Genomic DNA, 115,343 nt, shown 5'->3' on the forward strand with positions numbered 1-115,343 from the left:
TGATAGGTCAGAGGTGGAAGCGTGGCGACATGTGGAGCTGACTGATACTAATAGATCGAGGACTTAACCAACGCTTTTTAAAAAATGAAATACCTTCTTATTATCTAGTTTTGAAGGAACAACGTTCCTTATATGTTTGGTGGCGATAGCGAAGAGGTCACACCCGTTCCCATTCCGAACACGGCAGTTAAGCTCTTCAGCGCCGATGGTAGTTGGGGGTTTCCCCCTGTGAGAGTAGGACGCCGCCAAGCCATTCAAAAGATCAGCCATTAGGCTGGTCTTTTTTTGTATTGCAATATTTTCGGCTTTCAGGGAGGAGTGACGTAAATTACATCTAATCGACCTGCGTTAAATCCTCTCAAATTACAAAAGCTGACTTTTAAATTAGGTCTTACTTGAATTGAAATAATTCGCGAGAGCAAGATACGAATATGGAGCAGGGGTTAATTTCATGAATAAGGCTATGGTAATTGAGAGGGGAAGAAGGGTAGGATATTGAAGGAGATGTATAATTTATGGGTGCAGGTGCTTTTACGGAAGACAGGGATATCATAATCTTAGGCATTATGGAATTTTCATTATAATGTAATCCTCTTTTTTGAAATGTAACTTGTCTTTACTTGTTCTTTTCATTATACTGGGAAGAATTTAATAATTTTAATAATGCAAGTTGGATGCTAAAGAAGAAGACAGAAAAAATAGAATTATGGAAGGAATCGGTACTGTGGGTAAAAAGAGTAAGGAAAAGTTTGAAGTTATCGAGGGCGAGACAATTGATGCATGTTTAGATCGAATTAAAGTGGCGGGGTACTTTCCTGTAAGGAGAACGGAAGAGCCTATCTTTGCCGAGAGAATCGAGAATGGCAAGGTCCATTATGTGCCAGTTGATCGAAAAATTGTATTCGAAGCAAAATTAATTGAGTAAAACACGAACGATTAATTAATATCATGTAAAAATATTCGATTTTAACTTGACATTAAAATGGCCGGAAGGTAAGATGAAGTTACATTAATACATCTCATATAATCATGGGGATATGGCCCAAAAGTTTCTACCTGATGACCGTAAATCATCGGACTATGAGAAAAGCATCTGACTATTTCGGAAACTAGCCAAGTCTTTTTGTTTTTTCAAAAGGGCTTTCTTTTCCGGACAGGTTGCTTTCTCGATGAGGAAGCAACCTGTCCGGTTTTTTAATTTACATGTTATAGATAAAAATGATAAGCGTCCGTCTGCATACCCGGGACGCCATAATATGAGTGTTGGAGGGAAAGATGATATGAAACCGCAAGTAGGGGTTATTATGGGAAGTGTCTCGGATTGGGAAACGATGAAATACGCTTGTGAATCATTGGAACAACTTGAGATTCCCTATGAAAAAAGAGTCGTTTCCGCCCACCGGACGCCGGATTTACTATTTGAATATGCAGAGAGTGCAAAAGATAGAGATATAAAAGTGATTATTGCCGGAGCAGGCGGGGCTGCACATCTTCCAGGTATGACAGCCGCTAAAACGATTGTCCCCGTGATAGGCGTTCCAATACAGTCGAAGGCATTAAATGGGATGGATTCGTTATTATCGATTGTTCAAATGCCTGGTGGCGTACCGGTTGCAACGGTTGCGATCGGAAAAGCGGGCGCAGTCAATGCCGGTTTGTTTGCGGCTCAAATATTAGCAGCTTTTGATTCTGACATTGCCGATAGGTTAGAGGCTTTACGAAACGAAACCAGAGAAAAGGTGTTACAGAGCAGTGAACAACTTAAATAATACAATCATTTTACCGGGACAGACCATTGGAATAATCGGCGGTGGACAATTGGGCAGGATGATGGCCTTATCGGCTAAGGCATCTGGCTTTAAGATAGCGGTCCTTGAGCCGACAGCAGAAGGTCCATGTGCTCAAGTGGCGGATATTGAAATCACTGGTGCTTATGATGATATCGAAGCATTGAAAAGGTTGGCTGAGGTCAGTGACGTCATAACATACGAGTTTGAAAATATCAGTTCAGAAGCACTGGATTGGTTAAAGCAACATGCATTTCTTCCACAGGGCTCAGAATTATTAAAGCTGACACAGGATAGACTGACTGAAAAAAAAGCCATATCTGATGCAGGAGCTTCCGTTGCTCCATATCAGGAAATACAGGATATTTCAGAAATTCACCTTCATATAGAGAAATTAGGGTACCCTAGTGTGTTAAAAACGACGCGGGGCGGTTATGATGGAAAAGGGCAGTTGGTCATTAAGGAAGAAGCCGACATCAAAAAGGCTGAATCCCTGCTCAAAACAGGTATATGTGTGCTGGAAGCCTGGATTCCTTTCGTAAAAGAAATATCCATTATCGTGACGCGTAAGACAGATGGCGAGACAAGTCATTTTCCGATTGCGGAAAACATTCATGTTGAAAACATTCTTCATAAAAGCATTGTTCCCGCCCGTATTAGTCAACAAGCTGAGCGGAAAGCTATTAATGAAGCTTTGCAGCTTGCAGAGAAACTTGATTTGGTGGGGACATTGGCGGTCGAGATGTTTTTAACCGCTCAGGATGATATCATCATTAATGAATTAGCGCCAAGACCTCATAACTCAGGCCATTATACAATGGAAGCATGTGAGACTTCACAGTTCGAACAGCATATAAGGGCTGTCTGCAATTGGCCGCTCGGCAATACGGAGTTATTGAAGCCTGTGGTAATGATAAACATCCTTGGTGAGCATATCGAGCCCTTAATGGATGAAATTCCGACGCTTTCAGATTGGAAGGTTCACCTTTACGGTAAGAAAGAAGCCAAGCTTAAGCGGAAAATGGGTCATGTGAATATTTTACGTCCAACGATTGAGGAAGCTCTTTTGGAAAGTGATCGAAGCAAAATATGGAATCAACAGGTTGAAACGGAGGAAGTAAAATGATTGAACGTTATACCCGCCCAGAGATGGGAAACATTTGGACAGAAAAGAACCGCTTTAATGCGTGGTTGGAAGTTGAAATCTTAGCTTGTGAAGCATGGTCTGAGCTAGGTGTCATTCCTAAAGAAGATGTGAAGCTTCTTCGTGAAAATGCTACATTCGATGTAGACCGTATCAATGAAATCGAAAAAGATACACGCCACGATGTTGTTGCTTTTACACGTGCGGTTTCTGAAACATTGGGAGAAGAACGGAAATGGGTCCATTACGGACTGACTTCCACTGATGTGGTGGATACAGCTCTTTCATATGTGATAAAGCAAGCGAATGAGATACTTGCCAAGGATTTAAATAACTTCGTGGAGATCCTGAAAAATAAAGCGAAAGAACATAAATACACGGTTCAAATGGGACGTACACATGGAGTTCATGCTGAACCGACCACTTTTGGGTTGAAACTGGCTCTTTGGTATCAAGAAATGAAGCGAAATGTAGAACGTTTTGAAGAAGCTAGAAAGAACATTGAGGTTGGGAAAATCTCTGGAGCTGTCGGAACTTACGCAAACATCGACCCGTTCGTTGAAAAATTCGTTTGTGAAAAGCTTGGCCTTGAAGCAGCACCAATTTCAACACAAACATTGCAACGCGATCGTCACGCACATTATATGAGCACATTGGCTTTAATTGCGACATCAATTGAAAAATTCGCAGTTGAAATTCGCGGCTTGCAAAAAAGTGAAACACGTGAAGTGGAAGAATTCTTTGCAAAAGGACAAAAAGGATCTTCGGCAATGCCTCATAAACGGAATCCAATCGGTTCTGAAAATATGACGGGTATGGCTCGTGTAATCCGCGGTTACATGATGACAGCATATGAGAATGTGCCATTATGGCATGAACGTGACATTTCGCATTCTTCTGCTGAGCGCATCATCTTGCCGGATGCAACGATCGCATTAAACTACATGCTGAACCGTTTCAGCAACATAGTGAAGAACTTGACCGTTTATCCAGAAAATATGAAACGCAATATGGACCGTACGCTTGGATTGATTTTCTCACAACGTGTACTGCTTTCCCTTATCGATAAAGGACTTGTCCGTGAAGAAGCTTATGATACGGTTCAGCCGAAAGCGATGGAAGCATGGGAGCTTCAGGTTCCATTCAGAAGCCTGATCGAAAAGGATGATAAAATCACAAGCTTGCTTACGAAAGAAGAACTTGATGATTGTTTCGATCCTACACATCACCTGAAAAATGTTGATGTAATCTTTGATCGTTTAGGTTTATAAAAGTGAAGGCGGCAAACATGGCACCTTTAAACGGTGATATGTTTGCCAAGCCTGATCAATGGCAGGAAGATTCATAATATTCACAATGTGGGGGTCTGGACAGATGGAAAAACGAGAATTGTTGTATGAAGGAAAAGCGAAACAGATTTTTGCAACGGACAACAGTGAAATAGTTTGGGTGGAATACAAGGATTCGGCAACAGCGTTTAATGGTGAGAAGAAGTCAGAGATTGCCGGAAAAGGTAAGTTGAATAATCAAATTACTAGCTTACTATTTTCAAAGCTTGCCCAAGAGAATATCCCATCCCATTTTATTGAAATGCTTTCCGACCGGGAGCAGCTAGTCAAGAGGGTATCCATCATTCCACTTGAAGTCGTTGTCAGAAATACGGCTGCCGGCAGTTTTTCTAAAAGAACTGGCATTGAAGAAGGCCAGCCGCTCAAGAAAACGCTGATTGAGTTTTACTATAAAGATGACGAACTCGGCGATCCTCTGTTAACGGAAGACCATATTGAAGAATTGGAACTTGCAAGCAAGGAAGATGTAGCGATTTTAAAAGAAAAGGCAGAAGAAATCAGTATCGTCTTAACTTCCTTCTTTAAAGAGTTAGACATTAAATTGATTGATTTTAAATTAGAGTTTGGTAAAACCTCGAATGGAGACATTCTGCTGGCAGATGAAATTTCACCTGATACCTGCCGATTATGGGATATTAAAACAAACGAAAAGTTAGACAAAGATGTATTCCGCCGTGATTTAGGAAGTTTAACAGATGCTTACGAAAAAATACTAGCAAAGTTGGAGGGCACTCAACATGTATAAGGTTAAAGTATATATCACACTACGCGAAAGTGTACTAGATCCACAGGGAGCAGCAGTGCAACAATCACTTCATAGCTTGACTTATAACGAAGTCAGTGATGTTCGAGTGGGGAAATACATTGAACTTACAATTAAGGATACGGATCGTGATTTAGATCAACTTGTAAAGGAAATGTGTGAAAAACTATTGGCCAATACGGTAATTGAAGCTTACCGCTATGATGTTGAGGAGGTTATCACCCAATGAAATTTGCTGTCATAGTTTTCCCTGGTTCCAATTGTGATGTCGATATGTACCATGCGATAAAGGATGCACTGGGGGAAGAAGTGGAGTATGTTTGGCACTCTACAGACAATCTAGATCAGTATGATGGGATTCTTCTTCCTGGAGGTTTCTCTTATGGAGACTATTTACGCTCTGGAGCAATTGCAAGATTTTCGAATGTAATGGCAGAAGTCGTAAAAGCGGCACAAGCAGGAAAGCCTGTATTGGGTGTCTGCAATGGTTTTCAGATTTTACTTGAAGCAGGACTTTTACCTGGTGCGATGCGCCGTAATGAAGGCTTGAAATTCATTTGCCGCAATGTAGGACTGAAGGTTGAAAATAACCAATCGATGTTCACGACAGGATATGAATTAAATGAAACGATTACGATCCCAGTTGCCCATGGTGAAGGGAATTACTACTGCGATGATGAGACATTGGCTGAATTAAAACAAAATAACCGCATCTTGTTCACGTATGATGGTGAAAATCCAAACGGAAGCTTGGAGCAAATAGCGGGAATTACAAATGAACAAGGAAATGTCCTCGGAATGATGCCTCATCCCGAACGTGCTGTTGATTCGCTGCTTGGCAGTAAAGACGGCTTAAAGATTTTTCAATCCATCGTAAAAAACTGGAGGGAATCACATGTTATTACAGCTTGAACCAAGTCCGGAAAAAATTAAATCGGATCGATTGTACGCAACAATGGGACTATCCGATGATGAATTTGCAATGGTGGAGAAAATCTTAGGCAGACTGCCGAATTATACGGAAACTGGATTGTTTTCGGTTATGTGGTCAGAGCATTGTTCCTACAAAAATTCAAAACCCATCTTAAGGAAATTCCCGATTACAGGGGAGAAAGTGCTACAAGGTCCTGGTGAAGGAGCAGGTATCGTTGATATCGGTGACGATCAGGCTGTCGTTTTTAAAATTGAAAGTCATAACCACCCTTCGGCAATAGAGCCTTATCAAGGTGCTGCTACCGGTGTCGGCGGAATTATCCGTGATGTTTTCTCCATGGGAGCCCGTCCGATTGCGATGTTGAACTCGCTTCGCTTCGGTGAGCTAGACAATGATCGTGTGAAATATTTATTTAAAGAAGTGGTTGCAGGGATTGCAGGATACGGGAATTGTATCGGAATTCCAACTGTCGGCGGAGAAATTCAATTTGATCCATCGTATGAAGGAAATCCTCTTGTCAATGCAATGTGTGTCGGTTTGATCGATCATAAGGACATTAAAAAAGGCCAAGCGCATGGAGTGGGCAACACAGTGATGTATGTGGGTGCCAAAACTGGACGTGATGGTATTCATGGAGCAACATTTGCATCTGAAGAGCTATCAGAGTCTTCGGAAGAGAAACGGCCTGCCGTACAAGTAGGCGATCCATTCATGGAGAAGCTGCTTTTGGAAGCATGCCTTGAATTGATTCAAAATGATGCCCTTGTTGGCATTCAGGATATGGGAGCAGCAGGTCTTACAAGCTCATCTGCCGAGATGGCGAGTAAAGCTGGCTCAGGAATAAAAATGAACCTGGATTTGGTACCGCAGCGTGAAACGGGAATGACAGCATATGAAATGATGCTATCTGAATCACAAGAGCGGATGCTGATCGTTGTCACTAAAGGACGCGAACAGGAAATCGTCGACTTGTTTACGAAATATGACCTAGAAGCGGTTGCTGTTGGTGTAGTGACGGATGATAAAAACCTAACCCTTTCCCATCAAGGTGAAATCGTTGCTGAGGTTCCGGTTGATGCATTGGCTGAAGAAGCTCCTATTTATCACAAGCCATCTGCAGAGCCGCAATATTTCCGTGACTTCCAAAGCATGACAGCAGAAGTGCCAGTCATTGAAGATTATAAAGAAACATTGGTATCACTATTGAAGCAACCGACAATTTCGAGTAAGGAATGGGTCTACGACCAGTATGATTACATGGTCCGCACGAATACAGTCGTCTCACCTGGATCGGATGCAGCGGTAGTGCGTGTACGTGGTACGAATAAAGCCCTTGCCATGACGACGGATTGTAACTCCCGCTTTATTTATTTAGATCCTGAAACAGGCGGCAAAATCGCTGTGGCTGAAGCAGCCCGTAACATTATTTGCTCGGGTGCGGAACCATTAGCGATTACGGATTGCTTGAACTTTGGGAATCCAGAAAAACCAGAAATATTCTGGCAACTGGAAAAAGCGGCAGACGGTATGAGTGAAGCATGCAGAAGCTTAAGTACTCCTGTAATCGGCGGAAATGTTTCCCTTTATAATGAAACGAATGGTGAAGCGATTTATCCGACGCCTGTAGTTGGAATGGTTGGTCTAGTCAATGACCTTAAGCACATCACAACACAAACATTTAAAAATGAATCCGATTTGATTTACGTGGTCGGTGAAGCGAAAGTTGAATTCGGAGGCAGTGAATTACAGAAAATGCTCGAGGGTAAAATCTTTGGACGCGCTCCAGAACTTGATTTGGACCTTGAACAAAAACGTCAGCAGCAAATTCTGACGGCAATTCAAAAAGGACTTGTTGCATCAGCCCATGACCTTTCGGAAGGCGGTTTGGCTGTGGCTTTAGCTGAATCTTTATTCGGGGCTAGCAAACTAGGGGCAAAAGTGAATATATCCGGGGAACCTGTATCTGAATTATTCAGTGAAACGCAATCACGATTCTTACTGTCCATCAATCCTGATAATCAAGCGTCATTTGAAGCTCTTGTTGAAGATGCGATTTGCATAGGCTCAGTAACGGCTGATAATAAATTAGTCGTAGCAACAAGTGATAGCAAAGTGTTGGAAGCGGACGTTGAAGATTTACAAACAGCTTGGAAGGGAGCCATACCATGCTTGCTGAAATAAGAAGCCTAAACGAAGAGTGTGGTGTTGTTGGAGTCTGGGGACATCCCGATGCAGCGCAGCTTGCTTACTACGGTTTGCATAGCTTGCAACATCGTGGTCAAGAGGGAGCGGGCATCGTCGTGACGGATGGTGAGCAGATGTCCATCTCTAAGGGCGAAGGACTTGTCACAGAGATATTCACTGCGGAAAAAATGCAGGCACTTTCCGGTAGCGGTAAAGCGGCAATAGGCCATGTCCGTTATACAACGGCAGGCGGCGGCGGGTATCAAAATGTTCAGCCTTTCCTGTTCAATTCTCATACAGGGGGGCTGGCCCTTGCTCATAATGGGAATATCGTCAATGCCCATCAATTAAAAGCACAGCTTGAAGGACAAGGAAGCATTTTTCAAACGACCTCTGATACGGAAGTTCTGGCACATCTGATTAAACGCTCCGGCTACTCGGATGTAAGAGATTCCGTGAAGAACAGTTTAAGCATGCTGAAGGGAGCCTATGCCTTTGTCATCATGACCGAAACCCAAATGATCATGGCAAGAGATCCGCATGGCTTCCGTCCACTTTCCTTGGGGAAAATAGGCGATGCATATTTCGCTGCATCTGAAACATGTGCACTTGATATTGTAGGTGCAGAATTCATCCGCGATATTGAGCCGGGAGAACTGGTTGTCATTAATGATGAGGGAATCACATCCGAATACTTTTCGCTTTCCAGCCAACAGGCAATGTGCACGATGGAGTACGTGTATTTTTCCCGTCCGGATAGCAACATTGATGGTATCAATGTTCATACGGCACGTAAAAACCTTGGTAAGCAAATGGCACTCGAAACCAAAATTGAAGCAGACGTAGTTACAGGTGTACCTGATTCCAGCATCTCGGCAGCGATTGGCTATGCTGAAGCTGCAGGCATTCCTTATGAAATGGGTTTAATAAAGAACCGTTATGTTGGACGGACTTTCATTCAGCCATCACAAAGTCTGCGTGAACAAGGCGTAAAGATGAAACTATCACCTGTAAGAGGGGTAGTGGAAGGCAAGCGGGTCATAATGGTTGATGATTCAATCGTCCGTGGGACAACGAGCAGAAGGATTGTCCGCATGTTAAAAGATGCCGGAGCGAAAGAAGTGCATGTAGTAATCAGCTCACCACCGATCAAGAATCCATGTTTTTATGGCATAGACACGTCTAAAAAGGAAGAACTGATTGCAAGCTCAAAATCGGTGGAGGAAATAAGGGAAATCATTGAAGCTGATTCCTTAACTTTTTTAAGTGTCGAAGGTATGGTCGAAGCGATTGGACGACCGTTTCCTGGAGAAACGCGCGGTTCATGCCTAGCTTGTTTCACCGGAAATTATCCGACTGAAATTTTTGAATACGAACGAGAAAAAACAAAATGTTAATCAAGTCGGCAATGATGATTGATTTTCGGAGGAGGATTTCAAATGGCTAATGCATATAAACAGGCTGGTGTGGATATTGAGGCTGGTTATGAAGCGGTAAATCGAATGAAGAAACATGTAAAGCGCACATTTCGTCCAGAAGTAATGAATGGTCTGGGCGGTTTCGGCGGCATGTTTGATTTATCTTCCTTGAACCTTAAAGAACCTGTGCTCATTTCTGGTACGGATGGAGTGGGTACAAAACTTTTGTTGGCGTTCATGATGGATAAACACGATACAATTGGAGTGGATTGTGTAGCTATGTGCGTCAATGATGTTGTCGTTCAAGGTGCTGCACCTTTATACTTTTTAGATTATATTGCCTGCGGTAAAGCAGATCCTGAACGAATTGAAATGATCGTCAAAGGAATTGCAGATGGCTGTGAGCAGGCGGGCTGTGCTTTAATCGGCGGAGAAACGGCTGAAATGCCGGGCATGTATGAGACGGAAGAATACGATGTGGCAGGGTTTACTGTAGGTGCCGTTGAAAAATCACGTCTGATTACTGGTGAAGCGATCTCGGCTGGTGATGTCGTTATTGGACTCGCTTCAAGCGGCATACACAGTAATGGGTATTCCCTTGTTCGTAAGATCCTTCTTGAAGACTCAGGTATGGGGCTTCATGACTTCGTACCGGAACTGGATTGCAAGTTGGGAGAGGAATTATTAAAACCGACGAAAATCTATGTGAAGTCCGTTTTATCGACGTTGGAAAAATTTGAGGTTAATGGTCTTGCCCATATCACCGGTGGAGGATTCATCGAGAATATTCCGCGTATCCTTCCTGAAGGATGCGGTGTTGAAATCGAGCTTGGAAGCTGGGAAATTCCAACTATATTTTCATTCCTTGAAGAAAAAGGAAACCTTGTAAAAGAGGAAATGTTCAATATCTTCAATATGGGTATTGGGATGACGGCTGTCGTCAAAAAAGAAGTGGCATCGGATGTGCTAGCCCACCTAAAGTCTTGCGGTGAAGAAGCCTCAATTATTGGAACGATCGTGGATGGAAATGGAGTGTCGTTCAAATAATGAAACGCCTTGCTGTCTTTGCATCAGGTAACGGTAGTAATTTTCAATCAATTGCTGAAGCAATAAAAAGTGGAAAGTTGGAGGCGGAAATCTGTCTTGTCGTTTGCGATCGTGAAGACGCATATGTGCTTGAGAGAGCAAAGCTTGAGAATATTGACTCTTTCTCCTTTTCAGCAAAGAATTACTCCAACAAGACTGAATATGAATCGGAAATCCTGGAAAAACTTCGCCAGTATGAGATAGAGTTCATCATTCTTGCTGGTTATATGCGTTTGATCGGTCCGACATTATTACAAAAGTATTCACAGAGGATTGTGAACATCCACCCTTCACTTCTGCCAAGTTTTCCAGGCAAGGATGCAATTGGCCAGGCTTTTGATGCCGGAGTGAAGGAAACGGGGGTAACCGTTCATTATGTTGATGATGGAATGGACACAGGACCGGTCATTGCCCAAAAAACAGTGCCAATTCTTGAAGGGGATACGAAAGACATCCTTCAGAAAAGGATTCAGGAAATGGAGCATGACTTGTATCCATCAGTTTTGCAGGAGCTATGCCACAAGAAACTTACTTAATGGAGGGACCAACATAACATGAAGAAACGCGCATTAATTAGTGTATCGGATAAAACAGGTATCGTAGAATTTGCTCAAGGTTTAATTGAAGCAGGTTTTGAAATCATTTCTACAGGCGGTACCAAAAAAACGCTTCAGGAAAATGGTATTGAGGTTATTGGAATCAGTGACGTCACCGGTTTCCCGGAAATTTTGGATGGACGTGTTAAAACGCTTCACCCGAATGTCCATGGAGCAGTGTTGGCAAAACATGATGACAAAGGTCACGCAGCACAGCTTGCTGAGCATAACATTGAACCCATTCAACTTGTCTGTGTAAACCTATATCCATTCCAAGCGACTATTTCCAAACCGGAAGTCACTGTGGAAGATGCTATTGAAAACATCGATATCGGTGGACCGACAATGCTTCGTTCTTCTGCTAAAAACCACGAATATGTGACTGTTATCGTTGATTCCAATGATTATCCTACCGTATTGGCTGAGCTGAAACAAAACGGCGGGGTAGCAAAAACCACGAATCGCCGCCTGGCTGCAAAAGTTTTCCGTCATACGGCAGCATATGATGCAGTTATTTCAGAGTATATGACAGAGCTTGCCGATGAAGAAAATCCTGAATCATTGACTGTTACCTATGAATTGAAACAGTCGCTTCGTTATGGGGAAAATCCACATCAAAAAGCCGCATTCTATAAAAAACCGCTTGGTTCCGTTTTCTCAATTGCAGAAGCGAAGCAATTACATGGAAAAGAACTATCATACAACAACATCAATGATGCTGATGCAGCACTTCAAATCGTTAAAGAATTCAATGAGCCTGCTGCAGTTGCAGTCAAACATATGAATCCTTGCGGCGTCGGTGTCGGTGCGACCATTTTGGAAGCATATGAAAAAGCTTATGAGGCAGATGCCACCTCCATTTTCGGTGGGATCATCGCTTTGAACCGTGAAGTCGATAAAGCAACTGCGGAAAAGCTTCATGAAATTTTCCTTGAAATCATCATTGCCCCTGGGTTTACACAAGAGGCAGTGGAAGTATTGACAAGCAAGAAAAACCTACGTTTATTAACGATCGATTTTGACGCGGTTAAAAAGCCTGAACGTAAATTGACATCCATTGAAGGCGGATTACTTATTCAAGATCGGGACGCACATAGCTTAAAGGATGCAGAGGTAAAAGTGGCAACGAAACGTGAGCCTACACCTGAAGAGTGGAAAGCCATGGAACTTGGCTGGAAAATCGTGAAACATGTCAAGTCGAATGCAATAGTGGTTTGTAACGATCAAATGACATTAGGTGTTGGCGCAGGTCAAATGAACCGTGTGGGAGCTGCAAAAATTGCTCTGGAACAAGCTGGGGAAAGAGCGACAGGAAGTGCATTGGCATCAGATGCATTCTTCCCAATGGATGATACTGTAGAAGCGGCAGCAAAAGCGGGCGTCACGGCAATCATTCAGCCTGGTGGATCTGTTAAAGATGAGGATTCGATCAAGAAAGCTGATGAATATGGGATTACAATGGTGTTTACAGGAATTCGTCACTTTAAACATTAATCAAAAACGAGGTGCGATAATGAATGTACTAGTAATTGGCCGGGGCGGCAGGGAGCATGCCATAGCCCGCAAACTATTTGAAAGTAAACGGGTTGGGACTGTTTTTGCAGCACCGGGAAATCCAGGGATGACCGATGTAGCGACTCTTGTTCCAATTGATGAAAACAATCACGGGGAATTGGTTGCCTTTGCCAAAAATAATGCAGTTGCATTAACGGTGATCGGGCCCGAAACACCATTGTTGAATGGACTTGCCGATGATTTTGCGGAGGCTGGATTACAGGTATTTGGCCCTAATGGCCGTGCTGCTGTCATCGAGGGAAGTAAATCCTTTGCTAAAGATTTAATGAAGAACTATAGCATTCCGACAGCGGAATATGAAACATTCTCTGATTATGATTCAGCAAAGGCGTATATCGAAAAAATGGGTGCACCCATCGTCATAAAAGCGGATGGTTTGGCTGCTGGAAAAGGTGTCGTAGTTGCTATGACGCTGGAAGAGGCGTTAGATGCCATCCATGATATGCTTGTCGGGGCAAAGTTCGGGGAAGCATCTGCCAAAGTCGTTATTGAGGAATTCCTTGATGGCGAAGAATTTTCATTGATGGCATTCGTTAATGGGGAAAAAGTGTATCCGATGGTCATTGCTCAGGATCATAAGCGGGTTTTCGATGGAGATCAGGGTCCGAACACAGGTGGAATGGGTGCATACTCACCGGTGCCGCAAATTTCCGATGAAATGATCCAGACTGCAGTCGAAACGATTCTTAAGCCCACTGTAAATGCGATGATTTCTGAGAATCGGAGTTTTACAGGAATATTATATGCCGGGTTGATCGCTACTGAAAAAGGCACAAAAGTCATTGAGTTCAATGCCCGTTTTGGCGATCCGGAAACGCAAGTCGTTTTACCGCGCCTAAAAACAGACTTCGTGGATACGCTTGAAGCGGTTCTTTCTGGAGAGGATTTACAACTTGAATGGCATGAAGAAGCCGTGCTTGGAGTGGTCGTCGCAGCTGATGGATATCCAGGGGAATATAAAAAGGGATCTATCATTAAAGGCTTGGAAAAGATTGATCCGAAAGCCCATGTTTATCATGCTGGAACGGCTCTCAATAATGAAGGGAACTTCATCTCGAATGGCGGACGTGTACTTCTGGTTGCTGCAAAAGGGAAAGATTTGGCCTCTGCGCAAGCTGAAGTATATAAAGAGTTAGGGCATATTGAGAAAGACGGTTTATTTTGGCGAACGGATATTGGCTACCGAGCAATAAAATACAATTTTTCATCATAATATAAAGAAGCTGACTCTAAGCGGAGTCAGCTTCTTCTTTAGAAAAAACTTAATATGAATCAGATTGATTGGATTCACTTTCATGTTTTGGCTCACTTTTCATCAAGTTCTGTCCGTTTTCCATCGCATCGACGACAGGACAATAGCGGAGTATGCCTTCGCCTATTTTCATGGCAGAAAGCATCACCACGATTATGTAAGATTGGTTTTTCCATGGTTTTTTCACCATTTTAGCCATGGCCCATGTTAAAAATGTAAAACCACAGGTAATTCGCATTAATGCATTTATTATACTGATATTTTGTTTAAACTTCATTTAAAGTCCATCCCTTCACAAAAATTTAACAATATTCTGGATAACATTACTGTTCTAATGGGGTAAGTATGTTACTATGAAATAAAATTGGATTGAAAATGGTTTTTTTAATACATCTGTTTCTAATAACTTATGGGGGAATGTTTTATGCTTGAACAGCGCTATAGATGGAAAAATAAACATCTAAGAGAACATATAGATGTGCTGGATGGCAATAGGGCACCACACATTCTGCTTAAAAATACGACTTATTTAAATCAGGCATTACGAAAATGGGTGAAGGCGAATATATGGATATATGATGATCGCATCATATATGTCGGCGATAAGCTTCCTGATAATATAGACCGCTGTGAAATGGTAGACTGTACAAACCAGTACTTGGTCCCGGGTTATATTGAGCCGCATTCACACCCTTCTCAATTATATAATCCCCTTTCTTTTTCACGTTATGCATCTCATTTTGGCACAACGACATTGATCAATGATAACTTGCCGTTTCTATTGCAGTTAGATAAAAAGAAAGCGTTTTCTCTTTTGAAAGAATTACGTAACATTCCTGTAACAATGTATTGGTGGAGCCGTTTTGACGGACAAACGGAATTGATCGATGAAGATATGGTCTTTTCCCATGGGGCCGTTAAATCATGGCTGGAGCATGATGCCGTATTACAGGGCGGGGAACTGACTGGATGGCCGAAGCTTCTCGATGGGGATGACATGATGCTGCACTGGATTCAGGAAGCCAAGCGAATGAGGAAGAAAATAGAAGGACACTTTCCAGGTGCTTCAGAGAAGACTTTAGCAAAAATGACCTTGTTCGGAGCCGATTGTGATCATGAGGCAATGACAGGTGATGAGGTAATGTCGCGCTTGCTGCAGGGCTATTATGTATCGTTAAGACATTCTTCGATCCGTCCGGATTTACCAAAGCTGATACGGGAAATCCATGAACTGGGCATCGATCATTATGACAAATTCTTTTATACGACAGATGGATCGCCGCCGTCCTTTTATGAAGGTGGTTTCATAGACTGCTTGATCAAAATAGCGATAGAGCATGGCGTTCCGGTCATCGATGCATACAATATGGCAACTATCAACATCGCACGTTATTATAATATCGAATACCTTCATGGCAATATTGCCACTGGAAGGGTAGCGAACATCAACTTCCTGACCGATGTAAAGGAACCTGCACCGGTTTCGGTAATGGCAAAAGGGAAATGGGTTAAAAGGGATGGTGAAATCATTCCGGATAAACAGGAAATCGAATGGAGTGATTTCGATTTTAAACCGCTCGATCTTGATTGGGATCTTAGTTTAAAGGAAGATTTTGAATTTTCCATGCCGTTTGGAATTGAATTGGTCAATAATGTAATTACAAAACCGTACTCGCTTGCCAATGATGTTGGCCATGAAGAACTGAACTTTGAGGATGATGAATGCTTTTTCATGCTTATCGATCGGGAAGGGAAATGGCGCATCAATACGATATTAAAAGGGTTTGCGGACAAATTATGCGGCTTCGCCGGCTCTTACACAAATACAGGTGACATCATACTAATCGGTAAAAGGAAAAAGGATATGCATTTGGCATTTAACCGGCTTAAGGAAATCGGCGGTGGAATCATTTTAACGGAACAAGGCAAGGTGATTCATGAACTTCCTCTGAAATTAAAGGGGGTCATGTCCACCAAGGAGGTTCCAGAACTGATAGAAGAAGAAAATGAATTGAAACATTTACTGCGTGAGAGAGGTTATCGCTTCGCCGATCCTGTTTACACCCTTTCGTTCTTTTCGACAACCCATCTCCCATATATAAGGCTAACCCAGCGAGGAGTATATGATGTAATGAATAAAACTATACTCTTTCCTACTATAATGCGTTAAAATATAAGAGAAGAAATGGCTAATAAATCAGAGGAGTGGAAAGATGAACCTAAAGAGAGTTCTTTTCATCGTTATTGCTATTTTACTGCTGGCAGGATGTTCTACAAAAGAAGATTCTGCATCGGATGACAATAAGCCGAAAGACCAAGCTGTCATCAAAAATACAGATGTGAAAAATGAACCTTCCAATGAGTTTCCACTAACAGGTATAGCCACCGATGAAGACAGTGAGCGCAGGGCTGCAGCAGTGATGATTAATAACCATCCGGAAGCACGCCCACAATCGGGCCTCTCAGAAGCGGATATCGTCTTTGAAATGCTCGCAGAAGGTGATATAACCAGATTTTTAGCCATCTTCCAAAGTGAAATGCCAAGCCAAATCGGTCCGATCCGGAGTGCAAGGGACTATTATATCGAATTGGCAAAAGGCCTTGATTGCATCTATGTCTGTCATGGAAACAGCCCCGAGGCAAAAACCATGCTGGACAAAGGGTATATTGATAACTTGAACGGATTATATTATGATGGTACTTTGTTTCAACGTTCGGCAGATCGAAAAGCACCGCATAATTCCTACACTTCCTTTGAGGATATCCAAAAAGGCGCGAAGGAAAAGGGATATGAGTTGAATGGTGCACCGGAGCATTATGCTTTCCTTACAAAGGAAGAGGCAGCTGGACTTCAAGGGGAACCGGCATTGAAAACCGAGGTTTCCTACGGATCAGACGAGTATGATGTACAGTATGAATACGAAGCCACGGAAGAGAAATATAAACGTTATTCGAACGGAGAGCAAACAGTCGAGCATAAATCGAATAAACCTATTTTACTGGATAATATATTGATCATTGAGGCTGCTCATCAAGTGATCGACGATAAAGGGCGTCGTAAAATCGACTTGAAAAGTGGCGGAAATGGTTATTTACTTCAAAAAGGAAAAGCGAATGAAGTAGAATGGGTTAATAAGGATGGTCGGATTATACCAGTGAAAAACGATAAAGAAGTAGGGTTGATTCCAGGGAAAACCTGGATCAATATTATTCCGGATGAACCTGGTTTAGTTGGAGACGTCTCATTTTGATACCCATGAAATTGAGGGGGAGTAACATGCAAATTGATAAGTTAAGAGGAAAAGAAACGGATCAGCTGTTTAAGTCGATCCTTTCCTTGCGTGATTTGGACGAATGCTATCGATTTTTTGATGATTTATGCACAGTTAATGAAATTTCATCACTGGCACAGCGTCTTGAAGTAGCCCGAATGCTTGAAGAAGGTAAAACCTATCATAAAATCGAAACGGAAACGGGTGCAAGCACGGCTACGATTTCCAGGGTCAAACGCTGCTTGAATTACGGAAATGATGCTTATTCCATGGCACTTAACCGTATTAAGGATAACGTTGAGGAAACAACTGAATCCTAATTCTTTCGATCAAAATAAAAAGCCGGGGAATTCATTTCCCGGCTTTTTATTTTGAGTTCAGGGCTCTCTTTGCCGGCTGTCTTTCAACCGTATCCGTGTTATATTGGATTTTAGATTCAGAGGTTCCATTTGGTAATAACATTTTATCGATACTTCTCTTTTTTAATGAAAAATCTTAATGCTATAATGGTGTAATGGGAAGTGTGAATGGAGGATTATAATGTACGATTTTCGCGAGTGGAAACATGTTTTCAAACTCGATCCAAATAAAGAAATAAGTGATGAGGCCCTAGAGAAAGTCTGTGAATCCGGTACTGATGCAATCATGGTCGGGGGAACGGATGGAATCACGCTAGAGAATGTGCTTCATTTAATGGCACGTGTCAGACGATATACCGTCCCATGTGTGATGGAAATTTCTTCTGTTGAAACCGTGACGCCAGGGTTTGATTTATATTTCATTCCGAGTGTCCTGAATAGCACCAACCCGGATTGGATGATGAAACTGCATCAGCAAGCAGTCAAGGAATATGGATACCTTTTGAATTGGGATGAAATTTTCGTTGAAGGGTACTGTATCCTGAATCCTGAGTGCAAGGCGGCCCAGTTGACGAAAGCCAATACCGATTTGGATATGGATGATGTGGGTGCATACGCGATGATGGCAGAAAAGATGTTCAACCTGCCGATTTTTTATTTGGAATACAGCGGTGATTATGGCGATGTCCAGATGGTGGAAGCTGCCAAAGAGAGTTTGGAGGATACCGTACTATTCTATGGCGGTGGGATAAAATCAGTTGAACAGGCCAAAGAGATGTCCAAGATTGCGGATGTCATCGTTGTCGGCAATGTGATTTATGAAGATTTGAAAGTGGCACTTGCAACAGTTTCGGCAGTTAAATGAAAACATGTAATAAATATAGTATACTAAAACAGAAACGAATGTTCGTATAGGTGGTGTGATAATGCAATATTTAGCGGAAAAATTACTAATAGGTTTGAATGAACAGCAACAAAAAGCAGTGAAAGCAACTGATGGCCCACTTTTAATCATGGCTGGGGCAGGAAGTGGAAAGACGCGTGTGCTGACTCACCGAATAGCTTACTTGATGGTCGAGAAGGAAATAGCGCCTTGGAACATCCTTGCAATCACGTTCACCAACAAAGCGGCACGTGAGATGAAGGAGCGGATCCGGGCCATACTTGGCGGTGCGTCCGAAGATATCTGGATTTCGACTTTCCACTCGATGTGTGTCCGTATTTTACGAAGAGATATCGACCGTATCGGATTTAATAGAAACTTCTCGATATTGGATACGACGGATCAGCAATCGGTCATAAAACAAATCATGAAAGACCGTAATATGGATACAAAAAAATATGATTATCGTGCCATTTTGGGTAGCATCAGTTCAGCGAAAAATGAATTGGTCGGGCCGGAAGAGTACCTGAAGACGGCGTCTGATTACTTCACTAAAGTAACTGCCGATGTATATACGGAATACCAAAAACGGCTGCGTAAAAATTCAGCGCTCGATTTCGATGATTTGATCATGATGACGATTCAATTGTTCCAGCTCGTACCTGAGGTGCTTGAATATTATCAGCGTAAATTTCAATACATTCATGTTGATGAGTATCAAGATACGAACAGGGCTCAATACATGCTTGTTAAACTGCTGGCTTCACGCTTCCGTAATCTCTGTGTTGTCGGGGATTCCGATCAATCGATCTATCGCTGGCGCGGTGCGGATATCGCGAATATCCTTTCATTTGAAAAGGATTATCCGAATGCCAACATGATTTTCCTTGAACAGAATTACCGCTCGACGAAAAAGATTCTTGCAGCGGCGAATAAGGTCATCGATAACAATCAAAACCGGAAGCCGAAAAATCTTTGGACAGAGAATGCAGATGGCAATAAGATATTCTATTACCGTGCAGACAATGAACAAGGGGAAGCGCAATTCGTAGCCGGAAAGATAAATGAGTTAGTCCAGGATGGCAGCCGGAAATATTCAGATATAGCAATACTTTACAGAACAAATGCACAATCACGTGTCATGGAGGAAGTTCTGCTTAAATCCAATATAAATTATGCAATAGTCGGGGGCACCAAGTTCTATGACCGTAAAGAGATTAAGGATTTACTTGCCTATCTTCGCCTTATTGCGAATCCTGATGATGACATCAGTCTTCGCCGTGTAATCAATGTACCAAAACGGGGAATTGGTGCAACTTCAATGGACAAAGTGGCAGATTATGCAGATCAATATGATGTTTCCATTTATAAAGCACTGGAATCTGTGGAAATGGTAGGGATAAGCGGGAAGGCTACCAAAGCGGCAAGGGAATTCCATACGCTGATCACTAACTATACAAATCAGCAGGAATACTTATCCGTAACGGAACTTGTGGAGGAAGTCATTAAGAAAACCGGTTACCGTGAGATGCTGCAGGCAGAAAAAACGATTGAATCACAAAGCCGCCTTGAAAATATAGATGAGTTTTTATCTGTTACGAAAGCATTCGAAGATAACAGCGAAGACAAATCATTGGTGGGCTTTTTGACTGACCTTGCGTTGGTTGCAGATATAGACCAACTTGACGAGAATACTGAAGAAGCTACAAATACGGTAACGTTGATGACGCTGCATTCAGCGAAGGGACTTGAATATCCGGTGGTCTTTCTATTGGGCCTTGAAGAAGGGGTATTCCCTCACAGCCGATCGCTTATGGATGAAGAGGAGATGGAAGAAGAACGCCGTCTGGCTTATGTGGGAATTACAAGGGCTGAAAATGAACTATTCATAAGCAATGCCCAAATGCGGACATTGTATGGACGGACGAGCATGAATCCCGTTTCCCGTTTCATTAGTGAAATACCAGAGGAACTTCTTGAAGATCTAAAACCGAAACCGGCTCCTAGAGCTAGGCAAACACCTTTCAGTTCTTCGAGAACCGGATCTCCTTCAACTGCTTCAACAAGAAAAGTGCCTGCCTTCGGAAGAGCTGTTTCTGCGCCATCCGCAACGGGCGGCGAAGAGATCGGCTGGGCTGTCGGTGACCGTGCCTCCCATAAAAAATGGGGAATAGGAACCGTGGTGAGCGTAAAAGGGGAAGGTGAAGGGAAGGAATTGGATATAGCCTTTCCAAGTCCAATCGGAATCAAGCGGCTATTGGCGAAATTTGCACCAGTTGAAAAGGCTTAAGATTAATATGCTTCCACTGGTAAAGAATAGGGATATCTGACTTTAGACACCGCTCTTCTATAAGAAGTGCGGTGGAGTCTTCTTTAGAAAGGATTGAACGTATGGACTTACAAGCTGCAGAGAAGAAAATTCTAGAGCTGCAAACGTTGTTGAACCAATACAGCTATGAATATTATGTCATGGACCAGCCATCAGTACCTGATGCTGAATATGATCGTCTGCTCCGTGAACTTATTGAGTATGAGGAGAAATTTCCGGAACTGCAAACGGCGGACTCACCGACACAACGGGTCGGTGGCGCCATTTTGGATATGTTTGAAAAAGTGGAGCATACCACACCAATGCTTAGTTTAGGCAATGCCTTCAATGAAAGTGACTTACGGGATTTTGACAGAAAGGTCAGACAATCTGTAGGTGACGATTTTTCCTATGTATGTGAATTGAAAATTGATGGACTTGCCGTCACTCTTCAATATGAAAATGGATATTTCGTAAGAGGGGCAACCCGTGGAGATGGAACGATCGGTGAAGATATTACCGCTAATTTAAAAACGATCAAATCGATTCCATTGAAGCTGCGGGAGCCGGTTGCCATTGAAGTGCGCGGTGAGGCCTTCATGCCAAAAAAATCATTCGAATCATTAAACAAGGCTAAGGAAGAACGCGGTGAGGAACCATTTGCAAACCCAAGAAATGCAGCTGCGGGCTCGTTAAGGCAGCTTGACCCAAAACTTGCTGCGAAACGTAACTTGGATATTTTCCTTTATGCGATTGCCGATTTGGGCGAAACAGGGGTCCGTTCCCACAGTGAGGGTCTGGATTTATTGGATCGACTCGGATTTAAGACGAATCGGGAAAGAAAAAGATGCTCGAATATAGAAGAAGTGCTGGCCTATATAGTAGAATGGACGGAACAACGTCCAAACTTAGCCTATGATATTGATGGAATTGTCGTAAAGGTGGATTCCCTTGAACAGCAGGATGAATTAGGATTTACTGCAAAAAGTCCGCGATGGGCGATTGCTTATAAATTCCCAGCTGAAGAAGTCATTACAACCCTAAGGGATATCGAGCTGAATGTTGGCCGTACGGGTGTATTGACCCCTACCGCAGTTTTGGATCCCGTTCGGGTAGCAGGTACCACTGTACAGCGAGCTTCACTTCACAACGAAGACCTAATCCGTGAAAAGGACATCAGAATCGGAGATCAAGTGGTCGTGAAAAAAGCGGGCGATATCATTCCAGAGGTAGTCAATGTGCTGGCAGACCGCCGTACAGGGGAAGAAGTCGAGTTCCAGATGCCGACTGAGTGCCCGGAATGCAGCAGTGAACTTGTCCGGCTGGACGGGGAGGTTGCTTTACGCTGCATCAATCCGAAGTGTCCTGCACAAATACGGGAAGGTTTGATTCACTTTGTTTCCCGTACAGCAATGAATATAGACAGTCTTGGTGAAAAAGTGATTAGCTTGTTATTTAAAGAAGAACTCATACAAGATGTGGCTGATATTTATAAGCTTACATACGATCAACTGATTGCTTTGGAAAGGATGGGGGATAAATCCGTCAATAAACTTCTTCAAGCAATCGAAGCTTCGAAGACCAACTCGTTGGAAAAATTACTATTCGGGCTGGGCATTCGCCATGTTGGTTCCAAAGCTGCCAAGACGCTTGCGAGGGAATTCGGGACGATGGAAGCCTTAAGCAAGGCGAGCCGTGAAGAACTAACGGCCATTAATGAAATAGGCGATAAGATGGCTGATTCCATCGTAGCTTATTTTGAATTGGAAGAAGTCCATGCATTATTGAATGAGCTGGATGCAGCCGGTGTGAATCTTACTTTCAAAGGGCAAAGAGCTGTTGCTATAGAAGATATCGACTCCATTTTTTCCGGTAAAACAGTCGTTTTAACGGGGAAATTGCATCAGTTAACACGTAACGAAGCAAAAGAGAAATTAGAGGCGCTAGGAGCTAATGTTGCTGGAAGTGTCAGCAAGAAAACCGATTTGGTCGTAGCTGGCGAAGATGCCGGTTCCAAACTGGAAAAAGCTGAAAGCCTAGGCGTCATGGTATGGGATGAAGAGAGACTGATTGAGGAACTAAATAAATAAGAGGTGTAGCTATGAGGAAACACTCTATTTTGGGGATGATTCTTATACTGCTTCTTGCTGGATGTGCGCCTAGTTTTGAGGATAAGCAAGAGGTAGTTCAAGACTCCAAAGACAAAAAAGAATCGGCAATTATTCCGAAGTATAAAATTTCGGAAGAATATTATCAAACAATCCTACCGTTTGAACCATCAAAAGCACGCGGTTTGGTCGTATCCAATCTAAATACCCGATATGACATTGAAGAATTCGAAAATGGTTTGATGCGGTTGGCGCAAACCCAATTCGACCCGGAAGATTACCTGTTTCAAGAGGGGCAAATGCTAGATAGTTCCACGATATCTTCCTGGCTGAACAGAAAATATACCGATAGTCAGTTGAAAGAAAAGAAGAAGAAAGCCTCAGAGAACCTTGGCTTGAATCCGGTTGATCCGGGTAAAGGTGACATTGATAAGCGGAATGAAGAAAATCCGATCTATCTTGCCCATATTTTAGAACATAATTACTTGGTAAAAACAAAAGATAATTCAGTGAGCCTTGGCGGAGTTGTAATAGGTCTTGCGTTGAATTCAGTGCATTACTATCAAAAGGAAGATTTCGGTGCCACCTATGAAAATAAAATCGATAGTAAAAAGCTAAAGCAAGAAGGGGAGAAAATTGCTGCAGAAGTCCTGAAAAGGCTGCGTAAAATGGACAAGCTGAAAAATGTTCCGATTACGATTGCCTTATTCGAGCAAAATGAAAAATCTTCAGTAGTCCCTGGGAATTTCATTTCCTATACGAATATCGATAAAAACTCTGACAATATTGGAAAATGGACGAACTTGGACGAAGAGTATTTCCTATTTCCTTCTGCAGGGGCTGAAAAAAAATACCGTGATGACGTCAATACATTCACGAACTTTAAAGAAGATGTCGAAGAATACTTCCCTAACTTTAACGGAGTCATCGGCAGGGCGTTCTATATGGATGATCAATTGCAAAGTCTGAACATCGATATCCCCATTCAATTTTATGGGAACTCCGAAGCGATCGGCTTTACCCAATATGTTGCTGGCCTTGTAATGGAACGTTTCCCGAACTATATTGCCGTACAGGTATCCATCACCTCTGTAAACGGACCTGAAGCACTCATAGTCCGTGAAGCGAATCAGGACGAACCAACTGTTCATATATATGAATGAAAAAAGATGAAGCTTAGCGGCTTCATCTTTTTTGTGTCCCGCTTTTAAATGGGAATGTATCCAAAATAACCTTTAAACAGGAAGTAAACCCTTCCATCTTAGGGAGCAACTGCTTTAAAAAGGGAACATTTGTCGAATTTTAAAGGACTTATTGTCATTTCCCCGGAAATTCCGGCAACTTTCCCATATTTCCCGGAAAATATCTCTTTTTCCTTATGAAATAATTGAATTTCGACATTGTATCTCTTGTTGCTTTACTGTGTAATAGTTTGATATGATTTAAACGATGATTATATGGAGAAAAGCGACGAAATTCAGTCGATTTGGATATTTTTTCGGAGGTGAAGAGAATGTCACGTATTTCTATGGAACAAGTTAAACACGTTGCCCATTTGGCTCGTTTGGCCATTACGGAAGAAGAAGCACAACAGTTTCAGCATCAGCTTGACCAAATGATTTCATTCGCGGAGCAGTTGAATGAGCTTGATACGGATCAAGTAAACCCGACTTCTCACGTTTTGGATATGAAGAATGTTATGCGCGAAGATGTCGCAAAACCGGGATTGCCAGTTGAAGAAGTAGTTAAAAATGCACCGGATAGCAAAGAAGGATATATCCGTGTACCATCAATAATTGAATAAGGAGGGACAATGATGTCGTTGTTCGAACAAAAGGTTTCTGAGCTTCATGAACGCTTACATAAGAAAGAGATAAGTGTCACTGATCTTGTTAACGAATCGTATAAGCGAATCGGACAAGTAGAGGACAAGGTGAAGGCATTTTTGACACTTGATGAAGAAAACGCCCGCAATCAAGCAAAACGATTGGATGATCAATTGGTAAAAGGCGAGAACGAAGGCGCTTTATTTGGTATGCCAATCGGAGTGAAGGATAATATTGTCACTAAAAATTTGCGTACGACTTGTGCGAGCAAAATTTTGGAGAACTTTGATCCAATCTATGATGCAACCGTTGTTCAAAAGCTACAGAAAGCAGAAACGGTTACGATCGGGAAATTGAATATGGATGAGTTTGCGATGGGTTCTTCCAATGAGAACTCCGCATTTCAGGCAACACGCAACCCTTGGAACACGGAATATGTGCCAGGCGGTTCTTCGGGCGGTTCAGCTGCATCTGTCGCTTCCGGTGAAGTCCTATTCTCTTTAGGTTCCGATACGGGTGGATCGATCCGCCAACCAGCTGCCTATTGTGGAGTTGTCGGCTTAAAACCTACATATGGACGGGTTTCCCGATTCGGACTAGTAGCATTTGCGTCTTCACTGGATCAAATTGGGCCAGTTACAAGAACGGTTGAAGATAACGCCTATTTGCTTGAAGCGATTTCAGGTGTAGATCCAATGGATTCGACCTCTGCCAATGTTGACGTGCCGAGTTTTGTGAATTCATTAACAGGCGATGTTAGAGGATTGAAAATAGCTGTGCCTAAGGAATATCTTGGTGAAGGCGTTGGTGAAGAAGCACGTAATTCCGTACTTGAAGCATTAAAAGTATTAGAGGGGCTTGGAGCTGAATGGGAAGAGGTATCCTTGCCGCATTCCAAATATGCTTTAGCTGCCTATTATCTGCTATCTTCATCGGAAGCTTCGGCTAACCTTTCACGTTTTGACGGTGTGCGTTACGGACACCGTACAGATAATGCAGAAACACTTATAGAAATGTATAAGCAAACCCGTGCAGAAGGATTCGGTGACGAAGTGAAACGCCGTATCATGCTTGGAACTTTCTCCTTAAGTTCAGGTTATTATGATGCTTATTATAAAAAGGCTCAAAAAGTACGTACGTTAATCAAAAAAGACTTTGAAGATGTTTTTGAAAAATACGATGTCATCGTTGGGCCGACTACACCTACGCCTGCATTTAAAATTGGTGAAAAAGTCGACGATCCATTAACGATGTATGCGAATGATATCTTGACGATTCCAGTCAATCTTGCTGGTGTACCGGGTATATCCGTGCCATGTGGATTCGCAGCGAATGGTCTTCCGCTTGGACTGCAAATGATTGGTAAGCATTTTGATGAAAGCACGATTTACCGCGCGGCTCACGCATTTGAGCAAGCAACAGATTTTCATAAACAATTTCCTAAGCTGTAAGGGGTGAAAAAAAATGGACTTTGAAACGGTGATTGGTCTAGAAGTACACGTAGAATTAAAAACGGATTCTAAAATTTTCTCAGCGAGCCCAAATCATTTTGGTGCCGCTCCAAATAGTAACACGACTGTAATCGACCTAGGCTACCCAGGTGTATTGCCTGTCGTCAATAAAAAGGCTGTTGATTTTGCAATGAAGGCTGCAATTGCCCTGAATTGCGAAGTGGCGGAGATTACGAAATTCGACCGGAAAAACTACTTTTACCCGGACAATCCTAAAGCATACCAAATTTCACAATTCGATCAGCCGATCGGTGAGCATGGTTGGATTGAGATTGAGGTGGGCGGCAAGAAAAAGAAAATTGGCATTACCCGCATTCATATGGAAGAGGATGCTGGAAAGCTGACACATAAAGGGAACTATTCACTTTGTGATTATAACCGCCAAGGTACGCCTCTAGTTGAAATCGTATCCGAACCGGATATCACTTCCCCAGAAGAAGCTTATGCATATCTGGAAAAATTGAAATCCATCATTCAATACACCGGCGTTTCCGATTGTAAAATGGAAGAAGGCTCACTTCGCTGTGATGCCAACATTTCCTTGAAACCTGTCGGCCAAAAAGAATTCGGTACGAAAACCGAATTGAAAAACTTGAACTCATTCAACTTCGTCCGCAAAGGGTTGGAGCATGAAGAAATCCGCCAAGCGGAAATCTTGAATGAAGGCGGCATAATCGAACAGGAAACACGCCGGTTCGACGAAGCTACAGGCAGAACGGTACTAATGCGAATTAAGGAAGGCTCCGATGATTACCGTTACTTCCCGGAACCGGACTTATTGACAATCCATATCGATGAAGAATGGAAAGCGCGTATCGCTGCCGAGATTCCGGAACTTCCGGATGCCCGGAAAAAACGCTATGTCGAAGAATTTGGCTTACCTGAATATGATGCAGCCGTTTTAACGGTAACGAAAGAAAGTGCTGATTTCTTTGAAGCGACAGTCGCTTCAGGAGCTGATGCAAAACTGGCATCTAACTGGATCATGGGTGAGGTTTCCGCCTTCTTGAATGCAGAAGGTAAAGAGCTGCATGAAGTCAAATTGACTGCTGAATCGTTGGCTGGAATGATCAAGCTGATTGAAGATGGCACGATTTCTTCTAAAATCGCTAAAAAAGTTTTCAAAGAATTGATTGAAAACGGCGGGGATGCTGAAACGATCGTCAAGGAGAAGGGACTAGTCCAAATTTCCGATGAAGGCGCATTGCGTACAGCCGTTGAAGAAGCATTGAATAATAACCCGCAATCAATTGAAGATTTTAAGGCCGGTAAACAAAAAGCAATCGGCTTCCTTGTCGGACAGATCATGAAAGCGACAAAAGGACAAGCCAATCCACAGCTTGTTAATAAAATTTTGGTGGAAGAAATCAATAAACGTTAATATTGACCGTATCACTTTTAAAGTGGTACGGTTTTCTCTTGATTAAGAAAAGATTTTACTGTAAAAAAACGAAAAAATTTTTGAGTTATCTGTAGGGGTAACTCCTTTTTGTGCGTCTATTACATGAATGATTAAAAGGAAAGGAGGAAGAGAAGTGACGGATGAGTTAGTTGAGAAGGTAAGGGCTGGGAATGATCATGCATTCCGAATGTTGATTGAAACATATAAACAGACGATTTATAGGACCGTCTATTCCGTCTTGCGGAATCAAAAGGATGCAGAAGATGTTACCCAGGAAGTCTTTATCAAAATCTACACCTCTCTTCCTCAATATAAGAACCAAGGTTTCAAAACCTGGATTACCCGAATTGCGGTAAATCATGCAATCGATTTAAAGAGAAAGAGGGAACGCCAAAAGGAAGAATTGCAGGAAGAACATTCATCGGAAGCTAATTTGGGCTTAACGGATGATGTCGAGGCGGTTTTCTTTCGGAATGAAAGGCGAAAGCAAGTATTACGGAAGCTGAATGACCTTCCAGAGGGATATCGGGATGTTGTATATAGCTATTACATAAAGGAAAAGACATTCAAGCAAATTGCAGAGGAACAGCATATTCAAGTGAAATCTGTCGAGGTAAAGCTATATCGGGCAAGAAATTGGATGAGAAAACATTGGAAAGAGGAGGATTTTTCGTGAATCATGTTCCTGAAGCAGAATGGGTTGCATATTTGGCAGATGAAATACCAGAGGCTCTAAAAATTGAATATGAAAATCATCTATACTCCTGTGACAAGTGTTTGTCCGCCTATATGGAAGCGATGGAAAAAGAAGAAACCAGTCTGGACATCGAAGGATTTGATATTGCAGGTCCGGTCATGGACTCGATTAGCCGATTGAAAGAAGGTTCTGGTGAAGAGGCTAAACAACACCGAAAAGAGAAATCACTTCGGACGATTACAAGACATTACCTGATCGCGGCCGGGTTTACCATTTTATTGATGGCAGGCGGAGTATTTCAATCATTGACGGAATACGTGGATTCTGTGGAATCAAGCAGCGGAAGGGAAACGCAGTCCTTAACCGATGGACTTATTGATAAAACATTTAATTGGATGGACACAATCGAAAAGAAGAATAAGGAGGGGTTTAGAAATGAATAAAAGTCCGGTATTAGCTTTTTTATTATCGTTTCTGCCAGGTTTCGGACATTTTTACCTAGGAAGGAAATATAAAGGGTTATTTTATTTTCTTGCAACGGCTGGATTGGGGCTTGGAGGTCTATTTCTTTCGTTGGTCAGTCAATCGGATGCGTTTCTGGCTTTTTCCGTTATTGGAATGGTGTTTTATTTCATCAGTATATTTGATTTGGTGGTCACCTCACTGAGGAATCCTAAAAATGAAGAGAATGTAGGGGCCGATCAGCCGGAGACGGAAAGATTTTATGTAATCATCCTGTCATTCGTTCCAGGATTAGGGCATTTTCAGCTGGGTCTCATGAATCGGGGACTCATTTTTCTCATCGGCTTTTTAGGCCTTGGCATCATGGTTGTATTCATCAGTGTGATGACACAATTGGAAGGTCTGTTGATATTCATGGCATTATTGCCTGTTATCTGGATTTACAGCTTTTTTGATTCTGTTCAACAGCTGAATAAAAAGCAAAGAGGTGAGGAGCTTATCGATCGGACCGTTTTGGAAGACTTTGAGGAGAGAAGGGAATCCGGGAAGAAGAGTAAATCGGTCGCGACTTTACTCGCCATTTTTCCTGGTGCAGGTCACTTATATTTGGGGCTGCAAAAACGTGGAATTCAATTGATGGCCGGCTTTTTATTCGCCATTTACATACTGGATTTACTCCGGTTAGGTTTCTTCTTTTTCCTTATTCCGATTATCTGGTTTTATAGTTTTTTTGATGGATTGCAAAAAGCCTCGAAAATGGAAGAGGGACCAGTAGAAGATACGCCCATCATTTCGGGTATGGTCAATCACCAAAAATGGCTAGGATTGGGGTTGGTCGGAATTGGAATCTATTTCTTGGCCAGTAATATAATCGTCCCGGCCATTGCCCCTCATTTGGATGAATGGATTGGAAACAACTTGGAGTATTGGTTTAGAGATTATTTTCAAAAAGGACTTGTATGCATCCTTCTCATAGGCGGGGGAATCAAACTGCTGTCGGGAAGTAAAAAAGGTAGAGTCGAGGAGGAGACTAAATGAGAACATGGAGAGTCGGAACGATTTCAATGGGGATCTCCCTGGTTGGTTTGGGTTTTGTTTTACTCGTTTCTCAAATTTCGGATATGAATTTGACGACGATTCTGCTATCGTGGTGGCCGTTGCTGTTCATTATCTTGGGTGCAGAGATTCTCTTTTATATTTATTTTTCCAGAAAAGAAAGTTCTTTTGTAAAGTATGATATTCTTAGCATTCTTTTCGTTGGATTGCTTGGAACGACGGGAATAGTTTTAATTCTGCTTACATCCAGCGGATTGTTGGATCAAGTTAGGGCTGCCGTTAATAGTGAAGAGAAAACGGTCAATTTGCCTGGTTTCAATCAAAAGGCAGGAAAGGGCATACAGAGAGTTGTCCTGGACACTGGTTCATACCCATTGACAATTGAAAGTGGTAAGGACGAAGAAGTTTCCGTTTTTGGAACATATGGTGAGCGGGTAATGGAAGATGATGATTCATTGTTGAACAAAGCGGAAGATTATTTACTTGTTGAAAGAAATGGTGATACTCTTTATATTAGCTTCAAGGATTTACCGAGTCAAAATGGACTTTTGGACAGTGGTACAAGGAATCTTAAGGCAACCCTTATAATCCCTGCTGAATTGGCAGTGGAAATTGACGGACAAAGTACCGATCTTGTCTTGAAGCCTAGAAAGCTCTTGAATGACTGGAGTGTGAAGGACAGCGGAAACCTAAGTGTAGTCCTTCAGGAAAATAGTGATATCAAGATAGATGCTAGAGGGGTCGAGGAACTTGAAGGCCCCGAGAGTGGCTGGAAGATGACTGAAGTGAAAAAAGGAACAAGTGATGAAGGCATTGTAAAAAAGAATGGGATATTCAATACTGGTGATGGGAAACATACTTTAATGGTTACCGATACATTTAACGTGAACGTTCAATATCCATGATTGAAATCATTTACTAGAATAAAATTGTAAAAAGCATTATAATTTTCCCTGATGCGATTTCTAGTAAAATGTAAAAGATATGGACCGAAATACGGTCCTCTTTTTTTCGAATATTGCTTTTCATGTAACGAAGGATTAAGATGTAAATTATGGAATCAATATGTATAAGGATGATGGGAAATGAAAAGAGCAAGGTTGATTTACAACCCGACTTCGGGCCGGGAAGCCATTAAGAAGAGCCTGCCAGGTGTGCTAGCAAAACTTGAAGAAGCTGGTTATGAAGCTTCTGCACATGCGACGACCGGTGCCGGGGATGCGACGAAAGCGGCTAAGATAGCGATTGAACGCGGCTATGATGTAGTTATTGCAGCAGGGGGCGACGGTACGATTTATGAGGTTGTTAATGGACTGGCCACTGCAGAGAAACGTCCGAAACTAGGAATCATTCCGACGGGAACGACCAATGATTTCGCCCGGGCGCTGCATTTACCGAAGTCGATCGAAGGAGCGGCCGAAATTATAGCCGGTGGGCATACGATGCCGGTCGATATCGGGAAAATGAACGATAAGTATTTCATCAATATTGCTGGCGGGGGCAGATTGACCGAATTGACCTACGACGTGCCAATCAAGCTGAAAACCATGCTTGGTCAGCTAGCCTACTATATTAAAGGAATTGAAATGCTTCCTTCAATTAAGCCGACGGAAGTTTCTATTGAATATGATGGAAAGCTTTTTGAAGGAGAGATCATGCTTTTCTTGGTGGCTAACACGAATTCGGTCGGCGGCTTCGAGAAACTGGCTCCTGACGCCTCTTTGAATGATGGAATGTTCACGTTGCTTATTTTGAAAAAGGCAAACCTCGCTGATATTGTCCGTGTCGCAACATTGGCAATGCGCGGTGAACATATACATGATAAAAACGTCATTTATGAAAAAGCCAATCGAATTAAAGTACATGCCAAAAAGGACATGATGCTTAACTTGGATGGGGAATTTGGCGGGATGGCCCCAGCTGAATTCGTAAATCAGTACCGCCATTTTGATGTATTCATCCCGCAAGGAATACTGCCGGATGATCCGGCAAATAAATAGGTTGAAGTGGCCACTGAATCTGGTGGCCTTTTCAGTTTAATATAGCAAGGAGAATTACAAACATGTATATCAGGAAAGCGACACCGGACGATGCAAAAAAGGCAGCCGTATTGACCCGGTTAGCGATTAAGGAAATTGCAGAGGTTTTGACTGGTGAAACGGAAGAAGAAAAGATACTTTCCGTTCTTGCCGATTTGTTCAGGAAAAGTGGGAATCGGGTCAGCTATGAAAATACGCTTGTCAGTGAACATGATGGACAAGTATCTGGATTGATCATTGCTTACCATGGCAAGGATGCCGAAAGCTTGGATGAACCGATAGTGAAACAATTAAGGATGAAGATGAAAGACCCAAGCGTTACGCTCGATAAGGAAGCGGAAATGAGAGACTTTTATTTGGATACAGTATCCGTTGACCCGGATTTTCAAGGAAAAGGTATTGGCAGTGCACTGATTCAATATGTTGAGGGATATGCTAAACATAAGGGATATCCAAGGGTTTCTTTGGTTGTTGAAAAGGAAAATGAAGCGGCGAATCGTCTCTATGGCAGATTGGGGTATGTGGAAATTAAAACCATTCCGATTAGCGGTCATGAATTTCGCTATATGGTAAAGGAAATAGAAGAACCTCCTGTTTAACAGGGGGTCCTTTTTACTCATTTAATATATGGCACTGTATGCGATTACATTTGCTGTCCATTCATGGCGGCCCAATCAGCGTAAGCGCCGGTGCCATTACAGCCGGGACAGTCGTGTATATCGGAAAAATGATATTCCGTAGGTACGAAGGAGCTGTATCCACGTCCGTAACAATCTGGACAGAGGCCTTTTTCCTCCATACTTGCACGATGTTTTTCTAACCTTGTAGCATTCCAGGCCGATATAGAGTTAAATAAACCCATTTCCTCACCTCATCTGTTTTTCCTTATTTTTCTTTTTTTAGTGAACTTTTATTCATGGAACTATGAAAAATCCGTAATTCCTTCCACTATATTTTTATGAAAACCAAGGTAAATTGGTGAGTGGTTTTGTGACAAGGCCTCTATTGTGGTAAAATACAGGCTAGCATAAAAAAGAAAAGAGAAGATGATATGAAAAAAACAGCACCAGTTGCTAAAAATGATATTATAGAGGTTTTATTTGAAGATTTAACACATGAAGGGGCTGGCGTCGCTAAAGTCGATGGCTACCCGATCTTTGTTCAGAGCGCCCTTCCAGGTGAAAAAGCAAAAATTAAAGTGATGAAAGCTAATAAGGGTTATGGCTTCGGCCGTTTGATGGAGATTATCGAAAACAGTCCATACCGTGTTGAGGTCACGACCGAAGATTACCCTAAATACGGTGGTTGTCAGCTGCAGCATATGAGCTATGAAGGACAGTTGGAATTCAAGGAAAAGCAAGTGCGTGAAGTGATGACACGAATCGGGAAACTTGAGGATGCGAAGGTTCACCCGATCATCGGGATGGAGAACCCAACCCACTATCGCAATAAAGCGCAAGTACCTGTTGGTGAAAAGGATGGCAAGCTAATAGCTGGATTCTTCAAACCGCGGACACATGAAATTGTTGAAACGAAAGAAAGCATTATCCAAAATGAAGTGATCAATGAAGCCGTTCAAGTTGTTAAGGAGATTTTCAGTAAACTTGGTATTCCTGCTTATAATGAAGAGGCACATAAAGGTGTTTTACGGCACATCATGGCCCGTTATGGCAAGCAAACAGGCGAATTAATGATTGTTCTTGTTACAAGAACGAAAAGTATTCCTTTCATCGAAACCATCGTGAAGGAAATCGTTGAACGTCTTCCGCAAGTGAAATCCATTGTTCAAAACGTGAATTCCAAGAAAACGAATGTTATCTTGGGCGATAAAATGACTGTACTATGGGGCGACGAAGTGATTCATGATATGATCGGTGATGTGAAGTTTGCGATTTCAGCAAAATCCTTCTACCAAATCAATCCAGACCAAACTAAAGTCCTTTATGATAAAGCTCTTGAATATGCAGGGCTGACGGGTGAAGAAACGGTGATAGATGCTTATTGCGGCATTGGGACCATCTCTTTATTTTTAGCTAAAAAAGCGAAAAAAGTAATCGGTGTCGAAGTGGTCGAAGATGCGATAGAAGACGCACGCCGCAACGCTGAATTGAATGAAATCTCAAATGCAGAATTCATGGTCGGCGACGCAGGTAACGTTATTGCTGAATGGTATCAAAAGGGCAACACTGCGGATGTCATCGTTGTGGATCCGCCTCGCAAAGGTTGTGAAGAATCCCTTCTGAATACGATCATCGAGATGAAACCTAACAAAGTCGTATACGTATCATGCAACCCAGGCACTTTAGCGCGTGATCTTCATATATTGGAAGAAGGCGGATATAAAGCGGTTGATATCCAGCCTGTCGATATGTTCCCAATGACGACACATGTTGAAAATGTAGTGTTATTAGAGTTGAAATGAATGAGTGTGGCCCGGTCTAATTGACTGGGCCTACAGTTTTTTTATGGCTTGTACAATTTGGACGTTGATTTTTGTTAAAGGCACTCGCTTTCCGCGGGTCTCCCTAGACGCGCTTTTCCCTACAAACTGTGGTCCCGGTCTAAATGATTGGGACCTTTTTACCGTAATTAGTTTGAAGGGAAGGGAGGGAGATTTTTTTTTTTCATGTTTATTCTTGACGCTTTGACTTGGACATATAGTAAGGAATATATGGATTGGAAGGCAAGGTGATTTTATTAATTTTCAAAAAGCGGTGGCTGTAATTGTTGGTAGCTTTTTGGTGGGCATTGGAATCAATGGTTTTTTAGTTCCCCATCATTTAATAGATGGCGGCGTTATTGGGATTGCACTTATCCTTCATTATTTCTTTGGTTTTCAAACGGGGCTATCCATGTTGATCCTTAGTATTCCTATATTTTTATATGCCTGGTACTATGAACGGCCTTTTTTCTATAGCAGCGTACACGGATTGCTTTTGACATCCCTTTTTATGGATTGGCTTAATCCATTGAAAAAGGTCTTTTCCATTTCGATACTAACAAGCTCTTTGATTGGCGGTGCCATCATAGGGATGGGCATAGGACTCATGCTTCGATATGAGACAAGCAGCGGGGGAACGGATATGTTAGCTAAAATCATCTCAAAATCTACTTCCATGGATATTGCTTTGGCGATTATCGTCATAGATACACTAATCATTTCAGCTGCAGCATTTACCTTAGGGATCGAAATTTTTCTTTTTTCATGTGTGACGATAGTCATCATTGGACTGATCACATCGCTTATGAAAGTAAGGAATGATTAGTTCCTTAAGATATAGGCGACTTCATCTATTGCCCTTTGCAGCTTTTCGCTATTTTTGCTGAACATCTCTTTAGCTTCCTTTGATTCAGTTCCAATGGCAAACAACTCTAAGTCCGCTTGGCATTTTTTTAAGGTCGCGAGCAAAAGAGGTTTTTCTTGAGGGGAAGGAACTTTAAGCTTATCATCATAAAGGTCCACAGTTAATTCTCCGTTAGAATTAGCTTGACCAAGAAACACATTTTCTAGGAGTACACCCAGCTTATCCAATTCAGTATGAAGCCAATTTCGGTTCAGACCAATCGTGGAAAGTGGTTCATCAAGTATGCTGCCGTCCATAATGATGGTTTGTGGCTCCTTTACTGCAGCTACAGACAAGTTAAGGTCCTTGGCTGTTATAGGTTGATTTTGCTTCTTTAACATTACGGAAAAATCCCCGTTGGCTTCCAATAAGGCAAACTCAACTTCAGAAATATCGAAGACATCCTTTTTCCGGAGCAATCCTAACAATTCATCGATGGTATATTTCTCTTTTTTTAAATTATCTTCCATGACTTTCCCATCTTTGATGAAAACCGATGCTTTTCCTTCCACAAGATCACGGAAAGTTTTACTTTTTAAGGATATTAAACCTGCAATGAAGGGTGCTATGGCAAAAACGAGAATGGACAGTACGCCATGTATAATATTGCCCTCCACTTTTGTAGCTAATTCTGCCCCAACATTACCAATGGTTATGCCCGTTACATATTCAAAAAAGGAGAGCTGGGACAATTGTTTTTTTCCTAACACTTTAGTGATCAAAAAAAGAACAATTAAAAAGAAAAATGAACGCAAAACAATTTCTATCCAACCCGGCATTACCAAACACCTCCTGCTTGATCATGGTCATTAAAAACCTTTATATTGCGGTTCTTCCCTTTCTAACTCGCCTACGCGCTTCTGTACATCCTTAATAACTTCATTCACCACCAGCATCGTTTCATGTAAGATGCGTTTAGATTTATCGTCTTGAGTCCGGAGTGCTAAGCTGGATAAACCTGCTTCAACTCCTTTTAGGCTAGATACACATTGCTTTACATTGGAAGCTATCGTCATGCAGCATCCTCCTAATCTTTAGGTCTATGGGTCGGAACCCTCCAGGTTGTTATCCATGCACCGGTTACTTCAAACATGCGAGCGGCAACAACCGAACAATCCAGTCTTTTCCGCATCCGCTAACGCTTCCGAAACCACCTCCGCAGAATGTTCATCCGGTATGAGCAGGCGTCTGTTTGTATACTTCAAATCTTATCTGTCCCGTTACACAAGTAAATCATGGTTGTGGTTACTCATATTCAATCGATACGGCATGGGCAATGCATGGAATCGTCTCACTTTGTTGAAAGGAAAGGGGAGATAATAGAGCACCTGTAGCCACGACGAGCAATCGTTTTATTTCTCCCTTTTTCATGCGATTCAATAAGTGACCATAAACGACGGTTGCGGAACACCCTGGGCCGCTTGCCCCGGACAGGACCGGTTGACCATCCCTGTATATCATTAAACCGCAATCTTTATATTGCTCCTCTTTAATCGGCGTACCATGTTTCTTAAATAATTCCAGAGAAACTCCATGTCCAATTTTCCCTAAATCCCCGGTCACTATCAGATCATAATAGGATGGGTCGAGGTTTCTTTCTCTTAAATGGGCTTCAATCGTATCCACGGCGGCCGGGGCCATGGCACCTCCCATATTGAAAGGGTCAGTGAGGCCCATGTCGATGACACGGCCTATCGTAGCTGAAGTGACCCTTGGTCCTTCCCCGGCGCTGCTTAATAAAGCCACGCCGGCTCCTGTAACGGTCCATTGGGCTGTTGGAGGTTTCTGCCCTCCGTATTCAGTTGGGTATCGGAATTGTTTTTCTACTGCGGCGTTATGACTTGATGCACCTGTCAATAAATACTCTGCTCCTTTGGTATTGACAAGATAAGCACCAAGCGCCAATCCCTCCATGGAGGTGGAGCAGGCGCCAAATAAACCGAGATAAGGCGTTCCCAGTGTTCGGCAGGCAAAACTGGTAGGCGTTATTTGATTGATAAGGTCGCCTCCAAGGAAAAATTGAATCTGTTCCTTCTGAAGACCAGCCTTTTCGATTGCTTTTGTGCTCGCTTCTTCCAATAAGACTTTATGTGCCTTTTCATAGGTATCTTGATTTATCCATAAATCGGAATGGAGAAGATCAAAATCATCCGCAAGCATACCGTCTGCTTCAAATGGACCGCCGACAGTTCCTGTGGAGACGATGACAGGCTTTTGATCAAACACCCATGTGCGATGCCCCGTAAGCATTATAAACCACCCCAATGTATGAGTATTGTCAGTGCTAAGGTAAAACCAAGTATTAACATAAATGATTCGCCAATTTGAATATATTGGTGCCGTTCCCTAACAGATATAGCTGCATTACCGCCAATTCAATACACCATAAGTCCGGTAAGGACGGAAAAACGCTTGATATAGAAAAGAAATGAATGGATACAAAAAAGGGCTGGTTGCCTTAACCACCCTTTTTTATATGAATGATTATTGCTTATATTGAGGTTCCTCATTTTGAATCTCTTCAATGCGAGGAGTGATGCTGTCCACAATCGTTTGTGTTTGTTGGGCAGCTTGCTGGTACAGTTGTTTGGCTTGCTCATTATCTGTTGAAAGGGCGAAGGTTTCAAAGCTCGCTTGAGCACTTTTCAGCCCGGCTAATGTTGTTTTGACATCGTTTATTACTGTCATATATAGGACCTCCCTAGTTTATATCTTCTTGTTTAGAGTAAGAAAAAAATGATTATTTATACCTTCCAATATTTATCTGGATGAGTTAACTATCTCAGTCCATTAATCAAACGTTTGATTAATGAAGGACAACAGACAAAAGTGAGGTTAATATCATTCATTACGCAAAGTGGTTTTTATTTCTTAATTATTGACTGAATTCAGAATTATTAATATAATTAGAAAACATAACGTGACTACGTGAGGTGATATGACATTTATATTCATGATGATTTATATAGTAGAGTTGTTTTTGAAATTTCATCTGAAGAAGTTGTAAAAGGACTGCTATTCCATAAAAGCAACCAAGAGTCGGAAATTGAATCGATTAAAGGTAAAATTCATAAATATGAGCAAAAACGAAGAGCTGAGGAAGCTTGGTATCAATCCCTATCACCATTTAAACGTTTTTTTACAGGGCGTGCTCCAAGTCACCACCAGGCCGTTGAGCATTTGGTGAATGTTAAAGATAGATATAAACAAATCGAGAAAATAAAACAGAAGGTCGCTTTTTTAAATGAGATGATCGGTTTACTTGAAGCTGAACCGGAAAAACGGGAAATTAATTTACCATCAGACATCATTAAAGAAATAATGGCCTGGCAGAAAGCGGAGGGAACCCCAAGATGACTCTAGAAACGTTAAACGCTGGCTTGGATACGATTTGGGTGGTTCTGACAGCAGCCATGATTCTATTGATGGAGGGCGGGTTTGCTTTATTGGAGGCAGGGTTCGTCCGTACGAAGAATAATGTGAACATCATCATGAAGGTTTTTGCCGATATTACGATTGGAACGCTTTGCTATTTCGTCGTTGGTTTTGGCTTAATGTATGGAGCGGATGTATTTGGAATTATTGGAGCAAGCGGCTTTCTGCTGAAAGGTGATTTGTCGCATATAGACCTTACGATTTCCATCGACGCATTTTGGTTATTTCAAGGGGCATTCGTCATCGCGGTCGTTTCCATCGTTTCGGGAGCCGTTGCAGAAAGGATCAATTTTCGGGCGTATCTTATTTTTGTAGTAATGATGACGGCATTCATCTATCCGATTGCCGGTCACTGGGTATGGGGTGGTGGCTGGTTAAGCGTGTTGGGCATGCAGGACTTCGCAGGGTCAGCAGTCATACATGCACTAGGCGGTTTTTCTGCACTTGCGGCCGCCATTGTAATCGGGCCGAGAGCAGGAAAATTCACTTCACGGGGGACTAGCTCCATTTCACTGCCGAGCAATCTCCCACTGGCATCTGTTGGGGCATTTCTTTTATGGTTTGGCTGGTTTGGGTTTAATGCTGGAAGCACCTTGCAAGCTACTGATGGACGCATTGGCCATATTGCAATTGTCACGATGCTCTCAGCTGCATCAGGGGGAGCGGCGACCTTGCTTTATACACTTTTTAGATATGGACGCTCGGATGCACCTTCCGTCATCAATGGATCACTTGCAGGTCTTGTCGGGATTACGGCTGGCTGTGCATTCGTTAGTGATCTTTCGGCATTGTTGATTGGAGCAGTTTCTGGAATGTTGATGTTAGCTGCGACCAATTGGCTGGAAACCCGGAAAATCGATGATCCGGTTGGCGCCTTTCCTGTTCATGCGGCATCAGGGATTTGGGGTACGATAGCGGTAGGGCTTTTCTCCACTGAAAACGGATTGTTCGCCGGTGGGGGATGGCATTTGCTCGGAGTTCAAACATTAGGATTAGTGGTGTTATGCATCTGGGGCTTTACATTGACATGGTTCGTTTTTAAAATTATAAATGTTTGGCTGCCTATCAGATCCACTGAAGAAGAAGAAGAACTCGGATTGGATATCAGTTATCATGGCATCATGGCCACACATACCTCGCCGGAGTTCATCAAGGTCGAGGACTACTATAAGCAGGATGAAGAATTGACAAGTTAATGACTATAATACAAGATAGAATCAAGATAAGTAAGAGGTGAATTTAAATGGGTGCATGCAATCTTAATCATTCGCAGCAAGATGTCAGGCTGAAATTTGAAAGTCAAAAGACATTTTTACCAAGCGAAATAAGTCAAACATTAGATCGATATCTGGAAAAAGGGAATTCGCAGGAAACATTGAATGAACTTTTTCATCTATTGAAGAAGTATGACTTGTCTACCCAGGAGGAACAGGAATCAAGAAACGAAAAGTTGAAACGGATAATGTTGTAAACGGAAAAAAACGGAGGATGACTTCCGTTTTTTTTGTTTTTTCTTATTAAACGATTTAAGGGATTGGGCGCGGGAATCTGACTCCTATTTTCTCTTGCAAAAGTAATTGTAACTGCTTTTTTAAAGAAGATAGCAGGAATAACATTTAAGGCAGCGAAAACATGACTGTAAACGAAAAGGTATTCTTTTAAGAGTTTAAGTAACGCGGACAAAGGTTTAGCGGATCTTTAAAGATTTAATCAATCGTTTGATTAAATTTTATTAACTGACTACCAGGCCTTCGATAAAAGCATGGAAAAATAAAAAAGCGGGAGCCCATAATGAGCTCCTGCTATCTTTAAAAACCATCATCTGTCGCGGTGAAGGGGATGTTTAGGTTTCTTTCCACTGCCCGAAGTCTTTGATTCAGCCTGTTTAACCTATTCGTATGTCGCTGGTCTGCTTGACTTAGCCGGGAGATTTCCTGGTTAATGCGGTTCACTTCCCGGTTTATCCGCGTGATTTCTTGGTTTTGCCGATTGAGTTCCCTCGTTTGACGCTCGTTTTGACGTTCAAGTTCCCGGACTCTTCTTTCAAGTTGTTGAGGCTGCCTTTCAACATCGAATTGGTCAGGCACCTGGCTATATGGATTTTCTTGTACCTGCTGAAGGTTCCAATCTTGCTGCGGCATATAATCATAATCAAATCGTTCAGGCTGTTGAAAATATGGGTTAAAATTAGACTGAAAGTACTGGTGATTTCCATTTTGTTGTGGAACAGGATAAAATCCGTATGAATTCATGGTCAACACTCCTTTTTAAATCAGGATGGATACGTTATAACTTATGTTAGTTCCGGTGAAGTGACTAGGCGTTAGCCCATATTAGCGGGAAGAAGGGGTAATTTACAGAAAAAATTTCAATAAATTTGCAGAAACCATCCGGTTCCTATATCGTTTAGGGGAGGAGAAATTCTTTTATCCAACTTGAAACCAATTCCAAGGATAATCCGTATATAAAGAAAAGAGTGTAAGTCAGGAGTGTAATGATTATGAATCGATTTCTTGCTGATTTTGTTCCGATATTGATTGCATTTCCAATGGTTTTGCCGGTTTGGATAATTAGCTATTTTGTATTGAATCAACCGTTTGCCCTGTCCGTTGTCATATCTTTAGCAGGAGGGGTGCTTGCATACTGGCTAAGTTCCGTATATTTTTCATCCAGATACCTCAAAAAACATGAATTGACGAGAAAAGAATATCAATATATAAAGAAAAATTTAACTGAAGCAAAACCAAAGATTTGGCGGGTGCAAAAAGCACTAATCTCGGTCAGGCATATCTCCTCTTTCAAACAGAGGAAAGATATGATTAAAATGATCAGGAAAATATACAGTCTGACGAAAAAAGAACCGAAGCGATTTTACCAGGCGGAACAATTTTATTACTCGCATCTGGATTCCGCCATGGAGCTTGCGGAGAAGTATGTTTTTTTAGCACAGCAGCCAAAAAAGAATAGGGAACTCGAACTCTCCTTAACTGAGACTCGTAAAACATTAAAGGAACTCACTAATACGATAGAAAAGGATTTATATAAAGTGATTGCGGATGATATCGATAACCTTAACTTCGAATTGGATGTTGCTAAGCAATCCATTAAAACGAGAAAAGAGTCACAAGTAATTGATGAAAGCAGGAGGTTAAAATGAATAACAATGATCCAAACCTGTTGAATAAAACGAACGATGCCAGTTTGATCGATGATCTTTTAGCCAATCCATTTGATGGGGTGCAGGAGGTGGAGAAAGCATCTTCACAGGAAGCGAAACCGGTTAAGCTGATTGATGTCATCCCTGAAGAGAACAGGGCAAAGGCTTATCAGCTTGCCGAACAAATCGACCCAACGAATCATCAGGCAATGATTTCCTATGGTACACCCGCCCAATCAAAGCTCCTGACCTTTTCTAATTCGATGCTTGAGCATGTCCAGAAAAAAGATGTGGGTGAAGTGGGCAACATTATCAGTGATTTAATGAAAAAGTTAAACGAGCTGAGCCCGGATGAGCTAAAACCGGATAAGCCATCATTCTTTGCGCGTATGTTCGGGAAGCTCTCGGGATCTGTACAGGAGGTTCTATCCAAGTATCAAAAAACAGGGGCCCAAATTGATCGTATCAGTGTGAAACTCGATCGGAGCAAGAATATCCTGTTATCGGATATCGTAATTCTTGAAAAGCTATATGAAACGAATAAGGATTACTTTCAGGCATTGAATGTCTATATTGCAGCTGGGGAAATCAAACTAGAAGAAATTCATGGGAAAACGATTCCGGAGCTAAGGAAGTCCGCTGAATCAAGCAATGATCAAATGAAGTTTCAAGAGGTCAATGATATGCTGCAATTTGCTGAACGGTTGGATAAAAGGCTTCATGATTTGAAATTGAGTCGTGAAATCACGATTCAAAGCGCACCGCAAATCAGGCTGATCCAAAACACGAATCAGGCACTAGTCGAGAAAATCCAATCTTCGATCATGACCGCGATTCCCCTTTGGAAGAATCAGGTTGCGATTGCATTGACCCTAATCAGGCAAAGGCATGCTGTAGAAGCACAAAAACAGGTTTCCAAGACTACGAATGACTTGTTATTGAAGAACTCCGAGATGCTGAAAACGAATACCATTGAAACGGCTAAAGAAAATGAGCGCGGACTTGTCGATATCGAAACATTAAAGAAAACTCAAGCTAACTTGATTTCCACGCTTGAGGAAACAATGAGGATTCAAGAAGAAGGCAGGCATAAACGCCGGCAAGCCGAACAGGAATTGGCATCAATGGAAAATGAGCTGAAACAGAAACTATTAGAGATAAAGGGATAAGGGGAGATAAAATGGAAACTATCGAAGCTATAAAAACGAGACGAAGCATTGGAATCGTAAAGCAAGATCCGGTACCTAAGGAAATGATCGAGCAAATCATCGAAGCCGGAACGTATGCACCCAATCATCATCGAACGGAACCTTGGCGTTTTTTTGTATTGACTGGAGAAGGAAGAAATAAACTTGGCCAGGTATTCGAAGAAATCACAAGAATTGAAAATGCTGATGATACCCCTGAAAATTTAATCAGCAAGCTCGAACGGCAAAAAAAGAATCCATTAAGGGCTCCAGTCATCATCGCAGTGGGCATAGAGCCTAGTGATAAGAATAATGTCCTTGTGACAGAAGAATATGCGGCAGTGAACAGTGCCATCCAAAATATGCTTCTTGCAGCACATTCTCTAGGTCTGGGAGCAGTATGGAGAACGGGGAAAATAACGTATCATGAAAAGGTCCGTGAATTTTTCAATTTATCCTCTAAGGGAGAGGTATTGGCTTTCATATACTTGGGTTATCCTGACATGGAGCCGAAACCTGCCAAGAGAACATCGATTGATGAATTGACCACATGGATCGGATGAAAGATTGAGGGAGCTGCATCAGTTTATAGATACTGATGCAGCTTTTTTATTGCCTTCAATAAGGCTTCCTTAAATCTGCATTTAATGAAGGGGATTTGGCTTTGCCAAGCTTCGTTTCAAGTGACGATTGATGAATTAGGTTGTACAATACATAGGAAGAATAAATTTTGATGAATTAGGATGTGTCTATAGATGAGAACGATTGATCCATTTGAGATACTCGATGGAAAAGCGATAAAATATTTGGATGTATTTGGCGTTGAGGATGGCATTGCCTTAAAGAGTAAGTACGAAGATAAATCGTATTGGATATATGATTATTATTGCATGCATCAAACTTGTGATTGCCAGGAAGTATACCTTGAATTCGTTGAGGAGCTTAAAGGCAATAAACAGGCGGGACAGCATTTTGGAGTGAGGGTTTCTTTCGGGGATAATCAATTTGTCCTGGAGGATTATAATATTTCCAAGCAAAAGGCGATGGATATCGCGGAAGATACGCTGAAGTACAGTAAAGATGTAATGGAATTATTTAAACAGCGGTATCAGCAAATGAAGGAAAAAGGCACGCAAATTATCACGGAAAGTGCAAAGGCAGCTAAAATGCCGCATGTTCATGCAGAACCAGTCATTGGCAGAAATGAGCCTTGTCCATGCGGAAGCGGGAAAAAATACAAAAAATGCTGCGGTGCAGCTTAACATTTTGGAAGCTGACTCGATTCGGAGTCGCTTCTTTTTTAATTGGAAAAGCGCATGCTTGCAAAAAAGCTGAATAATGAATAAAAAAATGTAGCATTTATCGAACGTTTGTTCTATAATGAGAGTACCAGATAATAACACAAAAAGAAATAAAAACTAGTTATTTAGACGGAATTTTCCGAAAACTTCTTTTTTATTTTCATAAATCTGGTATATATAAGAGAGAAGAGTTTTTTGATCTCATCTCTTTCAACGGTAGACGGCAACCAGACGGGATGAAAATCCCCACACTGATGGCAGTTTAACTTATTGAACGAAGGAAGGGGTAATCAAATGACAAGAGAAAAAAGATTAATACCTTACAAAGTTCTAGAAGTAATGGAAACGGTGAAAGAGAAGATTCCCGAGGGTGTCGAGCTTGTGAAAGCACCGGCGATTTGGGAAAAAAGCAATTATGGTGAGGGCGTGGTAGTTGCCGTCATCGATACAGGCATTGACAAGGGACATCCAGACCTCAAGGAAAGAATCATTGGCGGGAAGGATTTTACCAATACCGGGGATTATCAAGATGATAACGGACATGGGACACATGTTAGCGGTACGGTTGTAGCTGCCATTAATAATGCCGGTGTAGTGGGAGTGGCTCCGAAAGCAAGCATATTAGCGTTAAAGGCCCTAAATGGTCAAGGACAAGGCGATATAGATTGGATTAATGGGGCTCTAGAGTATGCAGTCAATTGGCGGGGACCTAATGAAGAAAAGGTTTCGGTTATTTCACTTTCACTTGGCGGACCTCCGGATGAGACTGAACACAAACTCATTCAAAAGGCCCTTCAGAACGATATCCTTGTAGTTTGTGCAGCCGGAAATAGCGGTGATGGGCGTCATGAAACGGATGAATTGGATTATCCAGGAGCATATCCCGAGGTAGTGGAAGTCGGAGCTGTGGATTTAAGCAGAAATTTAGCGGATTTTTCAAATACAAATGATGAAATTGACTTGGTGGCGCCAGGGGTTGATATTCTCTCTACGTATCCAGGCAATAAATATGCGAGGTTGAGCGGAACGTCAATGGCTACGCCCCATGTAAGCGGTGCAGCAGCTCTCTTGAAAGTGATTGCTGAAAAGGAATTTGAGCGCAATTTAACTGAAGCGGAATTATATGCACAGCTGGTGAAAAGTACGGAAGATCTGGGAATAAGCAAAAAAGCACAGGGAAATGGATTGCTTAACTTAACGATAACGGACCAAAGAGCTGAAAAATCGATTAAGATTACGATAGAATCAGAAAACCTTAAGTTACCGAGCAAATCGGTTGTCATGGAATATTAGAAAAGAAAAAGGTGCCTCAAGAAATTGGGGCACCCTTCCATAATGATTATTTTTTATTTTTCCTTAGAGCTGCTAAAAGCGCTACAATGGAAAGAATTAGTGATATGACAGCCAGGGTGATGATCAGCGTTTGGTTGCTATCATCTTCTGTTGTTGCTGACTCCTTTGAATTGTCAGTTGTCGTGGAATCATTAGTGTCAGCTTCATCTTTGTGACCATGGTCCGCTGGTTCTGCACTATCATTAGGCACAACCATAATTTCCGTTACAGAATGCGGTAGGTCTGAGCCTTCTTCACCGCTCCATTCAACAATTTCACCATCTTCGTAATATTGAAATGCATCCCAGGCAACTTTCGTTTCTTCTTTAGGATTTTGTGCTACGAAAGAGAATTGCTGGAATTGTCCTGCTCCGATACCTTCATCAGTTGCTGCCCAAGTTACCGTTTTTACATGCCCATCTTTGTCACCTTCTGTAGTTACTTTCCATCCCGGTACAGGTTGATAGCTCTCAAAAGTAACCCCTTCAGGAACTTTTAAAGTCACCTTTGTAGTGGCAGCTTCTTTTTCGACGGGTACTTTAAGTGTATAAGTTTCCCACGCCTCAGGGGCAGATGAACTAGGCTTGACTGTAACGTGAGCATACGCTGAACCGGAAAAAATGAATAGTGCAGCAAATGTAAAAATAAGAAGCTTTGAAATGCTTTTCATTAGTATTAATTCCTCCTGTTATGAATTTCCTATGAAAATTATAAAATCAGCATTGATTGAATCCAGGCTTTCAGTTAATCCGTGAACATGGATACTCCACTTTCCTGGCATGGTTAATATAGACTTTGATGTAAATGTACCTGTGTTTTTCTCCTTCATCTGCAGCTTTATTTCACCATTTGGCGTATCCAATGACTGCATTGTGATTGTAAGCTGCTCTATTTCAGCAATTGGCTTGCCTTCATTGGAAAGGTTTACTTGAATCAGGTTATCCCCTACTTCATTGGGCGTCACCATTAATGTAACCTCATTATTTTCTTCAGTCAGTAACGTCTTTTCAATGGGCCCGGGAGAAGACATGGCAGTTTGGACATTTGTCAATAGAGCTGCAACGACAAGTATGACGATCCCTAAACCAAACTCCATTCCCACACTATAACCAAGTTTTTTCGTTTGCTTTTTCCCTCGGAGAAAATGAAAGCCTCCTAAAACGATCATGACTAACATGAGACCGATTTTCGCTAGTAACAATTGGCCATATGTTGTGTTAAACAATGAATGGATAGTCGGTACATGCTGTAAACTGCTATATATCCCACTGACAATCAGTATGATTACAAACAGAAATGACCATTTGGAAAACCTGGAAATGATCGACCAGTAAAACGTTCTCTTATCTTCTTGGACTGCCTGACGATTGGCTAGCCCAGGCAAAATTACCAATAAGGCCATAATGCCGCCGAGCCATAAAGCCATGGACAATAAATGAAGGAAATCCATCAAAACGGCCAGGACCTGATTAGGAACGGCTGCTGTATGTCCAGTTAAAGCCTTACAAATCATCAAGCAGGCAATTATGATGAAAGAAAGGTAAGGTAGTGATTTATTCAGGGTGTTCTCGAGCATGAAATAAATCACTAAAAATAGAAGCAGCAATATTAGAATTTCAATGATCCAGACCGATCCAAAGTTTGTAGCATTCAATACTTCTTTTATATAACTAACTTTAAATGCATCAGTCCAACCTACGCCAGCATCAAGCGTAACTTTTAAAGGCAGACTGCAGAAGATGGAAAATGCTAAACCTGCATATGAACTCCAAAGGTATAGACGAGTTCTTCTGCTAGTTTCAAAAAGTCGAGAATCCTTCATTAACGATAATCTGAAAAAAAGGATTCCGGTTAGGGCAGCGAAGCATATGTATTGAAGACTTTGCAGGATTACATTGATGGAATTCGGAAAACTTGCATTCACTTCGGAATTTTCTTGGCCTGAAAGACCAGCTGAATCTCCGAATTGAAAGGGTATTGTTCCTTCGATGGGATGGCCATCACTCGAAACCACTCTCCATTTAATGTAGTAAATCCCTTCATCGATAGTGTCCTTCCACTTAGCTTCCAGTACTTTTTCACTTTGTTCCGAGATTGCACTGTCTTGGATTTGAATTTTGTCCCCATCTTGGCTGAATACCTCAAGCGAATGGAAAGCTGGCTGGATATTCTCACTGAATTGAATGCTGATTTTTTCAGGAAGAGCATCCATTGCTTCATTCGGGCTAGGATTAGAGCTTATTATTGTAGCATGACCAAAAGCCATTGTCGGGTTTAAAAGCAAAACGAACAGGCTGACTATCAGCCAAAAATATTTTTTCATCTTGGTGTGCCATCATCCTTTCATCAGATTATGTAAGTTTATTATAAAAGGAAAATGTGAAAAAACAGTGAAAATAAATTAGTTATCTAAAGGCAGTTTAAGAGGTTCGCTAGAAAGGTGATAACAATATGGATAGATGACCTGCCTCCCTCCATCCATTATAACCATAGTATTGGTTGGGGATTCCGCTTTGCACCAAAGAATCAATAGGTATCCTCCGAAAAAATCCATTAAGAAATAATTAAGGTTCCTTTGGTAACCTGGCCCTATCATGTTTGCAGGAATTATAGGAGGGATAGGCTTTGCTAAAGAAGGGGTTAAAAGAAAAAAGCGTGAAGGTGATCTTGGTTGGTTCTCTTGTAGGGATGGGAACATCCACTTATATACCCGAGGCATGGGCTGCGGAAGGCGCGTCTGTCATTCAGGAAGAGGCACAAACGGTAAATAGTCTTTCAAAGCTAGAAATAGAAGGGATAGAACTGGATCAAAAATTTTCGGAAGATGTACACGATTATAGTTCGGCAGTGGGGAATGATGTGGAAAAGATCACATTGCTTGCAGCAAGTCCTAACGAGAATGCAGCCATATACGTGAATGGTGTAAAAATGACTGATGGTAAAGTGAAGGATTTAACTCTTCAAACTGGCGTGAACACGTTTAAAATCACCGTCAGCGATGGGGAAAATGAAACGGTTGCGTATACTCTCAAGGTCGAAAAACTTGAAAGTGATGATAACCTTTTAACATCGATTGGATTATCAAAAGGCTCATTAACATTCGATTCTAAAGTGACAGCTTATAATGCTTCAGTTGAAAATGAAGTCCAGTCCGTTATGGTAACTCCAACATTGAGTGACAGTACCGCAATTGTAAAAGTGAATGGAAAGGATGCTACCAGTGCCGGTGTAAAGGTCACACTTCCAGTCGGTAAGACAACGGTGAAGATTATCGTTACAGCAGAAAATGGAGATGAAAAAACCTATACGCTAACGATTACACGGGCTGCAGCCAAGGTAACCGAATCGAAAGATGCTCCTAAAGAGAGTGAAGTTCAAAAGGAGCCATCCACAGAAACAAGTAATGCTCAACCTTCCTCGGATAAGGGGAATAAATCATCTTTAACATTAACAGAATCCTCGGATAAGGGGAATAAATCACCTTTAACATCAGAGGAATCCTCCAATAATCTAAAACTAAGCAGTGGTGTCAGCCAAGTGCCGAAAGCACAGCAAATTGAAAGTAATTCAACACAAAAACTGAAAACGGATTCTATAGAGAAGGCAGCGTCAGCAGATTCTTTAGGCGAGGAAGGCAATAATGCACCAGTGTTAAACAATCTGACAGTATCAACCGGAGTATGGAACAAAACTTTTGAATCTAATGAGCATACCTATCATATCGAGGTCGATAATGATATTTCTTCAGTCGAAATGGATGCAGCGACAAATGCCAGCGGAGCAACGATTGAATATGACGGTGAGAGCAGTAAACAAGTGAAGATCAATGATAAAGCGAAGACGGCCATATCCGTTACCGTTTCAAAGGATGGGGAGCGCCGTACTTACGTCCTTGTTTTCGAAAAGGATATGGATGTGGAGATGGATGAGGAAGAAACCGTGGATGATGTCAAAACAAAAGAGGCGGAGGAAGTTGAGGCTGCACAAATGAGTACGGCTGGCAAGAATGTGAGCGATACATCGAAAGATACAGAAGGCCAGGTTAATGTGATACAGCCTGTCGAGACTGTGTCATTCTTTGGGAATATAAAGGATTTCTTCACCTCCCTGTTTAAATAGAATCGTTCTGAATCCTGCAAAAAAGGACAAGGTTTAGGCTTGTCCTCGGATTCAAAATTTTATGGGCAAAATGATTTGGATCTCGGTTCCATAGTTTAGTTCGCTGTTAAAGCGGACCTTTCCCCGATGCGCTTCGATGATTCGGCAACTGACTGTCAGTCCTAATCCGGTTCCTTTTTCTTTAGAAGAATAGAAGGGTTCTCCGAGATGCTTTATCCGGTTTTTTTCAATTCCGCTTCCATTATCTTTGATGGTGATGGAAAGGTTATTATCCATGCGTTCGAAATCAATCCAAATGTGATCGGCGGATGCCTCCATTGAATTTTTGAGCATGTTTATGAAAACTTGTTTTAATTGGTTTCCCTCACATAAAAGAAGCGGTATTTCGTTTTTAACAGATATTGATATTTGGGTGGGGTACGAGTCCGCCTCTGGTTTCAACAAGGTTTTGACATCATTCATCAGGTCGATGATTTGATGTTTGCTGAATGGAAGTTCCTGTGGTTTCGCCAGAACGAGTAACTCACTTACAATAAGATTGATTCGATCCAACTCACTTAACATGATTGTGTAGTATTGTTCATAGGGATGGTCGCTCTTTTTAAGCAGCTGGACGAAACCTTTTAAAGAAGTCAACGGGTTTCGTACCTCGTGGGCCACACTTGCGGCAAGTTCGCCGACTATCGATAATTTTTCGGTTCTTCTTAAGCGGGCTTCGGTTTCCCGGATTTGAGTGACCTCTTTAGCATAAGTAATGATTCCGACTAAATCCTCGCCAACCATCATCGGGACAAACGTACAAGAAAGTAAGATGGAATTCCCGTACTTCGTCAGGAATTCTATATCTTTACCTTTTTTGATTCCCTTATGGTTTTCCATGACATATTGGCAAGATGTACGGATCAATTCCGCATCTTCTGCTGAGAAGTTCAAATTAATGAATGAGGCTCCATGTATTTCTTCCTGTTGAAAGCCTGTTACCGTTTCAAATCTAGGATTCACCGTCGTGATTATTCCGTTTAAATCAAGCATCAGCATCGGATATGGGTTGTGTTCAAACAATGATTTATAGCGTTGTTCACTTTCGAATAATTGATTCTCCGCGACAACCCTTTCAGAAATATCCCTGCCAATGACGACTAAGCCTTTTCGTGAACCATCCTCATTGAACAGGGGAACTTTGATCGTATCAAAGGTCTTGTGATTGCCATCGGGAAGAGGGATGATTTCCTCACACCGTGTGATTTCCCCTTTTACCCACGTTTCTTCATCGGAAACTTCACAGTAGATCAACGACTCTTTATAAAATTCGGAGTATTCGGCGAGCTCACTGTCTCTTTTTCCCTTATAATCTACATGCTCCAATTGAAATAATTGCAGCCCGAAGGTATTGGATTCAAGCCATCGGCCATCACCATCCTTGAAGTTAACGAAATCAACCATCGAATTGATGAGTGTACGCCGACGTTGTTCCGCCTCTTTTAATCGTTTGAATTCTTCCCTTTTAGCTAAATAAAGATATAAGACCAAGCCTATTGATAAAAGGAAAACAAAGCCTTCCACTCTTTGCAGTTGAACGAAGACTTCCTTGTTTTGGATATTTGTAGTTAAAAAATAGTCGAATACGACTAATGTAAGAATCCCGGATAGGATATATATTGCTAAGATGGAGCGTTTGGACATGGAGATTCTCCCTGATTTTAGACATTTCAAAGGTAAAATTACATACACATTTTAACAAACTATCGAAAAAAAATATATGCAGAATCCTAAATAAAAAAACAGGGGCCAATGTGGTCACCTGTTTTTTCTGAAGAAGGTAAGTTTCTTTTTCTTTTTTGTACGCTTATAGATAATGAAAAATAGTAAGAAGAGGAGTGCGAGTGCAGCTAGCGTATATTGGTTCATTTCAACAGATAGCAGTCCATAGGGAATCAGCGATAGGAAGAAAAAGTATATAAGGTTGCCAAGCGCCGTTGCTAATAAAAAATCCTTGAACGTGACAGTGCTGACTCCAGCTGCCAAGTTAATTAAGCTTGTTGGGATAAGCGGGAAAATCCTTCCTGTAAAAACGTACATGAAGCCATGCTCCACAACGGTTTCCTGCCATTTTTCACCAATCTTCTTTAAGAGAAGCTCCTGAAACCAGTTTCTTGCTGCATAAAAAATGAATCCTGAGGCAACAACACTTGTAAACCAACTCCATAGATAGCCATATATGAATCCGAATATCGTGACATTGATAGTCAGGAGCAAAATTAAGGGGATGATTGTAAAAGAATTTTGTACAAACATCAATACGAATGTCACAATAAATGTAAGCAGAAGGTTTTCCTTCAATATACCAATAACAGAATCCAGGTCACTTTTCCAAACCAAAGTGAACAGCTCAGCATTAGAGTATATAAATATTGCGATTACAAGTAGACCTATTATGGTCAGGACTTTTTTCAAAGGGCCACCACCATTCTTACTAATAGTTTATCATTTTCGAGTTCATTGGTGAAAAAAAAGAGCTGCCGCATCATGCAGACAGCTCTTTTCCATTATAGTGGCCTAACGGCGCGAAGATTCCTTTTAAAGCCACTTTTCAAACTGAATTCTTTTGTTCATTCCATAAATGATTGGCGCTCCGATCAGGAGGACGACGAACTCACCGACAGCTGTAGTCATCCAGCTTAGCCAGAATGGCAAGCCAAAGGCAAGGTTCAGTTCAATTGCAATTAAAAACATTGTGAACGTGAAAAAGATAATCGTGGCGATCATCCGTCCTTTAATGCCTTTTATGAAACGAGAAATATAAATGACAAGCAATAAGGCGAGCAGGGATTGCCCCACCCCAAAAATCAAATCATATGGCACCATCGGCGAAAAGAGCAGATTCGATATGAAGACCCCGCCAACGATACCGTAGATATACTTTTTATTGAATACAATCAGATGATTCAACATTTCCGGTACACGGAATTGGAACATCTCAAAAGCTATTGGTTTAAACACCAATGAGACCGCCACATACAAGGCAGCCAATAACCCGTTTATCACGAGTGTACGAACATTCATTTTACTCTCTCCCTAGTTTTTTATCGTGGGATGGTTACGAACCACGTGTAGGCGTTTACCCGATTATTAATAGTATCCCATGTACGCTTGTTTCGTCAATTTGTAAAGAATGGTTTTAATTTATTAGTTTACCCAGTAGAAGTAGCACAATAGGATTTTGATTTATTGCAATGAAGGATGATATTATTTCAATATGTACGTAAAAGGAGTGAATATAAAATGTCAATCGAGAGTGTCAAAAGCCATTTTAAACAATGGAATCGGGAAGGCGACGTAAAGGAGTTCGAAACATCGAGTGCTACGGTGATTGAGGCAGCGGAAACCATCGGTGTTATCCCAGCGCGGATTGCTAAGACTCTTTCCTTTAAAGGGGAAGGTGAACACGCGATTTTGGTAGTTGCCGCAGGGGACGCTAAAGTGGATAATAAGAAATTTCGTCAGACATTCGGTTTCAAGGCACGAATGCTTTCGCCTGAAGAAGTGCTTGCACAGACCGGCCATGCAATCGGAGGCGTTTGCCCGTTTGGTCTGGCAAACGATTTAGCTGTTTTTCTTGATGTATCGATGAAGCGCTTCGAGTCATTGTTCCCGGCTTGCGGCAGTGCGAACTCTGCAATAGAACTTACACCCGCTGAATTGTTTGAATATTCAGGTGCGAAGGAGTGGGTGGATGTTTGTAAGGGTTGGGAAGAAAAGGAGAATGAGGAAGCGGCGGTAGGCAATACAGTTGATGTCATTTGATTAATGTGTTAAAAAATTAGATTCACATGATTGGGATTGAGTCCACTGCAGTGGACTTTATTTGTGGGGGCCGCATGCATTTCCATGATTAAAGCGGAAAGCGGGCAGAAAGTGTTCCTGAGCGGAGGTTGAAAGATGTTAAATGGAAGCGAAAGAAAAAGCAATAGCAGCTATCTTAGTCTTAAAACTCTTTATGAAGAAAATATAACGGTTAAGAGCATTGCCCAGGAGCTTGAGTTTTGCCATAAAAATGATCTGGCGCTGGATATTCAGAAAGCATTGGAGAAAAAGAATTTTGATATATTGGCTGTCCAAGATCAAGGGGAAATCATCGGGTATATCGAAAGGGACGAACTAGGTGAAGGAAGTATTTCTGAATATATGAGAAACTTTTCACCAAGGGAAATGGTTTCGGACTCAACCCCTTTGATCCAGCTTCTCCATATTTTCAAGAATAAAACAAGGGTGTTCGTCTTGGAGAATAATTCAATTAAAATGTTGATTACCCATGCCGACCTTCAAAAGCCTCCGATCAGGATGCTGATATTCGGATATATTACCTTATTGGAAATGAGGATGAGCGATATCATCCTGGATAGATTCGGCGATGGCAGCTGGTATCCAATGATCAGCGAAGACCGTTTAGAAAAGGCAACCGAATTATATAGAAGGAGAATCGATAAAAATGAGGATATCAATATAATAGAGTGCCTGCAAATCAGTGATAAATTCGATATTATACATAAAGATAAAGAATTGAGGCACTTCTTCCAAATCCCTTCGAAAAGTAAAGGGAAGAAGGATGCGAATGCCATCCGAAAGTTACGGGATAAGATTTCCCATGCTAATGAACTGGGTCTGGACATGTCATGGATGGAAATCATCGAGGTTGTCGAGTCCTGCGGCCGACTGCTCGAAATCTCTGAATCCTATCCTTACGAAAAATAAGATCCGGCTAATCATGCTGGTTCTTTTTTAGCTCATCCAGACAGAAAAAAACTGCCCATATCAGGCAGTCTCCCCGAAATTTCAAAACTCCGGCAGTTGATCCAGGTTATTTTCCTTTATCCCATCGGGCTCACTCCGCAATATGTCACGTCCATATTTATGAAAGACGTCAACATTGGCCAGGTTGCCCGTCTTTGCTTCCGCAAGGGCTGTGGGGTAGTCGAGTTCGCGGCCGGAGTTCGTCTTGATGGCGATAATATTGTCCTCTTCATTTTTCCTTACGGCGATGATTTCTTCTTTTCCTGCTGAATCAGGTTGGTTTGCTTGCGGTGTTCCCTGCTGTTTATATGATTCATAGGCTTTTTCAAATTGGTCCATGTTTTAGACACCTCCTATTTATAGGGTGAGCCATTTTTTCTGCAATATACAAACCGGATTTCGTCCAACTTGAGCCGTTAATTCGTCCAAATGGGCCGATTTTTCGGCACTTTTTTTTGTGATTGCTGTCTTATTGGCCTTTTTGCAGTGGCATGGCACTTGCATCTATTTTAGGTAGTGCAGTAGTGCAAATTTAAGTAGTAGCAAGAAATAATATCCACTGAATTAAGGGAGGAATATGAATTATGAATGTAAAACAAGAGGCAAGCACTGTAAATGCAAAACAACAGGTCAAGACAATGAAAGCGGCGGTCGTCAATGAATTTAACCAAAAACTTGAGATTAAAGAAGTGCCCATTCCGGAATTGGAGTATGGTGAGATATTAGTGAAAATTAAAGCCTGTGGCGTGTGTCATACCGATCTACATGCGGTACATGGTGATTGGCCGATAAAACCCAAGCTTCCGCTTATCCCCGGACATGAGGGTGTGGGCATTATAGAAAAGGTGGCAGAAGGCGTAACTTCCTTGAAAGTGGGTGACCGTGTTGGGATCCCTTGGCTTTATTCAGCCTGTGGCGATTGTGAATATTGTCTGACTGGCAGGGAAACGCTTTGCTTGGATCAATTGAATGCAGGCTATTCCGTGGACGGCGGGTATGCGGAATATTGTAAAGCACCTGCCAAATATGTGGTGAAGGTTCCTGAAGGGCTTGACTTTGCGGAGGTATCACCGATTTTCTGTGCAGGTGTAACGACGTATAAAGCGCTTAAGGTATCAGAAGCAAAACCTGGTGATTGGGTAGCGGTTTATGGAATTGGCGGATTGGGACATGTTGCCCTGCAATACGCGAAAGCGATGGGCTTTAATGTCATTGCTGTCGATATTCAAGATGATAAGCTTGATCTGGCAACGGAACTGGGGGCGGATTACACGGTTAATGGGCTTAAGACAGATCCTGTACAGGCCATAAAGGATAAAGTTGGCGGTGTGCAGGCATCTATTTCTGTAGCGGTTACGAAAAAAGCATTCGAACAGGCTTACAGTTCTGTCAAGAGGGGAGGCACACTTGTCGTAGTCGGATTGCCGAATGATGAACTTCCAATCCCGATTTTTGATACAGTGTTAAATGGGGTAACTGTAAAAGGGTCCATCGTCGGGACGAGAAAAGATCTACAGGAAGCTGTTCAATTTGCGGCTGAGGGTAAAGTCAGAACGAATATTGAAACAAGAAAGCTTGATGAAATCAATGACGTGTTTTCAATGATGGAAAAGGGAGAAATCAACGGACGCATCGTATTGACGCTAGAATAGTAACAGAGGAGGAAGCCCTGGAACGGGGCACCCTCCTTTTTATTATGTCTGGCTCTTCTCATTTAATATATAGCGCAATTTCCTTATGGATATTTGCAAGCGTTTGGCAGCTTCATTCCGGTTGCCGTAGGTTTTTTGCAGTGCCTGCATGACGAGCTCCTTTCCAATTTTCGATTGAAGCTGTTTGATTTCCGTAAGGATTTCTTCAAGCATCAGTTCATCCTTCTCATTAAAATCGGCCACCAGTCTTTTTCGCCACTCTTCAAGAAGGTTTTCTGTTGACTGAATCTCATTAAGGGACACATTTTTGTCAGTGGTGATCTGGCTGTTGGATAGAGAGATATCATTGGCGGTTATTACCGACTTATTGTCTGCAAGAGTTAGCGTGCGCATGACCACATTAGAAAGTTCGCGTATGTTGCCTGGCCAGTTGTATTGCTGTAATTTTTCAATGGATTCATTTGAAAATGAAATATCTCCATGACCATTTCTCTCAATCAAGTGACGGACAAGCAAGGGAATATCCTCTTTTCGGTTCCTTAATGGCGGGATATCCAGAGTCACGACGTTCAGTCGGTAAAATAGGTCTTCCCGAAATTTATTCTTGTCCACGGCCTGCTGCAGGTTTTCATTGGAGGCTGCCACTAACCGGGCGTTCGTCCGTAATGTCCCGCTGCTGCCAACCCGCATGAATTCCCGTGTTTCCAAAACCCGAAGCAATTTGACTTGAATGGCGGGACTCGCATCCGCAATTTCATCAAGGAAAAGCGTCCCGTTGCCTGCAATTTCGAAAAAACCCTTTCGCAGCTGGGTCGCTCCTGTGAAAGCTCCCTTTTCATGACCGAATAATTCGCTTTCCAGCAGGGATTCAGAAATCGCTCCGCAATTGATGCCGATAAAAGGTTCATGGTTCCGGGGGCTGGCAATGTGGATGAAGCGGGAAAGCACTTCTTTTCCGCTTCCGGTTTCTCCTTCAATTAATACATTGACGGATTTTTGGGCCACCTTGAAAGCCGTTTCAATCAAATTCTTCATTAAAGGACTTTCTCCGACAATGAGTCCTGAATCCTCGGCTAGCTTATGAATGAAATGCTGATTCAAAGCTTCATTTTCATTTAATAGGTTGTCAATCTGCCTTTCCAGTACTTCAATATCCACGAAGGGTTTTTCCATGTAATCACTCGCGCCGAGCTTCATTGCATCAACAGCGGTCTTGACGGTGCTGTATCCGGTCATTATCAGTACCTTGCAACGTGGCTGCAGTTGTTTTAGATGCTGCAGGAGGGAAAGTCCATCACAATCCGGAAGCTTCAAATCTATCATTGCGACATCAAAACGCTGCTGATTCCAATCGATCTCATGAAACTCCTTGCCGCTATTCACAACTTGTACGAGGTAACCTTTCATCGTAAAAAGGCGGGATAGAAAAGTCCCAACCTCTTTCTCATCGTCTACCACAAGTAAATGAACCACCTTACCATCCCCTTTCCTCTCCTTGTAAGGGAAGCCTCAGGAAAAAAGTGCTTCCTTGTCCTGGCGTGCTCAATACGTCAATCTTTCCGCCATGGTCTTTGGCGATGCCGAGGCTTACAGACAGCCCCAAACCTGTACCTTTTTCACGGTCTTTGGTCGTATGAAAGGGATGGAATATGAAGGGCAGGCGTTCTTTTTCAATCCCCGTTCCGTTATCAGTCACCTGAACCACCATGAACTTGTTTTCTGTATAGGTAGTGATCGCAATTGATTTTTCCGTTTGGGCGGACTCATCCAATGCGTCCTTGGCATTCAATAGCAAGTTGATGATGATCTGTTCTATCTGCGGCTGGCTGCCCTTTATGAAAGGAAGGTCTTCCTGAAGGGTAAGATGGAGGGAGATTTGCTTCTTCCCAAGTTGGAACTTCAATAGGTTCAGAACCTGGTGAATGGCTTCGTTAATAGAGTAATAGTGAAATCTATACTCATCCTGCCTTGAAAAGGTAAGTAGGCTTTTCACTATTTGCCTGCATCGGTCTCCGCAAATCTTGATATCGTCCAATAGCATATAATCCAGATTGTCCTGTGGGGTTTTCCGTAGTAAAATTTGCGAGTTACCAAGAATGGCCGTTAATGGGCTATTCAATTCATGGGCAATCCCTGCTGCCATTTCACCAATCGCCCCAAGTTTCCCGGCATGCAATAGCTGGACTTCCATCTGTCTTCTTTCGGTGACATTTTTATAATAAGCAATGACCCCATATACTTGATGCTCCTTATTCTGAATCGGGTAAGCATGCATTTCCAAGATGGTATCATGATGAAGGAGAATTTCCTGAAACCCTGGCTTATTACACGTAAAGGTATCTTGAATCAAAGATTGGGATTTTACAATTAAAGCAAGCAGGTCGGAAAAGTCCCTGGCTGAATCATTGGATTGATAGACCGTTCCTTTGTGATCAAAGACGATGATCATATCCTCAACTGCCTTGAATGTATCCTCCCACTCCTGTTTGGAATGAAGAATTTCCTTATAAAGCTGGGCATTCTCCAAAGTTAACGCAAGCTGGTTGGATAGTTGCTCAAGAAATTCGAGTTCATCTTCATGCCATGTTTTCTTTTTCTTCCTGCCGAAAGTCCAAATTCCGATTTTTTTACTTTTTCCGTATAAAGGGACTAATAGAAGTGATTCGATTTCAAGGGATAATAGACGTTCCTTTTCTGGGAATTCCGGTAACCGTTTAACTTCCACCTGAATCGGCTGTTTGTCCTTCAAGGCGGATGAGAAATCCTGAAAAGGGTGTAACAAGTTTTTGGGATCCAGCTCAAGTTCGCAGTGACCATTAGGGCAGATGTGGAGCAGGGCAGGTTCTTCCTCATACAATATGACAAAATGACTGTCATCGAAGGTAATGAGCTGCTTAAGTTTTGCAATAACATTTCGGAGAATCTCTTGGATGTCGATGTCCATATTCATATTTTTAGTGATGTCATTCATGATTTCAAGCTGCATATTTTTCTTCTTCAGCTGATCCACGGTTTTCTTAAGTTCCGTGTAATACGTTTTCTTTGAAGATTTAACGCCTGTCATTAAATCTATCATTTCAAGTTTGTTCATACTTTTCACCTCTTATAGGGCTGTAAGAAGCAGCTGATTTATCTGTTCTAATGACATATCACGAGGATTTGTGATCATGCAGGCATCCTCAAGAGCGGTCATCCCAATGGGATCTATCATTTCTTTCGTAATGCCGACATCACTTAAACTCTTGGGAGCCCCTATATCCTGTGATAATTCCCTTACAAAGCTAATGGCTGCCATTCCTGCTTGCTGCTCGGTCAATGCCCGTGTATCGATGCCCATGATGTCGGCAATCTCGCTGAATCGCCTTGGTGAGGCAATTCGATTGAAATCCATGACATGGGGAAGGAGTATCGCATTGATTTCACCATGTGGAAGGAGGTACTTGCCGCCTAGGGCATGTGAAATGGCATGGGCAGCTCCCAAAATGGCATTGGAAAAAGCCAGTCCAGCCTGCAGGCTCGCCATCGCCATCGCTTTTTTTGCTTCCTCATTATGCCTGGATGCAACAGAGGGGCGTAAGTGGCGGGAAACGATGGAAAGCGCGTTTTTAGCTTGTACATCTGTCAAAGGTGTCGCAGCGATTGAAACATAGGATTCAATGGCGTGTGTTAAAACATCCATTCCCGTAGCTGCTGTCAAATCCGGTCCCAAGGTGGTTAAGGTACCAGGATCGACTATTGCAATATCGGGAACGAGTGATTTTGAAATGATCGTCATTTTTTTCTCGCGGAATGAATCGACGATCACCGAAAACTGGGATACTTCCGAACCCGATCCTGCAGTGGTCATGATCATCACCATGGGCGGGAGGGGAGAGTGGACTTTATCAACACCTTCATAATCACTGATGATGCCGCCATTCGTTACTAAAAGGGCAACCCCTTTGGCAACATCCAAAGCACTGCCTCCACCCAACCCGATGATGGCATCACATTCTTGTTCTTTAAATGCCAAACAGCCGGCCTCGATCTCCCTGTCCTTCGGATTGGTCGTCATTTCAATGAAGGTAGCAAAAGCAAGTCCTGCATCTTGGCAGGATTCAATGACTTTATCTAACCATCCAGCATTGGCCACCCCGGAATCGCTTACGATCAGCGCCTTTTTGGCACCCAGCCGCAAGCAGGCCTCGCCAGCTTGTTCAATCGAACCTTTTCCAAAAATCACTTCCGGCATCACGAATTTAGTTATCGACATCTTTGCGCCTTCTCCCTGTAGAAATTCTATCTCTTCTGTATTATTTTCCCGAAAAAGAGCGAAAATCCTGTTTGGATTACAGGTATTTTTATATAATATGACAAAATATCGATTGATATAGAACTTTCGGCACGAATCAAACCTCCTGATAATTTCTTGAATTTGTAAATTAGGTACTTTAGACATGCATGAATAGGGATAAACCTACCTAGTTAGTATTTTCTATATATTGTAAAATTATGGAGGAATCTATTAAACTGGGAGGCAATCTATGAAAAAACAATTTCTGTCGGTAACCTTAATCGCAGCATTGACACTCGGGACAGCCGGGACAACAACCGCATTAGCAGCGCCACATTCATCGCCGGTGCTATCCGCGCCATCCACGGACAAGCAAGTCATTAAAAGAATCGATGCCGATAAAATCTACAAGAATATTGAATACCTCTCACAAACACCTCGGGTGGCCGGTTCGGATTCTGAGTATAAAGCCGTCCAATTCATCAAAAAGCAGTTCAAATCCTATGGCTATAAAGCCGATATTGAAGAGTTCAATTTTTTATCTTATACAGATCCAAATCTGGTCGAGCTATCCGTTGATGGATTCGATGGGGAAATCCAAGCGAACCATTTAACCTATTCAGTTAATGGGGACCTATCCGGTGAAGTGGTATATGCCGGTTTAGGAACGAAAGAAGAGCTTGGGGAAACCGATGTTGCAGGGAAGATTGCCCTTATACAAAGAGGCAGCCTCACTTTTGCAGAGAAAGTATTGAATGCAGCAGAAAAAGGGGCAGCGGGAGTCATCCTATTCAATAATGCAGAAGGGGAATTAAACGGGACACTCGGAGAGGATAATGACAAGTATATTCCATCCGTCACGATAACCAAAAAGGATGGAGAAGCACTTCTGGAAAAACTGAATGCTGGAGTTAAATTGACAGCATCATTAAAAATTGAAGGAGCTTATTCCGGAGAAAAAACCTCTTATAATGTAGTGGCTACGAAAAAGGCAACAAAGAGCAATAAAGCAAAAAAGAACGATATCATTTATATTACTGGCCATCATGATTCCGTCGCAGGAGCACCCGGAGCGAATGATGATGCATCAGGAACATCCGTCACCCTTGAACTTGCACGTGTTCTGAAGAATCTTCCTACAGATACGGAAATTCGTTTCGTCACCTTTGGGGCAGAGGAAAATGGATTGCTGGGTTCACAGCATTATGTGAGCAATCTCCCTGATGATGATATCAAGCGGACCATTGCCAACTTCAATCTCGATATGGTGGGAAGCAAGGATGCCGGAGATTTGGTCATTTTGACTAATGATGGAGAAATGAACCTTGTAACCGAGCTGGCCCAGGCATCAAGTACAAGATTGAATGGTGAGCCGACTCCATATGGACAAGGCGGGAGAAGTGACCATGTATCCTTTGCTGAGGCTGGGATACCCGCTGCTTTATTCATCCACAGTCCATCAGAGCCTTGGTATCATACTCCTGATGATACCATTGATAAAATCTCAAAAGAAAAGCTTCAGGATGTTGCTGAAATTGTCGGTACCGCTGTATATGACCAAGCTAAAATCGAAGCTAAAAAACCTGATCTCAATCATAAAAAAGGGAGAAAGGTGAAAGTTCCGCATTTATTTGACGAAAAGGAATTCAAATAATGCTGTAAATATTCAGAGGGTGCAGCCTGCACTCTCTTTTTATGTTTAAAAATGGAAAATCGGGGGGGTGAAAAGTCTAATCTGGAATTGGTGCGTGTGGGATGAATTCCCTAAACACCTAGCATAAATAGCTTATTTATCCCTATTTAACTCTAAGACTATAATCCTTATAATAAAAATTATGAAAAATATGACAGTCTACATAATGAGAATAGTATGTTTGAGGTGATTTTTTAAGTGTATGCAAATTCATTGAGTGAAATACACTCAGCCCTTTCCAGTAAAATGTCCGATGTGAATGAAAAAATCAACCGTTTGGAGCATGCAAAAAGTCAAATCAAGGTAGAACAGAATGCTTGTCTTGGGGAAATCGCTAAAATTAAAAATCCGGACTTGGCAAAAAGCTGGACGGGAAACCGTGCAGAAGACTTTCAAGATGCCCGTATTGATGCATACAAGGCAATGTCAACGATCATTCATGATGATTATGACGACTATCAAGAGAAAATCGACGGTAAAATCATGATACTTAATATAGAGAAAAAGGCTCTGAGTGCAGCAGGTACGATAGCACATGAAGCGGATGTTCTTTTAGGCAAAGGAGAAGCCGTCATAGATCAATTGGAAAGCAAAATATCATATTTAAAAGGGTGGTTGTTTTAATGACGACAATTAAACTGAATCATCCTGCCGTAACGAAGCAAGTCGATCAGGTGAAGACGGCACTTGGTACAGTTACGCTTGGAAATTTGCCGGCAGGCGAGCTTGGCAATAATAAATTGGAATTCACCTCGAAATGGATCGACCGCGAAACGAACCTGGAGAAGGTCTTCGAGCAATATATCAAAATCGTCCAGAAAAATGTGGAAGATACCCGTGCCAACATTGACTTATTAAAAGAACAGGACGAAGCCATTACCCATACGTCTTCACATGGGTATCAGCGATGAAGATATATGAAGCCGAGACATTGACGGCCGCAACCAGGTCGCGCGCCAAGCAATATGAAGAACTAAAGAAGGAAGTTACAGCCCTGAAAAAGGAATTTCAGGGCATCGTCGGCCTGGATAACGAGTTTCAGGGAGCCGGTGCTACTGCCATCAAAAGCTTCTATGAAGCGCAAATCGAGGTGGCGGATGCCTGGATGGAGCTATTCACGACCCAAATCAGTTTTTTGGAAGGCATACCGGCCACCCTGGAAGAAGCGGACCTCTCCGGAAATACGGTGGTCGAGGTTCCCTTTTTAGATGGCGAAGTCTCGAACGGAATCAACCAAGCGAAATCGCTTGTCGATGAACAAGCGAACGATCTCCAAAGGATCCTGAACAGCATTGACGATATCCTGCCTCTTGATATGTTCGATCAAAAGGACTTTAATGAAAAAATCACGCTGGCCGGACATAGACTGGATGACACCGTGACAAAGGTCGAGAATGTCGACCGGCAATTGGTCGAGGAATATGATGTGTCCGTCGGGCAGGAAAACGTGGCCGTCGGCCTCTTCCGCGCCTTGCTTGATGCCACCAAACAGGACGGCAACGTTTCGCCGATGACATTCAACCAATCGGCATTCAAAAATAGTGACGTCTATCAAGTGAAGGATGAAGTCGCCGGTCAGATGAAAGACTATCAAACCTTCAAAAAGCAGCAAGCAGAAGCCCGGAAAATCGAACAGGAAATGGAAGAACTCGAAAACCGCCCATGGTACGAAAAAGCCTGGGATACGACAAAAACCTTTACAGGGGAATTCACGGGATATTATGATTCAATCAGGGCCTCAACCGGAGTCGATCCAGTAACGGGCCGCAAGCTGTCCGATGCTGAAAGAATCGCAGCCGGCGCCATGGCGGCTGCTGGATTCATCCCCGTCGTCGGCTGGGCCGGCAGGGCCATCAAGGGCGGCAGCGCCATCTACAAAACAGCCAAAGGACTCAACGCAGCGAACCATGCGCTCGATGCCTATAAAACGACAAAAGGCTTTAGCCTCCTCCAGAAAACCGAATACGGAATATATGGACTCCTCGCCGCCAACGGCCTCGGCGAAGCCGTCACCGGCAAAGACATGTTCGGCAACCAGCTGACCGAGGAACAGCGCCAGAACGGACTATTGATGGCACTCGGAATCGGCGGTGTGGCAGGTGCTGCGAAGGTCGCAGATAAAGTATCAAGTGGTACAAAGTTCGTCCCTTACAGCAAGGAATTTGCGCAAAAGCAGGTTCAAAAGGTTCAAGCTACAATAACAGACATAGCGAGATCAGGAAAAACCACGTTAAAAAATATAGGTGAAGCAATCGGTAAAAAAGAAATCCCTAAACGGATAAGTATGGAACAAGTATCCCTCGCAGGAGGACCAACCCTTCCCCAAGTTGTAATGGAAAAGCAGACAATTAAGGAAGCCTATCAGAAATTTACTGTGAAGGATAGCAAAGTAGAGGGTGTTTCAAGGGAGAGTATTCCTAAGGGTACGGATGAAGTTACACCTAAAAAGAAAACTGTACCGGATTGGCTTAAAGAGCGATGGGAAGCAGGTAATAATTTTAATAAGGAAAATCGTCCTCGTTACCCTTATAATGAGGTAGAGTTGGAAGCGAAAGAAGTAGGCGGCAAAAAGTACGTAGTTGATTCATATGCACCCAATAAGGAAATAGTATCGAGAAAATTCACTCAACTTAGTGAAGTTCAGGAAAAGACAGCTAAGAGTTACTTAAATGAAATTACAAAAAAATATCCTTCAGGCTCTAAAATATCAAATGGCTCTTTTAATCCAAACGCTCTCAAAGGAGGGCGACTTAAAGGTGAATTAATATTAGAAGTGCCAGTTCAAAATAAACTAATTCCGCAAACAATTCTTGATGAAGCAACAAAAAACAGAATTATTATTAAGGATATTAATGGGAAGGTGTATAATTGACTATGAAAGTTTATTATTGTGACGAGTGGTCAGATATCAAAAAAAAGCCTTGGAACATTCTTGATGAACGTACTGCATACACATGCCATCAAAAACATGAACCATATACGGCGGTATTAACTGAAGATGAAAAACCTCAATATATTGTAAATGTAACAAATGAATGGGTTTCGGTAAGTTTTTATGATGATTTCACTCGTAAGTATCTAAATTATGACTTTGAAGTTATGAATGATGGAAAGATTTTTTTAAGAACAGCAATGTATTGGGAATATGATGATGAAACTGATAAGGAAGTAAGTAGCTTGATTTTGGGCTTCCGAGAAGATGGCTATATAGCAATGGAAAAGAGAGACTTTACAACCGGTTCAGTCGAGGAACGCGAAATTAGCGATACCCTTGAAAGAAACTGGGACGTATTTCCTGATTTTGGTCAGTACATTCATTTGTGCAAAGAGGAAAGATAACGGGGCACTCTCCAGTGCCGAAGTTAGATATACAAAAGGTTGTCATTTATCAGTAACACATAAGGCAAGTGAACTAAAGATAAATAAAATATTGAGTTAGACAAAAAGAAAAATGATACTTATAAAATAGAGACTCCATGAAGGTAAAACCATCATGGAGTTTTTTTAAAATGCAATGATAACGAAAAAAGAACGGGAACTGGGCGAGATGACATTTTACATGGCTGGATGTGCAGTTTAATCGGCTAAGAGAGCTTACCGAATAAGGTGCAACTTGTTTTTCTTTTATATGACCTTAACCCAAAAGTTAAGGTCTTTTCATTGTTGATATGAATATGTATCATCTTACGCCATATTTGGCTCTACAGATAATAGGCCGTGAGGACTTAAAATCATATAGATTTACTTAAGGCAAGGTGGCTTAGAAAAAAGTAGCTAGTGGTACAAAGTTCGTCCCTTACAGCAAGGAATTTGCGCAAAAGTAGGTTCAAAAGGTTCAAGTTACAATAACAGACATAGCGAGATCAGGAAAAACCACGTTAAAAAATATAGGTGAAGCAATCGGTAAAAAAGAAATCCCTAAACGGATAAGTATGGAACAAGTATCCCTCGCAGGAGGACCAACCCTTCCCCAAGTTGTGATGGAAAAACAGACAATTAAGGAAGCCTATCAGAAATTCACGGTGAAGGATAGCAAAGTAGAGGGTGTTTCAGGGGAGAGTATTTCTAAGAGTACGGGTGAAGTGTATCCAACTAGACAAATAGATTCAGTAGCAGAAACACATATAATTGATAGAGTGAAAGAGCTAAGAGGGAATTTAACAAGTAGGTATAAGAAATCTGGTAATTTTGCTGTTGCAGAAGTGGATGTCAGTGGGATAAGTAAATCTGAATTTTATGCTCAAAGTAGCATAAATGAACTCAAAGGAAGTCTTGAGGATAAGGTGCCTGATATTTCTTTACAACCTGAAAATCCAATGTTTAAAGCTACAGAAGCAGTTGGTAAAGAGGGAGAGAGTTACTTAAGGAATACAGATACGGAGTATAAAATACTAAATGACATTGCTTCTAGGCTTGGAGAGAATACACAAACTAATGGGGAAATTAAGTTATTTACAGAATTGGATACTTGTGACAGTTGCAATAAAGTCATAGCAGAGTTTGCTGCTAAATATAAAAATATTGAATTAGAAGTCATACACAACAATGGTAATAGAATTATTCCTTAAACTTAATTTTTATTGGAGGAGAAAACTAATGAAAGATTGGGAATATAATGAATTATTTGATGCAATTCAGGAGACATATGAAGAGTTGTTAGATGAAGATAGGGGATATAGGTATGCTATAGCAAAACTAGCTGATGAATTTGATAGATTAGGCAAGATAGAAGATTTTATTGTTGATACTGCTATTGGAGAAATAGCAATCGGCCATGAAAAAGTATTTGTTGGGCGCATTGAAGGTATAACAAAGAGGTTAAGCATGTTTACCCCACAAGAAGCAGAAGCTGACTTAACATTAGAAGAAATACAAGACTTATCGAAACGAATAAAAAAAGTATTAGAAGGACTAAGAAATGCAGAGGTTGATTATAATTCCTCAGCAGAATAGCAGGTGAAATAAAAATATTTAATAATGCAGTTTAACCTTGAGTGGCTAAAGCCATTCGAGGTTTTTTAATAAAATGGACAGTTTTAAATCTTTGTATGATACCTATGATGGTTAGCAGGTAATTTGGAAATACGAACTGATTTTGCTTTTGTATTTAAATGGAAAGATATTATAGTGGTTGTAGTATAGGTGTTAGCATACATAAAAACAAAGTATGAATTTAATCAATTAGTAGGGCATTTGTTAAGCAAGGGTACTGAGAAATGGTACTTAAACAAAAAGTAGGTGTAATGAATGACAAGCAGAAGAATGGTAGACAGATGGGAAGACGATAGTAAAAGTTTTTTGAGATATAATCTAAAAAAAAGAATGTTACCAAGTCTGTATGGCGGTATTGTTGGAGACTTGCTTGGTGTCCCAGTTGAATTTAAAAAAAGAGGGACTTTCACTATTAATGATATAACGGGATATGGAACCTATAATCAGCTGCCAGGCACTTGGTCGGACGATACTTCATTAACCTTATGTTTAAATGAAAACTTAATTGAAAAAGGCGATTCAGCGGAGCTAATGCAAAAATTCGTTCAGTATATGGAATCTGGCTATTGGACACCACATCATGAAATGTTCGATATTGGCAGAACGACCAGTGAAGCCATAATCAAGTTTAAAAATGGAGACCCAGCGCCAGAATGTGGCGGAAATGCCATGTTTGATAATGGGAATGGGGCGTTGATGAGGATCGCTCCCGTGGCATTTATCCTCTTTAATAACTTTAATTTCATTGAAAAAATCCAAACCATTAAAAGATATACGGAAGTTACACATTCTCATCCGCGTTCTGTGGTAGGTTCCATTATTTATGTCGAGTTTTTACTTAGACTTTATTATAATAATTCTCCTGAAGTTTCAAAAAGGGAAATAAAAGAACTTTTTGATGAGAATTTTGATAAAAATCATATATACCAAAAAGAGCTGCAATACTATTCAAGAATTTTTGAAGAAGGTTTCTTTTCATTACCACAAGAAGAAATTCAGTCAGATGGTTATGTCGTTCATACGTTGGAAGCAGCCATTTGGTGCTTAGGAAATTCAGATTCGTTTAGCGATGCCGTTTTAAAAGCAGTGAATCTAGGGGATGATACGGATACAGTAGGTGCCATTACAGGGACAATGGCAGGTATGTACTATAAAATGGACGACATCCCTAAAGAATGGCTTGAGAAAATCATCAGAAAAGAAGATATTGATGAATTAATTGAGCAATTCCATAGTTTTTGTGCAGATAAAGCAATTAAAGAAGAGTATGGAGATTGATGTAAATCACCCATATAAACATAAAAAACCCCTATAAAATCCTTTATAGGGTTTTTTTATGTCCAGAGTCCAGTTTATGCGATGTTAAACGGAAAGCAAGCAGTTTGATTGGGGGATGGGAAATTAAATAATGGAGTGAGTGGGAAAATGCTAAGAAAAGGTGAGTATACGATCTATAATGGTAAAGAGTATAGATTCATAGAATCTGATTTAGTGGAAGCTATTGAATTAATTAGTAATGATAAAAATGAAATGGACAATGGCTTACTTATTATAAAAAAATATTTACACGAAAATAGTAGGTGTAAATGAAGTTAAAGAATTATATTCTATAAATCCCTATGCTGTATATAAGGGAGAGGTGTTTCCAGCATCACAAGAAAGAAAAACCGGAAAAGTATTGTTGGATACAACAAACACTGAACTTGCTAAAAGGATGGGTTTTGAACGGACAGATAAATATATGTACTCTAAATCTGTAAAATGGGATGAAGTTGAGATAATCGAGGAGAGGAAACCTTATTCATTAGATTAATTTCTTCATTTCAAACGCGATTATATTTATTGTACTATCCCCCTAATGAGCTTTGGCACTGTTTTGTTAAAGGTCTCCTTTGTAGGCGAGTAGATAGGAAGATGAAATTAATGGATAAGAAAAAGCAGTTAATCGATCAAATAAAAGTTGTGATAAATAATCTTGAAAATGATTATTATAATGAAATTACAAGGGGCGTGTTACAACTTATATATAAAAGATATAAGGACGCATTGGATGTAATGGAAAATAATGAAGATATAAGAGAATTAAATATTATAGGCGGCGTAAGGGCTTATATGGATAGTTATAATGACTATCTAAATCCGTTATTAGGAGAATTACATAAAGCTGAAAAATTAAATAGAGAATTACTCAATGCTTGATAAAGTTTGAAAATGGAGGAACCTATGATAAGAAAAGGAAAGTATGCAATACATAATGGTAGCGAGTATAGTTTTAGTCTACTGGAAGATAAGTCTATAAGGTTAATAAGTCATAAATATGCTGATCTATCTCAAGGTTTCAAACATTTAGATGAAAATATCTATATAAAAAATGTTTCTGTAGAAGAGGTAGATTTATTTAAGATAAATTCAAAGGCAATATATAAGGGGGAGTTGTTTCCAGCATCTGAAGAAAGAAAAACTGGAAAAGTATTGTTGGATACAACAAACACTGAACTTGCCAAAAAGATGGGGTTTGAAAGAACAGATAAATATATGTACTCCAAATATGTGGAATGGGATGAAGTGGAGATAATCGAAGAGAGGAAGCCCTATTCGTTAGATTAATTTCCCCGTTAAAAAGCCCTTGAGGTTAAGGGCCTTTTTTATGAGGGTATAAACTAAAGGCAAGAGATCGCCCCAGTTGATTTAGTAATGACAGTATTCTTCCGTTACAATGTCGGCAAAGGTGCCTGGATTATAATAGCTTAAGCAGAGCCTGTGCACCTGTTAGGATAAGTCCTATTATAAAACCACAGACCGCTCCGTTCACACGAATCCATTGTAAATCTTTTCCTACACCATTTTCCATCATATCAATCAGCGTTTCGTTGTCTAGCTTATCTAAATTTTCTTGTACAAGATTGCCGATCTGCGTATGATTATTTTCAATGAGAACAGTAATTTGTTTCTGTATCCAATGATCGATGTGCGTGCTATTTTCTTTTATGTTGTCCAGTACGTGATGAATCATTGGAGTCAGATAAGCATCCATGAAATGTTCATCTTCGACGAAATCCAATGCTTCTTGTTGAATTTGTTGTAGAGTTCCCTTTATTGTCGCCTCAGGCTCCCATTTTGTCAGAAGTTGTTTTTTCCATTTTTCAACTCCTTCTAACAGTTCCCGGTTATGGTTAATGCCTTGTATCTCTTTCCTGATATATAAGATTAAAGCCTCTCTATTTGGTTCTTTCTCGTTTTGTAAATTATTTACGACACTTAATAACAGGTTTTGTATGATATTCCCAAGTTTCTCTTCGTTAAGTAGACTTTGAATGGATTTAACGGCGAACTGAAGCATACCTTCCAGTTCAATCTTACTGAGTACATCCATGGAAACAGTGCCAAGTCGGTGACTGGTTTCTTTTTTTCCTAACCAATCTTCTGCTTTTTTCAAAACATGATCCAAAGCCTTCTTATCAAACTCTTCGTTAAGTAACTGTGAACTTACTAAATGTAGAATCTTGCTCATTTCTATGTTAGAAAGTGATGTTTTAATTTTTTTAGCAACGAAAGGTGTAATCTTTTCTATATCTATATAACCAATCATTTGCTTGATTAATTTAATCAGGACTTTTCTAAAAGTCTCACTTTGAATCTCTTTTACTAAAATAGGGATCAATTTTTCAGTAAAAGGAATATGTTTTACTTTGTCCTGAATGCTTTCCTTAGAAAGCCAGTCGTTTTTTAACATCGAAACAAGTGCATTTGTCATTCTTTTACGATTGTTGGGCAAAAGCGCTGTATGGGGGATCGGTAATCCAAGCGGATGGCGGAATAATGCAGTGACTGCAAACCAATCTGCCAATCCGCCGACTAAACCAGCCTCAAACCCTCCATGTAATAAATCTAACGGCAATGAACCTTGAAATGGAGTGGTTGCAATATAACCTGCCCCCATGATAATTAGTGAATATCTAGCTATTTTTCTTGAAGATTTTATTTTTGGTGACATTATATTCCCTCATCCTTAAAATGATAGTCAATTACTATAACCCGAATCATTAGCAAATTTTATAACTTACTTTCATCTAGTAGTATAGCAGGTAGTTCAAAAAAATAACCACAACAAGGCAGTAAGTTCATTATTTTTGGGCATTGAATATTTGTCATTTTCCCTTGAATGTTCAATATTCAGATGGTTAATTCACAAAAAAAAACCGATTTATTCAATCGGCTTTTTTTTATTGGTTCATCTCCAACATATTATGATGCGTCTGTTTTTATCGAACTATTTTTAACGGTCGCTACTTTGTTCTTATCTTTCATGCGACTGAAAATAAAGGCCAGAACGGAGCCAGATATATTATGCCAAACACTGAAGATGGCACTAGGAACAGCGGCCAAAGGCGAGAAGTGGGCTGTTGCTATGGCTACACCTAAACCAGAGTTCTGCATACCAACCTCCATTGCAACAGCTTTCTGTTTAGCTAAATCCATTCCGCATAAACGAGCAAAGAAAAAGCCGAGTAAAAAGCCAAGAACATTATGAAGAACGACTACTGCAAAAATCAGCAAACCTGTTTTAGCCAGCTGAGCTTGGCTGCCAGCCACTACGGCAGATACGATCAGAACGATGGAAATGACAGATACTAGAGGTAAAGCCTTTGCACCGGCCTCTGCCTGTTTGCCAAAAAACTTTTTGACGATGAATCCAAGCAGCAGTGGGATAATCACCACTTGAATGATCGAAATGAATAACGACCCAATACTGATATTGACCCATTTACTTGCCAAGAGCAGAATAAGCAGGGGCGTTACGATAGGCGCTAGAATAGTGGAAACAGAAGCAATGGCAACTGCAAGTGCAACATTTCCTCTCGCAAGAAACACCATGACATTTGAAGCTGTTCCACTAGGGCAACATCCTACCAAAATAACACCAACAGCCACTTCTTTGGGCAAATCGAACCCTATTGCTAATCCGAATGCCAATAAGGGCATAATGATAAAATGTCCTGCTACCCCTAGTGCCACTTCTTTCGGACGTCGGAAAACTTCTTTAAAATCCGATGCTGATAATGTAAGTCCCATGCCAAACATGACAATTCCTAATAATGGAACAATATAGGCTCCAATCCATATAAAATGATTAGGTAAGATATACGCAATAACTGCAAATAAAATGACCCATAAGGTAAACGTTTTACCAGCAAATCCGCTGATTTTCTCTACTACTCCCATAGTGACCTCCTAGATGTTTTAAAATAAAACAATTATAATTTATATTCTGAATATTTAAAACCCTTTTGGGAAATAAAAATATCAATAGGGCTGAACTAGTGTGAATATGACGATTTAAAGCGGACAGGTTTTTTAGATTCTGTTCGCTTTTTTACTTTATTTTTTTAAAAAAATAAGTGGGTGCTGTATATTAGTGGCAAACTAGTTTATGAGGAACCGGAAATTGAATTAGTAATTGTTGTTTTACAGTTTTAATTATTGCTATTGTATGTTTAGCCAGGGCTATAAAAGAAGTGGAGATGTGGTTTCTTTGATACATATATTAATTGCGGATGATGATCGGCATATTCGGGAGTTGCTTAAATTTCACTTGGAAAAGGAAGGGTACATGGTATTCGAAGCCAAGGACGGTAATGAAGCCTCCTTGCTACTGGAGAAGGAACGGGTCCATCTGGCTGTTGTCGATATTATGATGCCGTTTAAAAACGGACTGGATCTTTGTAAGGAAATCCGGGATCAATATGATCTGCCCGTCATTTTATTGACAGCTAAAGATCAACTTATCGATAAGGAAAAGGGGTACTTTGCAGGTACGGATGATTACCTCGTAAAGCCGTTTGAGCCACGGGAACTTCTATTTCGGATAAAAGCGCTATTGCGAAGGTACCGTATGGTGAATTCTGAATCCATCTCATTGAATCAAACGGTGATTGACCGTAGAAGTTACGAAGTGCGAATAAAGGGGAATACGCTGCTCCTGCCGCTTAAGGAATTTGAGCTGCTGGCTCAGCTTGGGAGTTTTCCAGATCAGGTCTTTACGCGTGAGCAGCTTATTGAACTGGTTTGGGGTGCTGATTTTGAAGGGGATGATCGAACGGTTGATGTTCATATTAAACGGTTGAGGGAACGTTTTGCCGGACGGACCGATGATTTTGTCATAACGACTGTCCGTGGCTTAGGTTATAAACTGGAGGTCAACAAGAAGTGAAAACACTTTATTTCAGGATAGTTATTCAAACCATTTTGATCATGGTGCTTGCCAGTGTCATCGCTTTTTTAATTTCCAATGTTTATTATCATCAGGTTCAAAAACCCAACAATGGTAAGAAGATAGGCAAAGTTGCAAGTGAGATCGTCTCCTTATATGAGGAGAATCCTGATCAGGATATTGATGCGTATTTAAACCATATTGCAGGTTTGCACTATCAAATGTATCTATTTAATGAGCAGGGTGAAGGAACTTTATATGGTGAGCCGTTTCGGGATACCAGTTTGGATCGCGACACGATTTCCGGAGTTTTGAATGGAAATACCTATCAAGGGATCGTCAATTATAATAATGGGTTATTTATTACCGGTTTTTTTGAAGATGTTTTAATTAATAGCATTGGGGTCCCGTTAAACGTGAATGGCGAAAAGCATGCATTGTTTGTAAGGCCGAATATAGAGCTGCAGTTTGGTGAATTTCGCTTTTTCCTTGCGGTTTTGCTCGTACTGACGCTACTTCTTAGTTTTTTATTTGTGATCATTAATACGCGTTTCATCGTTAAGCCGATTACGAAATTAACGGAAGCTACAAAAAGAATCGCCGATGGGGATTATAGTAGTGAATTGAATGTCACCCGAAGAGATGAAATAGGGGACTTGGCACAGCATTTCTCGAAAATGACTCAAAGCATACAGAAGTTGGATGATATGAGGCAGGAGTTCGTATCGAATGTATCTCATGAAATTCAATCTCCGCTTGCATCCATCCAAGGTTTTTCTCAAACCCTCCAATCGGAGGAATTAACAAAAGAACAAAGAAATCAGTACTTGTCCATCATTGAAAAAGAAAGCAGGCGCATGTCGTCGTTAAGCAAACAGCTGCTCATGCTTGCTTCTTTGGATAAAGAAGAAGATCCGCTACAACGGTCAAATTTTGATTTAGCGCAGCAAATCCGGCAGGTGTTGTTCATGCTGGAATGGAATTGGCGGGAAAAAGATATGGTGATCGACATGGATTTGCCGTCAACCGTCATTTCTGCAGATGAGAAACTTTTAAATCAAGTTTGGACGAATTTGATAACCAATAGCATTAAATACTCGGAAAGCGGCAGTTCGATCAATATTCGGATTAAAAGTATAGGCAGTGCTGTTGAAGTGATGATTGCGGATACGGGCATGGGAATTCCAGAAGAAGACCTTCCTTATATCCTTGATCGCTTTTATAAAGTCGACAAAGTGAGGAATAGGAGTGAAACAGGCAGCGGGTTAGGACTTTCGATCACGAAGAAGACGGTTGATCTTCATGGAGGAACGATCGAAGTTCAAAGCGAACTTGGTAAAGGGACCACTTTTTATATACGGCTACCCCTTATGTAATCAGTTGTTCATCTTCCATTCATATTGATTGTTTACAATCGAGTCATACCGATTGAAGCAGGACTCGATTGGTAAACAAAAGAAAAGGGAGATGAAATGATGTTTTTGGCAATACGTGAACTAAAGCATTCAAAGTTACGTTATCTGCTGATTGGACTGATCATGGTATTGGTCGCTTTGCTTGTTTTTATCATTTCAGGATTAGCTAATGGACTTTCATCAGATAATGCTTCATCCATACAAAACATGAAAGCCGACTATTTCGTTATGGAGCATGACTCTAAAAATAAATTGAATCGATCCATCATATCCATGGAAAAGCTTGATGACATCCAGGCTTTATCGGATGTTAAAGCAGCCGAAGGGCTGGGGCAAATGATGATCACATTGAATAAAACCGGATCATCGGAGAAAACGGATGTCACCATTTTTGCTACCGATGCCAGTGGGATACTAGCACCGAAGGTCATAGAAGGAACGAGCTATGACAATAAGAAACAAGGTGAAGTAGTTGCAGATCGTTCTTTAAAAGAAGTGGGTTATAAATTGGGTGATTCACTTAAAGATGACCTATCAGGTAAGGTTTTCACCATTGTTGGTTTTACTGAAAAGCAGTCTTACAGCCATTCACCGGCAGTTTACATGAATGTTAAGGGGTGGCAGGAGATTAATCCTGGATTGAAAAATCAAGGAAAAGACTCAATCAGCGCAATAGCCGTGCAAATGGATTCGAAGGCAGAAGAGAATGTACGTGAATCATTGCCTGAAGGAGTAACGCTCATTTCGAAAGAAGAATCACTTCAGAGTATACCAGGGTTCAAAGAGGAACAGGGTACATTGACGATGATGATTGCCTTCTTGTTTGTCATTGCAGCATTCGTTTTGGCTGTATTCTTTTATGTGATTACCTTGCAGAAGACTAATCAATTTGGAGTCCTTAAAGCACTCGGGGCCAATACGGGTTACCTGGCAAAAAGTATTGTTGGTCAAGTAATGCTGCTTGCAGTGACATGCATAGCCATCAGTGTTGCACTGACATATGTCGTCACTTTAATCATGCCAGAGGGAATGCCATTCGTATTGAGTACCGATTTGGTCATTAAATATTCCGTGTTACTTTTGGTTGTATCCGTATTGGGTTCGCTGCTATCACTATACCGAGTAGCGAAGATAGATGCGATCGAAGCAATAGGGAGGGTATCATGATGAGGGATAAACTATTATTTGAAAACGTCAGTAAGATTTATGGGGAAGGCGTTAATAAGGTGACTGCCCTTGATAATATTTCCCTGAATGTGAAAGCTGGGGAATTCGTCGCGATCGTGGGTCCTTCAGGCTCAGGAAAAAGTACTTTTCTTTCAATAGCGGGTGCGTTACTATCTCCGAGCGAAGGTCGCTTACTGCTGAATGATGAAGATATAACAACACTATCACCAAAGGAATTGACTAGAGTTCGCCTCGAAAAGATCGGATTTGTATTCCAATCATCGAACCTTGTGCCATATCTCACCGTACGAGATCAGCTTCTGCTACTTTCTGAACTGATTGGCAAGCGAGATAAAAAAACTGTGAAAAAAGCGGACGAATTGCTTAGCCACCTTGGACTTGGACATCGGGCAGATCACCTGCCAGAAGCACTGTCGGGCGGTGAGCGGCAGCGTGTAGCCATTGCCCGTTCGCTGATGAATGATCCAGAAATCATTTTAGCGGATGAACCAACCGCAAGTCTTGATTCCAAAAGAGGCAGGGATGTTGTTGAAATGCTTGCACATGAGGTGAAATCAAGAAATAAAGCGGCCATCATGGTAACGCATGATGAAAGAATGTTAGATTTATGTGATCGAGTGGTCAATATTACAGATGGCAAGGTATTTGGATGAAGTTATAGGTAAAAGGCCGCAGCCTCTTCAAAGGAATTAGGAGTGGCGGCGGCCTGAATTGCTTGAATGGGAACCTGGTAAGCGGTTGGTATACTAGTCGTTACTTTATCTAAACGATTTGCATTTATGTATAATATATTGCTAGTATCCCAGATGGTTATCTTCGGATTAATCATGTTTTTTCATTTTAAAGAACAAACAATGATAGGTTGCTTTTACACCTGATTCATCTCGGTATTCTGTGTCGTATATGTTGATTAACTCTCGAAAAAGGGAAGGGCGCTGGCAGTAGTTTTCTTTGTTGCTGTTAGCTGCACCAATCTTTTTAATTGAAGTGAAAAATTCACGTACTGTTTGAAAGTACTCCAGTTCAAGCTTTTCCATTTTTGTTATCTCGATTGGAGATGCTGATGAAAAGGGGAGCGCTTCTTCACAAATTTGGGATAATTCTTCTAGTGTGTAAAACATTTGGCCTGGTGAACTATCAATGGAAAGCTGAAGCTTTTCTTTCGCCTGTTCATACGACATATGAAGCTCTTGAAATGTATCTATTCCGAACGTTGAAAATATCAGGCTTCCTTCAGCCGTTAATCGTATACACAGTTTTTCAAGGGTTGCAGGAAGATCATTCAGCCATTGAAATGTTGCATTGGAAATAATCAAGTCGAAATTTTCATTTAGCGCCATTTCTTCGATGTCCGTACATAAAAATGTAACACGGTCCTCCTTTGTCATTCCTTTCGCCACTTCAACCATTCCGGGTGCAATATCAACAGCCGTAATGGCGGCATTAGGGAATGCTTTGACGAGTAACCTGGTTAAGTAACCAGTGCCGCAGCCGATTTCAAGAATATTGATTTTATGATTGGTGTTTTTTTGAGGAAGCAAATCCACTAATTGTCTTGCCATGTTTTTTTGAACATTGGCATACGCATCATATGTTTTCGCGTGTTCACTAAACCGCTTGCTTAACAATCGTTTATCAATCATGAACGTACTCCTTTTGAATAAATGTTTTTATATGCTCCATACATTCCTGTGGTTTTGTGAAAAATGGAATATGACCAGCACCTTCAATAATATGAAGCTCGGCTTGCCCACCCAGGTTTTCTTTAATGAAGGAGGAGGCTTCAAGTGGACAAATTTTGTCTTCCCTCCCATGAAGCAATATAAAGGGGGCTTCAATCCGGTCGAATCTTGCTCTAGCATCTTTCTGAAGTAAATAATCCAAACCAATCAGAAGCGAAAACACATCATCTCCATGAAACTCGCGTTGAATTGTCTTGATGAATTGATCATAAAAACCTGCTTCTTTTTCAGTATCGGAAAACATTGCTTCATAGAAGGAAGTCAAAGTCTTCTCTTTATTGCGCTGCAGTTGTTTCTTCATGCGCTCGACCATTCGTGGATCCCAGCCAAATGTGTAATTTTCTCCGATGGTGAACCGACTTGTTGCGCCAAAAAGGATAAAACCGTTTATTTTTTCTCGAAACGAACTTGAAAGTTCAAGTGATACTATCGATCCTAATGACCAGCTCAGTAAATAAACAGGACCATCTATGGAAGTGATTGTTTCTATGACTCGTTCTTCAATGTCATTTAGTGCTTTCATATCTCTCCAATCTATAAATGAAAGGTGAAATAGTTCTGACAGCGGTTGGATTAACGGTTGAAACGCATCTTTTTCCATTCCCCAGCCAGGAAGCATGATTAAATTCGGCTGTTTCATTTAATAACACCCATTTCTTTTCCAATGATCGAAACTCTTTCAACTGCCCAATCAAGATCTTTTTTATCGTGGAGAGCCGTAACGGTAAAACGGATTCTCGCTTCATTTTCAGGAACGGTCGGCGGCCTTACAGCAATAGCGGCAATTCCTTCTTTCTGCAAACGTGCAGCAAATTCCATCGCTTTTTCGTTTTCCCCGATGACGATAGGAACAATTTGTGATTGGCTTCCGCAAATATTAAACCCGTAATATGTGAGTTCTTGTCTAAAGTGTTCTGAGTGTGTTTGGAGCAGTGAGCGGCGTTCTGGTTCTTGCTGCACAAGTTCAATCGCTGTTTTTATAGCACCGAGTATGGCCGGGGGAAGTGCAGTTGAATATATGAATCCGCGCATGCGATTTTTTAAATAGTCGATGAGCCATTTTTTCCCGACGACATAGGCCCCGAATGAACCGAGCGCTTTACTGAATGTTCCCATTTGGATATCTATTTTATTTTGAAGATGGAGGTGACCTGCATAGCCTTCACCGTGTTTACCGTAGATACCGCTTCCGTGTGCTTCATCTGTCATTAACATTGCGTTATAACGTTCCTTTAGCCGAACAAGTTCTTCGAGAAAAGCGAAGTCACCATCCATGCTGAAGACCGTATCCGTCACGATTAATTTCCGTGCTTCAATCGGTGATTTTTTCAAAAATGCTTCTAAATGATCTAAATCATTATGACGATAGCGTATATGCTTTGCTCTGCTTAAAAGAGCTCCATCGACAATGCTTGCATGATTCAATTTATCGCTATAAATAATATCGTTACGGGACAGCAGGGTGGAGATTATTCCAAGGTTTGCGTTATATCCACTATTGATGATGAGTCCTGCTTCGGCTTTCTTCCAATTGACAAGAGCTTGTTCCGCCTGCTCGTAAAGAGGATGATTGCCAACAATTAAACGTGAAGCCGTTGCTCCTGCACCATATGTATTTACTGCATCAACCATAGCCTTTTTCAGCCGCTCATCTCCGGCATACCCTAAATAGTTATTAGAAGCTAGATTAAGCATCCTGCACCCGTTGATCGTAAGCCAAGGCTGCTCGGCACATACGGTTGATACGAGTTCACGCTTTTGCGAAATCTCTTCTAAATGAGCCAGTTCCTTTTTTATTTTTTCTTCCCAACAAGGCAATTGTTTTTCACTGTGCATGGCCATTCTCCTTTTTATATGTCAACTAAAATTAATATAGGTTAACATATAAAACATTCTAATCATGACTCAATGAAACTGTCAAGCTTTGAAAAGGAGCATGAGAATAAACTAATAATCATTAATCTGGAGAAATCAAGGGTCAAAAAAAGCTGGTTGGTTATTTTGATTAAAGGAGAATCGGGCAGCGGCTTTGTTAAGCTAATGTATAAAAAAGCTTAGTGAAAATAGTGACTTCTTATGTATTAAGCTCATTCATTGAAGATAATCTAACTTCAAAGGTAGTCTTTTTGTTAAACCTTCAAATCTTTGAAGGATTAAATGGAATTCCATGTTACTATAGAGCAGTGAAATTTAACAGAATTCACATTAACCATTACATAAAGGAAGGTATAAATATGAAAAAGATTTCTTTGGATGTTTTCTTTATATTAATAGGAGCTTTTATTTTCGCTTTGGCAATAAATCTTTTCGTCATTCCCAATGAGCTTGGTGAGGGAGGAGTCACGGGGATAACCATCATTCTGTTTTATCTTTTTGAATGGTCACCAGGGCTGTTAAGTTTGATCATTAACGCTGTCCTGCTCATTGTCGGTTATAAATTTTTGTCGAAAATGACAACGGTATATACAATCGTAGCCGTTGCCTTCAATTCACTTTTCCTTCATTTAACCGAAAGCTGGACGATATCTTCAGATGAATTGGTCATCAATGCGATATTTGGCGGGGTTTTTGCCGGTGCAGGTATTGGCATGATCATTCGTGTTGGAGGCACTACTGCCGGTACGACGATCCTTGCCCGAATTACGAATAAGTATTTGGGATGGAGCTTAAGCTACGGACTTCTGTTTTTCGATTTAATCGTTGCGTTCTCATCTTATTTCATAATTGGCGCAGAAGGTCTGATGCTCACTATACTAATGCTTTATATTGGAACAAAAACGATGGAATTCATCATTGAGGGATTGAATCCGAAAAAAGCGATTACCATCATTTCAAAAGAAGCGGACCAGATTGCAAAACAAGTAACCGAATTGATGGACCGGGGTGTCACTGTTTTTAGTGGTCATGGATACTATACAAAAGAATCCAAGGATATTTTATATATCGTTATAAGTAAGCAAGAGGTGCTAAAGTTAAAGAGAATAGTGCAGTCAACGGATAGCAATGCTTTTATAGCCATACATGACGTTCGTGACGTATTTGGTGAAGGATTCCTGGATATCTCGAAGTCCTGACGCGAATAAAGTATAAGCGAAATGAAAAGGCCTTGATAGGCTTTTTTATTTTGCACTGCAAAAAATCTGTAAATTCAGAATAATTTGTTGTATTATGTAAGTAAGAAACCACACACCCTGAGGTGCAGCCATTAAATGTGGAGGTGTCCAAGATGATCCTTTTAAAAGTGGATGACAGAAAGTTTGGGAAAAGCAATATCAAGTACAGTGTCGTTGATAAAGAAACGAATGAATTGATCATTAGCGGTGTGTTTAAGGAATTTGGACAAGCAAGCGATAAATATTATGAATTGAAGGATGAATACGGTCCTTCCAATGTGAAGATGATATTGAAGTGATAAGAGGGAAACCGACGGGTTTCCCTTTTTTCGTATAATGCCAGGAATGAAAATGGCCCGTACAATAAATAATCGGATAAAGGAATAATCAAAGGTTTCCGAATCATATAATTAGATTAAGAGAGTTCTTAACATCCTTTTTTTACAATATACTACAATTTTATTGTAAAGTATGGAATTTGGTGGTAATATAAAGCGCATAAATGTAAACGTTTGCAACATTTTTTTGTGAGGAGGTGATGTAAAAGAAGTACGCTAGACTATGAATTTTATAGAATGAATGGCTTTTATTTTACTAATTTTATGCAAACGTTTTCTTAAAATTGCATGAATATTATGAGAAAAAGGGAGAGTGGGTAGGCATGAGGCGTAAAAAATGGTACGGGGGAATTCTTACTGTTTTATTAATTTTTAGTGTAATTTTGGCAGGATGCTCTTCTTCAACTGGCGGAAACAGCGACTCAAAGGATGTCGTGACGCTCGATATATTTCAATTCAAGGTAGAATTCAAGTCGCAATTCGAGACATTGGCAAAACAATATGAAAAAGAAAATCCAAATGTGAAGATCAAGGTATCGACAGTCGGCGGCGGTAATGATTATAAATCTGCCATAACGGCAAAGTTCGCTTCAGGTGAGGAGCCAGCGGTCTTTAACATTGGCGGACCGGTAGATGTCGCACAATATAAAGATAGATTAACAGATTTAAAGGACACGAAAGCTGCTGCTGCAGCGCTTGACGGTACTTTGGATGGCGTGGAAGAGGACGGGCAAGTCCTTGGACTTCCATTTAACCAGGAAGGATACGGCTTGATCTATAACAAACGAATATTTAAAGAAGCCGGAATTAATCCTGATGAAATTACAAGTTATGAAGCCTTAGAGGCGGCAGTTAAGAAAATCGATTCACAAAAAGACAAATTGAAGCTCGAAGCAGTTTTCGCATATCCGGTAAAAGAGAAGTGGGTGACAGGAAACCATTTATCCAATGTATTCTTATCACCGGAGTTTGATGGAAATGTGTTAGAAGCAAGTAAAGCACCTACGGTTAAATTCACGGATGGTGACAAGTTTAAACAATTGGTCGATATCCAAAATGAGTATTCCGTCCAGCCGACAGCAAGTCTTGATTATTCCCAACAAGTGGAGGAGCTGTTCTCGCTTGAAAAGGTTGCGATCATTCAGCAGGGTAACTGGGTTTATAACACAGTCTATGATATGGATCCTGAGTTAGCTGAAAAGGGAATTGGCATCATCCCGATTCCAAATGGAGACAATGCAGGCATGCCAGTCGGCGTACCGAACTATTGGGCAGTGAACAAGAAATCGGATGAAAAGGTACAGGAAGCGGCGAAGAAGTTCCTCGATTGGATGTATACATCCGAAGCAGGGAAGAAAGCCGTTTTGGAAGACTTTAAATTCATTCCTGCTTATGAAGGATATGATGTAGAAAAAATTGCCGATCCAATTTCAAAAGAAATTTATAAATACTCCCAAGAAGGAAATACGATTGGGTGGGTGTTTAATGGATATCCGGTCGGTTGGAATGATGATCTTGGTGCAAGTGTCCAAAAATACGTAACTGGTAAATTGACTTGGGAGGAACTTGTCCAACAGAACATTGAAAATTGGGAGAAGATTCATAGCAAATAAGCGTTGGGAAATGCAAGTGACCAATCGGCATGAAAAATGTGTCGATTGGTTGTTCCTTATTATAGAAAAGTCGCTGAGGGAATTTGCCTCAATAAGGGATTCATCAAATAACACAGTCATGATCTAAACCCATTAACTATTAAATCATTTGAAGGAGGTCGGTTTCGTTGAGAAATCGGGATGCTGCATATTGGCTGTTTTTGACACCTGTTCTTGCTGCACTCATTTTGGTTGTGATCGTGCCGCTCATCTACGGATTTTATTATTCCTTTACGAACTGGAACGGTTTAGGGACTCCGGATTTCATTGGTCTTAAGAATTATATAGACTTGTTTACGGATAAAGGGTTCCTTGATACATTTTGGTTCACCATTAAATTTTCCGTAGCGGCAATTGTGGTAATCAATATCATCGGATTAAGTTTGGCCCTCATCGTGACTTCGAAAATTAAATCAAGCAACATATTGCGGACAGTTTTCTTTATGCCCAATTTAATTGGCGGCTTGATACTCGGCTTTATTTGGCAGTTCATTTTTATTAAGGTCTTCGGTGCGATTGGTGATTTGACTGGGATCGAAGCATTTAATGGGTGGTTATCAACGACTGATACAGGCTTTTGGGGATTGATCATTTTAACGTCTTGGCAGATGGCCGGATATATCATGATCATTTATATTGCCTATCTGCAGGCTGTTCCTGAAGACTTGATAGAAGCGGCAAAAATTGACGGAGCGAACAGCTTCCAGCGTTTTCGCCATATAACTTTTCCGCTAGTGGCACCTGCTTTTACCGTCAGTTTGTTTTTGACGCTTTCCCACTCGTTCAAGATCTATGATCAAAACCTTTCCTTGACGAATGGAGCTCCCTATAATTCAACTGAAATGGTTGCGATGAACATTGTAAAATCCGCCTTCACCGAAAACGATATGGCATATGCACAGGCAAAAGCCGTTATCTTTTTCGTAATCGTGGCGGTCGTTTCGCTGACACAAGTCTATTTCAATAAAAAACGGGAGGTTGAGCTGTAATGAGGGGAAAATGGAAATTGTGGCTGATTGGATTCATCGGATTCATATTGGCCATATTATGGCTCACTCCGTTTTATTTAATGCTTGTCAATGCTTTTAAAATGAAACGGGATATATTTGCCGATACATTGGGACTGCCTGAAACCTGGACATTCGAAAACTTCACTCAAGCTTTCGAGCAATTGGATTTCCTCCGGACTTTATTCAATTCTTTATTGATATCGGGCGTCAGTGTAGTCATCATCATCATCTTTTCTGCGATGGCAGCATACGCTCTTTCCCGAAACAAAAGTAAAATAAGTTCCCTGCTTTTCTTTGTGTTTGTAGCAGCCATGCTGATCCCGTTTCAGTCTGTGATGATACCGCTCGTTGCCCAATTCGGCCAGCTGGGGATGTTGAACAAGGCCGGACTGATTTTCATGTATTTAGGTTTTGGCTGCAGTCTTTCCATATTCCTTTATCATGGTACTTTAAAAGGGATTCCCCTCTCACTTGATGAGGCAGCAAAGATTGATGGTGCAAACCGCTTTCAAGTATTTTGGTATATCATATTTCCATTATTAAAACCGATGTCCATTACAGTTGGAATCTTAAATGTCATTTGGATATGGAACGACTATTTGCTGCCATCCCTTGTTATTGGCGGTGCAGGATCGGAGACCATCCCGCTTAAATTATTCTTCTTTTTCGGTCAATATACGAAGCAATGGCATCTTGCCTTGGCTGGACTTACTTTATCCATCATTCCAGTCATCATTGCGTACTTTTTTGCTCAGAGGCAAATTATCAAAGGAATTGCAGATGGAGCAGTTAAATAACTATTTAAATATAGGGAATATTAAGCCATGTGCGGTGAACGGGGAGTGTTGATGAATTTGTCTGTTACTATAAAAGACGTTGCAAAAAAAGCAAATGTCGCTCCATCAACGGTATCGCGTGTAATCCATAACAGCCCGACAATCAGTGAAAAGACAAAGCGTAAAGTACGCAAGGTATTAAAGGAAATGGGCTATCATATGAATGAAAATGCCCGGAACTTAGTCACGAAGTCAACTAAGGCCATTGGGATCGTCATGAAAAGTTCGGCAAGGGAATCACTTTATAATCCCTTTTTTCCAGAAGTGATCCGAGGCATCGGGGATTTCTGTAATAAAGAAGGGTACAGTCTTTCCCTGACAACCGGCGAGACGGAGGATGCAATCTTTGAGGATGTCGTGAAAATGGTTCAGGGCAGAAGAGTGGATGGCATGATTGTTTTGTACTCTAAAAAGGACGATAAAGTGGTGCCGTATTTATTAAAGCAGGGCTTCCCGTTCGTTTTGATCGGGAAGCCAAGTACGAACATGAGCGGAATCACGTTCATTGATAACGATAATGTTCAAGCGGCCAGGGAAGTATCGGAGTTTGTAATAAGTCTTGGACATGAGCGAATCGCCTTTTTAGGGGGCAGTCCCGAGTTTGAGGTGATCCAAGACCGCTTGACAGGTTTTCAACAAGCGATGGAGCAGGCCGGGCTGGATGTGCGACAGGAATATATCAAATTGATTCCTTTAAATCGAACGGATGGAATAAAGGCCATTGATGAATTGCTGGAGCTGAAAGAGGCACCAACCGCATTTTTGGTTATGGATCTTTTATTGGGTGTTCTCTTGCTTGGGGTGTTAGCTGAAAAGAACTTGAAAGTGCCAGAGCAAATAAGCGTCGTCTGTTTTAACCACTCAGAATTCATAGAATTTTTAAGTACGCCGCTGACAACGGTTGATATCCATACGTATCAGTTAGGGTTTGAGGCGGCAAAATGCGTGTTCGATCTAATTGCAAATCCGGAAATGATGGAAAAGAGTATCAGTATTCCTACCAAAATCATAAAGCGGGAGTCGCATTTTGTTGCTGAAAAGGAAATTAAATGAAAAATGTAGAAATGTTTTACCAATTAAAGCTTGATTTTTGCTAACATAAATTTACAATATAGATTATCACTATTATTTTTGAAAATTCATACTTACTGAAGTCAATAAGTATGTTCTTATATTTTGATCACACCTAACGCAAACGTTTGCGTTATGGATAAAGAGGTAATAGTTAAACATGAAAAGCAAGTTGCCGTGAAATGAATCTAGAATGGAGGAGGTTGTTCATGAGAGTCCTGGTATGGAATGAGTATCGCCACGAGAAAACAAAGCCTGAAGTGGCAAAAGTATATCCAGATGGTATCCATGGTGCAATTGCTAGCTTTTTACAAAGTGAGCAGGTCGAGGTGAGGACCGCTACTCTCGATGAAGAAGAGCATGGATTAACTGAAGAAGCGCTGGAACGAACCGATGTACTTCTTTGGTGGGGGCATGTTGCACATGATGAAGTTCAGGATGAAATCATTGCAAGGGTCCACAAGCGAGTACTCGAGGGTATGGGTCTCATCGTCCTCCATTCCGGTCATTTTTCAAAAATCTTCAAACGGCTTATGGGCACGACTTGCGATTTGAAATGGCGGGTCGCGGATGAAAAGGAACGGCTTTGGGTTGTCGATCCCAGTCATCCTATCGTTAATGGAATTGGAGAATATATAGAGCTTGAGAAGGAAGAGATGTACGGGGAACATTTTGATATTCCTGCACCAGATCAATTGATATTCGTCAGTTGGTTTGAAGGCGGGGAGATATTCAGAAGCGGCTGCACGTATCAGCGGGGAAAAGGGAATATTTTCTATTTCCGTCCAGGTCATGAAACATATCCTACTTTCCATAATCCGGAGATTCAACGAGTAATTAAGAATGCCGTTGATTGGGTCAAGCCGGAATCTGGAGTCGTAACGAACTATGGGAAAGCCGAACCGTTGGAATCCATCTCAAAGAGATGAAGTGAAGGAGAGAACAAAATGGGCAAAGTGAAGGTAGGAGTCATTGGATGCGGGAGTATCGCAAAAAACAGGCATTTTCCGGAGTATGATGCACATCATGAAACGGAGATCATTGCTGTTTGTGATATTGTGCAGGACCGGGCGAATGCAGCAGCACAAAGGTATGGCGCCCAAGCATATACTGATTATATAGAACTTTTGAAGAATGAGGAGATTGAAGCGATCAGTGTATGTACACCGAATTACCTGCATGCACGCATCACGGTTGCGGCCTTGGAAGCTGGTAAGCATGTCCTTTGTGAGAAACCAATGGCTACTTCTTTGGTGGACGCTGAAAAAATGAATGCAGCAGCAGCGAAAAGCGGCAAAATACTAATGATTGGTCATAATCAGCGTTTTGTTCCTTCTCATCAAAAAGCGAAACAGCTTATTGAGAGCGGGGACCTAGGGAAGGTCTATAGCTTCCGGACGGCTTTTGGACATTCCGGGCCGGAAACCTGGAGCGTGGACGGACTGGAAAGCTGGTTTTTTAAGAAGGATCAGGCAGTCATTGGTGCAATGGGCGATTTAGGCGTTCATAAAGCTGATTTATTACGGTATATCCTTGGAGAAGAATTTGTTGAAGTGGGAGCCTTTGTGGAAACGACTGCCAAGAAAAATACAGACGTTGATGACAGTGCGGCCTGTATCCTCCGGACGGAGAGTGGTATCATCGGAACTCTTACCGCCAGCTGGTCATATGCAAAAGAAGACAATGCTACGGTCATTTATGCGGAAAAAGCGGTATTGCGCCTTGAAGACGATCCGAAATACTCACTGATCATCCATCATGATAATGGAAAGACAGAAACCATCCAATTAGGAAGCATCCAGACTAATGACTCAGAAGGACAGCATGATTCCGAAGTGATCAGCCACTTTGTAAAATGTGTGGTGGACAATGAGGAGCCTCTTGTCTCAGGAGTTGAAGGATTAAAATCATTAAAAGTCATTCTTGGCGCGATGGAATCAAATGCATCCCGAAAAATCATCCGCTTATAAAGGGGTTAAAAGTCATCATGTACAAATTAAAAATGGGTATTATCGGTGCTGGCGGAATTGCCCAAAAAAGGCATATCCCAGCTTTTCAAAAATTTCAAGATAAAGTGGTTTTATACGCCATTCAGGATATAGATGAAATGAAGGCGCGAGAAGTGGCGCGTGAATTTCATATCGAGAAGGTTTTCACCAATTATGAAGAAATGTTTGCTGAAGTGGATGCTGTTACGATTGCAACGCCTAATAAGTTCCATGCGGAGATTTCCATTGCTGCTCTGCAAGCGGGTGTTCATGTGTTATGTGAAAAGCCGATGGCCATTACAACTGAGGAATGTTTAGCAATAACCGAGGCTGCAAACATATCAGGTAAAGTGTTATCGACTGCTTATCATTACCGCTTCATGAAGGAAGCTCAGGCTGCCAAAAAAATGATTCAGGCCGGTGAGATCGGTGAACCGTATGTAGCGCGTGTACAGGCAATCAGACGACGCAAAGTCCCTGGCTGGGGAGTTTTTACAAGCAAGGAATTGCAAGGCGGAGGAAGCGTGATCGATTACGGCTGCCATTTGCTTGATTTGGCATTATGGCTGATGGATGACCCAGAACCGATTGAAATCGTAGGTTCGACATATAATTATGTCAGTAAGGGTGTCGATCAGGTCAATTTATGGGGGAATTTCGATGCCTCGGTTTTTGAAGTGGATGACCATGCCACTGCATATATCAAATTTGCCAACGGAGCATCGCTATTATTCGAAACATCCTGGGCCGCGAATATCCGTGAAGAAGCAACTGTTTTGAGTTTATCCGGAACGCAGGGCGGACTTGATGTGTTCCCTCTAGTCTTGAATCAGGCTAAGCACGGCATGCTTTTAAATAGTGAAGCAGTATGGATGCCAGGGGAAGATACACCTGACCTGCAACAGGCAGAGAACTTTATTAATAGCTGCCTAGGATTGGCAGAACCATTGGTAAAACCATCGGAAGCCATGAAAGTTTCAAAAATAATCGAAGCCATTTATCAAAGCTCGGCAAGTGGGAAGGTCATGAGCATAAATTAATGAAAAAGGTGAGGTGGGGCATGTGAAATTAGGGATCTTTACAGTGCTATTTGCTCAAAAATCATTCGAGGATATGCTTGATTATGTCGCGGATTCCGGATTAAAAACAGTTGAAATCGGTACAGGCGGGTATCCAGGGAATATCCATTGTCCACTTGATGAACTGCTGGAAAGTGAAGAAAAGCGCCAAAAATACCTCGAATCCGTTCAAACAAGAGGGTTAACGATCAGTGCATTCAGCTGCCACGGCAATCCAATCTCTCCAGATGAAGCATTCGCTAAAGAAAGTGATGAAACACTGATTAAAACAATCAAGCTTGCATCCTTACTGAACGTCCCGGTCGTCAATACCTTTTCCGGTACAGCAGGTGATCACGAAGGAGCTAAATATCCAAACTGGCCCGTCGCCCCATGGCCGAATGAGTATACAGATGTGCTGAAATGGCAATGGGAAGAAAAATTGATCCCCTATTGGAAAAAGGCGGCCGCCATTGCCGATGAACACAATATAAAAATCGGCCTTGAACTGCATGGGGGCTTTCTTGTGCACACACCATACACCTTGTTAAAACTTCGGGAAGCTACATCTGATGCAATAGGCGCCAACCTTGATCCAAGCCATCTTTGGTGGCAGGGCATCGAACCAGTCGGGGCCATCAAAATCCTCGGGAAAGCGGGAGCAATCTACCACTTCCACGCAAAAGACACATACTTGGATCAGGATAACATCAATATGTATGGGTTAACCGACATGCAGCCATATGGAAATATCCAGAGCCGTGCCTGGAACTTTCGCTCGGTAGGATGCGGCCACAGCCTGCAAGAGTGGTCCGACATCATGAGTGCCCTTCGCACATACGGTTACGATTACGTCGTCAGCATCGAACACGAAGATCCGCTAATGTCAGTTGAAGAAGGCTTCCAACGGGCCGTAACCAATCTGAAAACTGTACTCATAAACGAAAGCCCAACTGATTTATGGTGGGTATAATTTAGAGTTGATAACGAGCAGCCTAACGAAGGTTGCTTTTTATGTTGTTCGTTGCTCATGAAAAAGTGGAATTAACGAGTAAAAGTGTAAAACTTCACGAGTAAAGAGGAATTAATAATATGTTATCTTTTTCACATCAATTGTGTTAGAGACAAACATATTATGTATGACCCTTTCCACCCTTACTTTTAAACGGGCTCTTGGAACTGTCAATATACCGAAATCTTTCGCCTTTCTTAATATACGTGTAAACAAGAAGCATAGGAGGAAGTAAAGGCTTCATAAAAGAAATCAGCTGTATCCAATGGAGATAGCTGGTTTTTTTAAAAAATTCAAGTTGACAGTCACCTACTACGTGTTACAGCATACTCTATAGTAAGTAACACTGGATACCAACAGCACTGAATAGTGAAGTTGCAAAAATGTTATTAAGAAAGGGAGTTGACACCTCTGCTACTCGGTGTTACAGTTTAGTTGTAATAAGTAATACTAAATAGCGTAATTACATTACCAAAAAGCTATTCAGTAAAAATTCCTCTCAGAACTAAGTTACAAGTCACAAAATAGAGGAGGCTCTGAACATGGAAAATTTAACTGAAATGCTGAAAGGTTCGCTGGAAGGCTGCGTGCTGGAAATCATCAGCCGCCATGAAACCTATGGCTACGAGATTACCCGCCGCCTGAACGAGCTTGGGTTTACTGAAGTCGTGGAAGGGACGGTCTACACCATCCTCGTGCGATTAGAAAAGAAAAAACTGGTGAACATAGAGAAGAAACCGTCAGATATGGGGCCGCCCCGAAAGTTTTACTCACTTAATGAGGCTGGCCGCCAGGAACTCGAATTATTTTGGGAAAAATGGGATTTTGTCTCATCAAAAATCAATGTCTTAAAGTCAGTCTAGCTTCATAAGATATTCCGTACGCTATTTTTGGAGTGTCTTGATCAGCTTTATCAATAAGGAGGAAAAATAACATGATGGAATTGTTCAAGAAAATGATTGGTGATAAAAAAGAGTATAAAATGATGATGGCACGGGTTGAAGCCTTGCCAGAGGACTACCAGTTTGTATTTAAGAAAATACAAAACTACATGTGGAATTTCTCAGCGGGCAACGGGATGGATATGCTGCACATGCAGTATGAATTAATCGAGTTGTTCGAAGCCGGTGCGGCGGAAGGCAGACAAGTGCTGGAAATCACTGGGGATGACGTCGCGTCCTTTGCCGACGAACTAGTGGCAAATGCTAAAACCTATTTCGCCAAGTATCGTGAAGATTTGAATGATAGCATCTTGAAGCGACTGGGAAAAAATAAATTCAATAAATAATGCCGACTGAATAGCTGGTTACAAATGTGAATTGCCACCTTCGCTATTCAGTTATATTTTTAACACGGTAGTAAGTAATACAGAATATCAGTCAGACTAAATAGAGGAGAATAGGCAATCTAGTTCTGCTATGCGCTCGAACGGATAATTACGAAACTTACAAGCGGCCTTGCCGCGCTATTAAAAGGAGGAAAAAAGTATGAGCAATGCAGCGATTTCTGTTAAAGGGTTAAAAAAATCCTTTAAAGACAATGAAGTCTTAAAGGGGGTGGATTTTGAGGTGCGGCGTGGCGAAATTTTCGCACTGCTGGGCTCAAATGGAGCAGGCAAGACGACGACGGTCAATATCCTCTCGACTCTGATGAAGGCCGATGGCGGCGCAGTAGGTATTTGCGGCTTTGACGTCCAGAGTCAACCGGATAATGTTCGCCAGAGCATCAGCCTGACAGGGCAGTTTGCAGCTTTAGACGGTATGCTCACCGGGCGGGAAAACCTGATGATGATCGCCAAGTTGCGGGGAGTTTCCAATCCTGCTCAAGTCGCCGACAATCTGCTTGCGAGATTCAGCCTGACCGATGCGGCCAACCGCCGGGCGGATAAATATTCCGGCGGGATGAAGCGCCGGCTTGACATCGCCATGAGCCTGATCGGGACGCCAGAAGTCATTTTTCTCGACGAACCGACGACAGGGCTTGACCCCGAAGCGCGGATTGAAGTCTGGGATACCGTCAAGGAGCTTGCCGGCGGAGGCACGACCATCTTGCTGACGACCCAGTACCTGGAGGAAGCCGAACATCTGGCGGATCGTATTGCCATCCTGCATGGCGGAAAAATCATCTCGACCGGGACCCTTACCGAACTCAAGGAGATGTTCCCGCCAGCGAAAGTGGAGTACATCGAGAAGCAGCCGACATTGGAGGAAATTTTCCTCGCGATCATCGGCAAAAAGGAGGAAATTTAAATGAAAAGTAAAACAGGGGTATTACTAGGACGTTTAATGCGCAACATCATGCGCAGCCCAGATACAATTATCACGGTGGCGATTACGCCGATTATGATGCTGCTGCTGTTTGTCTACGTATTTGGCGGCGCAATAGATGCAGGCACAGACAACTACGTCAATTATTTATTGCCGGGAATCTTGCTGATGGCTATCGCATCCGGCGTCGCTTACACTTCCGTGCGGCTGTTTACGGATGTAAAGAGCGGACTGATGGCACGTTTCATCACCATGCCCATCAAGCGCTCGTCGGTATTGTGGGCTCACGTGTTGACCTCGCTTGTTTCCAATGCGCTTACTGTCGTGGTGGTTATCCTTGTCGCGCTCTTGATGGGCTTCCGTTCCAACGCTGATATCCTGGATTGGCTTGCGGTAGCTGGGATACTCGGGCTGTTTACGCTAGCGCTGACATGGCTGGCGGTCATTCCCGGATTGACAGCGGGGTCTATGGAAGGGGCGACAGCCTACTCATACCCGCTGATTTTCCTGCCGTTTATCAGTTCAGCCTTTGTTCCCACGGAAACCATGCCTAAAATTGTCCGTGCGTTCGCTGAGAACCAGCCCGTGACTTCAATCGTGAATGCGATTCGTGCCCTCTTGTATGAAGGGTCTGTTGGCAACGATATTTGGATCGCGCTTGCCTGGTGCGTCGGCATCATGGTCATCGCTTACTTCTTCGCCAGTAAAGCATTTAAACGCCAGTTAGGGTAAGTACACCATAAAGGGATTGGCCAAATCAATGGTCAGCCGATGCGATGAAAGCATTTGCTATCACATGGAAGGCCGCTTGGGCAACCATCCCATGGAAACATTCACTTGACCCAACGCGAGGTTTGCCATGCATGCTCCGAGAAAACCGCAAAACTCACGAGTAAAAGCGTGGAATTCACGAGTGAAAGTGCAAAACTCACGAGTAAATCAGCAGCATTCACGAGTAAATCGGCAAAACTCACGAGTAAATCCGCAAAACTAAAAAGCAAATGATTGCTGTAAATTCTTCTGTAATTAAAAAAACGATGCCCCCGGAATTCTGGGGGCATCTTCATTATCATCTTTGCCTTGGGGTGTAATCCAATTCCTTAAATAGTTCCGTCAATTCATCCTCGGTCAGGTCGCGCCATTGTCCGTTCGCCAGTCCGTCCAGATGGATGTTCATGATCCGGATTCGATGTAAATCACGGACTTCATAGCCCAGTGCGGAGCACATACGGCGGATTTGTCTGTTCAGTCCTTGCATCAAAGTGATGTTAAATGTATATTTGGTCAACTGCTCAACTTTGCAAGGAAGTGTTTTCGTATCCAAAATCTCCACTCCGGAGGACATATCTTTAATGAAGGACGCGGTAATTGGCTTATCCACGGTTACGATGTATTCTTTTTCATGCTTGTTTTCTGCACGAAGGATTTCATTTACGATGTCTCCGTCATTTGTAAGAAGGATCAGACCGCTTGAGTCCTTGTCCAGCCGTCCGATATGAAAAATGCGAAGCGGATGATTTACAAAATCAACGATATTCCCTTTTATGTGTTTTTCGGTCGTACTTGTAATCCCTATCGGTTTATTCAGTGCAATATAGACATTTTGCTGTTCGACTTTTATCGGCTTGCCGTCGACACGGACATCATCGCCGGGTTCAGCTTGACTGCCAAGCTCAGCTACCATGCCATTAATCGTCACACGGCCATCGGCTATCCATTTGTCTGCGCCTCGTCTCGAGGTAATTCCGGATTCACTGATAAATTTATTGATCCTCAACTAAAGCACACCTTTACATTCAGATTTTCTTCTTTAAAGGATAACGTAAATCATGGTGCATAGACAAGGGGAAAAGACAGAAAGCGTTCGTTGGTTAGAATTACTGGATGTTCTTTACATGTTCCTCGTGACAGCTGCCGGATATGCCTTTTTCTTTTTGCTTGTCAGGTAGACACCTATAAAGACCAGGATGCCACCGAGGATTTGGATGAGCGAAATCGCATGACCTAAAACCAGGCTAAGGATGGCAGTAAATACAGCAATCAGATTCAGGTAAATTCCAGCCTGGCCGGCATTGATATGACGAAGGGAAACATTCCAGAATATAAATGAGCCGACAGACGGGAAGATTCCAATATATAAGAGACCCGTGATGGCTTTACTGCTTAATTCAAGGTTCATTCCCGAACCAATGGCAAATGGAGCGACGAGAATCAATCCGAGAAATACGGAAACGGCAGTAGCAGAGATGATCGGAATGTTTTTCAGTTTTTTACCGATTATTGAATAGAAGGTCCAAACGAGAATCGCCAGGATCATCAATAGATCGCCTTTATTATAGGTGAGCTGGAAAATATCCAGAAGGTGTCCTTTTGTCAAGACCAATAAAACGCCGAATAAAGAAATGATAAGTCCGAGTGCATGGAGGGATGAAATTTTCTCCTTTAATAGCAAAGCGGAAAAAAGAACAATTAAGGCAGGGTTCATGGAATTGACAAGAGCGGCATTCATGGAAGTTGTATAGGTTAAAGCCCAATAAAGGAAAAAATTATAACTGATGATCCCGAGCACACCCAAAACTAATAGTAATTTCCAGGCTTTCCATACAGTCTTCCAGTGTGGCTTTTCAATCCACTGCGCTAAAGGAAACAATAAGAAAACGGCAATTAGCCATCGCGCAAATGTTAGCTGGATCGGGGAAAGTTCTGTCACAACGTATTTTCCGAAAATGTAATTACCGGCCCAGAACAAATTTGCCAAGATAAGAAATAAAATAACAATAGATTTTTTCATAAGACTGCCTCTTCCTTAATTTATGGAATATTCACTAAATATAACAAAGTAGAGGTACCTAAGCAATATAGAGAGCCTACGGTTAATTTAAGTACAAGGATGAACCGCAGAGCAGGATAAAAAGGCCGTTCAGCTTAAACTGAACAGCCTTTTTCACATCTATAATTAAGCGAAAATGGCACTGATTTCGGCAATTTCGTCCATGGTTAAATCGACATCCAATGCTTGTAAGTTGCGTGTGACCTGTTCTGGCTTTTTCGCTCCGGGAATGAGTACATCAATCGAGTGCCGAGTTAAATACCAAGCTAGGACGACATCGGCAACTTCGGTATGCTTCCTGTTGGCTATCGCCCGTACTTCTTCCACTTTTTGCAGGTTGCTTACAAAGGCTTGTCCTTGGAAAAGCGGACTTTTTGCCCGGCCGTCATCGAATGTTGATTCCTGATTATATTTGCCGCCGAGCAGACCGGACGCAAGCGGGAAATAAGGAATGAAGGAAATATCATTTTCGGCTGTATATGGCAGCAGGTCTTGTTCTGCCTCACGTTTGAATAGATTGTACTCGGATTGCAGGACATCGACATAGCCGTCTTTATTCGCTTCCTTCAATTGTTCGAACGAAAAGTTCGAGACGCCGATTGACTTGATTTTACCTGCATCCTTCAATTCCTTTAAGGCACCTACTGCTTCATCTTTAGGAGTATCGCGATCAGGGAAATGGATATAAAATAAGTCGATGTAGTCTGTTTGGAGCCTTTTTAGACTCGAGTCCACGGCATCTTTCAGAAAAGCCGGAGAGTTATCAAATACGATGTTGCCATCGACAAATTTATGTGCCCCTTTAGTGGCAAGGACTATGTCATCGCGTCTGCGACTCTCTTTAAGGATTTCACCGATAAGTTCTTCTGAACGCTCAGGACCGTAAATGTAAGCTGTATCCCAAAAGTTGATTCCCTCTTCCAACGCCGTTCTCAAAACATCCCTTCCTGTATCCTCACTTAGATTAGGGAAAAGGTTATGTCCGCCAATTGCATTCGTGCCAAGGCCAATCGGATTTACATATAGATCTGTTTTACCAATACGGGTTTGCTTAGACATATTACTTATCATCTCCTTTGACCCCATCATAACAAAAAGCGGATGTCGATTTCCAAAATAAAGCAATGCAGGCGTGCACAAAATAAGCAGATGATCTGTAAAATCACCTGCTTACTTCATTATTATAGTATTTCGATTTCCAACTCCTCAGCTGGAGCTGTTTGTCCGATTTGACTGAGCAGAACGCCAAGGGCTGTACCGACGAGAGCAGGGATGATCCACTCCATGCCGTAGGCGGAAAGGGGAAGGACATCACTCAAGGTTTGCACGGGTCCTAATTGTAAGCCGAAAGCATTCAATCCATCCATCAAGGCGAAAACTCCTGTGAAAGTCATTGCACTGCGATAAACCTTCTTCGGGTTTTTGAAATGACGGCTGAAGAATGTCAGGACAATCAGGACGATCGTTAACGGATAAGCCATCACAAGGAATGGCACCGATACTTTCAGAATTTGATTCAGACCCATATTTGAAAGGATGAAACCGACGATTGTTACGATCAGAATGACGGTTTTATAGTTCAGCTTCGGGAAAAGTTTCGAGAAATACTGTCCGCAAGCAGTCGTCAACCCGACGACGGTGGTGAAGCATGCTAAAGTGAAAATGATGCCGAGAAGGACCTTACCGCCAGTTCCAAGTAAAAGGGTCGATGCGACAGTGAGGATATCCGTTCCGTTTTCGAATGAACCATCGGCTGCCATGCGTGCCCCGATTACTCCTAAGGAAATATAAACTAAAGAAAGCAAAACACCAGCGATGAGACCCGCTTTTACTGTATATCTCGTCAATTGCTTTCGTTCGGAAATCCCCCTTTGCTGGATTGAAGTAAGGATGACGATCCCAAAAGCCAGGGAAGCTAGAGCATCCATCGTGTTGTAGCCTTCAATGAACCCTTGCGAAAATGCTCCTGCAGCATATGCTTCGGTTGGAGCTTGGAATGGAGCATCAAGCTTTACGAACCCAACGACACAGAGAATGACCATGGATAAAAGAAGAACGGGTGTAATCCAGCGTCCCATGAAGGTTTCCATTTTTTCTGGATTCAATGAAATGGCATAAACGATGATGAAAAATACGGTTGTGAACATGAATAGAAATAGTGATTGATTCATTGAGTCTCCAAGATACGGCTTGAAGCCCATTTCATAGGCAACATTCGCATTCCGCGGAATGGCGAGGAACGGCCCGATGCTTAAATAGATGACAACCATGAACAACGTGCTGAATAGTGGATGTACACGGGCACCGATGGTTTGTGCCCCGCCCTTAACAAGTGAGACTGCAAGAAGCACCAAAATTGGCAGGCCGACTCCGGTGGCGACAAAACCGGCAATGGCCGGCCAGAATGAAGTTCCTGAAGATGCTCCTAAAAATGGAGGGAATATAAGATTCCCCGCTCCGAAGAACATTGAGAAAAGCATAAGGCCGATAAATAATGTGTCTGTTTTTTTCATGGTGATTTCTCCTTTTTTAAAAATGATAACTCTCGCCGACTGGCATGAAAAAGGCTAATAAAGTGTTTTGTGCAAATAAAAAACTCGCCCCTGAAAATCAGGGACGAGTTTGTGCTCGCGATACCACCCATATTCCGCACTACAAAGAAGCTGCGGCACTCAGTCAACGTACGAATTCATACGTGATCCATTGTAACGGCGGAAACCCGTCAAAGCCTACTGCGTTTTCAGCTTTGCATCTCAGAGATGATTTTCGGATAGGCCTTGGACATCGACTTCCACCACATGTCGACTCTCTGTGGAACAGGGTTCCCATCTTACTCTTTCTCTTCATAGATTTTATAATATAAAGACAATTTAGCAAATTCTGATTATGAAGTCAACATAATTTATCATAAATCCTTTAAAAGGAGCAGGAAATTAGTCCCTCGTTAGCGAAACTTCCTTTATCCAGAGGATTTTTTGAACAAGAATAGGCTATAACTCCCTATTATCTTTCTAATCGCAACTATATTATAATAGAAGGCAGAACACTAAAGGAGACAACAGTATGTCTGAAAATAAAAAATTAAGCCTGGCGGATGCAGTCAAACAAAAACTGGCTCAAAAGCAAGCGGGATCAAGTAAAGATAAACTGGAAACAGGCGTTGTGAAAAAAACGAAACAGCTTAAAAGCCAGTTGACCAAAAAGCCGAATAACCAACGTAAGCGTACAGGGGTATAATCCTAATTTGTCAAAGGACAAGTACTGTTCGGAGCTTATCAGAGAGCAGTTACCTTTTATGAATGAGGGTACTGCTTTTTTATATGGAAGAGGCAGGGGGATTTTGCTTTTTACCGTTTATAGGTAAGTTGAAGGGTGGGCTTCTGGTAATTTAGAGGGATAAAGAATGGTTCGCTCATCTCTAGAAAAAACATATTTTCTCGAATATGGAAATGACATCTCTGTATCGGTTTATTAAAAACATTACAGTTTCAATTGTTTCTGTTTTAAAATTGTAAGAGTGGTGACATGTTGTTACCATATTGTTTTGCTAAAATAACATTTTAAGGTTTTGTAAATGATTTTTTAACTAAAGGAACCTATAGATTGAATGTTAGGTCTACTAGAAGGCTTATAGAATCAGTGATTATCCTTTAATTGAAAATATGAAATATATCGGGGGAATAAAGATGGACGAACGTCTGATCGGAAAAAAATATTATGAAACGATGATTGAGGATACAAGGAAGCACCCCATTCAAGCTTTGGGTGAAATGTTTCTCGTGGAACAAAAAAAGGAAAGAGCGGATTTAACCGCAATTCGATTTGCTCAAGGAGAAGTATATTTTCAGCATCATGACTATGAGGCAGCCATTTTTAAATGGGAAAACATAGAAGGGGAACTTGGTTCATGGGCGAAGAAAAACATCGCTGATGCTTATTTTGAACTGGAAATGTATTCAACCGCAGAGGATATCTATAAATCCGTCGATACGGATGAAGCGGTCTTGAAAACAGAGGTTCTTTTGCAACTGTTTTCCCTGTACATAGTGGAATCGAGAAATGACCTGGCTTCCAATGTCGTGAAAGAAGCAGTCGAGTTCCAACCGGACTACCCGAATGTCACGGAAATTGCACGTGCCTTTTTTGAAGAACAAAAGGATTGGAACAGTGCGGTGGTATTAGCGGCGAATGAAAGTATCCGTACAGAATCAATGGGCTGGTTCGATGTGCTGAAAACGTATATCCAGCAAGGTGTTGCCCAATCGATGGATCCGGATTATTTTTCAACTGTCCTTGGTTCGCTATACACACTCGACCAGGAACGTTTCGAAAAGGTGACGGTTGCCCTTTGGAAAAACTATAAATATACCGATTCTTATTTCGAATGGCTGAGAGTGATTAATAACTTGATAGATACCATCGAATTGAACCATGCGGATGTATGGGATGAGCTTTCCGTCTATTACAGGGATGCATATGCAGGTCTGTTAGAAGGAACGCACCTAATCAAGGAATTAAGTCCTGTCGTGCCAAGGTTGCTTGAAAACTGGCTCAAAATCGCAGACGGGGAGCTCTCGCTGTTTGCGGCGGCATCCGCGTTGTCCTGGAATGAAATCTTCCCGGATACGATCAATGCGTTGGTCATTCAGGACGCAGAGAGCCTGCTTTCGAAATCGCCTAAATTGGGTGGCGGACTGGAAGCGGGAGAGAAACTGTTCAATTCCATTATCCAGTGGGCTGAAGATAATGATTTAAAGGTTGGCAATAAGCTTAAATGGATGGTAGACGGGCTTAAGGATACCCGGAATTTCAATCTTCTTCTTGCTGGAAGCACAGGAAATGGCAAGACATCCTTTATTCAGTCAATCGTTGGTGAGAGCATTGCCGCTGAAGATCATTCGTCACTAGTCAGTGTCAAAGATGGGGATGATTTGGAAATCCTTGAAATTACCGATACAGATAGCAAAGTTGTCGAGGAGCTAACTGATTTGGATGAAACACGCCGCCAGCGCGGGACTATTGTCGATGTGACCATCATCAGTGACTACCTAAGGAATAATCATCTCCGATTATTGGATACTCCTGGGTTCAATGGGGAAAAAAGCGTGGAATCCGATTTCCAGGGCTATTTACATGGCAGTGATGGATTGATGTTCGTTCTTGACGCCCGGGCGCCTTTCACCGGCAGCGAACGGGATCTGTTATTGGAAATTCAAATGATGGCTCCGAAACTGCCGATTCATTTCTTATTAAATAAAATGGATACGATATACAGTGATCAGGTCGCAGTCCGGATGGAAGACGAAACATGGGATAAAGTGAATGCCTATTTCCCGAATGCGAAAGTATTCGCTTTCTCTAAACATTATGACAGCCGGCAGCAATTGAAGGACCTTTCAGCCTTCCTTCAATCGAATTATCAAGATGATAATTGGAAGGAAAGAAGATCTGAAAAAATCCTGGCATTCATTCGTAAAACTTTATCTTATCTGTTAGAAAAACGGGCAGCCAATGAGCGGAAATGCGAGCATTCCATCTCTTGGAATGAACAGATGGAAGTCAAGCTGAATGGGGCTGTCAACCAATTGGCTGATTTGGAAAAAGAGAAAAGTGAAAATATCATAAGGTCGTATCGTTCGCTTAAGGACGAAGTGAAAAATCAGCTTTATTCAAAAATTCCTGAATTACTGAGGGATTGCTCTAAATCGTTAACGGAAAGCAGTGATTTCAGTCAGGTCCATGTACAGTTAAATCAGGAAATGAATGAGCGGATTCAAAACTTCATTTCTGACAAGATCATGCCTCAATATTACCGTTCTCTTCAAGACTGGATTGCCAGTTCCCAAATGGAGTTCTCACAAAGCCAGCAGTTTATGGATGAGATGAGTGCCGGTTTCAATGAATTATACAAAGAAGAACGGATTACGCTTGCAGGCGACTTCAGAGTATTGGATGACTGGCGCCGTGATGCCGACCGGATGACAAGCAGTATCCGCATCGAAAACGTCAATATCCTTTTGCGCAGGACTCCATCTCAATTACTGCTTAAAGGGGCAGGGAAGCTGTTTGGGGCGATACCGCAAAATAAAGCCAATATGTACAATCGTTATAAGAAATACCTGGAAAGTGAAGATTACCTGGATGTTGCGGAAATGATCACGGAGCGTTTCCTTACCCAATTTGGATTGTTTGAAAAATCTTTGGATCGTGACATCTCCCTTTTCTATCGCGGTTCATTTGCATTACTTCAAAAAACGATAGAGCAAACGCAGACTGAAATAAAAGACTACCAGGCTGCATTGGAGCATATGAAACAAAATCCGGAAGTTTACCGTGACCCTATCACTTTGTTCGAAGTGAAATTAAGGCAGTTGGAGCGGCTTGAAAAGATTGAGAAAAAGCGTCTAGCCCAGCTTCAAAGAAAATAAAAAATAACGGGGAACATTTCAAATATTCAAAAATCTATTGACTTTACGACTATATCCCTATAAAGTGATAATTACGAAAACGTAACACGATATATCTCTTATCAAGAGTGGCGGAGGGACTGGCCCTAAGATGCCCAGCAACCGTTCCATTAGGAATTGGTGCTAAATCCTGCAAAACAGAAATGTTTTGACAGATAAGAGAGGGACAAGTCTGCAAAACAGCCGATTAAACCTCTCTATATTAGAGAGGTTTTTATTTTGGGATTTACACCAACTTAACTGATAAGACTAATAAGAAAAAATGGAGGGAAACAAGATGAAAAGGTCTATTAAAGGTATATTCATTTCAGCCATCGCTTCGGCTTTGCTTTTAACGGGGTGCTCTACAGGTCAGAGTTCCACAGAGTCGAAGAAAGAAGAAAAAGTATCATTTGAAAATGTTCCGGAAAGATTCGCTGATGGAGATGGAGCCAGAATCAAAGTGATCCGTAAAATTGGCGGTGATGATCATACGGCCCAATACCTGGCGGGGGCGAAGGAAGAAGGAGAAGCACTGGGGTTTCAAGTGGATACGTACACAGCCAATGGTGATACGGCTAAATTCCATGATGCGATAGCGCAGGCTTTGGAGGAAGATTATGACGGCTATATCATTTCACATGGTGACGATGCAGCAACTGTGAATGACGTTCAAAAGTTGGTTGATGCAGGTAAAAGCGTTGTCACATTCGATTCAATAAGCGATCTATCTAAAATAGAAGGCGTGACATTAACTTCACAAGATGATGAAGCGTTGGCAACACTGGCTTTTGATAAGCTGATAAAAGAACAGAAAGGTAAAGCGGCAATTGCATACCTTTGGGTGGACGGTTTTCCTCCAATGGTAAGAAGAAATGCAGTCTATCAGGAAAAATTAAAAGAAAATCCTGGGATCAAAGAAGTCGAAAGATTCGGAGTGGCATCTGCAGATACATCGGTTCAGACACAAAATGCTGTAGCCGCAATGCTGAATAAATACCCTAAAGGTAAATTGGATGCCATTTTCGCAACATGGGATGCCTTTGCTATCGGTGCAGCCCGGGCGATTAAAGAGGCGGGCCGCGATGAAGTGAAGATATATGGAATAGATGTCTCGAATGCAGATCTCCAGGAAATCCAATCGGCTGATAGCTCATGGTCCTACACGGCAGCAGTAGATCCCAAGTTGATCGGTGCAGTGAATATGAGGATATTGGCTAAAAAATTAGCGGGCGAAGAAACGCCGCAAACCTATGACTTGGAGGCTTCACTTATTTCACAAAAGCAAATCCAAGCGTCTAAAGAAGCAGTGAACATGGCAAATCTGTCTGGTATTGTCGATGGCTGGGGTGTATCGACGGAGTTTGAAGAAGATTGGATGAAAGTTTTGAAAGATCATTATAAAAATTAAAAAGAGACACTCTCTTTCAAGTAGAAGGGAGTGTCTGTTCATAAGGGGGAATGGACATGGGCACGCAACTAGAAATGAAGAAGATTTCGATTGAATTTCCGGGGGTGAAGGCGCTGAGTGATGTTGATTTTTCCGTAAAATCGGGGAAAGCCCACGCATTGGTCGGTGCAAACGGAGCAGGGAAATCGACGTTAATGAAAGTTTTATCGGGAGCCCATGTTCATTATTCAGGTGACATTTATATTGATGGGGTGAAGAGGGATATCCGCTCGCCAAAAGCGGCTCAAGAACAAGGCATTCAAATTGTTTATCAGGAAGTGGATACCGCCCTCATCCCTTATTTAACGGTTGGGGAAAATGTAATGTTGAATGATATGGTCCAAAACATGGGAAAAAAACAGATGGTCCAATGGAAAGAGCTGCATAACCAAGCGGCTTCTATTCTTGAAGATATGAAAATTCGTGTCCCTTCGAAAAAGCTGGTAAGAGACCTTACCTTGGCTGAAAAACAGATGGTCCTGATAGCAAGAGCCGTTTCGACAGAATGCAAATTCCTGATTCTCGACGAGCCAACTGCTCCGTTAAGTCATACGGAGACGACAGAACTTTTTCGAATTGTAAATGAATTAAAGCAAAAAGGCGTGGGAATCATTTTCATTTCACATCGTCTGCCCGAAATTTTTGAAATCTGTGAGGAAATTACAATCATGAGGAATGGGGAGCGTGTCACAAGTCGAAAGAAGGAAGATATAACCCGTACCGAAGTCGTAGAGAACATGCTTGGAAAAACCATGGATGAACAGTTTCCTGAAGTGAATGCTTCGATTGGCGACGTTATTCTGGAAGTGAACGGATTGTCAGATGCAGAGAAAGTTAAAAATGTCAGTTTGAATATTAAAGCAGGCGAGATAATCGGCTTGGCAGGGTTGGTCGGGGCTGGGAAAACGGAGCTGTGTAAAACCCTTTTCGGCCATACGTCCATCACAGCGGGGGAAGTCATCCTGAATGGTCGAAAGCTTTCCTTGAAATCACCGCACGAAGCAGTAAAAAGCGGTCTGGCACTTGTACCTGAGGAACGCAGGAAAGAAGGGGTCCTTGTTCAGGAATCAGTCTCGGCGAACTTGACGGCAGCCAGTCTTGGCAAATTCTCAAAGACATTCAGCTTCGTGAATCGCAAGGCGGAAAAGGAAAGAGCGAAGGAAATGATCGCAAGCCTCGGCATTAAAACTCCTTCAGGGGAAGTGAATGTCGAAAACCTTTCAGGTGGCAATCAGCAAAAAGTTGCCATCGGGAAATGGCTTATGGCCGATGCGGATGTATACATATTCGATGAACCAACGAAAGGGGTCGATGTTGGAGCCAAGAAGGATATATTCGAATTGATTGCAGAGCTTGCAAGGAATGGGAAGGCGATCATTTATGCATCATCCGAGCTTTCCGAAATCATTGGCATTACCAACCGGACATATGTGTTATATGACGGGAGCACTGTCATCGAATTAGAAACAAGTAAAACGAATGAAGAAGAAGTACTATTCTATTCAACAGGAGGAAAATAGAATGAGCATACCCAATCCTGTTACACAGACAGCGAAAGTGAAGAAAAAGGTGGAACTATTCGACTTTTTCTATAAATACGGCACAATATTGACGATTATCATTCTGATTGGAATTTTTGCCGTGTCCAATCCATCTTTCATTCAAACTACGAATCTGGTCAACATCCTGCGTTCCATTTCAATCGTGACCATCATTGCGATCGGCATTACGATATCCCTGACCGTGGATGGCTTCGACCTTTCCGTCGGCTCCGTCGCATCATTGGCCAATGCCATCGTCATCTCGATGTTTGTCTGGTTTTCACAGGATACATTAATTGCCATATTAGCTGCGATCGGTGCCTCACTTGTCGTAGGCGCCTTGAATTCATTCATGATCGTTAAATTGAGAATTCCCGACATGCTGATGACTTTGGCTACCATGTTCATTATCCAGGGAATTGCCCTTACCTATACAAAAGGGGCCACGGTTTCGCAAAATATGGTCATGCCAGACGGGACGTTCGCAACAGGACTGATCAGCCCGTTTTTCGCCAAAATTGGCCAGGTACCGTGGATAATCCTGATCATGGCCGTCATTGTGATAGCGACCCATATCTTTTTGACTTATACGAAGCACGGTCGTTATATGTACATTATTGGGGGAAATAAGGAAGCGGCGAGACTTTCCGGGATATCGGTCAATAAATACAAAATCCTTGCCTACCTGCTTTCAGCTCTATTAGCTGCAATCGGGGGTATTGTCCTAGCTTCAAGGGTTATGACATCGGAAATCAATTCAGGTTCCCCCTATTTAATGGACGCCGTTGCAGCAGCCTTCATTGGTTCCTCCGTTTTAGGAGCGGGAAAACCGAATGCCTTTGGAACCTTTGTCGGTGCAGTCCTGATAGGAATCCTTCAAAATGGTTTGATCATGATGTCCGTTCCGTATTATGCGATGGATATCGTCAAAGGAACAGTGCTGGCACTTGCGCTCGCGGTAACCTATTACAAGCAAAAACATTAAAATGTATTCGTTGCTTTACTCTACAAAAATCCAAAAATATGAAAAAATCCTGTTGTAATGCAACAGGATTTTCCTTTTTAAAAAGGGATGGGTTAAGGGGGTCGTCATCATTTTACTTACGCTAAAATGGCGGCAGGAGCACTTTTTGAACCCTCATTGTTGGAGTATAAAGATTGACCGCAACCTTATTTACCTTTTAATAAGATTGATAATGATCTATTGTAAAGTATGAACATTCATATCATATACTTATCTAAAGGAGAGTGTAGACTTATGCGCGAAACCTGTGTTCCGGCAGGTGTGAAACCGAATGAAACTGGCTTTGGATATACGCTGTCCTTGATAGGCGGCAAATATAAAATGATCATAATGTATTGGCTGTCTGAAAATAAGGTCATGCGTCATAATCAGCTGAAGCGAAGCATCGGTACCATTTCCTTTAAAACGCTAAGCATCATGTTAAAAGAGTTGGAGGCAGACGGCCTTATCATACGCAAGGAATTCCCCCAAATACCTCCAAAAGTAGAATATTCATTATCTGAACGTGGTCTATCTCTCATCCCATTGTTAAATATGATGTGCGAGTGGGGAGAGAAAAACAGTTTGCCAGTTCAGGAGACTAAACAGCCGTAGGTGTAGCTATTTTGATTAAATCAAAAGAAGTATTTCCCTGACAAGGAAATACTTCTTTAATGAACTGCCTATTAAAGGTTATCGACAAAATTCAAATAATCTTGCGAGCTTTTTTCCAATTCGCTCACGGATGGCTCATTTTCAGCACCATAAAACGCAAAGAATGAACGATAATCTGCATTGCAGTAAAGGAAGGTAGTTTCAAAGGGAGATAATAAATGTTCAAGTGTATAGCGATATCTTCCTTCTTCACTATAATCCTCTTTGTTAATTCCAGCAGATACAGCTAAAGCAGCTTTGCGATTCTTTAATTTATCCCCTCCATTTGAACCATAAGCCCAACCATAAGTAAAAACATCGTCAAGCCATCTTTTTAGGAGAGGCGGACAATTAAACCAATAAAAAGGGAACTGTAAAACAAGATTACTATGCGATTCGATTAATTGCTGTTCTTTTTCCGCATTAATGTTTCCGTCAGGGTAAACCTTATACAATTCGTGTACTGTATACTTTTCCGGATATTTCCTTAGCGCTTCTACCCATCGCTTATTTATGAGGGATGTTTCTAGACTGGGGTGTGCTACGATAACAAGAGTTTTCAAAGATATCTCCTCCTTAATTATTATTTATTTTAAGTATAAAGTGCACTCTGCAAGCACGTAAGTATGCACTTTTAGTATAGGTACTTACCTAAAGGAGAGTGTTAAATCAGGTATAACTAAAAAAAACGATCTGTAAATTCCAATATGAGGAAGATATTAATAAGGGAATCTTAAAAGGTCAGATAGACACGCTCATCTTGTCACTTTTACATAAGAGGGATATGTACGGCTTTGAATTAGCCAAAATTGTTCGTGAAGAAAATATTACAGACTTACATCAGTGGGTGAAGAAGGCTTTAAACAAAAGCGCCTGGAATGGGAATTTGTAAGAGATGTGATTGATTCCTTTTTAGATTGGGGGAAATAAGGAAGCGGCTAGACTTTCCGGGATATCAGTTAATACCTATCTGATTTCAGCTCTATTTGCTGCAATCGGGGGAATTGTCCTTGCTTTAAGGGGCATGAAATCGGAAATCAATTCAGGATCCCGCTATTGATGCCGTCGCAGCAGCCTTCATTGGTTCCTCCGTTTTAGGAGCGGGAAAACCGAATGCCTTTGAAACCTTCATCGGTGCAGTCCTGATCGGAATCCTTCAAAATGGGCTGATCATGGATGTCCGTTCCGTATTATGCGATGGATATCGTCAAAGGAACAGTTCTTGCCCTTGCGCTCGCGGTAACCTATTACAAGCTAAAACACTAAATTTTTACGAAAGATTAAGAAGAAAGAGGAAGAGGGTTCTTTTTAACCCTCTTTCCAATACACTCACTATATTTTGTTTTTATAAATGACTTTGTTCACATCGTGCCTTACTGTTTTGTGACCTTCTTTAATTCCTTTCCCCATGGCGATAAGCATAACATCTAAATACCTATCAGAAATTTTTAAGGCTGACTTTAATTGTTTGGAATCATACCCGGACATTGTAATGGTTTCAAGACCTGCCTCGTTCGCCAATAAAACTAACGACATTGACGCCAGGCTTGCGTCTCTTATTAATTCAACCTTTAAATCTTCTTTTGATTTATTTAGATAATAATTGATTGCCGCGTTTGTTAGATAATCTCTTACTGATGCGTCAAAATAACCTTTTTGAAACTCATCCTCATGTATCATTATGATATTTTCTTTTTCAAATGCTTGATAATCACCTAGTATAACAATCAGTACTGAGGCCTCAATTACCTGTTGCTGATTAAAAGCAATGGGCAGTAACAAATTCTTTAAATATGGTTCATCTATAACCAGGTATCGTGTTGCTTGAATATTGTTTCCGTTAGGCGATTTACTAGCTCCTTCAATAAATGTCGCCAACGTTTCGGGACTAATTTTATAATCGGGATCGTACTGCCTTACGGAACGTCTTTTTTCTATGATCTCCCTTACACTCATCGTGTTCACTCCCAATGTTATATTTGCTTCATAATCAGAGTATAATGGACACATGATGTAGAAGAAAATAACGCACAATAAAGTGGCATAGCCACCTTTATGTGCCTATTCAGGAGGAATGAGGAATGAAGAGTTTAAATACTGGAATAAATATTTTCATGAATACTGTAGGAGGAAAGTGGAAATGCTTAATCCTCTTTTTTCTGAGTCAAAAACCAATGAGGACAAAAGAGTTTTATATTCTAATACCGGCCATTACCCAGAAAGTTTTGACCGACCAATTAAAGCAGTTGGAAAGAGATGGGCTTGTCCGAAGAGAAGTATATAAAGTAGTACCACCAAAAGTAGAATACAGTTTAACTGAGTTGGGTCAATCCTTTGTACCTGTATTAAATACAATGTGTGAATGGGGCACTACATATGCAGTTGAACAAAATCTCGAAAGACAAGAACAAATTTGTCGCCATCATAAATAGTAAGAGCTGCATCAACTAGGAGTATGGCTTTTTTTTTGACAAGTTCAGTGATGCAAGCAGAATTTATTCAAGCTATCAGTATAATTGTCAGAAATACAAAATGTCTTGAAGATGACTTTTGGCAGTCTAGAGATTGTAATAACTAACAGGTGCTTTACTTTAAAGTAGTTGCTTTGACCCGCTCTTTTTCTTAAAATGTAACGGTTAGTTGCATAAGATTTTTTTTGCTTTATAATTAGTACCAGGTGTTAATATCAAGTTATAAAATGATGCAATTCATACACACGAGGTGGCTATTCTATGTTCAAATCCAAAGCACGTATTACTGCGATAGGTTCGTATGTTCCTGAAAAAAGGTTAACAAATAAAGACTTAGAAAAAATGGTTGAAACCAATGATGAATGGATTGTTAAACGTACCGGTATTAAAGAACGAAGAATTGCACATGAAGAGGAGTTTACTAGTGATATAGGTTATAAAGCTGTAAAGGATTTAATGGAACGGTATGATAAATCTGTCGAAGATGTTGATATGATCATTGTCTGTACCTTTACTCCTGATTTCAATACTCCAAGTGTAGCATCTTTAGTCCAAGCAAAGCTAGGTATTAAGAATACTGGAGCTATTGATTTAAACGCTGCCTGTGCAGGATTTACTTATGGGCTGCATGTAGCTAATGGATTAGTAACATCGGGATTAAATAAGAAAATCCTAGTTATTGGAGCGGATACTTTATCAAAACTTATGGACTATGAAGATCGAGCCACTTGTATTTTATTTGGAGATGGCGGAGGAGCAGTTCTTGTAGAATATGATGAAAAACAGCCAAGTTTTCTTTCTTCACATTTATATTCGGAGGGTGAAGGCGGAAAACATTTATATAGTACAAACCTATCGACACGCATAAATGGTGAAGACTTAAATGATAGCGGCAACCTTGTACAAAATGGACGTGAGGTTTATAAATGGGCTGTCACGACCGTTCCAAAAGGAATGCAAACTGTGATGAAAAATGCCGAATATCAATTGAATGATGTTGATTGGTTCGTACCGCATAGTGCAAATTTAAGAATGATTGAGTCAATATGTGATAGAAGTGGCTTTCCAATTGAGCGTACTTTATATAGCTTAGTGGAGTATGGAAATACTTCTTCAGCGACAATTCCATTAGCTTTAGAAATAGGATTAAAAGAAGGGAAGCTCAGTGGTGGTGAGAAGGTTTTATTATATGGTTTCGGCGGTGGATTAGCTCAAGCTGGATTGCTTATCAATTGGACCCTATAACACTTTTTTCTGTTACTGATAAGCAGCTTTGTTCTTATTGATCTAAAGGGCCAGTTTAAGTTAACAAGGATACTAAAATAACAAAAGACACTGTACTAATAGGTATGGTGTCTTTGAATTATGTTAAGGGATTTCAAAATCTCCAAATGGGCGGAAGTAGCCTTTAGTAAGAAGTTTGGGTTGGTTAGTGATAAGTGAACAGGGCCAAAATATCATGTTTACTCCAATAGTTAGTGGGAATGCTATTTACAGTATATATCCCTGAAATTTGAGGAGGAAATATTAACATGCTTGATGCTAAGACCATAGAAATCGTTCAGGCAACAGCACCTGTTCTCAAGGAACATAGTAAATCAATAGGAAAGAGATTTTATGAATTACTATTTTCAAAAGCTCCTGATTTGTATAATCTTTTTAACCAAACGAACCAAAAAAGAGGAATTCAACAAGAGGCCTTGGGGTATGCAGTCTATGCTGCAGGTGAACATATTACGAACCTTGAAGCGATAAAACCTGTAATTAAAAGAGTTACTGAGAAACATCGTGCCATAGGGGTCAAGGCTGAACAGTATCCGGTTGTAGGTGAAACGTTGCTTCAAGCAGTTAAAGATGTGTTGGGTGACGCAGCCACAGATGAAATCATAGAGGCATGGGGAAAGGCCTATGGCTATATTGCAGATGCCTTTATTGATATTGAAAAAAACCTTTATGAGGAAACAGAACATCAGCCTGGGGGATGGGAAGGATATCGAAGTTTCAATATCGATAAAAAGATAAAAGAAAGTGATGTGGTAACCTCCTTTTATCTAAAGCCTACAGATGGAAAACCCATTGCCTCCTATCATGCTGGGCAATACCTAACACTTAAGGCTGAAATTCCTGGCGAGAAATATACGCACATACGCCATTACAGTCTTTCGAATTCACCTGGTAAGGAGTACTACCGAATTAGTGTTAAACGTGAAGATGCCCATGGAGATGCTCCATCTGGAATTGTATCTAACTATTTACATAGACAGCTGGAAGTTGGAGATACGCTGCAATTTTCTGCTCCAGCAGGTGACTTCGAACTGGATAACACCGATTTACCCGTTGTTCTAATTAGTGGCGGTATTGGAATTACACCTTTGCTTAGCATGTTAAATACCATTATAGAAAAGCAACCACAACGTCAGGTTACGTTTATCCATGCAACAAGCAATAGTCAAACACATGCTTTTAAAGATCATCTGCAACAAATAGTGAATGAACATCAACATATAAAATCATTTGTAGTCTATGGTGCACCATCAGAAGCCGATCGAACCTCTGGACATTTTGATAAAGAAGGATACGTGGGTTTAGACTTCCTGCAATCTGTCGTTCCATCAAAAGAAGCTAATTTTTATTTCTGCGGACCTATTCCTTTTATGGAAGCAATCAATGAGGCCCTGAATAAATGGAGTGTATCAAAAGACCATATTCATTATGAAGTATTTAGTCCACTCGCTATTTTAGGAGAAAAATAAGTAAACTACATTTGTGAATAAAAAGGATCTTTCATTGAAGTGAACCCAAATGGTTAGGCACTTTATTTAAACAGCCTTGAAGGCATGAACCCGGTAATCTACCGGGCTCATGCCTTTTTATTTTATATTTGGTCAAAAAAACTGCACCTCCATTTTGGGTGCAGTTCATTTACGGTTCTCTATTATCTTACTTAACATTCTCTTCGGAAGCGTTTGTTTTCTCTAACGAACCAATCTTTTGTTTGTTTATTGCATTTTCAGCGGTATTCAACTTTTTTCTCATTGGGAAGTAATACAAAACAGCTGGGACAACTAACCCAATAATCCAAGCGATATCTGCTCCTTCAAAAGCCTTGGCTATCGGTCCTACATAGAATGATGTGTTTATAAAAGGGATTTCCGCCAAGATTGATACAAGAAATGCCATACAAGTAATCCAATTTATTTTGCCATATTGACCGTTCACATCAAAAATGTCTTTTACATTGTAATGGCCATGTCGCAGCAAATAATAATCAACAAGGTTGATGGATGTCCAGGGAATTAAAAAATAACTAATGAAAAAGATGAAATTCAAGAAAAAGGATAGGAAATTACTCTGACCTAGTAAGCACAAAACGGTACCTGCTACTGTTACACAGAATATCATTCCTATTCGTACTTTCGGTGTGACCTTTAATTTAATAAACGGTTCAATTGTTGTTATGGTTGCCATGAATGCTCCATATAGGTTAAAGACATTTATAGCAAGCTGTCCAAAGATGATTATAAAGAACATGATTATAGCAAAATTTCCAAACAGGCTGGCCAAGTTACCGCCAGAGTGATCAAGGAAGTTAGGAATCGCTATGGTTAAGGTTGCGCCTAATGTCATCATCCATATAGTCGCGATGACTGTGCCAGCGTAACTATACCAAAATGTATGGGCCGTGGGTGTGGTTATCGGTAGATAGCGAGAATAGTCTGCAACGTAGGGGGCATATGCCAATTGCCATGTAGCAACCATACTCACTGCCAGCAAAAACACTGGTATATCCAAATTCCCAATGGCCCAACTGCCTGCCGGAACTTGCAATTGGAAGACTATATATGTAGCTACAATATAAATACAAAGAGACGCCCAGGATAATAATTTTTGCATTTTATGAATTAAGTTATAGCCATAAATGGTGGCCACGAAACAAAGTACATTTAAAAGTATTATGCTCCATGTTTGGTCGATCTTTGTTAAACTGCTTAAGGTTTGTGCTGCAAGCAAACCGCTGCTGGCAAAGAAGCCTAAATAGACAAACATAACGAGAAACAAGGGGAAGATGGCTCCGATTACACCAAATTGAGCCCGGCTTTGGATCATTTGCGGAATTCCGAGTTGAGGTCCTTGAGCTGAATGGGAGGCCATGAAAATGGCGCCTAATAAGGTACCGACAATAATTGCAGCCAGACTCCAAAATAAATTAAGACCTAATGTAATGGGCAATGCCCCGGTCACAAGGGTGGTAATATGCATATTTGCCCCAAACCAAATTGGAAATAAATCACGGGCCTTGCCATGGCGTTCATCTGCCGGAATATATTCTATACTGCGAGTTTCAACTTTCATCAATTTACCCCCTATCAAATTCGGTATACTACCATGTACCATGCAAGCTTATTTTATAGAATCACTATAATTGTAAGCGTATACAGATGTCAATATTTTCAGAAAAAATAATTTTTAGGTAACTATCATAAAATATCCGTTTATTCATCTAGTGAATTTCAATAAATCAGATTGATCATTAGACTGAATGATTGGAAATATTAAACTCTAGTTTGAAAATTGTGGAACAACATGTCTTCCAATAAAAAATAAAAATTTTATATTTTTTGAATTGACAGTCTATTTTTCATGACCTATAATTGCACTTATCAAGAGCTTGCATGGTACATGGTACAAACTTTTAAAAAGGAGGGGCTTTTCATTACAGCTATCTTAACGTTGGGGATTACTGCTCAGGTTACGAACGCTATACGCGAATCCATAGTAACTGGAGATTATGAACCAGGACAAAAATTATCGGAAACTGTTTTATCTGAATATTACAAAGTTAGTAGAACCCCTATAAGGGAAGCATTTAAACAGCTAGAAAGAGAAGGGTTAGTCGAGATCATTCCAAGGGTTGGAACATGTGTGACCAAACCAACTGAAAAGGAACTGGATGAATTATTTACTTTAAAGGAAGTAATGGAAGGGCTCGCAGCGGGGCTGCTTGCAGAAAGCGGGAGTGCTGAAGACATTAATAACCTTAAGCAAGCAGTGTCTGACATGGAGGTTGCTATACAAACCTCGGATAAAAAGCTATATGTCGAGGCTAATGATGTTTTTCATTCAGTCATCCAAGAAGGCGCCAATAACTCTAAATTAAGTTACATGCTAAATTTGCTGCTCAATCAAATACCTTATAGACAGTATGTCTTTTTAACCATTGAAGATCCGAATCGCCGTGAGAGATCACTAAAGGAACATCAGGCGGTCTTGATTGCTATAGAGAAAGGCAATCGGGAGGAAGCGGAGAAGGCCATGCGAGAGCATGTAAAAGCAAGTGGAATGCAACTTAAAATGGACATAGCAAAGAAACTTGGTCAAAAAAAGTGATATGAGGGGGAATGAGTACTATGAAATTTGGAATCTTTGCAAACCTTGCAGGACAGGGAAGACATGATGAATATTATAAAGTGCTGGACGAAGCCCGTGAGCAAGCTATTTATTGTGATGAAAATGGTTATGATTCGATTTGGTATACCGAGCACCACTTTGGTCATGAAGGAAATGAATTGATTTCTAACCCGATCTTAATGGGGGCTGATATTGCTGCACGTACAAAGAACATTCGAATTGGACAAGCTGCGAATGTCGCCACTTTCTGGCATCCGCTGCGTTTGGCGGAAGACATAGCAATGCTTGATCAGTTAAGCAAAGGACGTGTGGAAGTTGGTCTGGCACGTGGATTATACGGACGGGAAGCGGCTAATTTAAACACTTTGGCTGATCCGGCAAATCAAGAACAAAACCGTGCACTGTTTGAGGAAACATTGGAAATTTTAAAAAAGGCTTGGTCAAACCGTTTCTTTTCACATCAAGGTGACATCTATCAATTTCCTCCTAAAGGTTTAAAGTGGAGTCACCCTATGAGCCCATCAACACCGGAATTTATGGATATGGAGAAAGGAGAAATTGATAAGATTTCACTTATGCCTAGACCTTACCAGCAATCACTTCCTCTGTGGCAGGTAATTGATTCACCGCGTTCTATTGAATTGGCCGCGGAGAACGATATACAAGGAATGTTTTGGATGCCGACCGTCAAAGAATTAAAAGGCCGTTTTGAACTGTACCGTGAAAGGGCTTCCAAATCCAAAGGCTATGAAGTGCCACTTGGTCAGGGTATTGCTTTGGTACGTGATGTATATGTAGCGGAAACGATGGAACAGGCTCGTCAAGATGCGGCAGAAGCAGTATTGAACAATTATCGCTGGATTTGTCACTGGAGAGGACTTAGCAACCTTATGGATCCGGGCGAAACAGTAAAAGAAGGGCAGGAATTGAACTATGAATTCTTACACCCAAGAAATTTATTGTTTGGTACACCTGACTATGTAGCAGAGAAAATTCAGGAATTGAAGGAAGAACTGAATTTGGAAACATTGCTGCTTTGGGTGAACCATAATGGTTTGCCACATGAAAAAATGATGAAAAGTTTAAAATTGTTCACGGAAGAAGTAATGCCAAGATTCACAAAAACTAAATTGGGGGTAATGTAAATGTTAGATATTCGTAAAGTGTATACAGCTATTGAAGAAACACGTATTGAGGGCGGTAAAAAAGTAGAGAATCCCATCAAGATGATAACAACAATGGCGGTTATCAAAAACCCATGGGCTGGAAGAGGATATGTTGATAATTTAAAACCGGAAATTGATGAATTTGCACCGCAAATTGGCGAACTATTAGTTGCTGAACTATTTAA

The 115,343-nt window shown here is 41.4% G+C and carries 110 protein-coding genes, 1 rRNA gene, 3 pseudogenes, 3 riboswitches and 1 other annotated feature (1 of these 118 running past the window's edge); of the genes and pseudogenes, 87 read left to right on the forward strand and 27 right to left on the reverse strand.

Annotated features, from left to right (window positions below; genetic code table 11):
* Window positions 1–135 precede the first annotated feature (135 nt).
* The 14 genes from rrf to purD all read left to right on the forward strand — a co-directional run bounded on the left by rrf (window position 136) and on the right by purD (window position 14,049).
* A 5S ribosomal RNA gene (rrf, locus tag ACYP5M_RS15865) occupies window positions 136–251 on the forward strand.
* Window positions 252–724: 473 nt separating this feature from the next.
* On the forward strand, window positions 725–925 hold the full coding sequence (locus ACYP5M_RS15870) for an NETI motif-containing protein (protein WP_452444884.1): 201 nt from the start codon (window positions 725–727) through the stop codon (window positions 923–925).
* Between the two features lie 74 nt (window positions 926–999).
* A riboswitch (purine riboswitch) is annotated at window positions 1,000–1,101 on the forward strand.
* A 179-nt stretch (window positions 1,102–1,280) separates the two neighbouring features.
* Entirely contained in the window at window positions 1,281–1,769 is a 489-nt protein-coding gene (gene purE / locus ACYP5M_RS15875) for a 5-(carboxyamino)imidazole ribonucleotide mutase (RefSeq protein WP_076372819.1), read from the forward strand.
* Window positions 1,753–2,913: a 5-(carboxyamino)imidazole ribonucleotide synthase gene (gene purK, locus ACYP5M_RS15880; protein WP_459735243.1), complete on the forward strand. Its 1,161-nt coding sequence runs from the start codon at window positions 1,753–1,755 to the stop codon at window positions 2,911–2,913. Before purE ends, purK begins: the two co-directional genes overlap by 17 nt.
* Window positions 2,910–4,202 (forward strand): adenylosuccinate lyase, encoded by a 1,293-nt coding sequence (purB, locus tag ACYP5M_RS15885; RefSeq protein ID WP_034306123.1) that lies wholly within the window; start codon window positions 2,910–2,912, stop codon window positions 4,200–4,202. The genes purK and purB overlap by 4 nt, the downstream gene beginning before the upstream one ends.
* Window positions 4,203–4,305: 103 nt before the next feature.
* Window positions 4,306–5,025 carry a phosphoribosylaminoimidazolesuccinocarboxamide synthase gene (gene purC, locus ACYP5M_RS15890; RefSeq protein WP_427574502.1) on the forward strand — a complete coding sequence of 240 codons (720 nt, stop codon included), beginning with the start codon at window positions 4,306–4,308 and terminating at the stop codon, window positions 5,023–5,025.
* The gene (purS, locus tag ACYP5M_RS15895; protein WP_034306118.1) at window positions 5,018–5,272 is read left to right on the forward strand and encodes a phosphoribosylformylglycinamidine synthase subunit PurS; all 255 of its coding nucleotides are present in this window, start codon (window positions 5,018–5,020) and stop codon (window positions 5,270–5,272) included. The genes purC and purS overlap by 8 nt, the downstream gene beginning before the upstream one ends.
* Window positions 5,269–5,955: a phosphoribosylformylglycinamidine synthase subunit PurQ gene (purQ, locus tag ACYP5M_RS15900; RefSeq protein WP_048680628.1), complete on the forward strand. Its 687-nt coding sequence runs from the start codon at window positions 5,269–5,271 to the stop codon at window positions 5,953–5,955. The genes purS and purQ overlap by 4 nt, the downstream gene beginning before the upstream one ends.
* A complete protein-coding gene (gene purL, locus ACYP5M_RS15905) occupies window positions 5,939–8,158 on the forward strand; it encodes a phosphoribosylformylglycinamidine synthase subunit PurL (protein ID WP_101225022.1) in 2,220 nt (739 codons plus the stop codon). Before purQ ends, purL begins: the two co-directional genes overlap by 17 nt.
* Entirely contained in the window at window positions 8,143–9,558 is a 1,416-nt protein-coding gene (gene purF / locus ACYP5M_RS15910; RefSeq protein ID WP_048680621.1) for an amidophosphoribosyltransferase, read from the forward strand. The genes purL and purF overlap by 16 nt, the downstream gene beginning before the upstream one ends.
* Window positions 9,559–9,600: 42 nt before the next feature.
* Complete coding sequence (gene purM, locus ACYP5M_RS15915) at window positions 9,601–10,626, forward strand: phosphoribosylformylglycinamidine cyclo-ligase (protein ID WP_034306111.1); 1,026 nt, start codon at window positions 9,601–9,603, stop codon at window positions 10,624–10,626.
* Window positions 10,626–11,201: a phosphoribosylglycinamide formyltransferase gene (gene purN, locus ACYP5M_RS15920; protein ID WP_101225021.1), complete on the forward strand. Its 576-nt coding sequence runs from the start codon at window positions 10,626–10,628 to the stop codon at window positions 11,199–11,201. The genes purM and purN overlap by 1 nt, the downstream gene beginning before the upstream one ends.
* Before the next feature lie 18 nt (window positions 11,202–11,219).
* Window positions 11,220–12,755, forward strand: a complete 1,536-nt coding sequence (purH, locus tag ACYP5M_RS15925) for a bifunctional phosphoribosylaminoimidazolecarboxamide formyltransferase/IMP cyclohydrolase (RefSeq protein WP_230177955.1) — start codon at window positions 11,220–11,222, stop codon at window positions 12,753–12,755.
* Between the two features lie 19 nt (window positions 12,756–12,774).
* On the forward strand, window positions 12,775–14,049 hold the full coding sequence (gene purD, locus ACYP5M_RS15930) for a phosphoribosylamine--glycine ligase (RefSeq protein ID WP_230177954.1): 1,275 nt from the start codon (window positions 12,775–12,777) through the stop codon (window positions 14,047–14,049).
* Between the two features lie 49 nt (window positions 14,050–14,098).
* Here purD and ACYP5M_RS15935 read toward each other — a convergent pair whose 3' ends face one another.
* Window positions 14,099–14,365, reverse strand: coding sequence for a YgaP-like transmembrane domain (locus ACYP5M_RS15935; protein WP_459735244.1), 267 nt, complete (start codon window positions 14,363–14,365; stop codon window positions 14,099–14,101).
* A gap of 147 nt (window positions 14,366–14,512) precedes the next feature.
* Here ACYP5M_RS15935 and ACYP5M_RS15940 point away from each other — a divergent pair, with 147 nt between their 5' ends.
* From ACYP5M_RS15940 to ACYP5M_RS16030, 19 genes are all read left to right on the forward strand, one after another.
* The gene (locus ACYP5M_RS15940) at window positions 14,513–16,258 is read left to right on the forward strand and encodes an adenine deaminase C-terminal domain-containing protein (protein ID WP_101225018.1); all 1,746 of its coding nucleotides are present in this window, start codon (window positions 14,513–14,515) and stop codon (window positions 16,256–16,258) included.
* A gap of 43 nt (window positions 16,259–16,301) precedes the next feature.
* On the forward strand, window positions 16,302–17,339 hold the full coding sequence (locus ACYP5M_RS15945; RefSeq protein WP_101225017.1) for a DUF3048 domain-containing protein: 1,038 nt from the start codon (window positions 16,302–16,304) through the stop codon (window positions 17,337–17,339).
* Between the two features lie 26 nt (window positions 17,340–17,365).
* Window positions 17,366–17,680: a YerC/YecD family TrpR-related protein gene (locus tag ACYP5M_RS15950; protein ID WP_034306094.1), complete on the forward strand. Its 315-nt coding sequence runs from the start codon at window positions 17,366–17,368 to the stop codon at window positions 17,678–17,680.
* 220 nt (window positions 17,681–17,900) lie between these two features.
* Complete coding sequence (gene pcrB, locus ACYP5M_RS15955) at window positions 17,901–18,584, forward strand: heptaprenylglyceryl phosphate synthase (protein WP_063235730.1); 684 nt, start codon at window positions 17,901–17,903, stop codon at window positions 18,582–18,584.
* Between the two features lie 61 nt (window positions 18,585–18,645).
* Entirely contained in the window at window positions 18,646–20,892 is a 2,247-nt protein-coding gene (gene pcrA, locus ACYP5M_RS15960) for a DNA helicase PcrA (RefSeq protein WP_101225015.1), read from the forward strand.
* Window positions 20,893–20,993: 101 nt separating this feature from the next.
* Entirely contained in the window at window positions 20,994–23,000 is a 2,007-nt protein-coding gene (ligA, locus tag ACYP5M_RS15965; protein WP_459735245.1) for an NAD-dependent DNA ligase LigA, read from the forward strand.
* Between the two features lie 11 nt (window positions 23,001–23,011).
* Window positions 23,012–24,181 carry a CamS family sex pheromone protein gene (locus ACYP5M_RS15970; protein WP_459735246.1) on the forward strand — a complete coding sequence of 390 codons (1,170 nt, stop codon included), beginning with the start codon at window positions 23,012–23,014 and terminating at the stop codon, window positions 24,179–24,181.
* A gap of 350 nt (window positions 24,182–24,531) precedes the next feature.
* Entirely contained in the window at window positions 24,532–24,822 is a 291-nt protein-coding gene (gene gatC, locus ACYP5M_RS15975; protein ID WP_076372748.1) for an Asp-tRNA(Asn)/Glu-tRNA(Gln) amidotransferase subunit GatC, read from the forward strand.
* A gap of 12 nt (window positions 24,823–24,834) precedes the next feature.
* The gene (gene gatA / locus ACYP5M_RS15980; RefSeq protein WP_459735247.1) at window positions 24,835–26,295 is read left to right on the forward strand and encodes an Asp-tRNA(Asn)/Glu-tRNA(Gln) amidotransferase subunit GatA; all 1,461 of its coding nucleotides are present in this window, start codon (window positions 24,835–24,837) and stop codon (window positions 26,293–26,295) included.
* 13 nt (window positions 26,296–26,308) lie between these two features.
* Window positions 26,309–27,736 carry an Asp-tRNA(Asn)/Glu-tRNA(Gln) amidotransferase subunit GatB gene (gene gatB / locus ACYP5M_RS15985; protein ID WP_101225011.1) on the forward strand — a complete coding sequence of 476 codons (1,428 nt, stop codon included), beginning with the start codon at window positions 26,309–26,311 and terminating at the stop codon, window positions 27,734–27,736.
* 154 nt (window positions 27,737–27,890) lie between these two features.
* Window positions 27,891–28,433, forward strand: a complete 543-nt coding sequence (locus tag ACYP5M_RS15990; RefSeq protein WP_232783007.1) for an RNA polymerase sigma factor — start codon at window positions 27,891–27,893, stop codon at window positions 28,431–28,433.
* Window positions 28,430–28,897, forward strand: a complete 468-nt coding sequence (locus ACYP5M_RS15995; RefSeq protein WP_101225009.1) for a hypothetical protein — start codon at window positions 28,430–28,432, stop codon at window positions 28,895–28,897. Before ACYP5M_RS15990 ends, ACYP5M_RS15995 begins: the two co-directional genes overlap by 4 nt.
* Complete coding sequence (locus ACYP5M_RS16000) at window positions 28,890–29,954, forward strand: hypothetical protein (RefSeq protein ID WP_459735248.1); 1,065 nt, start codon at window positions 28,890–28,892, stop codon at window positions 29,952–29,954. Before ACYP5M_RS15995 ends, ACYP5M_RS16000 begins: the two co-directional genes overlap by 8 nt.
* Entirely contained in the window at window positions 29,951–30,877 is a 927-nt protein-coding gene (locus tag ACYP5M_RS16005; RefSeq protein ID WP_434168357.1) for a LiaF transmembrane domain-containing protein, read from the forward strand. The genes ACYP5M_RS16000 and ACYP5M_RS16005 overlap by 4 nt, the downstream gene beginning before the upstream one ends.
* 180 nt (window positions 30,878–31,057) lie before the next feature.
* Complete coding sequence (locus ACYP5M_RS16010) at window positions 31,058–31,972, forward strand: diacylglycerol kinase (protein ID WP_101225006.1); 915 nt, start codon at window positions 31,058–31,060, stop codon at window positions 31,970–31,972.
* 62 nt (window positions 31,973–32,034) lie between these two features.
* Complete coding sequence (locus tag ACYP5M_RS16015) at window positions 32,035–32,610, forward strand: GNAT family N-acetyltransferase (RefSeq protein WP_101225005.1); 576 nt, start codon at window positions 32,035–32,037, stop codon at window positions 32,608–32,610.
* Between the two features lie 38 nt (window positions 32,611–32,648).
* Entirely contained in the window at window positions 32,649–32,831 is a 183-nt protein-coding gene (locus ACYP5M_RS16020; protein ID WP_157831128.1) for a hypothetical protein, read from the forward strand.
* A gap of 231 nt (window positions 32,832–33,062) precedes the next feature.
* Window positions 33,063–34,433, forward strand: a complete 1,371-nt coding sequence (gene rlmD, locus ACYP5M_RS16025; RefSeq protein WP_101225003.1) for a 23S rRNA (uracil(1939)-C(5))-methyltransferase RlmD — start codon at window positions 33,063–33,065, stop codon at window positions 34,431–34,433.
* A 319-nt stretch (window positions 34,434–34,752) separates the two neighbouring features.
* Window positions 34,753–35,277 (forward strand): YitT family protein, encoded by a 525-nt coding sequence (locus ACYP5M_RS16030; RefSeq protein WP_230177945.1) that lies wholly within the window; start codon window positions 34,753–34,755, stop codon window positions 35,275–35,277.
* Here the strand turns inward: ACYP5M_RS16030 and ACYP5M_RS16035 are convergent.
* The 4 genes from ACYP5M_RS16035 to ACYP5M_RS16050 form a co-directional block, all read right to left on the reverse strand.
* On the reverse strand, window positions 35,274–36,134 hold the full coding sequence (locus ACYP5M_RS16035; RefSeq protein ID WP_459735249.1) for a DUF421 domain-containing protein: 861 nt from the start codon (window positions 36,132–36,134) through the stop codon (window positions 35,274–35,276). The two genes, ACYP5M_RS16030 and ACYP5M_RS16035, sit on opposite strands and share 4 nt — an antisense overlap.
* A 30-nt stretch (window positions 36,135–36,164) precedes the next feature.
* On the reverse strand, window positions 36,165–36,371 hold the full coding sequence (locus ACYP5M_RS16040) for a DUF1657 domain-containing protein (protein ID WP_459735250.1): 207 nt from the start codon (window positions 36,369–36,371) through the stop codon (window positions 36,165–36,167).
* A gap of 229 nt (window positions 36,372–36,600) precedes the next feature.
* Entirely contained in the window at window positions 36,601–37,605 is a 1,005-nt protein-coding gene (gene spoVAD, locus ACYP5M_RS16045; protein WP_434168361.1) for a stage V sporulation protein AD, read from the reverse strand.
* Window positions 37,606–37,839: 234 nt separating this feature from the next.
* Window positions 37,840–38,043 carry a DUF1657 domain-containing protein gene (locus ACYP5M_RS16050; protein ID WP_101224998.1) on the reverse strand — a complete coding sequence of 68 codons (204 nt, stop codon included), beginning with the start codon at window positions 38,041–38,043 and terminating at the stop codon, window positions 37,840–37,842.
* Between the two features lie 492 nt (window positions 38,044–38,535).
* Between ACYP5M_RS16050 and ACYP5M_RS16055 the strand changes: the two genes are divergently transcribed.
* Genes ACYP5M_RS16055 through ACYP5M_RS16065 form a run of 3 tightly spaced genes read left to right on the forward strand, consistent with a single transcriptional unit; the run spans window position 38,536 to window position 40,261 of the window.
* Complete coding sequence (locus ACYP5M_RS16055; RefSeq protein WP_402944693.1) at window positions 38,536–38,712, forward strand: hypothetical protein; 177 nt, start codon at window positions 38,536–38,538, stop codon at window positions 38,710–38,712.
* Window positions 38,709–39,986, forward strand: coding sequence for an ammonium transporter (locus ACYP5M_RS16060; RefSeq protein ID WP_459735251.1), 1,278 nt, complete (start codon window positions 38,709–38,711; stop codon window positions 39,984–39,986). The genes ACYP5M_RS16055 and ACYP5M_RS16060 overlap by 4 nt, the downstream gene beginning before the upstream one ends.
* Before the next feature lie 47 nt (window positions 39,987–40,033).
* On the forward strand, window positions 40,034–40,261 hold the full coding sequence (locus tag ACYP5M_RS16065; RefSeq protein WP_402905715.1) for a hypothetical protein: 228 nt from the start codon (window positions 40,034–40,036) through the stop codon (window positions 40,259–40,261).
* A 337-nt stretch (window positions 40,262–40,598) separates the two neighbouring features.
* On the opposite strand, the gene ACYP5M_RS16070 is transcribed toward ACYP5M_RS16065, so the two are convergent.
* Entirely contained in the window at window positions 40,599–40,931 is a 333-nt protein-coding gene (locus ACYP5M_RS16070) for a hypothetical protein (RefSeq protein WP_434169595.1), read from the reverse strand.
* Window positions 40,932–41,290: 359 nt separating this feature from the next.
* Between ACYP5M_RS16070 and ACYP5M_RS16075 the strand changes: the two genes are divergently transcribed.
* The 5 genes and pseudogenes from ACYP5M_RS16075 to ACYP5M_RS16095 all read left to right on the forward strand — a co-directional run bounded on the left by ACYP5M_RS16075 (window position 41,291) and on the right by ACYP5M_RS16095 (window position 45,728).
* The gene (locus ACYP5M_RS16075; RefSeq protein ID WP_101224994.1) at window positions 41,291–41,947 is read left to right on the forward strand and encodes a 5-bromo-4-chloroindolyl phosphate hydrolysis family protein; all 657 of its coding nucleotides are present in this window, start codon (window positions 41,291–41,293) and stop codon (window positions 41,945–41,947) included.
* Window positions 41,944–43,116: a toxic anion resistance protein gene (locus ACYP5M_RS16080; protein ID WP_230177941.1), complete on the forward strand. Its 1,173-nt coding sequence runs from the start codon at window positions 41,944–41,946 to the stop codon at window positions 43,114–43,116. The genes ACYP5M_RS16075 and ACYP5M_RS16080 overlap by 4 nt, the downstream gene beginning before the upstream one ends.
* 11 nt (window positions 43,117–43,127) lie before the next feature.
* Window positions 43,128–43,697: a nitroreductase family protein gene (locus tag ACYP5M_RS16085; protein WP_101224992.1), complete on the forward strand. Its 570-nt coding sequence runs from the start codon at window positions 43,128–43,130 to the stop codon at window positions 43,695–43,697.
* Between the two features lie 621 nt (window positions 43,698–44,318).
* Window positions 44,319–44,396 (forward strand): annotated as a pseudogene (locus ACYP5M_RS16090) (SEC-C metal-binding domain-containing protein); the annotation flags it as partial.
* A gap of 333 nt (window positions 44,397–44,729) precedes the next feature.
* Window positions 44,730–45,728, forward strand: coding sequence for a S8 family peptidase (locus ACYP5M_RS16095; RefSeq protein WP_459735252.1), 999 nt, complete (start codon window positions 44,730–44,732; stop codon window positions 45,726–45,728).
* 46 nt (window positions 45,729–45,774) lie between these two features.
* Here ACYP5M_RS16095 and ACYP5M_RS16100 read toward each other — a convergent pair whose 3' ends face one another.
* Both ACYP5M_RS16100 and ACYP5M_RS16105 read right to left on the reverse strand, forming a co-directional pair.
* Window positions 45,775–46,437 carry a YcnI family copper-binding membrane protein gene (locus ACYP5M_RS16100; protein ID WP_459735253.1) on the reverse strand — a complete coding sequence of 221 codons (663 nt, stop codon included), beginning with the start codon at window positions 46,435–46,437 and terminating at the stop codon, window positions 45,775–45,777.
* An 18-nt stretch (window positions 46,438–46,455) separates the two neighbouring features.
* Window positions 46,456–48,090 (reverse strand): copper resistance protein CopC, encoded by a 1,635-nt coding sequence (locus tag ACYP5M_RS16105; protein ID WP_459735254.1) that lies wholly within the window; start codon window positions 48,088–48,090, stop codon window positions 46,456–46,458.
* 302 nt (window positions 48,091–48,392) lie between these two features.
* Between ACYP5M_RS16105 and ACYP5M_RS16110 the strand changes: the two genes are divergently transcribed.
* Window positions 48,393–49,886, forward strand: a complete 1,494-nt coding sequence (locus ACYP5M_RS16110) for a cadherin-like beta sandwich domain-containing protein (protein ID WP_459735255.1) — start codon at window positions 48,393–48,395, stop codon at window positions 49,884–49,886.
* A 51-nt stretch (window positions 49,887–49,937) separates the two neighbouring features.
* Here ACYP5M_RS16110 and ACYP5M_RS16115 read toward each other — a convergent pair whose 3' ends face one another.
* The 3 genes from ACYP5M_RS16115 to ACYP5M_RS16125 form a co-directional block, all read right to left on the reverse strand.
* Window positions 49,938–51,569, reverse strand: coding sequence for a PAS domain S-box protein (locus ACYP5M_RS16115; protein WP_459735256.1), 1,632 nt, complete (start codon window positions 51,567–51,569; stop codon window positions 49,938–49,940).
* Window positions 51,570–51,683: 114 nt separating this feature from the next.
* Window positions 51,684–52,340, reverse strand: a complete 657-nt coding sequence (locus ACYP5M_RS16120) for a TVP38/TMEM64 family protein (RefSeq protein ID WP_434168368.1) — start codon at window positions 52,338–52,340, stop codon at window positions 51,684–51,686.
* Window positions 52,341–52,463: 123 nt separating this feature from the next.
* Window positions 52,464–52,949: a QueT transporter family protein gene (locus ACYP5M_RS16125; protein WP_101224985.1), complete on the reverse strand. Its 486-nt coding sequence runs from the start codon at window positions 52,947–52,949 to the stop codon at window positions 52,464–52,466.
* Between the two features lie 6 nt (window positions 52,950–52,955).
* Window positions 52,956–53,000, reverse strand: a riboswitch (PreQ1 riboswitch).
* 168 nt (window positions 53,001–53,168) lie between these two features.
* Between ACYP5M_RS16125 and ACYP5M_RS16130 the strand changes: the two genes are divergently transcribed.
* Window positions 53,169–53,690: a YbaK/EbsC family protein gene (locus tag ACYP5M_RS16130; RefSeq protein WP_459735257.1), complete on the forward strand. Its 522-nt coding sequence runs from the start codon at window positions 53,169–53,171 to the stop codon at window positions 53,688–53,690.
* Between the two features lie 135 nt (window positions 53,691–53,825).
* On the forward strand, window positions 53,826–54,638 hold the full coding sequence (locus ACYP5M_RS16135) for a hypothetical protein (RefSeq protein ID WP_459735258.1): 813 nt from the start codon (window positions 53,826–53,828) through the stop codon (window positions 54,636–54,638).
* An 81-nt stretch (window positions 54,639–54,719) separates the two neighbouring features.
* On the opposite strand, the gene ACYP5M_RS16140 is transcribed toward ACYP5M_RS16135, so the two are convergent.
* On the reverse strand, window positions 54,720–55,016 hold the full coding sequence (locus ACYP5M_RS16140; protein ID WP_459735259.1) for a DUF3892 domain-containing protein: 297 nt from the start codon (window positions 55,014–55,016) through the stop codon (window positions 54,720–54,722).
* Window positions 55,017–55,315: 299 nt separating this feature from the next.
* On the opposite strand from ACYP5M_RS16140, the gene adhP reads away from it, so the two are divergent.
* A complete protein-coding gene (adhP, locus tag ACYP5M_RS16145) occupies window positions 55,316–56,329 on the forward strand; it encodes an alcohol dehydrogenase AdhP (RefSeq protein ID WP_459735372.1) in 1,014 nt (337 codons plus the stop codon).
* A gap of 42 nt (window positions 56,330–56,371) precedes the next feature.
* On the opposite strand, the gene ACYP5M_RS16150 is transcribed toward adhP, so the two are convergent.
* The 3 genes from ACYP5M_RS16150 to ACYP5M_RS16160 are packed head-to-tail and all read right to left on the reverse strand — an operon-like array spanning window position 56,372 to window position 60,581.
* On the reverse strand, window positions 56,372–57,802 hold the full coding sequence (locus tag ACYP5M_RS16150; RefSeq protein ID WP_452444891.1) for a sigma-54-dependent transcriptional regulator: 1,431 nt from the start codon (window positions 57,800–57,802) through the stop codon (window positions 56,372–56,374).
* Between the two features lies 1 nt (window position 57,803).
* On the reverse strand, window positions 57,804–59,420 hold the full coding sequence (locus ACYP5M_RS16155; RefSeq protein ID WP_452444892.1) for a GAF domain-containing sensor histidine kinase: 1,617 nt from the start codon (window positions 59,418–59,420) through the stop codon (window positions 57,804–57,806).
* 12 nt (window positions 59,421–59,432) lie between these two features.
* Window positions 59,433–60,581, reverse strand: coding sequence for an iron-containing alcohol dehydrogenase (locus ACYP5M_RS16160; protein WP_230177928.1), 1,149 nt, complete (start codon window positions 60,579–60,581; stop codon window positions 59,433–59,435).
* A 271-nt stretch (window positions 60,582–60,852) separates the two neighbouring features.
* On the opposite strand from ACYP5M_RS16160, the gene ACYP5M_RS16165 reads away from it, so the two are divergent.
* From ACYP5M_RS16165 to ACYP5M_RS16210, 10 genes are all read left to right on the forward strand, one after another.
* A complete protein-coding gene (locus ACYP5M_RS16165) occupies window positions 60,853–62,256 on the forward strand; it encodes a M28 family peptidase (protein WP_459735260.1) in 1,404 nt (467 codons plus the stop codon).
* A gap of 237 nt (window positions 62,257–62,493) precedes the next feature.
* Window positions 62,494–62,919, forward strand: coding sequence for a YwqH-like family protein (locus ACYP5M_RS16170; protein WP_230177927.1), 426 nt, complete (start codon window positions 62,494–62,496; stop codon window positions 62,917–62,919).
* Window positions 62,919–63,206: a YwqI/YxiC family protein gene (locus ACYP5M_RS16175; RefSeq protein ID WP_252297165.1), complete on the forward strand. Its 288-nt coding sequence runs from the start codon at window positions 62,919–62,921 to the stop codon at window positions 63,204–63,206. Before ACYP5M_RS16170 ends, ACYP5M_RS16175 begins: the two co-directional genes overlap by 1 nt.
* On the forward strand, window positions 63,203–65,167 hold the full coding sequence (locus ACYP5M_RS16180) for a ribonuclease YeeF family protein (RefSeq protein WP_459735261.1): 1,965 nt from the start codon (window positions 63,203–63,205) through the stop codon (window positions 65,165–65,167). The genes ACYP5M_RS16175 and ACYP5M_RS16180 overlap by 4 nt, the downstream gene beginning before the upstream one ends.
* A 2-nt stretch (window positions 65,168–65,169) precedes the next feature.
* Window positions 65,170–65,634, forward strand: a complete 465-nt coding sequence (locus ACYP5M_RS16185; protein WP_141994323.1) for a hypothetical protein — start codon at window positions 65,170–65,172, stop codon at window positions 65,632–65,634.
* 593 nt (window positions 65,635–66,227) lie between these two features.
* Window positions 66,228–66,863, forward strand: a complete 636-nt coding sequence (locus tag ACYP5M_RS16190) for a deaminase domain-containing protein (protein ID WP_452444895.1) — start codon at window positions 66,228–66,230, stop codon at window positions 66,861–66,863.
* Between the two features lie 28 nt (window positions 66,864–66,891).
* Window positions 66,892–67,248: an Imm3 family immunity protein gene (locus ACYP5M_RS16195; protein ID WP_402944631.1), complete on the forward strand. Its 357-nt coding sequence runs from the start codon at window positions 66,892–66,894 to the stop codon at window positions 67,246–67,248.
* A 294-nt stretch (window positions 67,249–67,542) separates the two neighbouring features.
* Window positions 67,543–68,565, forward strand: a complete 1,023-nt coding sequence (locus ACYP5M_RS16200; RefSeq protein WP_452444896.1) for an ADP-ribosylglycohydrolase family protein — start codon at window positions 67,543–67,545, stop codon at window positions 68,563–68,565.
* A gap of 645 nt (window positions 68,566–69,210) precedes the next feature.
* Window positions 69,211–69,486 (forward strand): hypothetical protein, encoded by a 276-nt coding sequence (locus ACYP5M_RS16205; protein ID WP_434168379.1) that lies wholly within the window; start codon window positions 69,211–69,213, stop codon window positions 69,484–69,486.
* A gap of 24 nt (window positions 69,487–69,510) precedes the next feature.
* Window positions 69,511–69,894 carry a hypothetical protein gene (locus ACYP5M_RS16210; protein ID WP_434168380.1) on the forward strand — a complete coding sequence of 128 codons (384 nt, stop codon included), beginning with the start codon at window positions 69,511–69,513 and terminating at the stop codon, window positions 69,892–69,894.
* Window positions 69,895–70,024: 130 nt separating this feature from the next.
* Here ACYP5M_RS16210 and ACYP5M_RS16215 read toward each other — a convergent pair whose 3' ends face one another.
* The gene (locus ACYP5M_RS16215; protein ID WP_459735262.1) at window positions 70,025–71,281 is read right to left on the reverse strand and encodes a DUF445 domain-containing protein; all 1,257 of its coding nucleotides are present in this window, start codon (window positions 71,279–71,281) and stop codon (window positions 70,025–70,027) included.
* A gap of 251 nt (window positions 71,282–71,532) precedes the next feature.
* Window positions 71,533–72,510 (reverse strand): bile acid:sodium symporter family protein, encoded by a 978-nt coding sequence (locus ACYP5M_RS16220; protein ID WP_459735263.1) that lies wholly within the window; start codon window positions 72,508–72,510, stop codon window positions 71,533–71,535.
* A 268-nt stretch (window positions 72,511–72,778) separates the two neighbouring features.
* On the opposite strand from ACYP5M_RS16220, the gene ACYP5M_RS16225 reads away from it, so the two are divergent.
* The 4 genes from ACYP5M_RS16225 (at window position 72,779) to ACYP5M_RS16240 (ending at window position 76,754) form a co-directional block, all read left to right on the forward strand.
* On the forward strand, window positions 72,779–73,498 hold the full coding sequence (locus tag ACYP5M_RS16225) for a response regulator transcription factor (RefSeq protein ID WP_101225046.1): 720 nt from the start codon (window positions 72,779–72,781) through the stop codon (window positions 73,496–73,498).
* Window positions 73,495–74,874, forward strand: a complete 1,380-nt coding sequence (locus ACYP5M_RS16230) for a sensor histidine kinase (protein WP_459735264.1) — start codon at window positions 73,495–73,497, stop codon at window positions 74,872–74,874. Before ACYP5M_RS16225 ends, ACYP5M_RS16230 begins: the two co-directional genes overlap by 4 nt.
* A gap of 99 nt (window positions 74,875–74,973) precedes the next feature.
* Window positions 74,974–76,080 carry an ABC transporter permease gene (locus tag ACYP5M_RS16235; protein ID WP_101224969.1) on the forward strand — a complete coding sequence of 369 codons (1,107 nt, stop codon included), beginning with the start codon at window positions 74,974–74,976 and terminating at the stop codon, window positions 76,078–76,080.
* Complete coding sequence (locus ACYP5M_RS16240) at window positions 76,077–76,754, forward strand: ABC transporter ATP-binding protein (protein ID WP_101224968.1); 678 nt, start codon at window positions 76,077–76,079, stop codon at window positions 76,752–76,754. The genes ACYP5M_RS16235 and ACYP5M_RS16240 overlap by 4 nt, the downstream gene beginning before the upstream one ends.
* A 168-nt stretch (window positions 76,755–76,922) precedes the next feature.
* Here the strand turns inward: ACYP5M_RS16240 and bioC are convergent, their stop codons facing one another.
* The 3 genes from bioC to bioF are packed head-to-tail and all read right to left on the reverse strand — an operon-like array spanning window position 76,923 to window position 79,679.
* On the reverse strand, window positions 76,923–77,744 hold the full coding sequence (bioC, locus tag ACYP5M_RS16245; RefSeq protein ID WP_434168385.1) for a malonyl-ACP O-methyltransferase BioC: 822 nt from the start codon (window positions 77,742–77,744) through the stop codon (window positions 76,923–76,925).
* On the reverse strand, window positions 77,737–78,483 hold the full coding sequence (locus tag ACYP5M_RS16250; protein WP_459735265.1) for an alpha/beta fold hydrolase: 747 nt from the start codon (window positions 78,481–78,483) through the stop codon (window positions 77,737–77,739). The genes bioC and ACYP5M_RS16250 overlap by 8 nt, the downstream gene beginning before the upstream one ends.
* Window positions 78,480–79,679 carry an 8-amino-7-oxononanoate synthase gene (bioF, locus tag ACYP5M_RS16255; protein ID WP_459735266.1) on the reverse strand — a complete coding sequence of 400 codons (1,200 nt, stop codon included), beginning with the start codon at window positions 79,677–79,679 and terminating at the stop codon, window positions 78,480–78,482. The genes ACYP5M_RS16250 and bioF overlap by 4 nt, the downstream gene beginning before the upstream one ends.
* A 398-nt stretch (window positions 79,680–80,077) precedes the next feature.
* Between bioF and ACYP5M_RS16260 the strand changes: the two genes are divergently transcribed.
* From ACYP5M_RS16260 to ACYP5M_RS16325, 14 genes are all read left to right on the forward strand, one after another.
* Entirely contained in the window at window positions 80,078–80,917 is an 840-nt protein-coding gene (locus tag ACYP5M_RS16260; protein WP_034305961.1) for a YitT family protein, read from the forward strand.
* A 152-nt stretch (window positions 80,918–81,069) separates the two neighbouring features.
* A complete protein-coding gene (locus ACYP5M_RS16265; RefSeq protein ID WP_034305959.1) occupies window positions 81,070–81,255 on the forward strand; it encodes a hypothetical protein in 186 nt (61 codons plus the stop codon).
* A gap of 362 nt (window positions 81,256–81,617) precedes the next feature.
* Entirely contained in the window at window positions 81,618–82,907 is a 1,290-nt protein-coding gene (locus tag ACYP5M_RS16270) for an ABC transporter substrate-binding protein (protein ID WP_101224963.1), read from the forward strand.
* A gap of 167 nt (window positions 82,908–83,074) precedes the next feature.
* Entirely contained in the window at window positions 83,075–83,935 is an 861-nt protein-coding gene (locus tag ACYP5M_RS16275) for a carbohydrate ABC transporter permease (protein WP_098370419.1), read from the forward strand.
* Complete coding sequence (locus ACYP5M_RS16280) at window positions 83,935–84,753, forward strand: carbohydrate ABC transporter permease (protein WP_101224962.1); 819 nt, start codon at window positions 83,935–83,937, stop codon at window positions 84,751–84,753. The genes ACYP5M_RS16275 and ACYP5M_RS16280 overlap by 1 nt, the downstream gene beginning before the upstream one ends.
* A 57-nt stretch (window positions 84,754–84,810) precedes the next feature.
* Window positions 84,811–85,845: a LacI family DNA-binding transcriptional regulator gene (locus ACYP5M_RS16285; protein WP_101225045.1), complete on the forward strand. Its 1,035-nt coding sequence runs from the start codon at window positions 84,811–84,813 to the stop codon at window positions 85,843–85,845.
* Window positions 85,846–86,072: 227 nt separating this feature from the next.
* Window positions 86,073–86,792 carry a ThuA domain-containing protein gene (locus tag ACYP5M_RS16290; RefSeq protein WP_434168386.1) on the forward strand — a complete coding sequence of 240 codons (720 nt, stop codon included), beginning with the start codon at window positions 86,073–86,075 and terminating at the stop codon, window positions 86,790–86,792.
* 18 nt (window positions 86,793–86,810) lie between these two features.
* Window positions 86,811–87,833, forward strand: a complete 1,023-nt coding sequence (locus ACYP5M_RS16295; RefSeq protein WP_101224960.1) for a Gfo/Idh/MocA family protein — start codon at window positions 86,811–86,813, stop codon at window positions 87,831–87,833.
* Window positions 87,834–87,850: 17 nt separating this feature from the next.
* On the forward strand, window positions 87,851–88,891 hold the full coding sequence (locus ACYP5M_RS16300; RefSeq protein ID WP_034305944.1) for a Gfo/Idh/MocA family protein: 1,041 nt from the start codon (window positions 87,851–87,853) through the stop codon (window positions 88,889–88,891).
* Window positions 88,892–88,913: 22 nt separating this feature from the next.
* Window positions 88,914–89,882, forward strand: a complete 969-nt coding sequence (locus tag ACYP5M_RS16305; protein ID WP_101224959.1) for a sugar phosphate isomerase/epimerase family protein — start codon at window positions 88,914–88,916, stop codon at window positions 89,880–89,882.
* A gap of 581 nt (window positions 89,883–90,463) precedes the next feature.
* Window positions 90,464–90,784, forward strand: coding sequence for a PadR family transcriptional regulator (locus ACYP5M_RS16310; protein ID WP_364281491.1), 321 nt, complete (start codon window positions 90,464–90,466; stop codon window positions 90,782–90,784).
* 71 nt (window positions 90,785–90,855) lie between these two features.
* Window positions 90,856–91,209 (forward strand): DUF1048 domain-containing protein, encoded by a 354-nt coding sequence (locus ACYP5M_RS16315; protein WP_101224957.1) that lies wholly within the window; start codon window positions 90,856–90,858, stop codon window positions 91,207–91,209.
* A gap of 199 nt (window positions 91,210–91,408) precedes the next feature.
* Window positions 91,409–92,170: an ABC transporter ATP-binding protein gene (locus tag ACYP5M_RS16320; protein WP_459735267.1), complete on the forward strand. Its 762-nt coding sequence runs from the start codon at window positions 91,409–91,411 to the stop codon at window positions 92,168–92,170.
* The gene (locus tag ACYP5M_RS16325; protein WP_101224955.1) at window positions 92,171–92,920 is read left to right on the forward strand and encodes an ABC transporter permease; all 750 of its coding nucleotides are present in this window, start codon (window positions 92,171–92,173) and stop codon (window positions 92,918–92,920) included.
* A gap of 337 nt (window positions 92,921–93,257) precedes the next feature.
* On the opposite strand, the gene rluF is transcribed toward ACYP5M_RS16325, so the two are convergent.
* From rluF to brnQ, 4 genes are all read right to left on the reverse strand, one after another.
* The gene (gene rluF, locus ACYP5M_RS16330) at window positions 93,258–93,965 is read right to left on the reverse strand and encodes a 23S rRNA pseudouridine(2604) synthase RluF (protein ID WP_434168389.1); all 708 of its coding nucleotides are present in this window, start codon (window positions 93,963–93,965) and stop codon (window positions 93,258–93,260) included.
* A 114-nt stretch (window positions 93,966–94,079) separates the two neighbouring features.
* On the reverse strand, window positions 94,080–94,979 hold the full coding sequence (locus ACYP5M_RS16335) for a DMT family transporter (RefSeq protein WP_434168390.1): 900 nt from the start codon (window positions 94,977–94,979) through the stop codon (window positions 94,080–94,082).
* Between the two features lie 165 nt (window positions 94,980–95,144).
* On the reverse strand, window positions 95,145–96,077 hold the full coding sequence (locus ACYP5M_RS16340; protein ID WP_101224952.1) for an aldo/keto reductase: 933 nt from the start codon (window positions 96,075–96,077) through the stop codon (window positions 95,145–95,147).
* Between the two features lie 122 nt (window positions 96,078–96,199).
* Complete coding sequence (gene brnQ, locus ACYP5M_RS16345) at window positions 96,200–97,531, reverse strand: branched-chain amino acid transport system II carrier protein (protein WP_459735268.1); 1,332 nt, start codon at window positions 97,529–97,531, stop codon at window positions 96,200–96,202.
* 96 nt (window positions 97,532–97,627) lie between these two features.
* Window positions 97,628–97,874 (reverse strand) — a binding site (T-box leader).
* 207 nt (window positions 97,875–98,081) lie between these two features.
* Between brnQ and ACYP5M_RS16350 the strand changes: the two genes are divergently transcribed.
* The 6 genes from ACYP5M_RS16350 to ACYP5M_RS16375 all read left to right on the forward strand — a co-directional run bounded on the left by ACYP5M_RS16350 (window position 98,082) and on the right by ACYP5M_RS16375 (window position 106,073).
* Window positions 98,082–98,255: a hypothetical protein gene (locus ACYP5M_RS16350; protein ID WP_164468807.1), complete on the forward strand. Its 174-nt coding sequence runs from the start codon at window positions 98,082–98,084 to the stop codon at window positions 98,253–98,255.
* Between the two features lie 449 nt (window positions 98,256–98,704).
* Window positions 98,705–101,446 carry a GTP-binding protein gene (locus ACYP5M_RS16355; RefSeq protein ID WP_459735269.1) on the forward strand — a complete coding sequence of 914 codons (2,742 nt, stop codon included), beginning with the start codon at window positions 98,705–98,707 and terminating at the stop codon, window positions 101,444–101,446.
* Window positions 101,447–101,541: 95 nt separating this feature from the next.
* Window positions 101,542–101,647, forward strand: a riboswitch (SAM riboswitch).
* A 115-nt stretch (window positions 101,648–101,762) separates the two neighbouring features.
* On the forward strand, window positions 101,763–102,875 hold the full coding sequence (locus tag ACYP5M_RS16360; RefSeq protein WP_260356383.1) for a sugar ABC transporter substrate-binding protein: 1,113 nt from the start codon (window positions 101,763–101,765) through the stop codon (window positions 102,873–102,875).
* 56 nt (window positions 102,876–102,931) lie between these two features.
* Window positions 102,932–104,434 carry a sugar ABC transporter ATP-binding protein gene (locus tag ACYP5M_RS16365; protein WP_459735270.1) on the forward strand — a complete coding sequence of 501 codons (1,503 nt, stop codon included), beginning with the start codon at window positions 102,932–102,934 and terminating at the stop codon, window positions 104,432–104,434.
* 1 nt (window position 104,435) lies between these two features.
* Complete coding sequence (locus ACYP5M_RS16370; protein WP_434168393.1) at window positions 104,436–105,440, forward strand: ABC transporter permease; 1,005 nt, start codon at window positions 104,436–104,438, stop codon at window positions 105,438–105,440.
* 273 nt (window positions 105,441–105,713) lie between these two features.
* Window positions 105,714–106,073 carry a winged helix-turn-helix transcriptional regulator gene (locus tag ACYP5M_RS16375; protein ID WP_063595313.1) on the forward strand — a complete coding sequence of 120 codons (360 nt, stop codon included), beginning with the start codon at window positions 105,714–105,716 and terminating at the stop codon, window positions 106,071–106,073.
* A 71-nt stretch (window positions 106,074–106,144) separates the two neighbouring features.
* On the opposite strand, the gene ACYP5M_RS16380 is transcribed toward ACYP5M_RS16375, so the two are convergent.
* Window positions 106,145–106,675, reverse strand: a complete 531-nt coding sequence (locus ACYP5M_RS16380) for an NAD(P)H-dependent oxidoreductase (RefSeq protein WP_434168394.1) — start codon at window positions 106,673–106,675, stop codon at window positions 106,145–106,147.
* 128 nt (window positions 106,676–106,803) lie between these two features.
* Here ACYP5M_RS16380 and ACYP5M_RS16385 point away from each other — a divergent pair.
* Together ACYP5M_RS16385 and ACYP5M_RS16390 are read left to right on the forward strand one after the other, a co-directional pair.
* Window positions 106,804–107,042, forward strand: a pseudogene (locus ACYP5M_RS16385) (PadR family transcriptional regulator).
* A pseudogene (locus tag ACYP5M_RS16390) lies at window positions 107,029–107,378 on the forward strand (ABC transporter permease); the annotation flags it as partial. The pseudogenes ACYP5M_RS16385 and ACYP5M_RS16390, both read left to right, overlap by 14 nt.
* Before the next feature lie 66 nt (window positions 107,379–107,444).
* On the opposite strand, the gene ACYP5M_RS16395 reads toward ACYP5M_RS16390, so the two are convergent.
* A complete protein-coding gene (locus tag ACYP5M_RS16395; protein ID WP_434168395.1) occupies window positions 107,445–108,068 on the reverse strand; it encodes a nitroreductase family protein in 624 nt (207 codons plus the stop codon).
* A 125-nt stretch (window positions 108,069–108,193) separates the two neighbouring features.
* On the opposite strand from ACYP5M_RS16395, the gene ACYP5M_RS16400 reads away from it, so the two are divergent.
* The 3 genes from ACYP5M_RS16400 (at window position 108,194) to hmpA (ending at window position 111,336) form a co-directional block, all read left to right on the forward strand.
* A complete protein-coding gene (locus tag ACYP5M_RS16400; protein ID WP_101224946.1) occupies window positions 108,194–108,544 on the forward strand; it encodes a winged helix-turn-helix transcriptional regulator in 351 nt (116 codons plus the stop codon).
* Between the two features lie 300 nt (window positions 108,545–108,844).
* Window positions 108,845–109,828 (forward strand): ketoacyl-ACP synthase III, encoded by a 984-nt coding sequence (locus tag ACYP5M_RS16405; RefSeq protein WP_057278560.1) that lies wholly within the window; start codon window positions 108,845–108,847, stop codon window positions 109,826–109,828.
* Between the two features lie 287 nt (window positions 109,829–110,115).
* Window positions 110,116–111,336: an NO-inducible flavohemoprotein gene (gene hmpA, locus ACYP5M_RS16410; protein ID WP_459735271.1), complete on the forward strand. Its 1,221-nt coding sequence runs from the start codon at window positions 110,116–110,118 to the stop codon at window positions 111,334–111,336.
* A 187-nt stretch (window positions 111,337–111,523) separates the two neighbouring features.
* Here the strand turns inward: hmpA and ACYP5M_RS16415 are convergent, their stop codons facing one another.
* Window positions 111,524–112,936 carry a purine-cytosine permease family protein gene (locus ACYP5M_RS16415; protein WP_459735272.1) on the reverse strand — a complete coding sequence of 471 codons (1,413 nt, stop codon included), beginning with the start codon at window positions 112,934–112,936 and terminating at the stop codon, window positions 111,524–111,526.
* Window positions 112,937–113,263: 327 nt separating this feature from the next.
* On the opposite strand from ACYP5M_RS16415, the gene ACYP5M_RS16420 reads away from it, so the two are divergent.
* The 3 genes in view from ACYP5M_RS16420 to ACYP5M_RS16430 are tightly spaced (at most 20 nt apart) and all read left to right on the forward strand, a layout consistent with a single transcriptional unit that may run on beyond the window.
* On the forward strand, window positions 113,264–113,971 hold the full coding sequence (locus tag ACYP5M_RS16420) for a GntR family transcriptional regulator (RefSeq protein ID WP_230177894.1): 708 nt from the start codon (window positions 113,264–113,266) through the stop codon (window positions 113,969–113,971).
* 20 nt (window positions 113,972–113,991) lie between these two features.
* The gene (locus tag ACYP5M_RS16425) at window positions 113,992–115,137 is read left to right on the forward strand and encodes an LLM class flavin-dependent oxidoreductase (RefSeq protein WP_101224942.1); all 1,146 of its coding nucleotides are present in this window, start codon (window positions 113,992–113,994) and stop codon (window positions 115,135–115,137) included.
* On the forward strand, window positions 115,138–115,343 hold the beginning of the coding sequence (locus ACYP5M_RS16430; RefSeq protein WP_057278565.1) for an amino acid synthesis family protein. Its footprint extends 373 nt past the window's final position; the window shows 206 of its 579 coding nt (coding positions 1–206); its start codon is at window positions 115,138–115,140; its stop codon lies off the right edge, out of view. It begins immediately after the preceding gene.

Source organism: Peribacillus sp. N1 (assembly GCF_054600815.1).

What these genes read in the sequence shown, in the direction of transcription:
- purE (WP_076372819.1), top strand. Translation starts at nt 1,281, where the DNA reads ATGAAACCGCAAGTAGGGGTTATTATGGGAAGTGTCTCGGATTGGGAA.
- purB (WP_034306123.1), top strand. Translation starts at nt 2,910, where the DNA reads ATGATTGAACGTTATACCCGCCCAGAGATGGGAAACATTTGGACAGAA.
- purC (WP_427574502.1), top strand. Translation starts at nt 4,306, where the DNA reads ATGGAAAAACGAGAATTGTTGTATGAAGGAAAAGCGAAACAGATTTTT.
- purS (WP_034306118.1), top strand. Translation starts at nt 5,018, where the DNA reads ATGTATAAGGTTAAAGTATATATCACACTACGCGAAAGTGTACTAGAT.
- purQ (WP_048680628.1), top strand. Translation starts at nt 5,269, where the DNA reads ATGAAATTTGCTGTCATAGTTTTCCCTGGTTCCAATTGTGATGTCGAT.
- purL (WP_101225022.1), top strand. Translation starts at nt 5,939, where the DNA reads ATGTTATTACAGCTTGAACCAAGTCCGGAAAAAATTAAATCGGATCGA.
- purF (WP_048680621.1), top strand. Translation starts at nt 8,143, where the DNA reads ATGCTTGCTGAAATAAGAAGCCTAAACGAAGAGTGTGGTGTTGTTGGA.
- purM (WP_034306111.1), top strand. Translation starts at nt 9,601, where the DNA reads ATGGCTAATGCATATAAACAGGCTGGTGTGGATATTGAGGCTGGTTAT.
- purN (WP_101225021.1), top strand. Translation starts at nt 10,626, where the DNA reads ATGAAACGCCTTGCTGTCTTTGCATCAGGTAACGGTAGTAATTTTCAA.
- purH (WP_230177955.1), top strand. Translation starts at nt 11,220, where the DNA reads ATGAAGAAACGCGCATTAATTAGTGTATCGGATAAAACAGGTATCGTA.
- purD (WP_230177954.1), top strand. Translation starts at nt 12,775, where the DNA reads ATGAATGTACTAGTAATTGGCCGGGGCGGCAGGGAGCATGCCATAGCC.
- ACYP5M_RS15935 (WP_459735244.1), bottom strand. Translation starts at nt 14,365, where the DNA reads ATGAAGTTTAAACAAAATATCAGTATAATAAATGCATTAATGCGAATT.
- ACYP5M_RS15940 (WP_101225018.1), top strand. Translation starts at nt 14,513, where the DNA reads ATGCTTGAACAGCGCTATAGATGGAAAAATAAACATCTAAGAGAACAT.
- ACYP5M_RS15945 (WP_101225017.1), top strand. Translation starts at nt 16,302, where the DNA reads ATGAACCTAAAGAGAGTTCTTTTCATCGTTATTGCTATTTTACTGCTG.
- ACYP5M_RS15950 (WP_034306094.1), top strand. Translation starts at nt 17,366, where the DNA reads ATGCAAATTGATAAGTTAAGAGGAAAAGAAACGGATCAGCTGTTTAAG.
- pcrB (WP_063235730.1), top strand. Translation starts at nt 17,901, where the DNA reads ATGTACGATTTTCGCGAGTGGAAACATGTTTTCAAACTCGATCCAAAT.
- pcrA (WP_101225015.1), top strand. Translation starts at nt 18,646, where the DNA reads ATGCAATATTTAGCGGAAAAATTACTAATAGGTTTGAATGAACAGCAA.
- ligA (WP_459735245.1), top strand. Translation starts at nt 20,994, where the DNA reads ATGGACTTACAAGCTGCAGAGAAGAAAATTCTAGAGCTGCAAACGTTG.
- ACYP5M_RS15970 (WP_459735246.1), top strand. Translation starts at nt 23,012, where the DNA reads ATGAGGAAACACTCTATTTTGGGGATGATTCTTATACTGCTTCTTGCT.
- gatC (WP_076372748.1), top strand. Translation starts at nt 24,532, where the DNA reads ATGTCACGTATTTCTATGGAACAAGTTAAACACGTTGCCCATTTGGCT.
- gatA (WP_459735247.1), top strand. Translation starts at nt 24,835, where the DNA reads ATGTCGTTGTTCGAACAAAAGGTTTCTGAGCTTCATGAACGCTTACAT.
- gatB (WP_101225011.1), top strand. Translation starts at nt 26,309, where the DNA reads ATGGACTTTGAAACGGTGATTGGTCTAGAAGTACACGTAGAATTAAAA.
- ACYP5M_RS16000 (WP_459735248.1), top strand. Translation starts at nt 28,890, where the DNA reads ATGAATAAAAGTCCGGTATTAGCTTTTTTATTATCGTTTCTGCCAGGT.
- ACYP5M_RS16005 (WP_434168357.1), top strand. Translation starts at nt 29,951, where the DNA reads ATGAGAACATGGAGAGTCGGAACGATTTCAATGGGGATCTCCCTGGTT.
- ACYP5M_RS16010 (WP_101225006.1), top strand. Translation starts at nt 31,058, where the DNA reads ATGAAAAGAGCAAGGTTGATTTACAACCCGACTTCGGGCCGGGAAGCC.
- ACYP5M_RS16015 (WP_101225005.1), top strand. Translation starts at nt 32,035, where the DNA reads ATGTATATCAGGAAAGCGACACCGGACGATGCAAAAAAGGCAGCCGTA.
- ACYP5M_RS16020 (WP_157831128.1), top strand. Translation starts at nt 32,649, where the DNA reads ATGCGATTACATTTGCTGTCCATTCATGGCGGCCCAATCAGCGTAAGC.
- rlmD (WP_101225003.1), top strand. Translation starts at nt 33,063, where the DNA reads ATGAAAAAAACAGCACCAGTTGCTAAAAATGATATTATAGAGGTTTTA.
- ACYP5M_RS16035 (WP_459735249.1), bottom strand. Translation starts at nt 36,134, where the DNA reads ATGCCGGGTTGGATAGAAATTGTTTTGCGTTCATTTTTCTTTTTAATT.
- ACYP5M_RS16040 (WP_459735250.1), bottom strand. Translation starts at nt 36,371, where the DNA reads ATGACGATAGCTTCCAATGTAAAGCAATGTGTATCTAGCCTAAAAGGA.
- spoVAD (WP_434168361.1), bottom strand. Translation starts at nt 37,605, where the DNA reads ATGCTTACGGGGCATCGCACATGGGTGTTTGATCAAAAGCCTGTCATC.
- ACYP5M_RS16050 (WP_101224998.1), bottom strand. Translation starts at nt 38,043, where the DNA reads ATGACAGTAATAAACGATGTCAAAACAACATTAGCCGGGCTGAAAAGT.
- ACYP5M_RS16060 (WP_459735251.1), top strand. Translation starts at nt 38,709, where the DNA reads ATGACTCTAGAAACGTTAAACGCTGGCTTGGATACGATTTGGGTGGTT.
- ACYP5M_RS16065 (WP_402905715.1), top strand. Translation starts at nt 40,034, where the DNA reads ATGGGTGCATGCAATCTTAATCATTCGCAGCAAGATGTCAGGCTGAAA.
- ACYP5M_RS16070 (WP_434169595.1), bottom strand. Translation starts at nt 40,931, where the DNA reads ATGCCGCAGCAAGATTGGAACCTTCAGCAGGTACAAGAAAATCCATAT.
- ACYP5M_RS16075 (WP_101224994.1), top strand. Translation starts at nt 41,291, where the DNA reads ATGAATCGATTTCTTGCTGATTTTGTTCCGATATTGATTGCATTTCCA.
- ACYP5M_RS16080 (WP_230177941.1), top strand. Translation starts at nt 41,944, where the DNA reads ATGAATAACAATGATCCAAACCTGTTGAATAAAACGAACGATGCCAGT.
- ACYP5M_RS16085 (WP_101224992.1), top strand. Translation starts at nt 43,128, where the DNA reads ATGGAAACTATCGAAGCTATAAAAACGAGACGAAGCATTGGAATCGTA.
- ACYP5M_RS16095 (WP_459735252.1), top strand. Translation starts at nt 44,730, where the DNA reads ATGACAAGAGAAAAAAGATTAATACCTTACAAAGTTCTAGAAGTAATG.
- ACYP5M_RS16100 (WP_459735253.1), bottom strand. Translation starts at nt 46,437, where the DNA reads ATGAAAAGCATTTCAAAGCTTCTTATTTTTACATTTGCTGCACTATTC.
- ACYP5M_RS16105 (WP_459735254.1), bottom strand. Translation starts at nt 48,090, where the DNA reads ATGAAAAAATATTTTTGGCTGATAGTCAGCCTGTTCGTTTTGCTTTTA.
- ACYP5M_RS16115 (WP_459735256.1), bottom strand. Translation starts at nt 51,569, where the DNA reads ATGTCCAAACGCTCCATCTTAGCAATATATATCCTATCCGGGATTCTT.
- ACYP5M_RS16125 (WP_101224985.1), bottom strand. Translation starts at nt 52,949, where the DNA reads ATGAATGTTCGTACACTCGTGATAAACGGGTTATTGGCTGCCTTGTAT.
- ACYP5M_RS16130 (WP_459735257.1), top strand. Translation starts at nt 53,169, where the DNA reads ATGTCAATCGAGAGTGTCAAAAGCCATTTTAAACAATGGAATCGGGAA.
- ACYP5M_RS16135 (WP_459735258.1), top strand. Translation starts at nt 53,826, where the DNA reads ATGTTAAATGGAAGCGAAAGAAAAAGCAATAGCAGCTATCTTAGTCTT.
- ACYP5M_RS16140 (WP_459735259.1), bottom strand. Translation starts at nt 55,016, where the DNA reads ATGGACCAATTTGAAAAAGCCTATGAATCATATAAACAGCAGGGAACA.
- adhP (WP_459735372.1), top strand. Translation starts at nt 55,316, where the DNA reads ATGAAAGCGGCGGTCGTCAATGAATTTAACCAAAAACTTGAGATTAAA.
- ACYP5M_RS16155 (WP_452444892.1), bottom strand. Translation starts at nt 59,420, where the DNA reads ATGAACAAACTTGAAATGATAGATTTAATGACAGGCGTTAAATCTTCA.
- ACYP5M_RS16160 (WP_230177928.1), bottom strand. Translation starts at nt 60,581, where the DNA reads ATGTCGATAACTAAATTCGTGATGCCGGAAGTGATTTTTGGAAAAGGT.
- ACYP5M_RS16165 (WP_459735260.1), top strand. Translation starts at nt 60,853, where the DNA reads ATGAAAAAACAATTTCTGTCGGTAACCTTAATCGCAGCATTGACACTC.
- ACYP5M_RS16175 (WP_252297165.1), top strand. Translation starts at nt 62,919, where the DNA reads ATGACGACAATTAAACTGAATCATCCTGCCGTAACGAAGCAAGTCGAT.
- ACYP5M_RS16180 (WP_459735261.1), top strand. Translation starts at nt 63,203, where the DNA reads ATGAAGATATATGAAGCCGAGACATTGACGGCCGCAACCAGGTCGCGC.
- ACYP5M_RS16185 (WP_141994323.1), top strand. Translation starts at nt 65,170, where the DNA reads ATGAAAGTTTATTATTGTGACGAGTGGTCAGATATCAAAAAAAAGCCT.
- ACYP5M_RS16190 (WP_452444895.1), top strand. Translation starts at nt 66,228, where the DNA reads ATGGAACAAGTATCCCTCGCAGGAGGACCAACCCTTCCCCAAGTTGTG.
- ACYP5M_RS16195 (WP_402944631.1), top strand. Translation starts at nt 66,892, where the DNA reads ATGAAAGATTGGGAATATAATGAATTATTTGATGCAATTCAGGAGACA.
- ACYP5M_RS16200 (WP_452444896.1), top strand. Translation starts at nt 67,543, where the DNA reads ATGACAAGCAGAAGAATGGTAGACAGATGGGAAGACGATAGTAAAAGT.
- ACYP5M_RS16205 (WP_434168379.1), top strand. Translation starts at nt 69,211, where the DNA reads ATGGATAAGAAAAAGCAGTTAATCGATCAAATAAAAGTTGTGATAAAT.
- ACYP5M_RS16210 (WP_434168380.1), top strand. Translation starts at nt 69,511, where the DNA reads ATGATAAGAAAAGGAAAGTATGCAATACATAATGGTAGCGAGTATAGT.
- ACYP5M_RS16215 (WP_459735262.1), bottom strand. Translation starts at nt 71,281, where the DNA reads ATGTCACCAAAAATAAAATCTTCAAGAAAAATAGCTAGATATTCACTA.
- ACYP5M_RS16220 (WP_459735263.1), bottom strand. Translation starts at nt 72,510, where the DNA reads ATGGGAGTAGTAGAGAAAATCAGCGGATTTGCTGGTAAAACGTTTACC.
- ACYP5M_RS16225 (WP_101225046.1), top strand. Translation starts at nt 72,779, where the DNA reads ATGTTTAGCCAGGGCTATAAAAGAAGTGGAGATGTGGTTTCTTTGATA.
- ACYP5M_RS16235 (WP_101224969.1), top strand. Translation starts at nt 74,974, where the DNA reads ATGTTTTTGGCAATACGTGAACTAAAGCATTCAAAGTTACGTTATCTG.
- ACYP5M_RS16240 (WP_101224968.1), top strand. Translation starts at nt 76,077, where the DNA reads ATGATGAGGGATAAACTATTATTTGAAAACGTCAGTAAGATTTATGGG.
- bioC (WP_434168385.1), bottom strand. Translation starts at nt 77,744, where the DNA reads ATGATTGATAAACGATTGTTAAGCAAGCGGTTTAGTGAACACGCGAAA.
- ACYP5M_RS16250 (WP_459735265.1), bottom strand. Translation starts at nt 78,483, where the DNA reads ATGAAACAGCCGAATTTAATCATGCTTCCTGGCTGGGGAATGGAAAAA.
- bioF (WP_459735266.1), bottom strand. Translation starts at nt 79,679, where the DNA reads ATGCACAGTGAAAAACAATTGCCTTGTTGGGAAGAAAAAATAAAAAAG.
- ACYP5M_RS16260 (WP_034305961.1), top strand. Translation starts at nt 80,078, where the DNA reads ATGAAAAAGATTTCTTTGGATGTTTTCTTTATATTAATAGGAGCTTTT.
- ACYP5M_RS16265 (WP_034305959.1), top strand. Translation starts at nt 81,070, where the DNA reads ATGATCCTTTTAAAAGTGGATGACAGAAAGTTTGGGAAAAGCAATATC.
- ACYP5M_RS16270 (WP_101224963.1), top strand. Translation starts at nt 81,618, where the DNA reads ATGAGGCGTAAAAAATGGTACGGGGGAATTCTTACTGTTTTATTAATT.
- ACYP5M_RS16280 (WP_101224962.1), top strand. Translation starts at nt 83,935, where the DNA reads ATGAGGGGAAAATGGAAATTGTGGCTGATTGGATTCATCGGATTCATA.
- ACYP5M_RS16290 (WP_434168386.1), top strand. Translation starts at nt 86,073, where the DNA reads ATGAGAGTCCTGGTATGGAATGAGTATCGCCACGAGAAAACAAAGCCT.
- ACYP5M_RS16295 (WP_101224960.1), top strand. Translation starts at nt 86,811, where the DNA reads ATGGGCAAAGTGAAGGTAGGAGTCATTGGATGCGGGAGTATCGCAAAA.
- ACYP5M_RS16300 (WP_034305944.1), top strand. Translation starts at nt 87,851, where the DNA reads ATGTACAAATTAAAAATGGGTATTATCGGTGCTGGCGGAATTGCCCAA.
- ACYP5M_RS16310 (WP_364281491.1), top strand. Translation starts at nt 90,464, where the DNA reads ATGGAAAATTTAACTGAAATGCTGAAAGGTTCGCTGGAAGGCTGCGTG.
- ACYP5M_RS16315 (WP_101224957.1), top strand. Translation starts at nt 90,856, where the DNA reads ATGATGGAATTGTTCAAGAAAATGATTGGTGATAAAAAAGAGTATAAA.
- ACYP5M_RS16320 (WP_459735267.1), top strand. Translation starts at nt 91,409, where the DNA reads ATGAGCAATGCAGCGATTTCTGTTAAAGGGTTAAAAAAATCCTTTAAA.
- ACYP5M_RS16325 (WP_101224955.1), top strand. Translation starts at nt 92,171, where the DNA reads ATGAAAAGTAAAACAGGGGTATTACTAGGACGTTTAATGCGCAACATC.
- ACYP5M_RS16335 (WP_434168390.1), bottom strand. Translation starts at nt 94,979, where the DNA reads ATGAAAAAATCTATTGTTATTTTATTTCTTATCTTGGCAAATTTGTTC.
- ACYP5M_RS16340 (WP_101224952.1), bottom strand. Translation starts at nt 96,077, where the DNA reads ATGTCTAAGCAAACCCGTATTGGTAAAACAGATCTATATGTAAATCCG.
- brnQ (WP_459735268.1), bottom strand. Translation starts at nt 97,531, where the DNA reads ATGAAAAAAACAGACACATTATTTATCGGCCTTATGCTTTTCTCAATG.
- ACYP5M_RS16350 (WP_164468807.1), top strand. Translation starts at nt 98,082, where the DNA reads ATGTCTGAAAATAAAAAATTAAGCCTGGCGGATGCAGTCAAACAAAAA.
- ACYP5M_RS16355 (WP_459735269.1), top strand. Translation starts at nt 98,705, where the DNA reads ATGGACGAACGTCTGATCGGAAAAAAATATTATGAAACGATGATTGAG.
- ACYP5M_RS16360 (WP_260356383.1), top strand. Translation starts at nt 101,763, where the DNA reads ATGAAAAGGTCTATTAAAGGTATATTCATTTCAGCCATCGCTTCGGCT.
- ACYP5M_RS16365 (WP_459735270.1), top strand. Translation starts at nt 102,932, where the DNA reads ATGGGCACGCAACTAGAAATGAAGAAGATTTCGATTGAATTTCCGGGG.
- ACYP5M_RS16370 (WP_434168393.1), top strand. Translation starts at nt 104,436, where the DNA reads ATGAGCATACCCAATCCTGTTACACAGACAGCGAAAGTGAAGAAAAAG.
- ACYP5M_RS16375 (WP_063595313.1), top strand. Translation starts at nt 105,714, where the DNA reads ATGCGCGAAACCTGTGTTCCGGCAGGTGTGAAACCGAATGAAACTGGC.
- ACYP5M_RS16395 (WP_434168395.1), bottom strand. Translation starts at nt 108,068, where the DNA reads ATGAGTGTAAGGGAGATCATAGAAAAAAGACGTTCCGTAAGGCAGTAC.
- ACYP5M_RS16400 (WP_101224946.1), top strand. Translation starts at nt 108,194, where the DNA reads ATGAAGAGTTTAAATACTGGAATAAATATTTTCATGAATACTGTAGGA.
- ACYP5M_RS16405 (WP_057278560.1), top strand. Translation starts at nt 108,845, where the DNA reads ATGTTCAAATCCAAAGCACGTATTACTGCGATAGGTTCGTATGTTCCT.
- hmpA (WP_459735271.1), top strand. Translation starts at nt 110,116, where the DNA reads ATGCTTGATGCTAAGACCATAGAAATCGTTCAGGCAACAGCACCTGTT.
- ACYP5M_RS16415 (WP_459735272.1), bottom strand. Translation starts at nt 112,936, where the DNA reads ATGAAAGTTGAAACTCGCAGTATAGAATATATTCCGGCAGATGAACGC.
- ACYP5M_RS16420 (WP_230177894.1), top strand. Translation starts at nt 113,264, where the DNA reads ATGGTACAAACTTTTAAAAAGGAGGGGCTTTTCATTACAGCTATCTTA.
- ACYP5M_RS16425 (WP_101224942.1), top strand. Translation starts at nt 113,992, where the DNA reads ATGAAATTTGGAATCTTTGCAAACCTTGCAGGACAGGGAAGACATGAT.